Genomic DNA, 113,775 nt, shown 5'->3' on the forward strand with positions numbered 1-113,775 from the left:
CATGGATGGCGGCATATGAGCCCCCATGGATGGGTTCACGGCGGGTCCCGCGCACCCACCCACACCCTGCCCAGCCAGCCATCCCCGCAGCCCAAGGCTTCAAGGCTTTTCAGCCTTTCAAACCACCAACCCGCGACCGCCAAACACCGTCGCCGATGAACAGCAGCAGCCCGGTCCAGATCGCAGCGAAACCCACCGCCTTGGCCGTATCGAACGGCTCGCGGAAAAAGAACACGCCCAACAGCAGGCCGATACTCGGCGCGATGTACTGCAGGATCCCGACCAGTGACAGCGGAATCCGCTTTACCCCGTACGCAAACCCGATCAACGGCAACGCCGTCACCGCACCACCGAAGATCAACAGCGCATCGTTGCGCCAACCCCACCCACTGAAGAACGCCCCGCCGTGCCCGTTCTCGCTCCACAGCGCGAACCCGATCGCCGGCAGGAACAGATACAGACTCTCCACTCCGAGGCCGGCCACCGGGTCCACCGAGATCATCTTGCGCAGCAGGCCGTACAGACCGAACGAACAGGCCAGCCCCAGCGCGATCCAGGGCGGCGTTCCCGCATCGACAGTCAGCCATGCCACCCCGAGGGCCGCGCAGCCCACCGCGAGCCACTGCAGGCGGCGCAGGCGCTCTTTCAAGACCACCACGCCGAGCACCACGCTCACCAGGGGGTTGATGAAGTACCCCAGGCTGGTCTCGATCACGTGACCGGCATTGATCGCCCAGATATACAGGCCCCAGTTGAACGCGATCGCCACGCTGCTCAGTGCCAGGGTCGGCAGCGCGCGCGGCTGGGCGGCGATGGCCTTCCACCAGCCCATCCCGCTGCTCAGCAGCAGCCAGGCCACCACCAGCACCGTGCTCCAGATGATGCGGTGCGCGATGATCTGCTGCGACGGCACCGCCTTGAGCAGGTGCCAGTAGACCGGCACCAGGCCCCACAGGGTGAAGGTGAAGGCGGTGATCGCGAAGCCGCGGCGCTGCTCCTGCAGGCTGTGTTGCGCAGGCAGGCTCACTTCGCGCGCGTCCGGGCCAGGGTCAGCACCACCACGCCGGCCAGGATCACCGCCATTGCCAGCAGGTCACGCCCGCCGAAATGCTCGTTGCCGATGATCACGCCCAGGATCACCGCGATCACCGGATTGACGTAGGCATAGCTGGCCACCAGCGCCGGGCGCACGTTGTGCCGCAGCCACACGTACGCGGTAAAGGCGACGATCGAGCCGAACATGCACAGGTAGGCCACCGCCAGCAGCCCATTCATGCTGGGCCACGTGGTCGGGCGCTCGCCGCTGAGCAGGCCGAGCACGATCAGCATCGCGCCACCGCAGAGCATCTGCCCTGCGGCGGTCATGAACGGGCTGGGCAGGTCCAGGCCGCGTGCCCAGATCGAGCCGAAGGCCCAGCCGATCGGCGCGATCAGCAGCAGGATCAGGCCCTGCGGCGAGGCGGTCAGGCTGCTGCCGGCGTTGAGCCAGACCACGCCGAGGAAGCCGATCGCAATGCCCAGCCACTCGCCGCGGCTGGCGTTCTGCCCGCGCATCGCGCCGAACAGGGCCATCCACAGCGGCACCGAGGCCACGGCGGTCGCGGCCAGGCCCGAGGACACCGTGCGCTCGGCCAGCACCACCATGCCGTTGCCCAGCACCAGCATGGTCAGGCCCATGATCGCCAGGTTGCCCCACTGGCGTCTGGTCGGCGCGGGCGAGCCACGCCAGCGCAGCACGGCATACATCAGCGAGCCGGCGATGATGAACCGGCCGCCGGAGACCATCGTCAGCGGCAGCGCGCCGCCCTCCAAGGCCAGCCGGATCCCGAGATAGGTGGACCCCCAGACCACGTACACCAGCAGCAGCGCCAGGACGACCAGGCCGCTGCGGGGAGCGGCCGACGGGGATTCGGGTAGAACGGCCATGGGCCACCACGGTACGGGGGAACCCGGATTCTAGGCCGTTGCCGATGGCGCGGCACCCCTTGTGCTGGCACGCTGATTTCACCGGGCCGCCGCGTGATGCCTGACACGCACCCGTTTTTGACGTGCGGTAAGGTAACAAGAGCAATCAACGCTTCCCAGCCAGGACCCCTACCCTGCATGAGCACTTCCGTCCCCGCCACCGCGGCACACCCCGAACGGGCCGCCCTGCGGCGCTCCATCTCCAACACCCTCAAAGGCTCGGCCGGCAACCTGGTCGAGTGGTATGACGTCTACGTCTACTCGGTCTTCGCGGTGTACTTCGAATCCCAGTTCTTCTCGGCCGCCGACAAGAACTCCACGATGTATGTGTGGGCGATCTTCGCCGCCACCTTCCTGATGCGCCCGATCGGCGCGTGGTACTTCGGCCGCTTCGCCGACCGCTACGGCCGACGGCTGGCGCTGACGGTGTCGGTCACGGTGATGGCCGCCTGTTCGTTCCTGATCGCGATCACCCCGACCGCCTCGCAGATCGGCATCTGGGCGGCGGTGATCCTGCTGTTCGCGCGCCTCCTGCAGGGCTTCGCGACCGGGGGTGAGTACGGCACCAGTGCGACCTACATGTCCGAGGCCGCCATCCCCGGCCGGCGCGGCTTCCTGTCCTCGTTCCACTACGTCACCCTGGTCGGCGGCCACGTGCTGGCGCAGCTGACCCTGCTGGGCATGCTGACCTTCTGGGACAAGCCGGAGATTTCCGCATGGGGCTGGCGCGTGGCGTTCGGCATCGGCGGCATCGCGGCGATCGTGGTGTTCTGGCTGCGCCGGAGCATGGACGAATCGCTGCAGACCGATTCCATCGAAGCCGCACGCGATGGCCGCGCCAAGGCCTCCGGCTCGATGCGTGAGCTGTTCGTCAACCAGTGGCGTCCGCTGCTGCTGTGCTTCCTGATCACCGCTGGCGGCACCGTCGCGTTCTATACGTATTCGGTCAACGGGCCGAAGATGATCCAGAGCGCGTTCGCGGGCGATGACGTCATGACCGGCACGATGATCAACCTCGGCGTGCTGACCTTCCTGATGGTGCTGCAGCCGATCGGCGGCTGGCTGTCGGACATGGTCGGGCGCAAGAGCCTGCTGGTGTTCTTCGGCATCGGCGGCGTGCTGTACAGCTGGTACCTGATCACCGAACTGCCCAACCAGCACGATCCGTTCATGGCCTTCCTGGTGCTGGGCATCGGCTTCGTGATCCTGACCGGCTACACCTCGATCAACGCGGTCGTCAAAGCCGAGCTGTTCCCCACCCATGTGCGTGCACTGGGCGTGGGCTTCGGCTATGCGATGGCCAACTCGCTGTTCGGTGGCACCGCGCCGCTGCTGTATCAGGGCGCGCTGAAGACCGGCCAGGTCGGCATGTTCGCGGTGTACGTCACGGCGATCATCGCGGTATCGCTGGTGGTCTACATGTTCTTCCTGACCAACAAGGGCCCGAACTGGCTCGATGGCACGCGCAAGTAGGGGACGCGCCATCGCATACGCGCTGACGCCCCACGCTTTGCTGCGCAAACCGCGGGCCCCTTCTTACCAGCACCCAGACCCCCGCCGCTACGCGGCCGCCCCCTGACTCAGGGGGCTTTGGTTTTGCTGGCGGATGCGGCGATCCCGCAATCCACCCCTACATCAGCGGCGCGCGGACTCGGTCTTTTCACGCTCGGCGCGGAATTCGGAGCCTTCTTCCCACTGCGGCCAGCGACGGCTGTTGGCCAGTTCCGCGCCCAGGTCATAAACCAGCAGGGTGTCGGCGGCGTGGCCGCTCGGGTCCCAGCTTGGGGTCCAGGCATCGCAGGCCTGGTGGTAGCAGGCGGCGAAATACGCATCGCGCAGCTCGCGACCCTTTTCGACGCCACCTTCGCGCATGTCCAGCCCCGGGCCGATGGTGATCGCCGGCACGCCGAGGCGGGCGAAGGCGAAATGGTCGGCGCGGTAGAAGAAGCCGGCTTCCAGGTTCGGGTCCGGCGAGTAGGTCCGGCCCCGCGCCTTGGCCACGCGCTCCAGGTCCCCTTCCAGCGAGACCCGGCCCTTGCCCCACGACGCGATGTCGCGGGTCGGGCCATCCGGGCTGAACATCTCGATGTTCAACACCGCAGCGGTCTTGTCGAGCGGGGCGAGCGGGTGCGCGGCGTAATAGCTGGCGCCGAGCAGGCCCTTCTCTTCCGCGGTCAACGCGACGAAATACAGCGTGCGCTGCGGCTGCGGGCCGGCAGCGAAGACGCGGCCCAGCTCAAGCACGGTGGCCACGCCGGTGGCGTTGTCGATTGCGCCGCGACGGATGCGGTCGCCCTTGGCATCGGGCTGGCCGATACCGAACGCGTCCCAATGCGCGGAGAAGATCACCGCTTCATCGGCATGCGCGCCGCCCGGCAGCTTGGCCACCACGTTGCGGGTGATCACCTGTTCGCGCTTGAGCTTGAAGTCGACCGAGAGCTGCGCATCGCCCAGGGCTACCGGCTTGAAGGCCGGGGTCATGGCGCGGCGCTTTTCGGCCTCGAAATCCAGGCCCGCGTCGCGGAACAACTGCTCGGCCAGGCTGCGCTGCATCCAGCCGCGCACCGGTACGTGCTGGGCCAGGGCCTGCTCGCGGGTGCGTTCGATATCGAACAGCGGCGAGGTGCCCGAGCTCTTTACCGTGGCCCAGCCGTACGCGGCCGGCGCGGTCTCGTGCACGATCAGCACGCCCTGCGCACCGCGGCGTGCGGCCTCTTCGAATTTGTAGGTCCAGCGGCCGTAGTAGGTCACGGCCTTGCCATCGAACGCGCCCGGCTGGTCGGCCTCGAAATCGGCGTCATTGATCAGCACCACGGCGATCTTTCCGTGCAGGTCGACGTCCTTGTAATCGTTCCACTGGCGCTCGGGCGCATCGATGCCGTAGCCGACGAACACCAGCGGTGCGTTCTTGATCGCCACCGCATCCTGCGGTCGCAGGCTCTGCAGGGTCACGTCCTCGCCATTGGCCAGGGCGCGCTGCTTGCCCTTCTGGCGCAGCTGCGCGCGCACCGGGCCATCGACCTGCGCGCGCACCATCGGCACCGGCTGCACCCAGCCGCCGTCGACGCCACCGGGCTGCAGGCCGTACTTCTTGAATTCCTCGATCAGGTACTGGACCGTGCGCTCTTCACCGGGCGTGGCCGGGGCACGGCCTTCGAACTCGTCCGAGGCCAGGATGCGCACATGCCGCGACAGGGCCTGCGGATCGATGCCGCCACCGGGCAGATCATTGGCGGCGTGGGCCAGGCCGCCCACGAACAGGCAGGACGACAGCAGCAGCATGCGCATCGGATTCACGGCAGACACCAGGACGAAAACGGGACACCGGAGTGTAACGTGACACCCCCGTGACCGTGCACTAGCGGCGATCGCGATCCAGCCAGCAGGCCAGGCCCTGCGCGTTGAGCTCGATGTCCATCGCCAGCACACGGGTCACCGCTTCGTCATCCAGCGGGCAGCCGTGTGCCTGCGCGCGTTCCAGGTACAGCGCGGTCAGCGCCGCCACCAGGCAGCGATGCCGGTCCGGGCGACCATCGCATTGGCGACCGATCTCGACCATCGCATCGATCTGCTCGACGAGATCCGCCGCCAGTTTCCGCGGCGGTGCCACCGGCCCGTAGTGGGTCAGGTACATGGCCTGCGGATCGTAGGCCAGCATCTTCGCGATCGACTGCTTCAGCGGCTCGGGATCGAACTGGACAGGCGAAGAGGTCGGCACGATGAACGCGCCCTGCGCGCTGTCCAGCTCGCGATAGGACAGCCCGAAGGTGTCGCCGGTGAACCAGCTGCGGCTGCGTGCATCCCACACGCACAGGTGATGGCGCGCGTGTCCGGGGGTATCGATGCACAGCAGTGCGCGCCCGGCCAGATCCACGGTGTGGCCATCCTCGGCGATCACCACGCGCGCGGCGGGCACCGGCAGCACCGGGCCATAACTGCGTGCGATCTCGGCTTCGCCATAGACCTCGGTGGCCCCGGCCACCAGGCGGGTCGGATCGAGCATGTGCGGCGCGCCGCGCGGGTGCACGACCAGGGTGGCGTTGGGCAATTGCTGCATCAGCAGACCGGCGCCGCCGGCATGATCCAGGTGCACATGGGTCAGGATCAGCCAATCGACCTGCCCGGGCGTACAGCCTGCGCGCGTCAATGCGGCGAGCATCGCGGGCACGGCCAGGCCGGTGCCGCAATCGATGAAGGCCGCCCGGCCGTTCTCGACGATCAGGTAGGCCGCGTCGAAATCATCGCGCTGGAACGCGGTGTCGATCGTATGAATGCTGGGGTCGGAGTGCATCAACACATCCCTGGCACGAAACGCCCCCATCTTACGTCGATCAGTGCAGCGGCTTCGATGCGGCTTTGGTCGCAGTCGCACTCAGCAGTGGTCCACGCAGCAGCACGGCGGCCACCATCACTGCCAGGAACGCACCGTAGGCGTAGAGCACCGCCAGTACCTGCCGCCAGATTGGTCCGGCATCATTCTGGACCACGCCGATGTGGTGGCCCCACAGCATCGCCAGGATGCTCAGCACGAAGGCGAGGATCAGCGCGGCACCATCGAACAGGTGGCGCGCGGTGCCACGCGGCTGGCGCGGGAACAGCCAGTACAGCGTGCCCAGCAGCACGAACCAGGGCAGGAACAACAACAACGACAACCAGGCCATCGCAGTCTCCCGTGCAGGAACACGCCCCTGCGGCGTGCAGGGGCATCATGCCATAGCGGTGGCATCGACCCACGGTCGATGCCTGCGTGATGGGGCGTTCGCCTGGTTGCCGGCCAGCGGCCGGCACTACGTGATGCTGCGGTTACCTGGTTGCTGGCCAGCGGCCGGCATTACCCGCGCAGCGCCTGGAGTGCAGCCAGCACCACGTCGACCTCGGCCTCCAGCTTGAACAGCTCGCTCTGCAGCCCGTCGCCATGCTCGGTCTGCTTGAGCACGCCGATCAGCTGGCCGGCATCGCGCGGCGAATCGAAGCCTTCGCTCTGGATCAGCGGCGTGCCGTCACCGGCCTGCAGCTTGAAGTAGAAACGGCCGTCCTTCTCGCGGTATTGCTTGAACAGCGGCGGTGCGGCGCGTGCGGCCTCGCTTTCCTCGCTGGGCACGTCACCGGCGGTGGACAGATCGCGCAGGCCGACCGCATGGCGCAGCTCCTTGAGCAGCGGCACGGCGAACTGCTCGCGCAGTTGCTGGCCACGACGGCGCAGCAGCGCCTCGATCTTTTCCGGCTCGGCCATCAGCGCGTCATAGCGCTCGCGCAGCGGGGTGATCTCGCTGTCGATGCGCTCGAACAGCTGCTGCTTGGCATCGCCCCAGCTGATGCCGTCGGCGAACGCCTGCGCGAACGCAGCGGTCTGTTCCGGGGTGGCGAAGGCCTGGTACATCTGGAACAGCGCCGAGCCTTCGGTGCTCTTCGGCTCGCCGGGCGCGCGCGAATCGGTGAGGATCGCGAACACCACCTTCTTCAGCTCCGCGCGCGGGGCGAACAGCGGGATGGTGTTGTGATAGCTCTTGCTCATCTTGCGCCCATCCAGGCCCGCGAGCGTGGCGACCTGCTCATCGATCACCACCTCCGGCAGCGGGAAGAATTCCTGGCCGTAGACGTGGTTGAAACGCTGGGCGAAGTCGCGCGCCATCTCGATATGCTGGATCTGGTCGCGGCCGACCGGCACGCGGTTGGCCTTGAAGATCAGGATGTCGGCCGCCATCAGCACCGGGTACATGAACAAGCCCGCGCTGACGCCGGCGTCATCATCCAGCTGCTCCTCGCGGTTCTTGTCCACGGCCGCCTTGTAGGCATGCGCGCGGTTGAGGATGCCCTTGCTGGCGATCACGGTCAGGAACCACATCAGCTCGGTGGTTTCCGGGATGTCGCTCTGCCGGTAGAACCACACCTTGTCCGGATCCAGCCCGCACGCCAGCCAGCTTGCCGCGATCTCCAGCGTGGAACGCTGGGTGCGCTCCGGCTCCTGCGCCTTGATCAGGCTGTGCAGGTCGGCCAGGAAGAAGAAGCTCTCGATATCCGAGGCCTGGCTGGCGGTGATCGCCGGACGGATGGCGCCGACGTAGTTGCCCAGGTGGGGCGTGCCGGAGGGGGTGATGCCGGTAAGGACGCGGGTAGTCATGGGGGAATCAATGCGGACAGATGAACCGCCCCAGTTTACCTGCCCGCGCTCGACCCCGTTGGCCCGGCCCGTGCGTTTGATCCTGCACCTGCCCTGCGGAGCCCTGCCATGAAACGCCTGATCCTGCCCCTGCTTGCCGTGCTGGCCCTGTGCGGCTTCAAGCCGGCGCCCTCTCTGCGCTACGACACCGGGCCTGTGCACCTGACCGTGATCGACCGCGACAGCGGCCAGGCCCTCACTCAGTACCGCCAGGGCAGCCAGCGCTGGGTGGCGGGGCAGCAGGGCCATCGCTACAGCGTGCGGCTGCGCAACGGCAGCGCCGAGCGGGTGCTGGTGGTGCTCTCGGTCGACGGTCTGAATGCCATCAGCGGCGAGGTGGCTGCCCCCGGCCAGACCGGCTACGTGCTCAACCCATGGCAGACCACCGATATCCACGGCTGGCGCAAATCCTCCGACGAGGTCGCCCAGTTCGTGTTCACCGATCCGGACCGCAGCTATGCGGCCCGTACCGGGCGCCCGGACAACATCGGGGTGATCGGGGTGGCGGTGTTCCACGAAGCCGGGCGGGTGTCCTGGGAAGCGGCGCCCGCGGTGGCCGGCGCGGCCGATGCCAAGGCACGCCCGCAGGCGCGCGCATCGACGATGGAGAGCGCACGCGTGACCGGTTCCTCGGCCCCCGCCCCCCAACTGGGCACCGGCCATGGCCAGCGCGAGGCATCGCGCGTGCGCAACACCTCCTTCGAGCGCGCCACGGCGTATCCAGCGCAGCAGCTGCAGGTCCGCTACGACAGTGAGCGCAATCTGAGGGCACGCGGGATTCTTCCACGGCGGAGCACACCACCGCGCGACGAGCCGCAGGCCTTCCCCGGCCAGTACGTGCCGGACCCGCCGCCGTACCGCGATCGCTGATCCCGGACCAAGCGCATGAAAAAACGGGCCGCTCTCGCGGCCCGTTCCGGTTTCAACCCCCGACGGCTGCGCCGTCGCAACGGATCACCCCTCAGTGGTAATCCGGATAATCCTTGCGCATGGCCGCTTCGAAGTCGCGGACTTCGGTTTCAGCACGGTCGCGTGCCCAGCCATAGCGTTCCTGCAGGCGTCCTGCGAGGTACTCGGCATTGCCTTCGGCCACCTTGAAATCGTCGTCGGTCAGGTCGCCCCACTTGGCCTGCGCCTTGCCCTTGAGCTGCGTCCACTTGCCGGAAATGATGTCTTTGTTCATGGATTCGCTTCCTTGATTGCAACGGCCATCTCGCCGTGGGACCAGATTGCGCCAGGGCGCGTTGCCGCACGGTCAAGCGGCGATGAAACGCATGCTCACGAGCTTGAATGATTCACTACGGCATCCGTCCGCACTGTCATCCCGCGGACATGAAAAAGGCCGGGAATTCCCGGCCTTTTCCGTTGACTGCTGATCCGCGGATCAGTTGCCCTTGGCAGCGTCTTCGACCGATTCACCGGCCTTCTGCACGTCCTTGCCTGCACCAGCAACGGTGTTGCAGCCGGACAGCATGGCCACCGAGAACATCGACAACAGCATCAGTGCGATAACACGCTTCATGGGGTTCTCCTGGTTGTTCAAATTCAATACCGAAATCCGGTCCCGCCTGTCAGAAGAGCACGCCAGCGCAGCTCCCCTTCCTGACCTGCAGTGCCGTGGGTCGAAACACACAGCGCCGCGTGACGTGCAATCTGGCTGGAGCGGCGTGCAGCGGATGTGAATGCAGGAAAACGCTGTTCAGCCAGAAGTTCTCAATCGCGCATCAGCGTCGATTTGCCGAACAGGCTTTCGACCAGATCCACCGCCAGTTCGGCCGTGGCATTGCGGTTGTCCAGCAGCGGATTCAGCTCGACGATGTCCAGCGAGCCCATGCGCCCGGTGTCGGCGATCATCTCCATCACCAGCTGCGCCTCGCGGTAGTTGACCCCGCCCGGCACCGTGGTGCCCACGCCCGGCGCGATGCTGGGATCCAGGAAGTCCACGTCGAAGCTGACATGCAGATGGGTGTTGGCATCGATGCCGGCCAGTGCCGCTTCCATGGTGCGCTTCATGCCCGCTTCGTCGATGTAGCGCATGTCGTAGACATCGACCTGGTGCTGCTTGATCAGGCGCTTCTCTTCCTGGTCCACCGAGCGGATGCCGATCTGGTGCACCTGCTGCGGGCGGATCGCGGGGGCGTCGCCGCCGAGCCGGGTCAACGCATCCGGGCCGAGCCCGCACAGGCAGGCTACCGGCATGCCGTGCACATTGCCCGACGGGGTGACCTCGCTGGTGTTGAAATCCGAATGCGCGTCCAGCCAGAGCACGCGCAGGTCCTTGCCCTGCTCGCGGCACCAGCGCGCGACCGCGGTGATCGAGCCGATGCCCAGGCAGTGGTCGCCGCCGAGCATGATCGGCATCCGGCCGGCCTGCAGTTCGGTATAGGTGGCGTCCATCAGCGCGCGGTTCCAGGCGACCACCTCGTCGAGATGGCGATAGCCCTGCACCGGGGCCGTCCACGGATTGCGCGGACCGTCCAGGTTGCCGAGGTCGCGCACCTGCACGCCCCGCGCAATCAGTGCATCACCCAGGCCCGCGATGCGCAGGGCGTCCGGTCCCAGACCCGCGCCACGGTGGCCCGCCCCGATGTCGGTGGGCACGCCAATCAGGGAAACCGGGGAATACATCGCCATCGCTGTTGCCTCCATTGCAAAGAGGAACAGCATAGCCAGCGCGAGGTGATACGACTCGCGGCGCTGCAGCAGCCGTCATCGACCGTGCAGCAATGGTGCCGGCACCCGGATTCGAACTGGGGACCTACCGCTTACAAGGCGGTTGCTCTACCAACTGAGCTATGCCGGCATGGGCATCGCGGCGGGACGACCCGTCGCGGAGCCGGGATTCTAGCGCACGCGCGCGCATTCCAGCGAGCGCTGCTGGGCTGCGCCGCTGCGCTGGCGTGCCGCGGCGGCCTCTGTACCCGCTGCCAGGGTCGCATCCAGCCACCACTGCGCGCTGCCATCGCCCCCGCTGGCGACCATCTTCGCCTTGAAACCCGCCGCGCTCAGCGCCGCCAGGCGACGATCCGCGCCTTCCCGGTTGCGGTATTGGCCCAGCGCGATGGCATGGGTCTCCTCGCCCTGGGCAATGATGTAGTAATCGCTCACCCCGGCCGCAACGATGCGTTTGACCGTGGCCTGCGCCTCTTCCCGGCTGGCGGCGGGTGGCAGCAGCACCCGGTAACGGGTGGCGCCGGCATCGGCGACCTCGCGCAGCCGGGCCGTGCGCAGGGCACTCCCCGCGCGGGACTGCGCAGCCTGGGCCGTCGCGCGGTCGGCGAAGGGCCCCAGGCTGACGCATTGGGCGGGCGCGGCCGGCGGCGCGACCGGCGCCGGTGGGGCGACCGCCGGGGCGGCGGCGGGACCAGGCGCAACGGCGGGCGCGGTAGCTGCAGGCGCGGGCGCGGGCGTGGCAGCCACGGCGGTGGGCGGCACTTCGGGGGTCACCGGCGCCGCGGCCGGGGCCGACGCCGGCGTCACGTCCTGCAGCGCAGGCGCGTTGTTCGTCGGTGTCGCCGCAGCGGGGGGCGCCTGCGTGGGTGGCAGCACTTCCAGCTGCGCCACGCCGACCGGCGAGGCCGGGGGTTCGCTGACCGGTTCGCTGCGCAGCAGCCACCACAGCGCGACACCGAGGTTGAGGATGACCAAGACGACGATCAGGGCACGGGTGAGCATCGGCTGATCCTAGCCTGCCGACGGCGGTTGATGCACGGCCCAGCGGGCCAGCCCGTCGAGCACCAGCGAAGGCTGGAATTCGGCATCGCCGAGCAGCGGCAGCAGGGCGGGTGCACCGCCCCCGTGGACCAGCAGGTGCGGCAGCGTGCCGAGCCGTTCACCGCCCTGTACACGGCTGCGTTCGATCAGCGCCACCGCGGCACCATCGCAGCCGGACGCCAGCGCATCGGCGGTGTCATTGGCGAACTCGCTGTAGTCGCCGCCTGCCGCAGGCAACTGCACCGCACGCGCATGCAGCGCTTCGCGCATGGTGGTCGGTGAGGCCGAGATGCGGCCACCGTGGTGCTGGCCATCGGCATCGAGCAGATCGATCGTGAGCGCGGTGCCCACGCCGGCGATCAACACGGCCTGGCCCCGCGCCGCCACGGCCAGCAGCGCCAGATAGCGGTCCACGCCGAAGCGACCGGGATCGGCATAGGCGATCCGCACTCCGGCGTACTCTGCTTCGGTGCGCGCCACGCGCACATGGCGGAAGCGCGCCTGCAGCACATCCAGCATGGCGGCGGTCAGCGAGGGCGCTGCGACGCTGGCGACATACGCGGTGTCACCCGACGGCAGCGCATCCAGTGCCGCGACGGGCATCGCTTCGGCGCCATGCGGCCATGCCTGCACATCGCCCGCGCGCATGCCCTGCAGCGGCGCGAACTTGAAGCGCGAATTGCCCAGATCAAACAACCAGTCGCTCATTGCGCCCTCACGCTGACTTCGCCCGCATGGAAAACCCGTTCGTTGCCGTCGATGCGCACGCGCAGCGCGCCATCGTCGGCCAGACCCAGCGCCGTGCCGGCAAACAGCACGCCGCCCTCTTCCACCTGCACCTCGCGCCCGGCCAGGCTGTCCAACGCGGCATAGCGCGCGAGGAACGGCGCCAGGCCGTCCTGCTCGAACGCGTCCAATGCCGGCAGCAGGACCGCGAGGATGCGTGCGACCACGGCGTTGCGCGACGTCTGTGCGCCGGACAGCGTGTCCAGATCGGTCCAGGGCTGGGTGATCTCCGCGGCGAACGCGGCGGGCATGCGCACGTTGACCCCCAGGCCGATCACCGCACGCGCGGGCCCGGCGAACTCACCGCCGCCCTCGATCAACAGGCCGCCGAGTTTGTGTCCATCGACGACAAGGTCATTCGGCCACTTCAGCGCGACGTCGCGAAAACCCGCCTCGCGCAGCGCCTCGGCCACCGCGACCCCGGCGACCAGGCTCAGCCCGCCCAACCGCGACAGGCCACCGGCAAAGCCACGCAGCACGGAAAGATAGATATGCGCCGCCAGCGGCGAGGCCCAGGCCCGTCCGCGGCGCCCGCGGCCGCGGGTCTGGCGTTCCGCCAGCAGGACCATCGCCCCGCGCTCCGGCGCGCTGCAGCGCAGCAATTCACTGTTCGTTGACGCAACCGACCAGGCCACCTGCAGGGAGGAAAGCTGGCCCGAGGCCGGGGGCGGCAGCGCGGCCTGGATCGCGTTGCCATCCAGCAGGTCCAGCGGCTGCTGCAACTGGTAGCCGTCACCGGCGCGTCCGTCGATATCGACGCCCGCCGCCCTAAGTCCTTGAATCCGCTTCCAAATCGCGGCGCGGGTCTGGCCCAGTTCGCGCGCCAGCGCGTCGCCGGACAGGCGCCCGGCGCCCAGTTTGGCCAGCAGTTGGCGGTCGTCCACGGCAGCTTCCATCGGGTAAACGGGAAAAGTATGCGGGAAAGCCGCCGCCAGCGCCCGCCCGGGGCCTTCCAATCCCCCGGCGGAATCGGGCTAGAATCGGGAACTTCACCCGCCGCTGGATGTTGACGATGCGCCCGTTCGCCCATTGCCTGCTCCTCCTGATGGCCCCGCTGGCCGCGCATGCTTCCGATGCGCTCACCACGGCGGGTCGCGGCGCGTGTGTCTATTCGGCCAGTGAGAGCGAGCGCAGTGCGCCGGCATCGGCATCTGCATCCGCCGCACCCGCCACGGTCAAGCCCAGCGCCAGCAGCGGGACCAGCACCGGCGGCGGCGGCGATGAGGACGTGCTGCCGCGCCTGCGCGCGCCGAAGTGGCACAGCTTCCTGCCGGGTATGTTCCGCTGATCGAACGACTGTTGGGCTGGCTGCGCCGCACGCCACGCGAGATCGACCCCACCCTCTGGGACACCACCTGCCACCGCGCTGCCTGGCTGCGGCGGTTGGATGCTGCCCGCCGCGAACGCCTGCGCGCCCTCGCTGCCCGCTTCCTGCACGAGAAAACCATCAGCCCGGCCGCCGGACTGCAGCTGGACGAGGGCGATGGCGTGCTGCTGGCCGCGTTGTGCTGCCTGCCGCTGCTGGAGCTGGGTGAGGTCGGCCTGCGCGGCTGGTCGCAGCTGATCGTCTATCCCGACGCGTTCCGCGTGCACCGCAGCCAGGTGGATGCCGCCGGCGTGCTGCACGAATGGGACGATGCGCTGATCGGCGAATCCTGGGACAGCGGCCCGCTGATCCTGTCCTGGGCCGACATCCAGGCCGACATCGCCGATCCCGAGGCCGGGTTCTGCGTGGCGGTGCATGAAATGGCGCACAAGATCGATGCGCTGGACGGCGCGATCGACGGCACGCCGCCGTTGCCACGTGCGTGGCAGAAACAGTGGGCGGCGGATTTCCAGCAGGCCTATGACGCGTTCTGCGCTGCGGTGGACCAGGGTCGGGAAACGCAGATCGATCCGTATGCGTCCGAGGCGCCGGAGGAGTTCTTCGCGGTGGTCAGCGAGTACCACTTCTCCGCACCGGCGCTGCTGGCGCGCGAGATGCCGGCGGTGGCTGGGCATCTGCAACGGTTCTATGGTCCGTCGCCGCTGATGCGGTGAGGTGCGCCACGACCAACGGTCGTGGGCTACCTGTTCCGTGGGAATGCCGGGCGATACAGATCGATGATGCACGTTGGGTGGATACGGGCCATCGGTAGGTACCGACCGTTGGTCGGTACGGCCTTTACGGCCCCGGCGGCAGCTTCACTTCGAAGCGCGCACCACCCAGCTCCGGGGAACGCTTCACCTGCAGTTCGCCGCGGTAGTCCTTGATCAGATCCTGCACGATCGACAGACCGATGCCGTGGCCCTGCACGCGCTCGTCGCCACGCACGCCACGCTGCAGCACCTTGGCGATGTCCTCCGGTGCTATGCCCGGGCCATCGTCATCCACCGACAGCACCAGGCCGGCGCGACGCGCACCCGGTGCCGGCAACGGATGCGCGGTCAGCAGCACGCGGCGTTTGGCCCACTTGAACGCGTTCTCCAGCAGGTTGCCGAGCAGTTCCTGCAGATCGCCGGGCTCGCCATGGAAACGCGCGGCCGGATCGATGTCGAACTCGCACAGCACGCCCTTGGAGGCATAGACCTTCTCCAGGCCCCGCACGATCTCTTCGGCGTTGGACTCGATCGGCAGCGGGGCGGAGAACAGCTTGTGGCCGGACGACGCCGCGCGCGCCAGCTGGTAGGACACCAGGTTGTTCATGCGCCGCAGCTGCACGTCGAATTCTTCGCGCAGATCCTCATCGCGTGCGCCGCTGTCGAGCTGCGTGCGCAGCACCGCGAGCGGTGTTTTCAGGCTGTGCGCGAGATCGGCCAGGGTGTTGCGCTGGCGCTCGAGGTTCTCGCGCTCGCTCTCGATGAAGGCGTTGATGCTGTCGGTCAGCGGCTCAAGCTCGCGCGGATGGCGTTCGCTCATGCGCTCGGTTTCACCGCGCTGGACCTTGGTCAGTTCGTTGATCACGCGCCGCATCGGGCGCAGGCTCCACTGCAGAATGACCGTCTGCAGCAGCAGCAGGATCAGACCGATGCCGCCGAGGTAGAACCACACCCGCCCGCGGAACACGCGCAGCTGTGCGCCGAGCGCGCGCGAGTCTTCTAGCACGTAGATGGTGTACGGGAATTCGGTGGCTGGGTCGGCGTCGGCATCCCAGACCAGGCCCATGCCATAGCGGTAGGCCGAGCCCTCGCTGCCGTCGATCTGGATCATCGGCAACGGACCTTCGAAGACTTCCTGTCGCGGCGCCAGCATGCCGCCGCCTTCGGTCGGCAGCATCGGGCCTTCGGCGGACATGGAGTTGCCCTTGCCGTCGGGCATCACGACCTGCAGATAGAGGCCGCTGCCGGGGACGTCGAAGCGCGGATCCGGCGGCTGCTCGCGGATGTACAGCGAGCGGTCGCGGGTGAAATCGATGCCGGCCGCATACGCGGTGGCGTAGTTCTTGAGCCGCTCGCGCAGGTTGGCCTTCGCGGTATCGGCGAAGGCGGCATCCAGCGCGTAGCCGGCCAGGGCCAGGAAGGCCACCAGGCCCACCGAGGCGGCCAACAGCTGGCGCGCCTGCAGTGAGCGCGGCCGCCAGCGTTTAAAGAACCACAGACGGCCGGACATCATCTATCGCCAGCAGCTCAGCCTTCGTTGCGCGGAATGGCGAAGCGGTAACCGCGGCCACGCACGGTTTCGATCGGCTTGAGTTCGCCGTCGGCATCGAGCTTCTTGCGCAGGCGGCCGATGAAGACCTCCAGCACGTTCGAGTCGCGGTCGAAGTCCTGCTGATAGATGTGTTCGGTGAGGTCGGCCTTGGAGACCAGTTCACCGGCATGCATCATCAGGTACTCCAGCACCTTGTACTCGTAGCTGGTGAGGTCCACGTTGCTGCCGTTGACGCTGACCGTCTGCGCGGCAAGATCCAGCGCGACCGGGCCGCACTCCAGCGTGGGCTTGCTCCACCCGGCGGCACGGCGCAGCAGCGCATTGACGCGGGCCAGCAGCTCTTCGACATGGAACGGCTTGACGAGGTAATCGTCGGCGCCCTGCTTGAGGCCCTCGACCTTGTCCTGCCAGCTCGAACGCGCGGTCAGGATGAGCACCGGGAACTTCTTGCCCTCGTCACGCAGCGCCTTGATCAGTTCCATGCCCGACATCTTGGGCAGGCCCAGATCGATGATGCCGACGTCGAACGGTACTTCGCGGCCCATGTACAGACCTTCCTCACCGTCCTGCGCAGCATCGACGGCAAAGCCTTCGCGCTTGAGCCGGGCTGCCAGTGTTTCCCGCAGCGGGGCTTCGTCTTCGACCAGAAGGATACGCATGAACTCTCCCTAGTGTCCTGGGTATGGCCCCATGGGGCCAGTGGGTAATGCAGATGACTGCGGACAACTATCCCTGTTCAGGGGTTATCGCCGCGTAGTGATGACATATCCGAGCGCGGCGTGCGGGGCTGTGAACGCGATGTCGCGGGATCGTCCATATAGCGGACGCGGCCGCGGTCATCCATGTACTTGACCCGGTTGATGTCGCGCCCGTCGAAGGGCACGCGCTCGGCGCCGAGGATGTGTCCACCGGTAGTCCGCTGCACCCGACGGACCGCATCGGACAGCGAGCGCTCCTGCGGACCACCGCGTTCGGCCGTGCGCATCATCTCGGCACGGGCCGCTTCCGGCGGCATCTGCGCCCACGCACTGGCGGAGGCAGCTGCGCCCGTCGCCAGAAGGGCGAAGGCAGCGATGCGGCGGTGGCGGGTCACGGAGAACATCGGTCTGATCCTAGCGGAGCGCGGCTAAACGTTCAAAAGTTGTGAATCGGCAACCGCCAGCCTGGGCCGGCGCTTTACGAATCTTTAGCGAATTCTTGGTTTTAGCCAGTGAATCCGGTCTGAACTTTTCCGGTTGCCTCCCCGCTTTGTTCATCTAAGTGAACATTGGCGGCCAAAGCGAGGCCCTTGTCAAGCTGACAGGGTGATGCGGTTCACGCCGCGACGCGTTCGGCCTGGGCGCGGGTCACCGCCAGCGCCTGGTCGATCAGGCTCCAGTCGGCCCCGACGCGATGCGAGCCTTCGCTCAGAATCTGGCGGAAAGCGCGCCCACCGGGTTGGCCGTGGAACAGCCCCAGCAGGTGCCGGGTGATGTGCTTGAGCGCCAGCCCGCGGGCCAGCTGGGCCTCGATGTACGGCTGCATGGCGCGCAGCAGCGCCTCGCGCGACTGCAGCGCGGCACCGGTCTGGGCCGCCTCCAGCTGATGCAGCACGTAGGGGTCGTGGTAGGCCGCACGGCCCAGCATCACCCCGTCCAGCGCCGGCAGCTGGGCCTGCGCGGCCTCGACCGTGGCCAAGCCACCGTTGAGGACGATCTGCAGCTGCGGGCGGTCGGCCTTGAGGCGGTGCGCCCAGTCGTAACGCAGCGGCGGCACTTCGCGGTTTTCCTTCGGCGAGAGGCCCTTCAGCCACGCGTTGCGCGCATGCACCACGAACATCGCACTTCCCGCGTTGGTCGATTGATCGACGAAGTTGACGAAGGTTTCGTAGTCGTTGTCGTCATCCACGCCGAGTCGGCACTTCACCGTCACCGGGATGTCCACCGCTGCGACCATCGCGCCCACGCACTCGGCGACCAGGGCCGGCTCGCGCATCAGGCAGGCACCGAAGCGCCCGGCCTGGACCCGGTCGGAGGGGCAGCCGCAGTTGAGATTGACCTCGTCGTAGCCCCACTCCCGCGCGATGCGCGCGGCCTGGGCCAGCAGGGCTGGATCGCTGCCACCGAGCTGAAGCGCCAGGGGATGCTCGCTGCCGTCGAAGCCGAGCAGGCGCTCACGGTCGCCATGGATCACCGCGTTGGCGTGCACCATCTCGGTATACAGCCGTGCACCCGGCGCCAGCAGCCGGTGGAAGTACCGGCAATGGCGGTCCGTCCAGTCCATCATCGGAGCGACGGACAGACGCAGGGAGGCGGCGTAACGCGCGGTGGCGTCGGTGATGGGCTGGGTCATGGGGCGCGGGGCTATCTGGATTCACTGGCAATACCAGCGCAATCAATAGTTTACCCCCTTCCCATGAACGCTGTACGTGGGGCGCTGGGGGAATCGGTCAAGGGACCGAGCAACAGACGCCGCATCCACAGCACCGGTACGCACCACAGCACGAAAGTGAGTTCGCGCTGCCGTCCTTGCATTTGGCACTACAGCAATCGCTGCTGGAGGCGGACAGAGCACGAGCTGTCTTGCAGGTGGCCTGTGTAGCCACCACAGTCGCGTCGCTCTCAAGTACTGCGTGAGAAACCAGTTCAATCTCGACCGATGCCTTCGTCGAACCGCCTATCCTGACGCTGGGCGACCGCCCCTCGGAAGCGGCCCTGGCGATGGTGCGGGAATCAATGACCATCACGGAATCCAGGAGCATCTCTCCACCGCCGACACCGCCCCGCCAGAGAACCATCTGCAACCCCGTGGCATCGGCTGGGGCATCCGCTACGTGCTCGATGATGTCCAACGTCAACGTGTACACAACCTCTCCGGGAGATCCAATGGACACGTAGGCGGTACGCGTTGGAAGCAGTTGCACGTTTGGCGTCATTATCAGCTCGCCGTCCACCAACACTCTCAACGACAGGTCATGCAGATTGATCGACTCTGCTGCTATCCGCTGGGTCGCACCGCCTGCAAAGCTCCCGGCGGCAAGCAAAACGCCGGACAACAGCAACATGATTTTTCTCAACATTGTGTGCTTCGCCTTGACCCCTCGAAATGCCAAGCTACCAACAACCATTCCGTAAAAATCCAGCTGAAGTCACACTCCTTCGAACGCATTCGCAGCATCGCGATCAAGTCGATCCGCCCTATGCGAAAGTCATTTGTCCGCGCTATCGGATGTGTCGAAAATGCCGGGAAAACCTGTTGAACGCCGCGCGATCCCAATGAACCTATCCACCTACATGCGCATCTCCCGCCCGACGCGTCTCGCCTACCCACATGGCCAAAAGACGGCGGGCGATCATGTCATGTCGCCCCATGCAGGTTTCCAATGAGCATTGCACGATTCGACCCTACCACCGAACAAGGCGTGCTGCGCCTGTCGATCGCCGCCTCGCTGGCGATGGCCGCGGCCGCGGTGGCCTTCGGCCTGCTCGCCAACTCCTCGCTGATCATCTTCGACGGCATCTACGGGCTGATCGACGTGGTGATGACCTGGCTGTCACTGCTGGTGGTGCGCCTGATCAGCCTGTCGACCCACGTGGATACCCTGCAGTCGCGCTTGAACCAGCGCTTCACCATGGGCTTCTGGCACCTGGAGCCGATCGTGCTCGGGGTCAGCGGGACATTGATGATCGGGGCAGCCTTGTACGCCGCGGTCAATGCGGTGGACGCACTCATGTCCGGCGGGCGCGAGATCGCGCTGGGGCCGGCGATCCTGTTCGCGGTGATCTCGATCGTAGCCGAAACCGGGCTGGCACTGTTCGTACGCCGTGCGAACCGGTCGATCGGCTCGGACTTCATCGCGCTCGATGCGAAGAACTGGGTGGTCGCGGCGAGCATGTCGGCCGCCTACCTGGTCGCCTTCGTCGGCGGCTATGTGCTGCGCGGCACCGAATGGGCGTGGCTGGTCCCGTACATCGATCCGGCGATCCTGCTGGTGGTCTGCCTGTTCGTTGTGGTGGCGCCCCTGGGCACGGTGCGCCAGGCGCTGTCGGACATCCTGCTGATCACGCCGCTGGACCTGCAGGCACATGTCGACGCGGTGGCACGCGACATCGTGGCCAGGCACGGCTTCCTGGAGTACCGCAGTTACGTGGCCAAGGTCGGACGCGGTGAGCAGATCGAACTGTTCTTCGTGGCGCGCGCGGACGATCCGCCGCGGCCGCTGATCGAATGGGATCGCCTGCGCGATGAGATCGGCGAGGCGCTGGGCGAGGAGTCGCCGGACCGGTGGCTGACGATCATGTTCACGACGGATCGGGAGTGGGCGATCTGAGCGACGCCGACGTGCGTCGCACTATCGCCCGGGCGCCATACTGCCCTGCTTCCACTGCCGCGGCGACTGCCCGGTCTGCGCCTTGAACGCGCGCGACAATGCCGCTTCACTGCCGTAACCCACCTCGATGGCGATGCGCTTGAGCGGATGGCCGCGGCGCAGCGCCTGCTGCACCAGGCGGGTACGCCAGCCCTGCAGGTAGTGGCCGGGCGTGCTGCCGATGGTGTGGCGGAAAGTGTCGGCGAAGGCGCTGCGTGACATGCCGGCGCGCTGCGCGAGCGACTCCAGCGTCCACTCGTCGGCCGGCGCTTCGTGCATGGCGACCAGCGCGTGGCGCAGCCGCGGATGGGCCATGCCGGCGAGCAGGCCGACGCGGATCTGGCCACTCTCCATCAGCGCGCGCAGGATCTGGATCAGCACCACCTCGAACAGACGATCCAGCAGGGCCTGGCGGCCGCAGCGCTGCGCGAAGGCTTCTTCGAACAGCAGCGACAGCACCGGCTGGCCGCCATACAAGCCCTCCAGCGGCAGGCACACGATCGGCGGCAGTGCCGCGGCGACCGGGTTGTTGGCGCCCCCTTCGAACTGCAGGTGGGCGCAGGCGAAATCCGCCCCCCGCGTTGGATCGGTGACGAAGCGGTGCGCGAGCGGGCGCGGGTACAGCAGGACGCTGGGCGTGGTGATCTGCAGCGTGCTGCCGTCCGGGTGCTCGACACGCACATCGCCGTCGCGGATCAGATGCAGCTGGCCGCGCTCGCCGTCGGCCGGCAGATCGTTGATGCCGCATAGCGCGCCGGCGTGGAAGACCTCCGCCGAGACTGCGAAACGGTCCAGCAGGGATTGCAGTCGATCGACCATGGCGGACTCCAGATCAAATTTTCTGGACGAAATGTTGCCACACGTACGAGGTGGGCGCGCAAAGTACACCTGCCATCTGGCCCACCCCTTTCACTCCGCAGGAGAGTCCCATGTCCATTGCCAACGTTCTGTATACCGCCCAGGCCACTGCCAACGGCGGCCGCGACGGCCGCGCCGTCTCGTCCGACAACGTGCTGGACATCCAGCTCTCCACCCCGCGCGAGCTGGGCGGCGCCGGCGGCCCGGGCACCAACCCGGAGCAGCTGTTCGCGGCCGGCTACTCGGCCTGCTTCCTGGGCGCGCTGAAATACGTGGCCGGCCAGGCCAAGGTCGCCCTGCCGGCCGAAACGCAGATCACCGGCAAGGTCGGCATCGGCCAGATCCCGACCGGCTTCGGGATCGAAGTGGCGCTGGAGATCTCGGTCCCGGGCCTCCCGCGCGAGCAGGTCGAAGAACTGGTGCAGAAGGCCCACATCGTGTGCCCGTACTCGAACGCGACCCGCGGCAACATCGATGTGACGCTGACCGTGGTCTGATCCACCCGAGGCGCCTGCAATCCACGTACGGCCGGGCCTTGTCCCGGCCGTACGCGTGTGTGCGCGCCGTGATGCCGTGAGTCAGGATTGCTTCGTATACTGCCCGCCGGACAATGGAATGAAGGAATCAGGCATGCAGGCGAAGTTCAAACAGTCCCTTCTGGTCGGCATCACGCTGACCGCGCTGATCGCCAGCGGTGCGGCGATGGCGCGCTCGCCGGTCTCCACGGCGCAGCCCGGCAAGGGCATCAGTGCCTCCTTCACCACCTGCCAGCAGCGCGCCCAGGGCGCGATCGCACAGGCAGCGTGCATCTCGCAGGAAACCAAGCTGCAGGATCAGCGCCTGAACCGGGTCTACAAGGAACTTCAGGGCAAGCTCGACGCCGCCGGCAAGGCCAAGCTGGTCGGGGCGCAGCGTGCCTGGCTGGAGTCGCGCAAGCGCGACGGCGAGCTGGAGACCGTGATCTTCGACAGCACCCAGCCCGGCAACCTGCAGGGAAGCGAGATCGAGATGCGCCGCCTCGGCGCACGTGCGGACCAGTTGCAGGGCTACATCGACCTGCTCGACTGAGCCGCGCCACGCTGGAATGCTGACCCGGCCCCTGGCCGCCCCCCGATTGCACAGAAACAAGGAAGTAAGCCATGCCCGACAATATCGATACCCGTAACCTGGATGCCACCTCCGGCGCGGTCTACTTCGCGGTAGGCCGTGGCACCGAAGGCGGCCCGGCGTCGTACCATCTGTCCATCGCCGGCATCACCCGCGGTACCCGCGAGCCGGATTGGGGCGAGGTCAGCAGCGTCGCGCAGAACAGCGGCTACAGCCTGGGCGCGATCCAGGTCGATTTCGGCCAGCGCGGTACCTGGCCGGTCGGCGCGATCGGCGATCGTCCGCTGGCGGCGGGCGAAAAAACCTATGTGGATGCGGTGATCGACCAGGCCCAGGCCTACGCGAAGACGCACAATCTGCCGTTCACCAACGACCGCGCCGACCTGCGTGGCGACCTGCTCAGCCACGGCAATGGGCTCAGCGGCCGTTCTTCGATCCGCTTCATGGACGAACAGACCCGCGACAGCATCAACGCCTGGGCCGGTTCGGACGAAGGCAAGCAGTGGATCCACGCCAACATCGATTACCCGCAGGTGCGCAACGCCACCCAGACCGCGATGTCGATCCTGGACGCGCACGGCAGCCATATTCCCGATGAGCGCCGTTTCGAGGCGATCAGCCTGCTGGCCAAGACCGCCAACCAGATGCCCGGCCAGTTGTCCAAGCTGGAGAAGGTGCTGGAAAACGGTGGCGACTACGACGCCCTGCGCACCAAGGCCGGCGAGATCCGTGCCACGCACACCTACTACGATGGCCCCAAGGCCGCCGACATCGCCGCGCGCTACGAAGACGCCTACGCGAACAACAAGGACGCGATGGACCGTGCCCACGCCAAGGTCAGCAGCCGTGACTACGCGCCGGCCGGTGAGCGCAATGATGCGGACATCCGCGTCGCGCTCGACCAGATCCATCCGCCGCGCCAGCAGAGTGCCGCCTCGAGCGTGCTGAAGGAAGGCGCCAGCGGCAAGGAGGTCGGCAAGCTGGAGTCCAATCTGGCGGTGCTTGGCTACACCGCCGCCAACGGCCAGGCCCTGAACGCCGACAAGCGCTTCGACGGCGACACCCGCGCGGCGGTGGAAGCCTTCCAGCGCGCGCACGGGCTGGAGCCGGTGGACGGCAAGGCAGGCCCGGCCACGCTGGGCGCGATCGACCGTGAAGCACGCCAGCTGCAGACCGCACTGGCCGCGCAGGGACATACGGATGCCAACGGCCGCGCGCTGAGCGTGGACGGGCACCTGGGCGCCGGTACCCGTGCCGCGCTGGGTGCTTACCAGCAGGCGCACGGTCTGGACCCCAGCGGCATACTGGACGCGCAGACCCGTGAAGCGATGGCCGCACCGGCGCGCACCCAGGCACCGGCCGACATCGCGCCTGCGCCGGAACCGGCGCAGCGCGATGGCGCCGCGCTGCGGCCGCTGACCGATCCGGGCAACGCCCAGCACGTCCTGTATATGGAAACCCTGATGCGCGTGCATGAAGCCGAGGAGGCACGCGGCATCGGCCACGGCCCGCACAGCGAGCGACTGGCCGGCGCGCTGACGGTGGAAGCCGCACGCGCCGGCCTGCACACCATCGACCGCGTCGAGCTCAACCAGGACGGTTCGATGGCCCGTGCCGTGCAGGCCAATGCGCTGCGCGACGAGGCCGCGTTGAACCGCACCAGTGCGCCGGTGCAGACCGCCGACGCGATGGGCCAGTCGCTGGAAGAAAGCAGTGCGCGCGCGCAGCAGGCCGGCGACCAGCAGCGGGAGCAGCGGCTGATGGATCAGCAGACCCAGCAGCATGGCGCGCGCGCAATGTCGGCCTGAACCCGGCCGCCAGCGACCGGGCTTTACCGGTCGCTGGTGACCAACTGCACCACGCTGGAGAAATCCAGTTTGCCGCGGCCGGCCTGGTGATTCATCGAGTACAGGTTGCGGGCCAGCTCGCCCAGCGGGATCGAGGCGCCGACACTCATTGCCGCTTCCACCGCCAGGCCCATGTCCTTGAGCATCAGGTCGCTGCCGAAACCGCCGCTGTAGCCGCGCGACGCCGGGGCGTTTTCCAGCACGCCAGGCCACGGGTTGCACACTTCGGTGGCCCAGCTGCGGCCGGTGCTGACCGCCATCATCTGCGAAAGCACCTTCGGGTCCAGCCCGTGGGCGACGCCCAGCGCGATCGACTCACCGGTCACCGCCATGATCACGCCCAGCGCCATGTTGTTGCACAGCTTGGCGACCTGGCCGGCACCGCTGGCGCCGACATGGAAGATGTTCTTGCCCATCGCCTGCAGCAGCGGGCGGGCGCGTTCCAGCGCCTCGGCTTCACCACCGACGATGAAGGTCAGGGTGCCGGCCTGGGCACCGGCGGTACCGCCGGAGACCGGGGCATCCAGCATCTGCAGGCCACGTGCGGCGGCCGCTTCGGCGACCTTGCGGGCGGTGGCCGGGGCGATCGTGCTGCAGTCGATGACCAGCGCGCCGGCGGGGATATCCGCGAGCAGGCCGTCATCGCCGAGGTAGACGCCTTCGACATGGCGGCTGGCCGGCAGCATCGAGATGACGATCTCGGCGTCGGTCAGCGTATCCAGGGCCGAGGTGGCGGCAGTGGCGCCGGCATCGACGGCGGCCTGTACGGCGGCAGGCACAAGGTCGAACACGCGCACGGCGTGACCGGCCTTGGCCAGGTTGGCGGCCATCGGGCCACCCATGTTGCCCAACCCGATGAATGCAATACGGCTCATGCGTGGCTCCTTTCAGGGACGGTGGCACCGAGGTCGGCCAGCGGATGCGCGGCATCGGACCACGGCGAAACGAAGAAGGTGCGGGCCCACTCGGCCGTCGCGTCAGCCAGCGTGCGCGGCTGCCACTGCGGGTTGCGGTCCTTGTCGATCAGCAGCGCACGGATGCCTTCGGCGAAATCGCCATGGGCCGCCGCGTGCAGGGCTGCGATGTATTCGATACGGTAAACCTCGGCCAGCGGGGCGCCCTCGGCCAGGTGCTGCAGCTCGAACGCGAGCCGCGCCGAGCCCGGCGCTCCGGCGGCGAGCGTCGCTTTGGCGGTGCTCAGCCAGGCATCGTCCGTCTCCAGCGCAAGGATCGCATCGACGATCGCGCCGACGTCGTCGCCCGCGCACAGCGCATCGACCGTCGCGGCGTTGCGCAGCAGCGGGCCGGTGGCCGCATCGCTGGCATGCTGCTGCAGCAGCGCGGTCAGCTGTTCGTGATTGCGCTTGGCCTCGGTGCTCCAGTGCACGTCCGCCAGCGCGTTGAACACGGTCTCGCGCTGCGCCTCGGCGATGTGGATATCCGCCAGGCCGGCATAGATCGCATCGCCCGCGTTGAGCGGCGCGCCGGTCAACGCCAGGAACAGGCCGCAATGGCCGGGCACGCGCGGCAGCAGCCAGCTGCCACCGACATCCGGGAACAGGCCGACGGTGATTTCCGGGAACGCCAACTTGGAGCGCTCACTGACCACGCGGTGGCTGGCGCCGGACATCAGGCCGATGCCACCGCCCATGACGATGCCATGGCCCCAGCACAGGATCGGCTTGGGATAGGTGTGGATCGCGTAGTCGACGCGGTATTCGACGTCGAAGAATTCGGCCGCGTAGGCGTTGTCGCGGATATCGGTCTTCCCGCTGTCGCGGTACTCGACCATGCTGCGGTACAGGCTGTGCAGATCGCCGCCGGCGCAGAACGCCTTCTCGCCCGCGCCCTGCAGCACCACCAGCGCGATGCCGTCATCGCTGGCCCAGGCATCCAGCCGCTCGCGCAGCAGGTGCGCCATCGGCAGCGAGAAGCCGTTGAGGGTGCGCGCTGCGTTGAGCGTGGCGATACCGATGCGAGTGCCGTTGCCGGCCTGGCGCTCTTCGAACAGCACCGGCGCCGCGTCGTTGGCGACGACGGTACTCACGCGTTCTTCCACTGCGCGGCGCGCTTTTCCAGGAAGGCGTTCACGCCCTCGGCCTGGTCGGCGCTGTCGAACAGATCGACGAAGGCTTCGCGCTCGGCCACCAGTGCCGAGGCGTGGGTGCCGGTGCGGGTGGCCTGCACCAGGGTCTTGCAGGCGGCGATGCTGGTCGGGCTCTGCTTGCCGGCCTTGTGCGCCCACGCCAGGGCCAGGGCCTTGGCCTCGCCCTTTGCAACCTTCTCTTCCACCAGGCCGATACGCAGCGCGGTGTCCGCATCGATGCGTTCGCCGAGCAGGATCATGCGCTTGGCCCAGCCTTCACCGACCAGGCGCGGCAGGTTCTGGGTGCCACCGGCGCACGGCAGCAGGCCGACGGTGGCCTCCGGCAATGCCACCTGGGCGTGTTCTTCGATGATGCGCAGGTCGCAGGCCAGCGCGCATTCCAGGCCACCGCCCATCGCGTAGCCATTGATCGCCGCGATGGAGACACCGCGGAAACCAGACAGTGCCTCGAAGGCTTCGCCGAAGCGACGTGCAGCTTCGCGTGCGGCGGCCTTGTCGCCGGAAGCGAACTGCTTGAGATCGGCGCCGGCCGAGAAGAACTTTTCGCCGTCGCCGGTGATCACCAGCGCGTAGACATCGCGGTCTGCGTTGAGCGCGCCCACCAGGTCACGCAGCGCGGACAGGCTGTGCACGGTCCAGGTATGTGCCGGCGGGTTGTCGAGGGTGATGACCGCGACGTGGCCATCGGCCTCGACCTTCAGGCCGACATGATCATGCTCGCGCCAATCCATCATCGCAGTTCCTCTTCGGTGTTGAGCAGGTGGCGGGCCACGATCACACGCATGATCTCGTTGGTGCCCTCCAGGATCTGGTGCACGCGCGAATCGCGCAGCAGCCGTTCAATCGGGTATTCGCGGATGTAGCCGTAGCCGCCGTGGATCTGCAGTGCGTCGTTGCAGATGTTGAAGCCGGCATCGGTGGCGAAACGCTTGGCCATCGCGCACCACACATTGGCATCGCTGGCACCGGCATCGAGCTTGCGCGCAGCGGTATGCACCATCTGCCGGGCGGCGACCAGCTGGGTGACCATGTCGGCCAGCTTGAACTGCAGCGCCTGGAACTCCGACAGCGCCTTGCCGAACTGGCGGCGCTCGCCCATGTAGCGGCGGGCGGCATCCAGTGCGCCCTGGGCAGCGCCCAACGAGCAGGCGGCGATGTTGATGCGGCCGCCGTCCAGGCCCTTCATGGCCAGCTTGAAACCGCTGCCTTCCTCGCCGAGCAGATGGCTGACCGGCACGCGCACGTTCTCGAACGTGATGCCGCGGGTCGGCTGGCTGTTCCAGCCCATCTTCTCTTCCTTGCGGCCGTAGCTGATGCCCGGCAGATCGGCCGGCACCGCGATCGCACTGATGCCACCGGCCCCGGCGCCACCGGTACGGGCCATCACCACCAGCAGCTCGGTGGCACCGGCGCCGGAGATGAAGGCCTTGGAGCCGTTGAGCACGTAATGGTCGCCGTCGCGTACCGCGCTGGTCTTCAGCGAGGCCGCATCCGAGCCGGCACCCGGCTCGGTCAGGCAGTACGAGGCCAGCTTGGTGCCGGACGAGAGGTCTGCACCCCACTCCGCACGCAGGCTCTCCTGGCCCCACTTGGCCACCATCCACGACGCCATGTTGTGGATGCTGACATAGGCCGCCGTGGACGGATCCACATTGGCGAGCTCCTCGATGACGACGGCGGCGTCCAGACGGCTCAAGCCGCTGCCACCGACCTCGGGGTCCATGTACAAACCACAGAACCCGAGTTCCCCTGCCTTGGCGATCGCCTCGCGCGGAAAGATGCCCTCCGCATCCCATCGCGCGGCGTGCGGCGCCAGTTCGGCCTGGGCGAAGTCGCGCGCGGCCTCTCTATAGGCCTGCTGCGCTTCGTCGAGTTCCGTCGTCATCGAGTGGCTCATGGTCGAACTCCGTTGTTGCTTACTTCAGGCTGATGGTGGTGTTGACGCCATGACCCAGCGTCTCGTCATCGAACCAGCGCGAGGTGATCGTCTTGGTCTGGGTGTAGAACATCACCACCTGCTTGCCGTACGGGCCCAGGTCGCCGAGCTTGGAGGCGCGCGAGCCGGTGAACGAGAACAGCGGCACCGGCACCGGGATCGGCACGTTGATGCCGACCTGGCCGACGTCGATGTCTTCCTGGAACTTGCGGGCGGCCGCACCGGACTGGGTGAACAGCGCGGTGCCATTGCCGTTCGGGTTGGCGTTGATCAGTTCGATGGCGTCTTCCAGCGTCTCCGCTTCCAGGATCACCAGCACCGGCCCGAAGATTTCCTCGTCGTACACGCGCATGCCCGGCGTCACGCCGGCGAAGATGGTCGGACCGACGAAGTTGCCCTTCTCGAACCCATCCACCTGCGGGTTGCGGCCATCGAGCACCAGCTTGGCGCCCTGCTCCACGCCCGAGGCGATCAGGCCTTCGACACGCTCGCGCGCGGCGCAGGAGATCACCGGGCCGACATCGGTCCCGGCGACGCTGCCACCGCTGACCTTCAGCGTCTTGGCCTTGGCCACCAGGTCCGGCACCCATGCGCGCGCTTCGCCGACCAGCACCAGGGTGGAGGCGGCCATGCAGCGCTGGCCGGCCGCACCGAAGGCAGCACCGACCATCGCGTTGAGGCTCTGTTCCTTGTTCGCGTCCGGCAGCACCACGGCGTGGTTCTTGGCGCCCATCATGCACTGCACGCGCTTGCCGGCCAGCGAGGCGCGGTTGTACACATGCGTGCCGACGCGGGTGGATCCCACGAAGGACACCGCCTTGATATCCGGGTGATCGCAGATCGCGTTGACCACGTCTTCGCCACCGTGGACGACGTTCAACACGCCCTTGGGGATGCCGGCTTCCAGCGCCAGTTCGACCAGGCGCATGGTGACCATCGGGTCCTGCTCGGACGGCTTCAGGATGAAGGTGTTGCCGGTGGCGATGGCCATCGGGAACATCCACAGCGGAATCATCGCCGGGAAGTTGAACGGGGTGATGCCCGCGCACACGCCCAGCGGCTGCAGCAGGGTGTAGGTGTCCACGCCGTTGGCCACGTTGTTGGCCAGCTCACCGAGCTGCAGGTTGCCGATCGCAGCGGCGTGCTCGACCACTTCCAGGCCACGGAACACATCGCCTTCGGCATCCGGCACGGTCTTGCCCTGCTCGGCGCTGAGGATGTGGGCCAGCTCGCTCATGTTCTCGCGGATCAGCTGCTGGTACTTCAGGAAGATGCGCGCACGGGTGCCGATCGGGGTCTTGCGCCAGGTCTTGAACGCTTCCTTGGCCGAGGCGACGGCGGCGTCGACCTCGCTGGGGGTGGCGAACGGGACCTGGGCCAGTACGTCCTGGGTGGCCGGATTGACCACGTTCTGCCAATGCGAGCTGGCCGATTCGATGAACTGGCCATCGATCAACATGCGGATACGGGGCGCTGCAACAGTCATGGACAATCCCGACGGGTCGAAAGTTGTTGGCATTATTCACAGTGCCATCCTCGATTTCCGGGCTGTATGCGCTTAATCTGGCCAATGCCCGCTACGATTCTTGTGAATTCTGTGAATAGCCAGCCCGTCCAACGTCAGATAGGCCTGCGCCTGCTCAAGCTGCGCGAGCAGCGGGGCTACAGCCAGCTCGCGCTGGCCAAGGCTCTGGGGCTGTCGGCGAGCTACCTGAACCAGATCGAGCGCAACAAGCGGCCACTGACCCCGGCGGTACAGGGCAAGCTGCGCGAGGTGCTGGGTGATGTCAGCGACCTGTTCGAGGTCGATGACCCCGGTGCGCTGCAGGAATCGCTGGGCGAGACCCTGCGCGATCTGGGCCTGGCCGATGTCAGCAGCACCGAGCTACGTGCCATGGCCGGCAACCTGCCGCAGATCAGCCGCGCCCTGCTCGACCTGCACCGCCGCCACCTGATGCTGCGCGAGCATGCCGCCGCGCTGGAGTTCCAGCTGGGCGACGTGCATGCCGGGCAGGCGCTGCCCGCCGGCGACCAGGTGCGTGACTTCTTCAACCGCATGCACAACCACATCCCCGAGCTGGATGACCTGGCCGAGCAGTTGTTTGGCGAATGGGGGCTGGTGGCCGGGCATGTCGCGCCGCGCCTGCGCCAGCTGCTGGCCGACCGCCACGGCGTGCTGGTGGAGGTCGGACCGCTGCAGGCCGGACGCGAGAAGCGCGTCTACGACGGCGGCAGCCGCACCTTGTGGCTGCCCGACTACCTGGAGCCGGGCCAGCAGGCGTTCCAGATGGCGGCCGAGCTGGCCCTGCTCGGGTATGCGGCGCAGATCGATGCGGTGATCGCCCGCGCGGGGTTCGGCGAAGCCGAGCAGATCGCGCAGGCGCGGATCGGCATGTCCAACTATTTCGCCGGTGCGCTGGTGATGCCGTATGCACAGTTCCTGCGCGCCGCCGAGCACAGCGCGTACGACATCGATGCGCTGGCCCATCGTTTCGGCGTGGGCTTCGAGGCGGTCTGCCATCGCTTGAGCACACTGGCGCGACGCAGCGCGCCGGGGCTGCCGTTCTTCTTCATCCGCGTGGACCGCGCCGGCAATGTCTCCAAGCGGCATTCGGCGACCGACTTCCACTTCTCCCAGGTGGGCGGCTCCTGCCCGCTGTGGATCGTGTACGAGGCCTTCAACCAGCCAGGGCGGGTGCTGACCCAGACCGCACGCATGCCCGACGGGCGCCGCCATTTCTGGTTGGCGCGGCAGGTGAGCAGCGGCCCGATCGGGCATGGCCAGCCACGCAAGACCTTCGCGGTGGCACTGGGCTGTGATCTGCAGCATGCCGAGCGGCTGATCTACACGCGCGGGCTGGACATCCAGAGCCCGGGCAACTCGGTGTCGATCGGCCCGGGCTGCCGGGTGTGCCCGCGCGAGGACTGCATGCAGCGCGCATTCCCGCAGCTGCCGGGACGAGGCTGATACGGCCCGGTGGCGGTTGGATCGTGCCGGCCAACGGCCGGCACCGACCGGTTTGGAGGACACCGGTCTAGTAGATCGGCGTCACCTTCATCTGCGGCAGTGGTCGCGGTGCGCCATCCGTGAGGTCCGGCCCGAGGTCTTCCCAGGTCTGGCCCTGCTCGACCATGTGCCGCCACAGCTGCTGCGACTCGCGGCGTTTGTCTTCCGAGCTCAGGCGATAGGACGGCGGCACCGGCGTGCCGGTGGCCACGCTCTGATAGGCCGCCTCGTACGCCGCCACGCGCTGCGCCGGATCATCGGTGCGCGCCACATCCAGCGTGTAGCGCTGGTAGGCCGAGGCCAGATTGCGCCAGCGGATCCAGTAGTGGTTGGCAAAAGAGAAATCGCAGAAGCGTTCGCCGGCGATGCTGCCCTTGTCGGCGATGCGGCTGAGCACGGCCTGCGGCATGTCCAGGTTCATGCCGCCCTCGTCGCCCTCCAGCGCGACATGCACGATGCGGTCGCGGTAGCCCGGCGCGCGAGCCTGCAGCACATCGCGCCAGTTCTGCATGGTCGACACGATCGAGAACAGGAAGCCGGACATCTCCGCCGCCGCCAGCGGCTGCGCGATGGAATGGTAGGTGCGTTGCCAGCCATGGCGGTTCTCGGTCGGCAGGAACACCGCCTGCTCCGCACGCGCATGCGGGTCGCCATGAGCCAGCACGCTGACCGCCTCGGCGTGGCGCGGATACACCAGATTGATGCCGAACGTCGGCCAGCGCGGCAGCGCTGCGTCGAACAGGTGGATCGGGAAATTGCTGCTGATCCCACCATCGGAGAACCAGCAGACGCGGAAGGCCGCGATCACCGGGCCACAGCTCTGACCGCCACTGGTGAGCCCTTCCATGCTGTCGGCGACATTGGTGTTGTCGCGACGTGGCTCGGCGTCCGCGACCGGCTCGCAGCGACGCTCGCGGCGCGCCGGCTCGTGCAGCGGCACCGCGCTGATCAGCAGCGGGAAGCTCAGGCTCATGCGCGTGGCGACCAGCACCGGCAGTTCCTCGCCATCGACCAGGCGGTAGTAGTCGCGCCCATCGACGTGCTCCGGCGTGCCTGCACGCGCCACCAGCCAGTCGACCACGCTCGCCGGGAACAACTGCGCGAACTCCTCGCGCAGGAACCAGAAATGCGCGGCATTGAACGGCAGCGTGCGCGGCTCGCTGTGCGAGATGCAGGTGGTGATCATCTGCAGGGTGATCGCGTGCGCGCCGCCCGGCTCACCGGGATAGCGCGGCGCCGCGTGCAGATCGCCGAAGGTCAATGGCTGGCCGTCCGGCTTGCCGGCCAGTGCCTGCAGCCGTGCGTGCAGCCAATCGGTCAGGGCCGGTGCGGACGCATCGGGCTGGGTACTGCCATTGCACAGGCCGAGCAGGTTGCGCCGTGCCACCCGCGCGACGCGTAGCGCCGAGGCCAGCACGCCGGCACCATACGCGCACAGCAGCGAGGGCAGCAGCGTCGCCCAGATACCGTCGATGCCACCGGCCAGGTAGCCGATCCCGAGCAGCCCGGCCAGCGCCACCAGCAGCTCCACGGGTGCGATCGCGAACACTGCCGCGAGCAGGCAGGCGACCTTGCGCAGCAGGCCGGCCTTGCCGGTCAGCATCACCAGCAGGCGATACGCGGTACGCGCGCCGTACGCCGGCTGGAACAGGCTGTGGATGAAACCCTGTCGCGACAGCTGCGCCGAGACCTCGGCCAGCCCGGGAAAGCCTACCGTCGACGCGACCGGCTCATCGGCCTGGCGACGCCGATCGCCCAGTGCGGCGGCCGCCGCAACGGCGGCGGCAATGGCCCCGGCCGAGGTGCCGCCGATGCTCTTGAAACGGTACTCGCGGGCCAGCGACAGCACCGCATTGGGATACACGATGCCGCTGGTGATGCCGCCCTTCATGACCAGATCGCAGTACTTGTCCGCCACGTTGCCGTCCTCTGTCCGCCGGTGCGCGGCCGATCCGCGCACCCTCCCCGCCTGTTCCCGCAACGATGCAGGGACCGGGGAGCTCGATGGCGACAGTATCGCCCGCGCGCTTCTCAGGGCCTGAGAAGCGCCGCACGGAACGGCTTATTCGGCCTTGCCGGACTGCGGCACGCGCCGCACCTGGGACAGGTCGTAGCCGAGCGCGGCCACGCGGGTCATCGCCGCCTGGTAGTCCGCATCGGAGATGGTCGGCGTGCGCGCCATCAGCCACATGTAATCGCGTTTACTGCGCCCGACGATGGTCTGCCTGTAGTCGGGGTCGAGATCCACGATCACGTACTCGGCCTGGATCGGCCAGATGAACTGCATGCCCCAGATGGCGCCGCCGGTGCCCTCCTTGACCGTCCCGATCGGGTGCATGGTCTTGATCGGCGCCTGGAAGCTGCCCTTGCGGTAGCGGAAGGTGGTCTGGATGCGACCGTCCGGACGCAACGCATAGGACTCCACCGCATCGAACGCTTCACGCTCGGGGCGGCTGGGGATATGGGCGATCACGTACCAGTCGCCCATGAAGCGCGGCACGTCCACGTGGGCCACGGGCGGGATCGGACGGGTGTTGCCACTGCAGCCGCCGAGCATCATGCCGACGGCCAGCAAGGGGATGAGAGCGCGGATCGACATGACGGCTTCCTCCAGGAACGTGGGGTGATCACGGACGGTTGAACAGGTAATGGGCCACCTGCCACTGCTGGCTCTGCTGATAGCCGAACAGCTCCGCGCAGGCCATCCAGAACATCCGCCAGCGCTGGTGCCACAGCGCGGCCGAGGCATCGCCGTAGGTCTGGCGCAGCACAGTCATCACCGCCTCTTTCTCGCGGTCCTGGTTGGCCAGCCAATGGTTGGCGGTGCGCTCGTAGTGGGTGCCATCGAGCAGCCAGCGCTGCTGCAGCTGCAGGTGCTGCTGGAAGAACAGCAGGGTATCGGCGGCCGGCATCAGGCCACCGGTGAAGAAGTGGCGACCCATCCAGTTGTCATCGCCCTCGGTCTCGAACGGGTACATCAGCGTGCGGTGCACGAAGATGTGCACGAACAGCTTGCCCTCCGGGCGCAGCCAGCGGTGGATGCGCTGCAGCAGCTGCGGGTAATTGCGCATGTGCTCGAACATCTCGATCGACACGCAGCGATCGAAGGTTTCCGCATCCAGCATCAGATGGTTCACGTCACGGGTCAGCACCGTGACGTTGATCAGGCCACGCGCGCGGCACTGGCCCTGGATATACTCGCGCTGGCTGTTGGAATTGGATACCGCGGTGATCTGCGCGTTCGGGTAGCGCTCGGCCATCCACAGTGTCAGCGACCCCCAGCCGCAGCCCAGCTCCAGGATGTGCTGCCCATCGGCCAGCTGTGCGCGCTCGCCGTACAGCGCCAGCATCGCCTCTTCAGCCTCGTCCAGCGTTTCCCTGCCGGTGGCGTAGTAGCAGCTGCTGTACTTCAGGCGCTTGCCCAGGCAACGGTGGAAGAACTCGGCCGGCACCTCGTAGTGCTGGCGGTTGGCGGCATCCACGTGCAGCGCCACGGCGCTGCTGGCCAGCCCGGCGATGCGCGCGGCAAAGCGCTGCGACTGCACCTGCTGGCCGCCGGCGAGCTCTTCGCGCAGGCGCTGCTCGCACTGGCGGCGGATGCCCAGCCGCAGCAGGGCATCGGGCAGCAGCCCGCGTTCGGCCAGGCCGGTCAGGCCCGGTGCGTAGTCCGGCAGCGGAAGACGGTCACTGGCGACATTCATGGGGAAGATTCCTTGCGGGCAGACGACGAACGGGAGGGGAACCACGGAAACAGCATCGGCGTGGTGCGCTGGTACTCGCGGTAATCCTCGCCACGCGAACGCAGCGCCTGCGCCTCGGTGAAGGGAATCCCACTGACCCAGCGCAGGAACACGTACATCACCAGTGGCCCGGACCAGGCCAGCCACCACAGCGGCGAGTGCACGGCGAGCAGCACATAGGTGAACCAGTGCAGCCACTCGAAGAAATAGTTGGGGTGCCGCGAGTGGCGCCACAGCCCCTCACGGCAGGTCTTGCCCTTGTTGGCCGGATCGGCACGGAAGCGCGCCAGCTGACGGTCCGCCAGCGATTCGCCGCCCACGCTCAGCAGCCACATCGCGATGGCCGCGATCAGCCAGCCCCAACCCGCTGGTGCCGGATTCACCGACACCGCCACGAACGGCAGCGCGAACAGCACGATCAGCAGCGCCTGGAACTGGAAGAAGCCGAAGATCTTTCCCTGGTGGCCGTTCCAGTGCCTGCGCAGATGCTGGTAGCGGCCATCCTCGGGCTCGCTGCGCACGCGGTGCCACAGGTGCAGCGCCAGGCGCGAGCCCCACAGGCCGCCCAGCACCGCCAGCGCGATCCGCGGCATCGCTGCCCCATTCCCCAACAGTGCCAGCAGCAGGGCAGAGGCGCCGACGCCCTTGGCCCAGAGCACATCCACCACACCGATGTTCTGGTGCCGGCGCTGCCACCACCAGCCCCAGGTCATGATCACGGCGGCGTACAGCCACACCCACCACAGCATTTTCATCGTGTCTCTCCCGGAACGAGTGGGCGCATCGATGCGGCGTGGCGCTGCCAATGACGGGCGCACGCCGCAAGTACCGGCAGCGCGATCGCCCAGCCGATGCCAAGCAGCAGCACGCCGTGCCACTGCGGTGTAGCGAACACCACCGACGACCAGCCGCGCGCGGCGGACAGATACGCCAGCGGCGCCAGCAGCAGGCCGACCAGCGTGGCAATCACCAGATGACGCTGCAGCACCGCGAACGACACCGTGAGCGTCATCGCGAACGCGGCCCACAGTGCGAGGATCCAGACCGGGGCGACCCACGCGGGTTCATTGCCGGCCGCGTAAAGCACCCACCCGGAAGCGCCGGCCAACCCGTCAACGACCACGCCGCAGCCGATCGCCACCAGCATGAGCCTGAGTTCCACCGAGGGCTGCGCGGACAGCGCGAGCTGGCTGCCCACGTAGGCCGCCGCCGCCACCAGTGCGGGCCAGCGCAGCCCGTGGCCGGCGCCGATCACGGCGCACAGCCAGACCAGCTGGTTGCCGATCACGTTGGCCCAGAAACGGGGCACCTCAGCCCTCCCCGGCGATCAGCGCGGGCCGGTAGCCCGGACGCGCCATCAGCAGGTGCGAAACGCCGATGGAGCGCTCCAGGAAGCCACCTTCGCAGTACGCCAGATAGAACTCCCACAAGCGGATGAAGCGTGCATCGAAGCCCTGCGCGCGCACTGCGGGCAGCTGGGCCAGGAAACGCTGGCGCCACGCGCGGAGGGTGAGTGCGTAAGACGGGCCGAAATCATGCTGGCCGATAAGCTGCAGGTCGCTGCTGCGGGTCTTGGCGGCGACGATCGCGTTGATCGAGGGGATGAAGCTGCCGGGAAACACGAAGCGCTTGATGTAGTCCACGCTGCGCCGGGCCTGCTCGTAACGCTGGTCTTCGATGGTGATGGCCTGCAGCAGCGCGAGGCCATCGTCCTTGAGCAGTCGTGCAAGCGTGGCGAAGTAGGTGTCCAGGTACTGCGCGCCGATCGCCTCGATCATCTCGATGGAAACCAGTTTGTCGTACTGACCGTCCAGATCGCGGTAGTCCTTGAGCAGCAGGGTCACCTTGTCCTGCAGGCCGGCCGCCTCGACCCGCTGCTTTGCCAGCGTGTACTGCTCGACCGAGATGGTGGTGGTGGTGACGTGGCAGCCGATGTGGCGCGCCGCGTACAGCGCGAAGCCCCCCCAGCCGGTGCCGATCTCGACCACGCGATCGGCCGCGGTGAGCTGCAGCTGCTCGCAGATGCGCGCCAGCTTGCGCTCGGACGCCGCCTCCAGCGTGTCGTCCGGGCGGGCATACAGCGCCGAGGAGTACATCAGGTCCGGCGACAGGAACAGCGAGAAGAACGGATTGCCCAGGTCGTAGTGCGCGGCGATGTTGCGGCGGCTGCCTTCGCGCGTATTGCGGCGCAGCCGGTTCCAGCCTTTCAGCAGCCAGCCGCCGATGCGGGCCGGGCCGCGCTCCATGCCATCGAGCAGATCGCGGTTGCGTACCAGCAGCTGTACCAGCGCGACCAGGTCATCGCAGCGCCAGTCACCGCGGATGTAAGCCTCGCCCGCACCGACACTGCCCTGCGCCGCGACCGCGCGGTAGAAACCGGGGTCGTCCACCCAGACCGTCACCTGGGGCGTGGCGTCCGGATCGCCGATCACCACATCACCCACGGCGTCGCGCAGCCGCAGATGCCCGCCGCGCAGCGGCGCCAGCTGCGCCAACAGGCGTGCGCGCAGGAACCCTTCAAGGGTGGACGGTTGCGGCACGGCCACCGCACGGGTCATGTCGTTCATGGGGATTTTCCAGCAAGAGAAGGATGGTCGTGAACCGGGTTGCGCTTGAGCCACAGCCGCAGCGCCTGCCAGTGGATGGCAGCCACCACCTTGAGCGTCATCAGCGGGTAGCGCAGCAGCACGCCGGCCAGGCCACGCCCGGTGAGTGGGTGCCGCTGCATCACCAGATCGGCATCGAACTGGCACACGCCCTCGCGCCACACCTGCATGTGCACGTGCAGGTCATCGCCCGGCGCGGTGAAGCGCCAGCGGTACTCGCAGTCCATCTGCATGAAGGGCGACACGTGGAACTGCTTGTCGAAGGACCAGCACAGCGCGCGGCCCTGGGCATCGGCCTGCGCCACCGGCAGCACGTATGCGTGGCGCTCCTTCCACGGCGTGTTGGTGATCTCCGCGACGATGCTGTCCAGCGTGCTGCCATCGGCGGCATAGCAGTAGTAGAAGCTCACCGGGTTGAAGACATGGCCGGCATAACGCGGATGCGTCAGCAGCCGGAGCGGCCCGGCGGGCGCGCGGCCCAAGGCCTCGGTGATGCGTGCGCGGACGGCATCGGCCAGCGGCTGATCGGGCGCGCCGAGATAATCGCTGCGGCGGAACTCGACCACGTTGCGGCGGCCGACCGACCACAGCCAGCGCCGCTCGAACAGGCGCGGCAGTTCGTCCAGATCCAGCAGCAGCTGCGCGATCGGGTAGCGGAATGCATGCGCGCGCGGCGCGTGCCGCCGATGGCGCATCCAGCCACGGTAGATCGCACTGGCGCTCATGCCGGCAGCGCCTCGGCCAGCGGCCAGTACGACTCGGCATCCAGCGCCTGCAACGCATCGACCACGCGCCGCGCACTGCGGATGCCATCCTCGTGGAAGCCCCAGCCCCAGTACGCACCGGCGAACCAGGTCCGGCGGTGGCCCTGGATCTCCGTCCAGCGCTGCTGCGCCCGCACCATCGCGTGGTCGTGCACCGGATGGGCGTACTGCAGGCGACGCAGCACGGTGGACGGATCGATCGCAGCGCTGCGGTTGAGGGTGACCACCAACGGCGTCGGTGTGTCGATGCCCTGCAGCAGGTTCATGCAGTAGCTGACCGTGCACGGCGCCAGCGGATCGCGCGGTACGTGCGCGTTCCATGCGGCCCACGCCTTGCGGTCGCGCGGCAACAGGCTGGCATCGGTGTGCAGCACGACCTCGTTGGGCTGGTAGCGGATCGCGCCCAGCACCGCGCGTTCGGTGAGATCGGCATCGGACAGCAGGGCCAGTGCCTGGTCGCTGTGGCAGGCCAGCACCAGCTGGTCGAAGCCTTCCAGGCCGGCAGCGCTGTGCACGCGCACGCCATGCTCGTGGCGCTCCACGCCGAATACCGGGCACTCCAGGCGCTCACGCACCTGCCAGCGGCGGCGCAGCGCGTCGACATACCGCGCCGAGCCACCCTGCACCACGCGCCACGGCGCGCGCCCGGTCATCTGCAGCATCTGGTGATTGGCCATGAACTGCACGAGGTAGCGCGCCGGGAAGGCGGCCAGGCTGGCCGTCGGCGACGACCACAGCGCCGAGGCCATCGGCAGCAGGTGTTCGTCGATGAAGGTGCGGCCGTAACGGCCCTTGTCCAGGAACTCGCCCAGCGAGGGGCCTTCATCGTCGCGCTCGAGCAGCGCCGGCGCCTCGCGGTAGAAACGGCGCAGGTCGCGCAGCATGCCCCAGAACCGCGGCGACACCAGGTTGCGGCGCTGGCAGAACAGCGTGTCCAGCGAGGTGGCGTTGTACTCCAGCCCGCTGCGTTCGCTATGCACCGAGAAGCTCATCGTGGTCGGCTGCGAGGCCACGCCCAGTTCCTCGAACAGGCCGGTCAGCAACGGATAGTGCGCGGGGTTGAACACGATGAAGCCGGTATCCACCGCCTGCGTGCGGCCGTCGATCTCCACCTCATGCGTGTGGGTATGGCCACCGAGGTAGTCATTGGCCTCGAACAGCGTCACTTCGTGCCGCTGGCTCAACCACCACGCACTGGCGAGGCCGGCGATGCCCGATCCGATCACGGCGATACGCATGTCAGTGCTCCGCCTTGGCCAGCACCCAGGCCGGCACGGGTTTGAGGTCATGCACCAGTCCCAGCGCGGCCATCGCCCGCAGGCCATACCAGGTGACATCCACTTCCCACCAGTAGAAGCCCTGGCGCGCGGTCCCCGGGAAGAAGTGATGGTTGTTGTGCCAGCCTTCGCCAAACGTCAGCAGGGCGAGCCACAAGTTGTTGCGGCTGTCATCGCCGGTGTTGAAACGCTGGCGGCCGAAGCGGTGCGCCAGCGAATTGATCGTGACCGTGGCATGGAACAGCACGACGGTGGAGATGAAGAAGCCCCACACCAGCATCTGCCCGCCGGTGGTGCCCCACGACGGCGCGATGCGCTCCAGCAGGGCACCCAGGCCGAACAGCGCGGCGGCCAATGCGATCGGCACCAGCGTGTCGAAGCGGTCCAGCCAGCGTAGTTCCGGGTACTTGGCCAGGTCGGGGATGCGCGACCAGTCGGTACGGAAGCCCTCGACCGTGAGGAACCAGCCCATGTGGCTCCACCAGAAGCCATGCACCGAGGGCGAATGCGGATCGGCCGCCGTGTCGGTATGGCGATGATGGTTGCGGTGATGCGCGGCCCACCACAACGGGCCGCGCTGCACGCTGGAGGCACCGATCAGCGCGAAGATGAACTGCACGGCGCGCGACGTCTGGAACGTGCGGTGGGAGAAGTAGCGGTGGTAGAAGGCGGTGATCGCAAACATGCGCACCGCGTACAGCGCGACTGCCACGCCGACCGCCACCCAGGAGACACCCACCCAGATCACCGCCAGGCAGGCCAGGTGCATCGCGGCGAACGGGATCGCCCGCACCCAGTCCACGCGCTGTGGCTGGCCGGTCGCGGCCGCCGCATCGGTGCTGGTGTCGAACCAGCGCAGCAGCGTTGCCCAGCGGCGTCGCTGTGCGGTGCGTCCTGCGTCGGGGGTGGGGCTGACCGACATGACTCGCTTCTCCTGAGGCGTTATCAGGAGATACGGGAGCGGGCGCTGTTTGGATGCACGGATCCGGAAAAATAGTCCGGACCCATGCGGTTACAGGTTCGCGATGTCGCCCTTGGCGATGATCGGGCCGGTCGGAATGCCCTGCGGCGCGCCGGTGGAGGGCTCCAGCGTGATCGCCAGCACCGACCCGTTCACAAGTGCATCACGCAGGGTGTCGGGCACGGCCACGGTGTGGGCACGGTTGATCGAGACCAGGCCCAGCGAACGCGGGGCGCCACCGGCCGGGATCAGCCACAGCTCCGGCGCGCGACCGGCCGCGTCTGCCGGTGCCGGGACGGGCACCATCAGCACCTTGCCCTGGGTCTTGTCGACCGAGGCCAGCCATCCCGGCGTGCCATCGTCGTGCAGCAGCGGGGTGACCGGCTTGGTCGCCTGCTCCGGTTCGGCCGGGGCCGTCGGGGTGCTTGGTGTGACCGCCACCGGGGTGGACACCGGAGCGGCAGGCTCCAGATCGCGGCGGCTGAACACCGCCACCAGCGCCAATGCGGCGGCCAGCGCGGTCATGCCCTGCCAGAACCCGGTGCGCTGCCACAGCCGCGGCGAGGCCGTGGCTGCGGAAGGCCAGCCCAGCGAGGTCCGGATGCGCGGCCACAGGTGCGCGGGCACGGCTTCGGTGCCGAGCGACTCCAGCATCGGCGCGAGGCGGTTTTCCCACTGCGTCACCAGCCGGCCGAAACCGGGATCGCTGGCGATGCGGCGTTCAACCTCGGCGCGCCGGGCAGCGTCGAGCACCCCCAGCACGTACTCGCCGGCGAGGATGTCGGCGCTCGGCGGTTCGCCGTCGTCATGCAGATCGTGGAGGTCGCGGATGTTCATCGTTCCAGGCACACCCGCAGTTGGCCCAGGCCCCGGCGGATCCAGCTCTTCACCGAGCCCAGCGGCGAGCCGATGCGGCGCGCCAGTTCCTCATAGCTGGCGCCATCGAGGAAGGCCAGCCGGATCAGCGAGCGGCGGCGCGGCTCCAGCGTGTCCAGGCAGTCCTGCAGGCGCTCGTGATCGGATGCCTGTTCGGCCACCTGGGCCGGCTGCGGCGCGAAATCGGGCAGTTCCTCGGCCACCGACAGATCATCCAGCGCGCGCGGCGGCGCGGCGCGCAGGCGGTCGATCGAGCGGTTGCGGGCCATCATCGACAGCCAGGTCATGGCCGCGGCCTTGGCACGGTCGAACTGTGCCGCCTTGTGCCAGACCGTGGTGAAGACCTCCTGCAGCACTTCTTCGGCATCGCCGCGGTCGCGCAGCACCTGCAGGCAGATCGCGAACAGGCGGCCGGAGGCAAGCTGATAGACCGATTCGAACGCCTGGCGATCGCCTCCGGCGACCCGGACGAGCAACTCGTCCAGGCGGTGTGATGCGGCGGCGGCGGCGTCCAGCTCGGGCATTGCAGGCTCAATGTCGATAACGGGCGTATCGGCATCCTCCTTGCTCCCGGCGCTGTCTGCAAGGGGGCGCTCAGGCACCGCATGTCTTCACCAGCGGCTGCGTGCGGGCAGCGGTGAGCTCGGCGGCGGGCGTCGCAACGGGGGCGGCGGGAAACTCGACCCGCACCTCCGGGTACCTGCCCTTGTCATCGCGGACGTTGCCGGTGCCGGTGAACTGCAGCAGGCGCTGGTCCGCGGTGGCATAGATCAAGGTCACCGCGGGCACGGCGAAGCCGAACCAGGCATCGAGCTTCATCTGCAGCTGCTCGGCCGGCTGGCCCTGCCAGGTGACCGCGCCGGTACGCTGCAGCTTCAGCGGCACCAGGCGCTGGCGACTGGGCAGGAGGAACTGGAACGCCACGCTCTGTCCGGCCTGCAGCGCAGCCCAATGACGGCGCACCGCGGCATCGAAGCCGGCGTCGACCACCGCGCCCGAGGGGATCGCGATCGCCCGGCTGAAGGTGGGCGCCTGGGCGCTGGCGCGGACCGATACCTGGCGCGCATCGGAGGTACCACGCACCCCTTCCTGATACCCATCGCGGCCATCGTCGAGCGTGAAGTCCGGTGTCTGCGGGTTGCCCTGCGGCGTCATCCATTTGCGCGCGAACGGGCGGCCATCGCTGCAGCGGTACAGCACCAGACGCGACTGTGCCGTTGGCGGTCCCTGCAGCCAGTGCGTCTCGCGGTAGAGCAGGCGCCCATCGGCAGTGGCGTACGCGCGCCCTTCCTGGCGCTGCACGGTCTGGTCGGCGGCGCTCACGGGGACGGCGAAGGCCGACATCAGCAGGATCAGGCAGGGCATCGGCTGGCGCATGGGGGTCCAAACGGGCGGGCTTGCAGGGAGATACGCAGTTGGCTGCGGTTTGGATGCAGTGGGGTCAATCGCGCAGACGACTTGACCATCGCTCGCCTTCGGCCTACCTTGTGCTCGCCAAGGGTATCCATCGCTTCATGCAGATGAAGGGATGGATTTAAACGGGAATCCGGTGAAGGCGCCTCGTGCGCCCATTCCGGAGCTGCCCCGCAGCGGTGAATGGAAACGACTCCTGCCAACAGCACTGGGCCTTCGCGCCTGGGAAGCGGCAGGTACTAGGTGGGCGTCCGCGCCCGTGTCCATCAGCCCGAATACCGGCCCCGGCCGGAGGACACGACCGTCCTCCGATTCGACCTGGAACGTCCGCGGGGAGGTTGCCGGGGCCTGCCGCCATGCCGCCTGCATGGCGCTGCCCCCGTGCGTCCGCTTCACGGCATCCGGTTCGCCCGCGGGGGCGAAGGTCGCTGGCGGGGCGGAACGGGCTGCAAGGCCCCGGACGGCGCGCGGTTCCTTCGTTCCTCAATGCCCCTACGCAATGAGGACACGTTCCAATGACCACTGTTACCACCCTGGGTTTTCCGCGCATCGGCGCCAAGCGCGAACTCAAGCGCGCGCTCGAAGCCTTCTGGTCCGGCGAGAGCAGCGCCGCGTCGCTGCAGGACACCGCGGCCGAACTGCGTGAACGCCACTGGCAGCTGCAGCGCAAGGCCGGCGTGGATGTGCCGCCGAGCAACGATTTCAGCCTGTATGACCAGGTGCTCGATGCCGCCTTCCTGTTCGATGCGATCCCGGCCCGCTACCGCGCGCTCGCCGATGCCGAACCGCTGAGCGGCTACTTCGCGATGGCGCGGGGCCTGCAGCGCGATGGCATCGACCTGCATGCGCTGGAAATGACCAAGTGGTTCGACACCAACTACCACTACCTGGTGCCCGAACTGCACGCCGGCCAGACCTTCACGGTGCGCGGCGACAAGCCGCTGGCCGAGTACCGCCAGGCCAAGGCGCTGGGGATCGAGACCCGCCCGGTGCTGATCGGGCCGGTGACCTTCCTGCGGCTGTCCAAGACCACCGATGGCAGCAACGCGCTGGACCTGCTCGATGCGCTGCTGCCGGTGTACGTGCAGCTGCTGGGCGAGCTCAAGGCCGCCGGCGCTTCGTGGGTGCAGCTGGATGAGCCGCTGCTGGTGCAGGACCTGGACGAGGCCACGCACGCCGCGTTCGAGCACGCCTATGCGGTGCTGGCCCAGGCCGCCCGCCCGAAGGTACTGGTCGCTACCTACTTTGGTGCGCTGGAGGACAACCTCGATCTCGCCGCGTCGCTGCCGGTCGATGGCCTGCATGTGGATCTGGTCCGCGCGCCGGAACAGCTGGATGCGGTGATCAAGGCGCTGCCGGCCGGTCGCGTGCTGTCGGCCGGTCTGGTCAACGGCCGCAACATCTGGCGCACCCACCTGGACAACGCGCTGGTGCTGGCGCGCTACGCGCACGGTCATGTCGGCAGCGATGCGCTGTGGCTGGCGCCCTCGTGTTCGCTGCTGCACAGCCCGGTCGATCTGGACCACGAAAAGAAGCTCGATGACGAACTGCGCAGCTGGCTGGCGTTCTCCCGGCAGAAGCTCGGCGAGCTGCGCGTGCTGGCCGACGCGATCGATGCGCCGGCACGCGCCGAGGCGCCGTTGGCGCACTCGCGTGCGTGCATCGAATCCCGTCGCCGCTCGCCGCGCGTGCACAACCCGGCCGTCGCCGCGCGACTTTCCTCGCTGACCGCCGCCGATGCCCAGCGCCACAGCCGCTACCCGCAGCGTCACCTGGCCCAGGCCGCCGCACTCAAGCTGCCGCGCTTCCCGACCACCACGATCGGTTCGTTCCCGCAGACGCTGGAGGTGCGTGAGGCGCGCGCCCGCAACAAGTCCGGCAAGCTCTCCGATGCCGACTACGATGCCTTCCTGGCGACCCAGACCGAGCACTGCGTGCGCGTGCAGGAACAGATCGGGCTGGACGTGCTGGTGCACGGCGAGTTCGAGCGCAACGACATGGTCGAGTACTTCGGCGAGCAGCTGGATGGTTTCGCCTTCACCAGGAACGGCTGGGTGCAGAGCTACGGCTCGCGCTGCGTGAAACCGCCGGTCATCTTCGGCGATGTGACCCGCCCGCAGCCGATGACGGTGCGCTGGTCGCAGTACGCGCAGTCGCTCACCCAGCGGCCGATGAAGGGCATGCTGACCGGCCCGGTGACGGTGCTGCAGTGGTCGTTCGTGCGCGATGACCAGTCGCGCGCGGACACCTGCCGTCAGATCGCGCTGGCGCTGCGCGATGAAGTGACCGATCTGGAAGCGGCCGGCATCGGCGTGATCCAGATCGACGAGCCGGCGATCCGCGAAGGGCTGCCGCTGCGCCGCGCGCAGTGGCGCGACTACCTGGACTGGGCGGTCGAAGCCTTCCGGATCAGTGCCAGCGGCGTGCGCGATGCGACCCAGATCCACACCCACATGTGCTATTCCGAGTTCAACGACATCATCCACTCGGTGGCTGCGATGGACGCGGACGTGATCTCGATCGAGACCTCGCGCTCGCGCATGGAACTGCTCGATGCCTTCGTGCGCTTCCAGTACCCCAACGAGATCGGCCCGGGCGTGTACGACATCCACTCCCCGCGCGTGCCGGACAAGGCCGAGATGCTGGCACTGCTGCGCAAGGCCGCCGAGGTGCTGCGTCCCGAGCAGATCTGGGTCAACCCGGATTGCGGGCTGAAGACCCGTGGCTGGCCGGAAACCCGTGCCGCGCTGGAAGCACTGGTGGCCGCTGCGCGCGAGCTGCGCGAGGAAACCGCAGACGCCGACGCCGCCTGATCTGCCCTTTGTAGACTGCCCCAAGGACCCCATCGCCGCCGTTGCCGGCGGTGGGGTCGACGAGAAACCCATGAACACGCCCCAGCTGACACCGATCGACCGTCCCACCCTGTCCCTGCCCGATGGGCACACCAGGCTGCTGCTGCATTCGTGCTGTGCACCGTGCTCGGGCGAAGTGATGGAAGCGATCACCGCCTCCGGTATCGACTACACGATCTTCTTCTACAACCCCAACATCCACCCGGTGAAGGAATACGAACTGCGCAAGCAGGAGAACATCCGCTTCGCCGAGAAGCATGGCGTGCCATTCGTCGACGCCGACTACGACACCGACACGTGGTTCTCGCGTGCCCGCGGCATGGAAAACGAGCCCGAGCGCGGCATCCGCTGCACGATGTGTTTCGACATGCGCTTCGTGCGCACCGCGCTGTATGCGCACGAACATGGCTTCCAGGTGATCAGCAGCTCGCTGGGCATCTCGCGCTGGAAGGACATGACCCAGATCAACGATTGCGGCCACCGCGCCGCCGCGCACTACCCGGGCATCCAGTACTGGGATTACAACTGGCGCAAGGGCGGCGGCGCCGCGCGGATGGTGGAGATCAGCAAGCGCGAGCAGTTCTATCAGCAGGAATACTGCGGCTGCGTGTACTCGCTGCGCGACGCCAACCGCCACCGCCGCGAGACCGGACGCGAGCGGATCAAGCTGGGGGTGCTGTATTACGGCGATGGCACCTCCCGGCAGGGCGACGCCGACTGACCGTTGCGGGGGCGTCGGCTAGACTGGGCGCCCCCACCGTCGTGAAGTCGCCATGAGCCGTTACCCTGCCGATGTCGCCCTGGTCGTGATCGACCTGCAACCGGACTTCATGCCCGGTGGCGCGCTGGCCTGCGTGGACGGCGATGCGATCGTACCGGGCATCGCCGCGGTGCTCGCCGAGCGCCATTACCGCACCGTGGTGGCGACCCAGGACTGGCATCCGGCCGACCATGCCTCGTTCGCCAGCCAGCACCCGGGACACCTGCCGTTCGAGGCGATCCTGCTGCACGCGCAGCCGCAGACCCTGTGGCCGGACCACTGCGTGCAGGGCAGCCCGGGCGCTGCATTGCACCCGGGCGTGGACTGGAACGTAGCCGACCTGATCCTGCGCAAGGGCACCCGACGCGCGGTGGATTCGTACAGCGCCTTCCGTGAGAACCATGGCCCCGACGGCACCCGCCCGGCCACCGGACTGGCGGGCTGGCTGCATGAGCGCGGCATCCGCGAGGTGCATGTGTGCGGCCTGGCGCGCGATTACTGCGTGCTGTGGAGCGCCCAGGACGCGGTGAAGTCCGGGTTCCGGGTCAAATTCCGCTGGGACCTGACCCGGCCGGTCACCGAGGCCAATGACGGCATGGTGCGTGAGGCGTTGGCGAAGGCGAAGATCGCGGTTGTCTGACGGGCGAATTGGGCGCCGGCCAGAAAGCGTACCGACCAACGGTCGGTACCTACCGGTTCAAAGAACGATCGGCTGGTGCCTGCCGCGCTGGTAGTGCCGGCCGCTGGCCGGCTCCCGATACTATTTGGGGCGCGCGAGGAGCCGGCCAGCGGCCGGCACTACCGGAGCGTCGTACCCACCAGCGGTGGGTACCTACCGGATCAAAGCGCAGGCAGCATCAGGCAGCCGGCACCGCACCCCGTCAGCGGAACACGACCGTGCGATGCCCGTTGCGCAGGATCCGATGCTCCACATGCCGGCGTACCGCGCGGGCCAGCACCTGCGATTCGGTATCGCTGCCCAGCCGCACCAGGTCGCGCGGCGTCATCGCATGGTCCACGCGCGCCACGTCCTGCTCGATGATCGGGCCTTCGTCCAGATCCGGGGTCACGTAGTGCGCGGTCGCACCGATGATCTTGACCCCGCGCGCGTGCGCCTGGTGGTACGGCTGCGCGCCCTTGAAGCTGGGCAGGAAGCTGTGATGGATGTTGATCGCGCGCCCGGCCAGGGCCTCGCACAGGCGCGGCGACAGAATCTGCATGTAGCGCGCCAGCACCACCAGGTCGATCTGCTCGCGTTCGACCAGGTCGATGATCTGCTGCTCCTGCACGGCGCGGTTGTCGGCGTTGACCGGCAGGTGATGGAACGGCACGCCGTAGGAGCCGGCCAGGGCGGCGAAGTCCTCGTGATTGGAGGCCACCGCCGCGATATCCACCTGCAGCTGCCGGCTGTGCGCGCGGAACAGCAGGTCGTTGAGGCAATGCCCCTGCTTGCTCACCAGCACCAGTAGGCGCGCACGCCGGCGGGCGTCATGCAGCTGCCAGTCCATCCCGAACTCGGCGGCCAGCGTGGCCATGCGCGCTTCCACGTCACCCAGCGACTGCTCGGCGGCACGGTCGAAATGCACGCGCAGGAAGAACCGGCCGCTCTCGTCGTCGCCGAACTGCTGGGCATCGAGGATGTTGCAGCCCAGCTCGAACAGCAGGCCGGACACACGGTAGACGATCCCGGTACGGTCCGGGCATGACAGGGTGAGGATGGAATCGGGGCGCATCCGACCAGTGTAAGCGAGCACCGTCGGCCTGCGGACGATGCTCTCAGATGCAACCAAGGGCGCGGGGAGTCAGCGCTGCTCGGCATCCCACGCCGCACGGATGGCACCCAGCTCCGCGCCTTCACCCCGCCACCCGCTCACGGTGGCGATCACCGTGCCGTCGCGGACCAGATGGAACGCAGGCGTCTCATTCCGCTCAAAGCCCGCCCATGCCGGGTCGACCACCATCGGCCGCATCGGTAGTCCGGCATGCGCCGCGTTCCAGTCGATCAGCTCCTGCCCCGGCCACTGCTGCCCGATCGGCACCACCAGTTGCAGATGCGGTCGCAGCCATGCGTACTGCGCCTGGGTGGTGATCGCCTCCAGTGCGCGGCGGGAAAAGCCGCAGTATGGATGCACCATCGCGACCACCCGGAGCCCGTCTTCGGACAGTGCCACGCGCTCTGCCTCATCGAAGCTGATCAAGCCCAGCAGCGGCTTGCCTTGCGGGATGCTGCCGCGGATCGTGGGCAACGGCGCGCCGGCATCGGCCAGCGCCGCCCCCACGGTGTTGGCACGTTCAAACTGCTGAAGCGAGATCAATGTGCCCCGCAGCGCCCGGTGATGCGCCGCGCTGGCCTGGCCACGGGTGACCAGGGCATCGTGCAGGCACTGGAGGCGGTCCAGGGAGCTGGTATCCCTGGCATAGAACGCGATCAGCGCAGTGGCCTGGAACAGGTCCTCCAGACGCTTATCCGTCTGCGCCAGGCACTGCGAGCGCTCCATCCTGACCGGCGCAGCCTGTGCGTAAGCGCTGCGCATCGCCGCCAGTCGCTGCTGGACCGGAGCAATCGGCGCGGCACGATCCAGCTGCGTCAGCGAATCAAACAGGGGCAGCTCGACCGACATCGCGATCGGCATCGGGATACCCACAAACAGCACAAGGCTGATCACCGTCCGCCTTGCGCAGGCCGCCCACGCCCTGCCTCGAAGCATCACTGCCAGCATTACCGATGTGTCCCGTCCGTTACCGTGTCACCACGCAATCGTGAACGGTGATGCCGATGCCGTGACTCAGCTCACGGCATCGAATGCATCTATGGCGGCCCGGCGTGAGCGTCTGGCTCGGCTGGCAGCGTCGCCGCGCCGTCACCGCCCAACGACTACACCGCCGCCGGATCCACCTTCTCGACATCGATGCCATAGCGGTCGATCGCCACCTGCAGCTGGGCACGTTCGATCCGGCCCTCGTCGGCCAGCGACTTGAGTGCGGCGAGCACGATGAAGTGGCGGTCCACTTCAAAGAACGTGCGCAGTGACTCGCGCGTGTCCGAGCGGCCGAAGCCGTCGGTGCCCAACGCGGTAAAGCGGCGGTCATCGATGAAGGGGCGGATCTGGTCGCCGACGATCTTCATGTAGTCGGTGGCGACGATCACCGGGCCCGGGTGCGCGGCCAGGCACTGCTGCACATACGGCACCCGCGGTTCCTGCACCGGATGCAGCAGGTTCCAGCGCTCGGCCGCCAGGCCATCACGGCGCAGTTCGGTGAGGCTGGTGGCGCTCCACACGTCGCTGGCGATGCCGAAATCCTGCTGCAGCAGGCTGGCGGCGGCTTCCACTTCGCGCAGGATCGCGCCGCTGCCCATCAACTGCACGCGCAGCGCCGGATCACTGTCGGCGACAGCCGGGTGCAGCAGGTACAGACCCTTGAGGATGCCGGCTTCGCTGCCTTCCGGCAGTGCCGGGTGCGGATAGGCCTCGTTGAGCACGGTGATGTAGTAGTAGATGTCTTCCTGGTCCACGTACATCCGGCGCAGGCCGTCCTGGATGATCACCGCCAGTTCGAAGTTGTAGGTCGGGTCGTAGGACACACAGCTGGGGATCACCGAGGACAGCACGTGGCTGTGGCCGTCGTCGTGCTGCAGGCCCTCGCCCATCAGCGTGGTGCGCCCGGAGGTGGCGCCGAGCAGAAAGCCACGGGTGCGCGCATCCGCAGCGGCCCAGGCCAGGTCACCGACGCGCTGCAGGCCGAACATCGAATAGAAGATGTAGAACGGAATCGTGGCCAGGCCGTGGTTGCTGTAGGCGGTGCCGGCGGCGATCCACGAGCAGATCGCACCGGACTCGTTGATGCCTTCCTGCAGGATCTGGCCGTCCTTGGCTTCCTTGTAATAGCTCAGCTGGCCGGCATCCTGCGGCGTGTACAGTTGGCCGAGGTAGGAGTGGATGCCGATCTGGCGGAACAGGCCTTCCATGCCGAACGTGCGCGATTCATCGGGCACGATCGGAATGATCAGCTTGCCCAGCTCGGGGTCCTTGAGCAGCGTGGTGAGGATGCGCACGAAGCCCATCGTGGTGGACTGGCCACGCTCGCCACTGCCTTGCAGCTGGGTGGCAAACGCCGACAGCGCCGGCACCGGCAACGGATCGACATGGGTCACGCGCGCCGGCAGCTGGCCGCCCTGGGCCTGGCGACGCTGTGCGAAATAGCGCTCTTCAGCACTACCCGGCGCGGGACGCAGGTACGGCATGTCCTCCAGCTGGTCGTCGCTGACCGGCAGATCAAACCGATCGCGGAACGCGCGCACGGCGTCGGCGCTCATTTTCTTGAGCTGGTGGTTGATGTTCTGGCCTTCACCGGCCTCGCCCATGCCGAAGCCTTTCACCGTCTTGGCCAGGATCACGCTCGGCCGACCATTGCCGGCGACGGCCTGCGCGTAGGCGGCATACACCTTCTGCGGATCGTGGCCGCCGCGGGCGAGTGCCCAGATGTCGTCATCGCTCAGGTCCTCGACGAGCGCCAGCAGTTCGGGATACTTGCCGAAGAAATGCTCGCGCACGTAGGCACCGTTCTGCGACTTGAAGGTCTGGTAGTCGCCGTCCACGCATTCCATCATGCGTTGGCGCAGCAGGCCGGTGCTGTCCTTGGCGAGCAGCGCATCCCAGCCGCCACCCCAGATCACCTTGATGACGTTCCAGCCGGCGGCACGGAAGGTGCCTTCCAGTTCCTGGATCACCTTGGCGTTGCCGCGCACCGGGCCGTCGAGCCGCTGCAGATTGCAGTTCACCACGAACACCAGGTTGTCCAGGCGCTCGCGGCCGGCCACGGAAATGGCGGCCAGCGATTCGGGCTGGTCCATTTCACCATCGCCAAGGAAGGCCCAGACCTTGCGGCCCTGGTGCTCCTTCAGCCCGCGGTATTCCAGGTAGCGCATGTAACGCGCCTGGTAGGCGGCGGTGAGCGGGCCCAGCCCCATCGAAACCGTGGGGAACTGCCAGAAGTCCGGCATCAGGCGCGGGTGCGGGTACGAGGACAGTCCGTCGCGGTCGGATTCGCGGCGGAAGTTGTCCATGCGTTCGGGCGCGATGCGGCCTTCGACGAACGCGCGGCCGTAGATGCCGGGCGCCGAGTGGCCCTGGATGTAGATCATGTCGCCATCGAAGGTATCGGTGCGGCCACGGAAGAAGTGATCGAAGCCGACGTCGTACAGCACCGCCGCGGACTGGTAGGTGGCGATGTGGCCGCCCACGTTGGAGTGCTTGCCGGCGCGCAGCACCATGACCATCGCGTTCCAGCGGATCATCGCGTTGAGGCGGCGCTCGATGCCGAGGTCGCCCGGATACGCCGGCTGGCGTTCGACCGGAATGGTGTTGGTGTAGGCCGTCCACACGCGGCCATGCAGGTCGCCATGGCGGGCCGTGTCCAGCTCGCTCAGCTGGTCCATCAGGTAATGCGCGCGCGGGCGGCCGGCGGCGTGGATGACCGCCTCCAGCGACTCACGCCATTCCTGGGTTTCCTGCGGGTCGGTGTCGAGGGGGGCGAGCGCTGGGTTCATGTGCATCTCCGGGAAAGGCGGCCAGGCCGTGCGCAGGACGCGACGGCAGCGGGGGCGGCACAGCGCGGAAGCGGCGTCGCCCGGGCAACAGCGCCGGGCGAACGGGCAACCTGGCGGTTGCGGGACAGGCACGATAAGCAGCCGCCGCCGGGGCGGGTAGACCGGATGGGCTTGACGCTTTATAAAGAAATTCTTTCCAATGGAGCGCGAGAATGGCGGCCAGCATGAACATTCTCCAGTCAATCCGCAGCTTCATCCGGACCGCCGATGCCGGCAGCCTGGCCGCGGCCGCGCGCACGCTGGGGGTCAGCCCGGCAGCGGTCGGGCAGAACATCGCCCGCCTGGAGGCCCATCTGGGCGTGCGCCTGCTCAACCGCACCACGCGCACGCTGGCCCTGACCGAACGCGGCGCGCTGTACCTGGCCCAGGTGCGCCATATCGAGCGCGACCTGCAGCGCGCCCAGGCCGCGGTGACCGACCTCGATGCCACGCCCGAAGGCCGGCTGCGGATCGCCAGCAGTACCGCGTTCGGCCGGCACGCGCTGGCGCCGTTGCTGCCCGCGCTGCAGGCCCGGTTCCGGCGCTTGGCGATCGAACTGCTGCTCACCGACCGCAGCGTGGACCACGCGCACGAAGACGTGGACGTCAGCATCCGGATCGAGCCGCAGCTGGAGGAAGGCCTGGTGGCGCGGCCGATCGCGCAGGTGCCGTTCGTGTTCTGCGCGGCGCCGTCGTACCTGGCGCGGGCCGGCATTCCGCTCACACCGGAGGCGCTGCGCGAGCATCGTTGCCTGCTGTTGCGCTACCCGCTGGACGGGCGTTACCTGCCGTGGGGCTTCGTGCGCGATGGCATGCGATTCGATGCCGAGGTGAACCCGGCGCTGGTCAGCGACGACATCGATGCGCTGGCCGCGATGGCGGTGGCCGGCGGCGGCATCACCCGGCTGGCGGCGTTCGTGGCCGCGCCCTATCTCGCACGCGGCGAGCTGCAGGCGCTGTTCGAACCCGGCGATGCGGCGAGCACCCAGGCCTCACCGGAGCCGATGCGGTTGTTCCTGTGCGTCAGCGATCGCCGTGATCTGACGCCCAAGGTGCGGGCGCTGATGCAGCACATCATCGAGGGGCTGCCGACGGCGTGGCGGGTGGATGTCGGCTGAGTGCAGGGTCACCCGGAGGCCGGCCAGCGGCCGGCACTCCCGTCAGCGTGTCAGCGTTCCGGCGCGATGAACACACCACGGGCTTCCCGTGGTTCGCAGCGCAGGTACTGCGGGGCCGGGGCGACCGAATCGCCCAGTGCCGCGGCGGCATGCCACGGCCAGCGCGGGTCGTAGAGGATGCCGCGGGCCAGCGCGATCGCATCGGCATGGCCGTGACGCAGGATCGATTCGGCCTGCGATGGCTCGGTGATCAGGCCCACCGCGATGACCGGCATGCGCAGCTTGTGCGCCTTGATCGCCTGCGCGAACGGCACCTGGTAGCCCGGCGACAGCGGGATCTGCTGGCGCGGATCATTGCCGCCGCTGGACACGTGCAGGAACTGGCAGCCGCGCGCGTCCAGCACGTGCGCCAGGGTCGTGGTCTGATCGATATCCCAGCCGCCGGCCACCCAGTCGCTGGCGGAGATGCGCACACCGACCGCGATGCGATCGGAGACGGCCTCGCGCACGGCGTCGAACACGCGCACCAGCAGGCGCATGCGGTTTTCCAGCGAGCCACCGTACTCATCCTCGCGGCGGTTGCTCAGCGGCGACAGGAACTGGTGCAGCAGGTACCCGTGCGCGGCATGCAGTTCGATCAGGTCCATGCCGACGCGTTCGGCGCGACGGGCCGCAGCCGCGAAGGCTTCGACCACCGCATCGATACCGGCCAGATCCAGTTCGGTCGGCGTCGGATCGGTCTTGGCGAACGGCAGCGCAGACGGCGCGACCGTGGGCCAGGCGCGCGGATCGGACGGGTCCATCGCGCCGCCGCCTTCCCACGGCTTGTTGACCGAGGCCTTGCGGCCGGCGTGACCCAGCTGCACGCCCAGCGGCATCGGCGACCACTGCTTGACCGAGGCCACGACCGAGGCCAGCGCGGCTTCGGTGGCGTCATCCCACAGGCCCAGGTCGGCCCAGCTGATGCGGCCTTCCGGCAGCACGGCGGTGGCTTCCAGGATCAGCAGGCCGGCGCCGGACTGCGACAGCTGCCCGAGGTGGATGCGGTGCCAGTCATTGGCAAGGCCGTCGACGCAGGAGTACTGGCACATCGGCGCGATCACGATGCGGTTGGGCAGGGTCAGCGGGCCGAAGGGGATGGAGGAGAAGAGCTGGCTCAAGGGGGGAACTCGGGAAGAGGAAATGGAACCGGGCGCCATTGCACTCCTGTGCGGCGGCGGAGGCAACCGTGCCAATGGATCAGTGTTTCGTAGCGGCTCAGGCGGCGGCGGTTCCTGGCAGCAGGAAGGCCAGCGCGTCGGCGCAGGATTGATCGACCTTCAGGCTCAACAGCGCGTCCGCGCGGGTAAGGCCGCGGTTGAGCGCGGCGATCGGCAGCCCGGCCTGGGCCGCGGCCTGCACGAAGCGGAAGCCGGAATAGACCATCAGCGAGGAGCCGACCACCAGCACCGCATCGGCCTGCTGGAGATGCGCGTGGACGGTCGCGACCCGCTCGCGCGGCACGCTTTCGCCGAAGAACACCACATCCGGCTTCAGCACGCCGCCACACAGCGGGCACGCCGGCACCTGGAAGGCGGAGAAATCCATCTCCAGATCGGCATCGCCGTCAGGCGCCTGCCCGGCTTCAAGGTGCTCCCAGCCGGGGTTGAGCGCCAGCAGCCGGTGCTGGAACGCCTCGCGCGGGGTGCGAGCTTCGCAGCCCATGCAGCGCACCTGGTCCAGCCGCCCATGCAGGTCGATCACCGCCTCGCTGCCCGCCCGCTGATGCAGGCGGTCGACATTCTGGGTAAGCAGCAGCTCGACCTGGCCACGGGCTTCCAGCGCGGCGAGCGCGGCATGCGTGCCGTTCGGCTGGGCCCAGCCGAACCGGGGCCAGCCCAGCAGGCTGCGCGCCCAGTAGCGCTGGCGCGTGGCCAGCTCGCCCATGAAGGCCTGATAGGTGACCGGCGGGCTGCGCTTCCACTGCCCATCGGCATCGCGGTAATCCGGGATGCCCGAATCGGTGCTGCAGCCGGCGCCCGTCAGCACGAACAGGCGCTGGGCGCGGTCGATGAACTCGGCGAGGGGGGTGCTCATGATCAGCAGATGGGGGCGCAGGCGCGGAGAGGCAATCGCTGGCCGCTCACGGACCCGGGATGTCGCCCGGCAGCGGCGGAACGGTGGTCGGATGGCCGTCGGCATCCAGCGCGATCATCACGAAGTGCCCGCGCGTGCAGAGCTTGCGCTCGCCGTTGTGCAGGTCCTCGGCGATCAGTTCGACCTCGACCTTCATCGAGCTGCGCCCGACCTCCACGATGCGGCCGACGGTCTCGACCATCTGGCCGATGCGGATCGGCAGCTTGAAATCGACCTGGTCCGAGCGCGCGGTGACCACGGTGCGGCGCGAGTAGCGGGCTGCGGCGAGGAACGCCGCCTTGTCCATCCACGCCAGCGCCTGGCCACCGAACAGGGTGCCCATGTGGTTGGTGTGGTTGGGGAACACGATCTCGGCCATGCGGACTTCGATGGGCGGGATGGTCTCAGGGATGGGGGTCATGGCGGGGGCCGGGAGTGTTGTGGGGTGGCGCGGATGATACGACAGGGGGTGGGTTGGTCGCGTAGAGCGTTCTTGGCGCTTTTATCTCTATCGGTTCGAGGAGGTCGGGGGGAAGAGCAGCCGAGCATGGCTCGGCTCTACACGATGTGTGTGGATACCACGGGGTGCATTGATGGTTAGCGCACGTTGGTAGCAACCGCCTTTCCAACCGCAATGGGAGATCCGTGAGAAGTGACCCGGGCAGGCGAATGCGGGACCGTTGGGGCCGCATGGATGCGGCCCACGAGCCCACAAGGACGTGTTTACGGCGGGTCCAGCATTTGCCTGCCCGGGTCACTTCTACTCGCGGTATCAGGACGCCAACGCTCTTGCTTCAACGCTTCAACGCTTGAGCGAGTAAAGCGGGAAACGAAAAAGCCCCGGAACATGTCCGGGGCTTTTCGGAATCACGACGTAAGCGTCAGATCAGAACGACATGTCGAACGACACTTCGCCCTTCACGCCCACCTGGTAGGCCGAGGAACGACGCTCGAAGAAGTTGGTCAGCTCCTGCACGTCCTGCAGCTCCATGAAGCTCAGCGGATTGCGCACGTTGTACTTCTTTTCCATGCCGAGGCGATGGAAATGATTGTCCGCGCAATGCTGCAGATACTGGCGCATGTCGCGCGTCGAAATGCCCGCCACGCCGCCCGACAGCACGTCCTCGGCGAACTGCACTTCGCACTCGATCGCGTCGGCCAGCATGTCGTAGACCTCCTGCTTCATTGCATCGTCAAACAGGTCCGGCTCTTCCTCGCGGATCACGTCCACGCACTCGAACGCGAACTCCATGTGCGCGCTCTCGTCGCGGAACACCCAGTTGGTGCCCGAGGCCAGACCGTTGAGCAGGCCGCGCGAACGGAAGTAGTACACGTACGCGAAGGCCGCGAAGAAGAACAGGCCCTCGATGCACGCCGCGAAGCAGATCTGGTTGAGCAGGAACTGGCGACGCTCGTCACGGGTCTCGATGCGCTTCAGGTTCTGGATCGAATCGATCCACTTGAAGCAGAAGTCGGCCTTCTTCTTGATCGAATCGATGTTCTCCACCGCGTCGAACGCCTTGGCGCGCTCGTCAGGATCCGGCAGGTAGTTGTCGAGCAGGGTCAGGTAGAACTGCACGTGCAGCGCTTCTTCGTAGAGCTGGCGCGACAGGTACATGCGCGCTTCCGGCGCGTTCAGATGCTGATACAGGTTCAGCACCAGATTGTTGGACACGATCGAATCGCCGGTGGCGAAGAACGCGACCAGGCGGTGGATCAGGTGGCGCTCGCCCGGCGACATCTTGCCGTGCAGGTCGCTGATGTCGATCTGGAAATTGATTTCCTCGACCGTCCAGGTGTTCTTGATCGCGTTGCGATACATGTCATAGAACTGCGGATAGCGCATCGGGCGCAACGTCAGTTCGAAACCGGGATCGAGCAGCATTTGACTCGGCTTGTCGGCCATGGTGTTTCGTCCTTCTTGGCGACTACCGACCAACGGTCGGTAGCTACCGAATGTGTGATTTTCCGGCGGAACCGGTGTTCCCGGGTAGGCAACGACCGTCCGTCGGTGCACCCGGCGGTGCCGGCCCGGTGGGCCGGCACGCCTTGTTTACTGGCACGCCTCGCAGCTTTCCGGGTTTTCCAGCGAGCAGGCGACGGCTTCGACCGGGGTGTAGCTGCTGACGGTCGTCTTGGCGATCTTGGTCGCCGGACGCGAACGCAGGTAGTACGTGGTCTTGATGCCCTGCTTCCAGGCGTACATGTACATGGAGGACATCGCGCCGATGTTCGGGCTTTCCATGAACAGGTTGAGCGAGGCGGACTGGTCGATGAACGCGCCGCGGTCGGCGGCCATGTCGATCAGCGAACGCATCGGCAGTTCCCAGGCGGTGCGGTACACGTGGCGCAGCGTTTCCGGGATCTGGGTGATGCCCTGGATCGAGCCTTCGGCCAGCTTGATCGCGTCGCGCATTTCCGGGGTCCAGTGGCCGAGCTTCTTCAGCTCGTTCACCAGGTAACGGTTGACCTGCAGGAAGTCGCCGGACAGCGTTTCGCGCTTGAACAGGTTGGACACCTGCGGCTCGACGCACTCGTAGCAGCCGGCGATCGAGGCGATGGTCGCGGTCGGGGCGATCGCGATCAGCAGCGAATTGCGCAGGCCGTGTTCCTTGATGCGCTCACGCAGCGCATCCCAACGTGCGGTGTCTTCCGGCACCACGTTCCAGGCATCGAACTGCAGCTCGCCGCTGGCCGCACGGGTGTCGGCGAAGGACGGGTGCTTGCCGCGTTCCTGGGCCAGCTCGCACGAGGTTTCCAGCGCGTGGAAGTAGATCGATTCGGCGATCTTCTTCGACAGCGCGCGGGCTTCGGCACTGTCGAAGGCCAGGCGCTTGCGGAAGAACACGTCCTGCAGGCCCATGCAGCCCAGACCGACCGGACGCCAGCGCAGATTGCCGCGGCGGGCGGTTTCGATCGGGTAGAAGTTCAGGTCGATCACGCGGTCGAGCTGGCGCACGGCCAGGCGCACGGTGTCGGCCAGCTTGTCGAAATCGAACTCGCCGTGGGCGTCGAAATGGTTGCCCAGGTTGATCGAGCCCAGGTTGCACACCGCGGTCTCTTCGGCCGAGGTGATTTCCAGGATTTCGGTGCACAGGTTGGACAGGTGGATCACGTTGCCCGGACGCAGGGTCTGGTTGCTGGCGCGGTTGCACTTGTCCTTGAAGGTCATCCAGCCGTTGCCGGTCTCGGCCAGGGTACGCATCATCCGCGAGTACAGCTTGCGTGCGGAGATCGTGCGCTGGGCCTTGCCCTGGGCTTCGGCCTGCAGGTAGGCCTGCTCGAAGGCTTCACCGAACAGATCGGTGAACTCGGGCACCACGCTCGGATCGAACAGCGACCATTCCTGGTCGGCCTCGACGCGCTGCATGAACAGATCCGGCACCCAGTTGGCCAGGTTCAGGTTGTGCGCACGGCGCGATTCGTCACCGGTGTTATCACGCAGCTCGAGGAAGTCCTCGACGTCGGCGTGCCAGGTTTCCAGGTACACACAGGCCGCGCCCTTGCGCTTGCCGCCCTGGTTCACCGCCGCCACGGACGAATCCATGGTCTTCAGCCACGGCACGATGCCGTTGGAATGACCGTTGGTCGACTTGATCAGCGAACCACGCGAACGCACGCGGCTGTAGCTGACGCCGATGCCGCCGCTGAACTTGGAAAGCTGCGCGATGTCGCCGTACTTGGCGTAGATCGACTCCAGCGAATCCTGCGGCGAATCCAGCAGGAAGCACGAGGACAGCTGCTCATGCGTGGTGCCGGAGTTGAACAGCGTCGGGCTGGACGGCAGGTAATCCAGGTTGCCCATGCGCTTGTACAGCGCCAGGGTTTCCGGCACGTCTTCGCTCAGCGCGCTGGCGATGCGCAGGAAGAACTGCTGCGGGGTCTCGATCACCTTGCGGGTGTGCGGATGACGCAGCAGGTACCGGTCGTACAGGGTACGCAGACCGAAGTAATCGAAATGCAGGTCCAGCGACGGATCGATCGCGTCGTTGAGCTTGCGGGCGTTGATCTGCACGAAGTCGAGCAGGCGCGCGTTGATCAGGCCCACTTCGTGGCCGCGGCCGACCGACTGCGAGAACGCATGGATTTCCTGGCCGGACACTTCCTTGGCGATGAAGTTGGCCAGCAGGCGCGCGGCGAGGCGGCCGTATTCCGGTTCTTCACCGATCAGCAGCGCCGAGGTGCGGATCGACAGTTCGTCCAGCTCCTGGGTGGTCGCGCCGTTGTACAGGCCGGAGATGGTCCGGGTCGCAACGCGCATCGGATCCACCGCATGCAGACCTTCGCAGCAGCGCTGTACGGCGCGCACGATCTTGTTCAGGTCCACCAGTTCGGTCGTGCCGTTGCGCTTGGTCACGCTCATGGCGGTCGCGGTGGGCGGCGAGGTCAGCAGGAATTCGCTTTCCTTATCGATAGCTGCGCTGGTTTCGGTGCTCACGGCGTTTTCCTCTTGGCGTGATTTGGGGTGGTACAGCGGGGTCTGCCTGGCAGGCGCCGGAACCGATGCAGAGATGCTCAGGGTGGACTATCGGCGTCGCAGGAGCCGCGACCCGTGCAGGCAAGCCTGCGGGCGGTTCCCCTGCGTCACCGGTCCTCTCCCCCCGGAGAATCCTGCGACCGGCACCACACGCTGTACTTCGTGCGGTTGTCAGTAGGTCTTCAGGCCATCGGCGTGAAGGCAATACTCCCGTCGACTTGTGGTCGGCGGTACCGACGGCCACAAGATAGTGGGGGTACCAGGTGTCGTCAACGCCAAATGTAGTGAATTTCCCTAATCCCTTGCGGCGCAAGGACCGGGCCTGAAGGGCGTCCGACGAACGGTCTGGACCTGTCGAAACCGAGTGCGCAGTCAAGGCCGGATGACCGGATTGTCCTCCTCGAAAACAGAACAACGGACGCTCACATGGCCCTAACGAATCGGCGCCGGCCAGGGTGACTTCCGACCCGCGCCGGGGTCGCCCCGGGGTGCCACCCTGCGATGCGTCTCCTTTATATGAACGCGACCATGCGCCTGCCCCTGACCGGATGTCTGATGTTGGGCCTGACCCTGGCTGGCACCGCCGCTGCCGGCCAGAGCAAGGCGCCGGAGCTGTCCTCGCGCCAGTGCGGGGTGAGCACGCCCTACAACGTACTGGTGGACAGCGGCGGGATCTGGCTGCGCAACCGCGGACAGGTGCCGGCGGAGATCTTCTTCCACGATGGCGAGCTGAACATCGACTGCCAGCCGATCCCGGTCAGCGACGCCGACGCCCAGCGGCTGCGCCAACTCGAATGGGGCACCCGCCAGCTGGTGCCTGCCGTGGCCGGGGTGGCCGGGGAGGCCACGGATATCGCCTTCGATGCGCTGGGGGCCACGGTGGAGATCATGACCGGCAGCGGTGGCACCCAGCGACGGGTCGAGCGACTGCGTCGCGATGCCCACGACTATGTGGCCCGCACCCTGGGACGCGGCATCTGGGAGCAGGCGGTGTTCGAGGAGGGCTTCGACCGGCATGTGCAGGACGCGGCCGAGAGCGTGTCCGGCTCGCTCGCCCGCGGCGTGCTGTGGACGATGCTGACCGGCGGCTCGGATCGGATCGAGGCGCGCGCCGAGAAGATGGAGGCCGACCTGGAGCGTCGCATGGACGTCCGCGGGCAGGCGCTGGAGGCGCAGGCCCGGTCGCTGTGCACGCAGGTGCTGGCGCTGGATGCGATCCAGCAGTCGCTGGAGGTGCGCTACCAGGGCAAGCCGCTGGCGATGATGGTGATGGACCGCGAGGAGGATGCGGCCGCGCCGATCGCGCACGAACAGCCGCGCGGGGACGCGTTGGTGTTGCCGCCGTTGTAGAGAGCATCCACGCATGGCGTGGATTTACGTTGCACGGCCTATCCAGCCCGGCGTGGATTCACGCGCGGTGCGGGGTGCCCAGGTATTCGGCGCTCTGCATTTCGATCAGGCGCGAGGCGGTGCGCTCGAACGCGCCCTGCAGGCGGACGCCCGAATACAGCGCCACGGGGGAATCGGTGGCGGTGCAGACCAGGTTGACGTGGCGGTCGTACAGCTCGTCGATCAGGTTGACGAAGCGACGCGCGGCATCTTCGTTGAGCGTGTCGAAGTGCGGGATGTCGCCGAGCAGCACGGTGTTGAACTCGTGCGCGATCTCGATGTAATCCGAGGGGCCGCGCGGGCCTTCGCAGAGCGCCTTGAAATCGAACCAGACGATGCTCTTGCCGCGGCCGCGCACCGGAATCTTGCGCGCCTCGATCTCGATGTTGCCCGCCTTGGCCGGTTGCCCACCACTGAGCTCGGCCCAGCGGCCGGCCAGCCAGGCGTCGCTGCCGGCATCGATCGGGGACTGGTACACCGGCGAGCGGGTCAGCGCGCGCATGCGGTAGTCCTCGGTGCCTTCGGCGTAGAGCTCCACGCAGTAGGTCTGCAGCAGCCCGATCGCGGGCATGAAGCTGTCGCGCTGCAGGCCGTTGAGATAGAGGTTTTCGACGGCGGTGTTGGAGGTGGTCACCAGGGTCACGCCCTCGGCGAACATGCGCTCGAGCAGGCGCGCCAGCAGCATCGCATCGCCGATGTCGGTGACGAAGAACTCGTCCAGCACCAGCACGCGCAGCTTGCTGCGCCACTCCTGGGCGATCTTCGCGAGCGGATCGCTCTGCCCCTGGTGCTCGCGCAGGCGCTCGTGGATGCCGCGCATGAAGCGATGGAAATGGGTCCGGTACTTCTGCTCGATCGGCAGGCCGTCATAGAACAGATCGACCAGGAAGGTCTTGCCGCGCCCCACCCCGCCCCAGAAATACAGGCCCTTGACCGGCTCGGGCTTCTTCCAGAATGCGGAGAGTCGATCCAGCCAGCCGTCCTGCGCGCTGTCGACCAGCGCGAGATGGATGCGATCCAGCTCGGCCAGGGCGGCGTGCTGGGCCGGGTCGTTCTGCCATTCGCCCCGGGCCACGCCATCGGCGTAGCGCTGCGACGGGGTCATCACCGTGTCGCTCATGTCGCGTCGGGGGCCGCGTCGGGGGCGGGATTCGGCAGCCACTGCTTGACGCCATGGATGAGCGCGCCGCGCAGGTCGACGATCTTGCGGTGGAAGAAGTGGCTGGTGTCGGGCATGCGCACCAGTTCGTGCGGTGTATCCAGGCCGTCCAGCCAGTCATAGACCGCCTGCGGATCGACGATCTCGTCTTCCTCGCCCTGGATCACCAGCCACTGGGCCGGCGGCTGCATGCCGTCGAAGTCCCAGCGCCCGGCGGGCGGCGCGATCGAGATCAGCGTCGTCGGCTGCAGATCGCCGGCGGCGCGCAGGGACACGTAGGCGCCGAAGCTGAAACCCGCCAGCCACAGGGCCTGGCCCGGCCGCTGCGCATGCACCCAGGCGGCGACGGCCTTGAGGTCGTCCTGCTCGCCCACGCCATTGTCGAACGTACCGGCCGAGTCGCCGACGCTGCGGAAGTTGAAGCGCACGGTGGCGATGCCCAGGTCGCGCAGCGAGCGCGCCGCCATGGTCACCACCTTGTTGTGCATGCTGCCGCCCTCGGTGGACAGGGGGTGGCAGACGATCGCCACCACCGGCTGCACCGCGACATCGGCCTCGGGCAGATCAACCACGACATCCAGCGGACCGACCGGTCCGTCCAGCGTCAGCGCACCGCTTTCTTGGGGAAATGGGGGATTGTGCATGGCGTCATAATACCGTCCCTCCGCGTGCTTCACCGCCGCCCCCGCCGGATCCGTACATGCACTATCTGGTTTTCAGCGTTCTCTGCAGCGTGCTGGTCTCGGTGCTGCTGAAGCTGGCGCCGCGCCAGCGGCTGGACATGCCGCAGGTGGTGACCTGGAATTACCTGGTCGCCAGCGTGCTCAGCGCGGTGCTGCTGCAGCCCTCGCTGGCCTCGCTGCAGAGCGCGCATGCGCCGTGGGCTGCCCTGCTCTGCCTGGCCGTGGCACTGCCGGCGATCTTCCTGATGATGGCCCGCGCGGTGACCCGCGCCGGGATCGTGCGCAGCGACGTAGCCCAGCGCTTGTCGCTGCTGCTTTCGCTGCTGGCCGCGTTCCTGGTGTTCGGCGAGACCGCCAACGGCTGGAAGCTGGCCGGGCTGGGCCTGGGCCTGCTGGCGATCCTGGGCATCAGCGTGCGCCCGCGCGCCGGGGCGGCCGAACCCACCGGCGGGCGGGCCTGGCCGTGGCTGCTGGCAGTGTGGGTGGGCTATGCCCTGGTCGACATCCTGCTGAAGAAGGTGGCCTTGTCGGGCACGCCCTCGATGGCCGCGCTGCTGGTCAGCTTCAGCCTGGCCTTCGTGCTGATGCTGGCGTTGCAGCTATGGCGCCACCTGCGCGGCATCGCCCGCCTGCAGTGGCGCAACGGGGTCGGCGGCGCCCTGCTCGGCCTGCTCAACTTCGGCAACATCCTGTTCTACGTGCGCGCCCACCAGCACCTGCCGGACAGCCCGGCGGTGGTGTTCGCCGGCATGAACATCGGCGTGGTGGTGCTGGGTGCGCTGGTGGGCATCCTCGGCTTCGGCGAGCGCACCAGCGTGTGGAACCGGGTCGGGCTGGCGCTGGCCGTGGTGGCGATCGGGTTGATCGCGTGGGGCACCTGGTAAGCGATTGATGCGGTGCCGGCCAGCGGCCGGCACTACCCGGGCAACGCGACGGTGACCGGGCGTGCCGGCACACCCGTGCGGTATCAGCGATCAAACCCCAGCAGCAGCGGATCATGGTCCGAGCTGCGCCATGGGCCGGCTTCGTTGCGGTCGCGGTAGCCGACATCGTCGGCCTCATCGGCATTGATGTGCCACTCCGCTGCCGCGCGCAGGCGCTGCGCCATGCCCGGGCTCAACAGCGCGTGGTCCAACCGGCCGGCCATGCCGTTGTAGACATAGCTGTAAGGCCGTTCGACCTTCGCCACCGCGAACGCATCCCGCCAGCCGGCGGCGTGCAGGGTGCGGATCGGGTCTTCCATCGCGTACGCGTTGAAGTCGCCCAGCAGCACCGCATCACGGGTGCCGGCACCGGTCGGGTCGGTCGACAGCCACTGGTCCAGGAGCGTGGCCGAGGCAACGCGGGTGGCATTCCAGCAGGCCTGGCCGTCCTTCTGGTCGGCGTCCGCGCCGGTCGCTTCCGAGCACCCCTTGGACTTGAAGTGATTGGCCACGACCACGAACGGCGCGCCCTTGCCAGCGCGGAAGGCCTGCGCCAGCGGCACGCGGCTGCGTTCGCCGAAGGGCTCCTGCTCCAGCACGGCGGGGGCACCGACCGGGGTCACCCGCGAGGCGCGATAGATGATGCCGACCCGGATCGGGTTGTCACCCGGGCCCTGCTTCGCGTCGATGAAACGCCAGTCGGCACCCTTGCCCCGGTCCGCATTGAGCGCATCGACCAGCTGTGCGATCGCCGACTGCGGGCCGTAGCCATCGTTCTCCAGTTCCATCAGCGCGGCGACATCGGCACCGAGTGCGTTGATGGTCGCCACCAGTTTGGCCTTCTGCGCCTGGTGCTCGGCCAGGGTGCGGGCGCCGCGCAGGGTCGGGTAACCGCCGCCCTGGCCATCGCCATTGAAGAAGTTCTCGAGGTTGAACGCCGCCACGTGCAGGGCGCCCGCCACCACCGGCACCGCCGGGCGCTCCAGCGTGGGCAGGTTCAACGGACGGGTCACCTGCAGGCGGGTGTTGCCCTTGGGATCGATGCGGACGATGCCTTCGACATTGCGCAGGACCATGCCGGTGCGCAGGTTCGCGGCCATCGGCAGGTACGCCACCGGGCCGGGATCGCGGGCATCGCTGCCATCATCCAGCACCAGCCGGCGATGCAGGTTGTCGGCCACCACCTGCGCATGCCCCGCCGTGCCCGGTGCGGCCACTTCGCTCGGCTGCCAGAGGCGGCCGCCGAAGGCCACGGTCAGCTCACCGAACCGCGACAGCCCATCGGTGCCGGCCAGGGTCAGCGGCGCGGCGATGCGGACCTGCTGGCCGTCCAGCGTGCGCCAGTCGGTCGGCGGCGCGGTCAGGGTGACCGTGGCCGACGTGGTCGGCGCCGGACGCACCTGCGGCGAGGTGGCGGGCTGCGGCTGGGCGGCATGGACCGCGCCGGACAACGCCAGCGCAAGGGCGAACACGAGGGGGGTACGGCGCATCGGAAGCAGGACTCCAGGGAAGTGCGACAAGGCTAACCATATAAAGTGAAACGCCGCCCTTCGGCGGCGTCGGTGGCCTGATCCGGCAAAGCCGTCATTTCAGGTTGGCGAGCATCCAGTCGACCGTGGCATGGATCTGCTCCTCGGTCAGCGCCGGATTACCGCCCTTGGGCGGCATGATGCCACCGTCCGGGCCGGTGTAGCCCTCCACGGCATGCTTGTAAAGCGTGTCCTTGCCCTGGGCGATGCGCGCATCCCAATGCCCATGGTCCAGCGTCGGCGCCTTGCCGACGCCATTGGTATGGCAGGCGGTGCAGAGGTTGTCGTAGATCACCTTGCCGTCGGTGGTGCCGCCATAGGCCACCTGCGAGGCGGCTTTGACCAGCGCGGCAGCGTGAGCGGCGGCCTGCGCGGCGGCACCGGTGCTGCCCGCATAGACCGCCCCAGCCGGCGCGATCCGCTGTTCGGTGCGCTTGGCCGCCATCGGCGAGACTTCCGGGGGAATGCTGGTATGCAGGTAGGCCGCAAAGATGATGAGGCCGAGTGTGATGGCCATCAGCAGCGCGATGACCATGGAAAAGCGTTTCAGGAACTCGAGGTCGTAATTCCGCACTCTCTATACCCCTGGCTGGTAGTCGTTGGACCACGGCTTGTCGCCGGAGTATGACCAGCGTCGGCGGCGCTGCGCAAGCGACCTGCCGGTGTCGCAATGCAGCATCCGCGCGGCTCAGGCGCCGGCGGCGCGCAGGCAGAAAACACAGATCGACTCGACCAGCGCATCTTCGTCGCCATGCGCGTCGCGGCTCAGTGCGGTCGGGCCGACCAGCGCCTCGGTGAACGCGCCCACGATGCAGGCCGCGGCGACATGGGTGTCCTGTTGCGGGAAGGTGCCTGCCTCCACGCCATCGGCGACGATGCGCCGGAACACATCGCCGAACAGACGGCGGCAGCGGATACGCTCGGCTTCCACTTCGGGATCGACCGGTTCGGCAATGAAGGCGTAAGCCAGCCCGGGGCCGGCCAGCGCGCGCCGCACGAAGGCCGTGATCGCGCGGCGCAGGCGCTCCGGCGCGGGCAGCGGCTCGGCCGCGATCGCCTCGAAGATGCGCAGCTCATGCTCGACGGCGGCGGTCAGCACCTCGACGAACAGCTCGGCCTTGGACGGGAAGTGCCGGTAGATCAGGCCGGTGGAGACCCCGGCCTCGGCGGCCACGGCGGTCACCGGGGCATTGCGGTAGCCGCCGGCGGCCACCAGCGCACGGGTCGCCAGCAGGATGCGTTCGCGGGCGCCGGCAAGGCGTTCTTCCATCAGGGCGGAGCGTTTATAGGCCATTTGTTGATTCTATGTTCAATTTTTGAATTTGTGTTCACTTCTTTGTCGAACCCGGCTACGCTGGGGGTACATCGCCCGCGGGACGGCCCTGTCAGCCCGTCCATCCCTCCCGGCGCGTCCCATCCCTTGTTGTTGCGGAGTCGCCCATGCACGTCCCGACCATGAACTTCGATCTCGGCGAAGAGATCGACCTGCTGCGCCAGAGCGTGGCCCATTTTGCCTCCGCTGAAATCGCGCCGCTGGCCGCCCAGGCCGACGAAGAGAATCTGTTCCCCAATGCGCTGTGGCGCAAGCTCGGCGAACAGGGCCTGCTCGGCCTGACCGTGGAAGAGGAATACGGCGGCAGCGGCATGGGCTACCTCGCGCACGTGGTGGCGATGGAAGAGATTTCGCGGGCCTCCGGCGCTATCGCGCTGTCCTACGGCGCGCACTCGAACCTGTGCGTGAACCAGCTGCGCAAGAACGGCAACGAAGACCAGAAGCGGCGCTACCTGCCCGGCCTGTGCAGCGGCGAGCTGGTCGGCGCGCTGGCGATGAGCGAACCGGGCGCCGGCTCGGACGTGGTCTCGATGAAGCTGCGTGCGGACAAGCGCGGTGATCACTACGTGCTCAACGGCAACAAGATGTGGATCACCAACGGCCCGGATGCCGATGTGCTGGTGGTCTATGCCAAGACCGATCCGGATGGCGGCGCCAAGGGCATCACCGCGTTCCTGATCGAAAAGGGCATGAAGGGCTTCTCCACGGCGCAGAAGCTGGACAAGCTCGGCATGCGCGGCTCCAACACCTGCGAGCTGGTCTTCCAGGATTGCGAAGTGCCCGAAGCCAATGTGCTCGGCGTGGTCGGCGGTGGCGTCAAGGTGCTGATGTCCGGTCTGGACTATGAGCGCGTGGTGCTCTCCGGTGGCCCGCTCGGCCTGATGGCCGCGGCGATGGATGTGGTGATGCCGTACGTGCACGAGCGCAAGCAGTTCGGCGAGGCGATCGGCACCTTCCAGCTGATCCAGGCCAAACTGGCCGACATGTACGTCGGCCTCAACGCCTGCCGCGCCTATGTGTATGCGGTGGCACGCGCCTGCGACCAGGGCCGCACCACGCGCCAGGATGCAGCCGGCGCGATCCTGTACTCGGCCGAGAAGGCCACCTGGCTCACCGGCCAGGCGATCCAGATCCTCGGCGGCAACGGCTACATCAACGAGTACCCGACCGGTCGTTTGTGGCGCGATGCCAAGCTGTATGAAATCGGCGCCGGTACCTCGGAGATCCGCCGCATGCTGATCGGCCGCGAACTGTTCCAGCGCACCAAGTAAGGGCCCTGCCATGACCGTACTGAGCACCCAGCTGCAACCGGGCAGCGACACCTTCGAGGCCAACCGCGCCGCACTGCAGGCGGTGGTCGACGACCTGCGCGCCACCCTCGCGCAGACCGCGCTGGGCGGCAGCGAAGCGGCGCGCGCCAAGCACACCGCACGCGGCAAACTGCTGGTGCGCGACCGCATCGATGCTTTGCTTGATCCGGGCAGCGCGTTCCTGGAGATCGCCCCGCTGGCCGCGCACGGCATGTACGGCGATCCGATCCCCAGCGCCGGCGTGGTTGCCGGCATCGGCCGGGTCTCGGGCGTGGAGTGCGTGATCGTAGCCAACGATGCCACGGTCAAGGGTGGCACCTACTACCCGATGACGGTCAAGAAGCACCTGCGCGCGCAGGAAGTGGCCGAACAGAACCGCCTGCCCTGCATCTACCTGGTGGATTCCGGCGGTGCGTTCCTGCCGCTGCAGGACGAGGTGTTCCCGGACCGCGATCATTTCGGCCGCATCTTCTACAACCAGGCCAACCTGTCCGCGCAGGGCATCCCGCAGATCGCCTGCGTGATGGGCAGCTGTACCGCCGGTGGCGCCTACGTGCCCGCGATGAGCGATGAAACGGTGATCGTGCGCGAGCAGGGCACCATCTTCCTCGGCGGCCCGCCGCTGGTGAAAGCGGCCACCGGTGAAGTGGTCACCGCCGAAGAACTGGGCGGCGCCGACGTGCACACGCGCATCTCCGGCGTGGCCGACCACATGGCCGACAACGACCTGCAGGCGCTGGCCCGGGTCCGCGCGATCATCGCCCAGCTCAACTGGCGCAAGCCCGAGCCGGCGCTGGCAGTGCAGGCCCCGGTGGAACCGCGACATCCGGCCCACGAGCTGTACGGCGTGATCCCGGCCGACACGCGCAAGCCCTACGACGTGCGCGAAGTGATCCTGCGCCTGGTCGACGATTCACGCTTCGATGAGTTCAAGCCGCGCTACGGCAACACCCTGGTCACCGGCTTCGCGCATCTGCACGGCTACCCGGTGGGCATCATCGCCAACAACGGCATCCTGTTCTCCGAGTCCGCGCTGAAGGGCGCGCACTTCATCGAACTGTGCACGCAGCGCGGCATTCCCCTGGTGTTCCTGCAGAACATCACCGGCTTCATGGTCGGCCGCAAGTACGAGCACGGCGGCATCGCCAAGGACGGGGCCAAGCTGGTCATGGCCGTGGCCTGCGCCAAGGTGCCCAAGTTCACCGTGGTGATCGGCGGCTCGTTCGGCGCCGGCAACTACGGCATGTGCGGCCGCGCCTACTCGCCCAACTTCCTGTGGATGTGGCCGAACGCACGCATCGGCGTGATGGGCGGCGAGCAGGCCGCCAGCGTGCTGGCCACGGTCAAGCGCGATGGCATCGAAGCCAAGGGTGGGCAGTGGTCGGCCGAGGAGGAAGACGGCTTCAAGTCGCCGATCCGCGAGCAGTTCGAATCGCAGGGCCACCCGTACTACGCCAGCGCCCGCCTCTGGGATGACGGCGTGATCGATCCGGCCGACACCCGTCGTGTGCTGGGCCTGGCGCTGTCGGCCAGCCTCAACGCCCCGGCGAAGAAGACCGACTTCGGCGTGTTCCGCATGTAATGCACGGGCGGTGCCGCCTGGCACCGCCGCCCTTGGCCCGCGCAACGAGACCACCATGTTCACCAAGATCCTGATCGCCAACCGTGGCGAAATCGCCTGCCGCGTCATCGCTAGCTGCCAGCGCCTGGGCATCGCCACCGTGGCGGTGTACTCCGACGCCGACCGCAACGCGCGCCACGTGCGCCTGGCCGACGAGGCCATCGCGATCGGCCCGGCGCCGGCGCGTGAGAGCTACCTGCGCGGCGACGCCATCCTGGAGGCCGCCCGCCGCACCGGCGCGCAGGCGATCCATCCCGGCTACGGCTTCCTGTCGGAGAACGCCGGCTTCGCGCAGGCCTGCGCCGAGGCCGGCATCGTGTTCATCGGCCCCTCCGCTGCGGCGATCCGCGCGATGGGCGACAAGAGCGCGGCCAAGGCACTGATGCAGCAGGCCGGCGTGCCGCTGACCCCGGGCTACCACGGCGACGAGCAGATCCCCGAGTTCCTGCGCCAGCAGGCCGACAGCATCGGCTACCCGGTGCTGATCAAGGCCAGCGCCGGCGGCGGTGGCAAGGGCATGCGCCGCGTGGATGACAGCGCGACCTTCACCGAGGCGCTGGCCAGCTGCCAGCGCGAGGCGCAGTCGGCGTTCGGCAACGCCCACGTGCTGGTCGAAAAGTATGTCGAGCGCCCGCGCCACATCGAGATCCAGGTGTTCGGCGACAGCCACGGCAACGTGGTGTACCTGTTCGAGCGCGACTGCTCGGTGCAGCGCCGCCACCAGAAGGTGCTCGAAGAAGCGCCCGCCCCGGGCATGACGCCCGAGCGCCGCGCCGCGATGGGCAAGGCCGCCGTCGATGCCGCGCGCGCGGTCAACTACGTCGGCGCCGGCACGGTGGAGTTCATCGCCGGGCCTGATGGCGATTTCTACTTCATGGAAATGAACACCCGCCTGCAGGTCGAGCACCCGGTCACCGAGTGCATCACCGGCACCGACCTGGTCGAGTGGCAGCTGCGCGTGGCCAGCGGTGAGCCGCTGCCGCTGCAGCAGGATCAACTGCAGATCCGCGGCCATGCACTGGAAGCACGCCTGTACGCCGAAGACGCCGACCGCGGTTTCCTGCCGTCCACCGGCACCCTGCGCCACCTGCGCCTGCCGGCCAACACCGCACACGTGCGCGTGGACGCCGGTGTCGAGCAGGGCGATGCGATCACCCCGTTCTACGACCCGATGATCGCCAAGCTGATCGTCTGGGACGTCGACCGCGATGCCGCGCTGCGCCGCATGCAGCAGGCGCTGGCCGAGTGCGAAGTGGTCGGCGTGACCACCAATGCCGCCTTCCTGCGCCGGCTGGTGATGACCGATTCGTTTACCCAGGCCAAGCTGGACACCGCGCTGATCGAGCGCGAACAGGCCGCCCTGGCCCCCAACGACGGCGACAGCGATCCGGCGCTCTGGGCGCTGGCCGCGATGGCCGGCGTGGCCACCAGCGAGGCCGCCCGCCGTGACGCGCGTGACCCGCACTCGCCGTGGCAGGCCCAGGATGGCTGGCGCCTCGGCGCGGCCGCCGCACGCGCGCTGACACTGGAGCACCGGGGTGCGCAGCGCAGCGTGGCCGTACAGGGCGCGGGCGAACAGTGGACCGTCCACATGGACGGCAACGCACTGCAGGGCAGCGGCCGCCTGGCCGGTGATGCGCTGCGCGTGCAGATCGGCGAGCAGCTGCACCGTGCCACCGTCATCCGCGACGGAAATGAGCTCTACCTGTTCGGCAGCGAGGGCGTGCAGCGCTTCACCCTGCATGATCCCGTCAGCGAAGCGGACCAGTCCGTCGCCGATGCCGGCAGCCTGGTCGCGCCGATGCCGGGCCGTATCGTTGCCACGCTGGTGGCACCGGGCACGGCGGTCAAACGCGGCTCGCCGCTGCTGGTGCTGGAGGCGATGAAGATGGAGCACACGCTGCAGGCACCGGCCGATGGCACCGTGCAGGGTTACCGGGTCAAGGCCGGGGATCAGGTGGGTGATGGCGCGGTGCTGGTGGATTTCGAGGCGGGGTGAGGCCCGCCTCGTTGCCGCTCATCCCACCCGCTGCCAGACCTGCTCGAGCGGATCCAGTTCGGCGGTGTCCATGTGCTGTGCGCGCCACCCAAAGCCACAGACGGCCAACGCCCCTTGCTGGATCGGATCAAGACCGAATCCCCTCTCCAGGTGCTTCTCATTGATCGCACCGGTGATGAATGCGCCAAGGCCCAGATCCGTCGCAGACAGGTAGAGGGTCTGCGACAGGTGGCCGGCCTCGAGGGTTACCACGCGGTAGCCCTTGGCGTGCCGGCGATACTTCCAGAAGCTGCGGTCGAAGCGGGGAACCATCGTCACCAGACAATGGGCGTTGGCGAACCAATGCTGCTGGCCGACACTTTCCATGATGAAGTCACGCAGGGGCTGGTCCGGTGCGGTCAGCGGCAACAGACTGTGGGAATCGGCGAGGTACCGGTACAGACCCGGTGCGAGACCTTCAACCTGCTGCACGATCAGGTAGGCCTCCATTGGATGGAGGCCGCCGCCGGAAGGACTGTTCTTTTTGTGGAAGACGAGATCATCGCCTACCTTGATCTTCGCCTGGGCGGCGAATACGCGCCCCAGCATGCGGGTAAACAAGGCCATCGAAAGCGGCCGGCTGTCATCGAAATTGCGACAGGTTGCGCGCCGCTGCAGGAGGGCATCGAAGGCATCAGGTTCGGCCTGCGGCAACGCAACTGCCTCGCCCTGGCCTTCTGATCTCGTAGCGGCAGGCGGAGGCCCCAATACATCGCGCATCCCTGCTGCGGTTTCCGTTCCGGAATCCTGTGTGTTCTTCACCGCGTCCACCGAGTCCCAGCGGGTGAAGGCGTGCAGGATGGCGCCGAGCGGGTGCCAATGGGCAGCCCGCAGGCGATCGTCATCGCGACGCTGACGCTCAGCGACACTGCCGACCGCAGGCTCTTCCATCACCACCAGGCCATGGTCTATCAGCGCGTCCAGCTCCAGGCGGGTCGCAACGCCGAGTGTGGCAACATCTGTCCACAGACTCGGACTGAGCGTTCCCAGCGCCTCCCGCTGTGCAGAGGAAACCATGACGGAATCACCCAGATGCGGCGCCAGCGCCAGCCATTGAAGAGTGCGTACCATCCCGTTGCCCCCTTCCAGCAGACTCTCAAGCTTGAACGCCACCTGTTCTTGAGATTCGAACATCAGAATTTCACAACGACGAACACGCACCACGCTTCTCCCCGTTCACTGGACCTTGGCCAGCACTTTGATCCATATCGGCCAACAGGGCCCCGTCTTCATGATGTACCCGGCTCGAATCGACACTAAAGAGTGCGCCCGGCAGGTCGATGTTGGCCTGTGAACCTGTGAAAACGCTGCTGAATATCCGTCCCTACTCAAGGAACTCCGATGTCTTTGCCGTCCATTGAACCCACCATCGCCCTGGAACTCATCTCCCGACTGGGCAGTGATGATGCATTCCGTACGCTCTTCTCGACGGACCCCGCCGCTGCACTGATCGAAGTCGGGCTGTCCTTGGACGATGCCACCGCGCTGGAAGTCTGCTGCAAGGTCAACGAGCTGGCCTCCAAGGCCGACATTCTTCAGGCCAAGCAGGATCTCCAGATGATGCTGACGGCGAAAGTGAATCAGATCGTCCCGGCGCTGGATGCCAACCCGGACGGCGGCCACACCCTCAAGGGCCCCTGATGATCGCTGCGGTGGCGGCCTGTTTCGTGCGGCCGCCGCCCCGCAGTTCCTGCGCGAGTCTGGCAGCGTCATTGCTGTCCACGACGTTCATGGTCTGCATGCAGTACCCACAGTCCAGCTCGGCGTAGGCCATGCCACGTTGGTTGCGAAGGAAATCGGCTTGTTCCAGCGCCTCCTCCTCCCGACCCAATGCGATGTACGCCCTCATTGCCGCTACGCGCGTCTGGAAGCGGGCGCTGCCCTGAAGAAACGGCTGGAGTCCGCGCAGGGCCCCCGCAGCGTCCCCACCCAACCGGGTACGTTCGGCTTGGACGACCGCTTCCATTTCATCGAGCAGTCGACCGCTCGTGCTGCCTCTGCGGGTACGCACAGCGTGCAGCACGCGCTCGGCAGTCTTCGTGTCGTTCAGGCGCAGCGCCAGAATGGACGCCCCCAACGCCACCATGGCGTCATCACTGATGTCTGGGTTGCCCGGATCTGCAATTCTGTGCAGCGAACTATCCACTGCAAGCTGGACGCTCGTCCTGGTGGCCTGCTCGTCACCGCTCGCCCAGTGCGCGGTGGCCAGAGGCAACAGGTACAGCTGGCGTGCAAAGCCAGTGTCCCGCGCCATGGCGTTCAAACCTGTGCTCGCCGCCAGCACTGCGCGGGCCCACTGCCCCTGATCCGCTGCAATGGAAGTTCTCTCAATTCCGGCGTACTTATTGTCACGCGCCTTGGCGAGCTCGGCCTCGGCAGCGGCGTAGTTGCGTTGGCTGGCCGATACAGTCGCAAGGTAGCGATGGCTGGTCGTGCGACCGCCGGACACCGCCATCTCCAGGGCACGCCGGGCCGCCGGGAAGTCACCATTGGCCAGTGCGATCCGGCCCAGCTGGTCGTAGGCGACGTTGGACAACTCGAAGCGACCGTCCGCCGCGCGAACCGCAAACGGCAGCGCCTCCTTGAAGCGATTGTCGACAAACAACCACATCGCCGCGTTGTGTTGCGCCGGGAAGTAGTCCGGATAGAGCCCCGCCAAGCGCATCCAGCCCTGTGCGGCATTACCTTGGTCAGTGAGTGTCGTCGACCATGCCTGCACGTACAGCGCTTCGCGCGTAGGCAAGCGATCCGACAGTCCTTTTACCCGTTCAAGTGCGGCGAACGCGGCATCATTGTCTACGTTGGCAACACGTGCGCGCACCAACCCCATCCAGGCCAAGGCGAACGTGTCGTCGAGCGCCACCGCTTGCTCGTACATGGATAGTGCACCCACGTAATCACCGTCTGCGTACCGTCGCTGACCCAGCGCGTAGGCGCGAAGGGCATCCATGCTCGACGTGGTCACCAACGGCAGTGGCGCAGATGCTTCCTTGACGCTGCTCTCCTGCTCACCCAGCTGGTCGCGCAACTGTGTGGTGACGCTATCGATGGACGCCAGTAGCGACGCCATTCCCTTTCCTTCTGCAGCAACGACGGCGACTGTTCGCTGTGAGTTTGGCTCGAGGACCTGCACATTGATACGCGTGCGACCGCCTACTTCGGCAACCGAGGGAAGCAGCACCAGCCGTGCGCCAACCCGGATCGCAACTTCGGAGGCAAGCGGTGCATCCAGTGGAGAGGCCGCATCGCGGCGCATCATCTCGATGACACTGCGTGCCTTCATGTCACTGAGAACATTGACGTAGCGGGACTGCTCCAGGCTGATCCGGAAAGCCTGTTGCAGCGAATCGTCCAGAACGGTGTTGCCGGTCAGGTTACGCATGTCGCCGACGACGACCCAGTCGCGCTCGGCAAAGGCAATGGCTGGGTCCGGACGAATGAGTGTCCAGAGCACGATGCCGAGAATGCCGAAGAATGCCATCTCCGCGAAAAGCGCACCCGGGTGCAACCACAGCGGTCGATCCAGCCAGGCCTTCTTGGTACTTGAGGGTCGCCGCGTGGGTGACGTGTCATCAGCGGCGACCTGCCAGATCTGCTGGGGATCGGCCATGCCCTTGAAGCGCCAGCGACCGTGCGACGTCCATTTCAATGCGTTGGCGCGTTCACCAATATCCGAGCTGCTTCGCCGTGCAAGCGACTCGGCAAGTGCGGACAGCAGGATCTGTCCTGGCCTGGCAAGCTGCATCAACCGGGCGGCCATCGGCTTGGCCAGGCCTTCGACTTCGATCGGCTTCGCTCCGTGCGCGACGGCCTCGGCACTGTTGCTCCACAGAATGACTTCGCCGACATGCAGCCCCGCGCGCACGCGCAGTGGCACTCTCAGCGTTTGCCCCAGTGCATGCAGCTGCTGTTGGTAATCCAGGGCAAAACCCAACGCATCGATGGTGCGCTCGAACAACAGAAACAGCCCGTCCGAACGATCGATCTGGTGCCCGTTCCACTGCTGCTGCAACGCCAGCACCAGCCGGTCATGCTCCTGGAACAGCTCAGCCGCCGCCGCATCACCGATGCGCTCCACCAGGATCAGCGAGTCGCACAGATCGGTGAACAACAGCGCCCGCATCTGCGGGGCCTGGGTCGACGTTCCGTTGTCGCCGTTCATGCCGATCTCCCGATCAGGGTGTGGCGGTCGCTGATCGCGACCAGTGCAATCGGTTGCCGCCCAGCCGTTTGGCCTGGTACAGCGCATTGTCGGCCCGGGCGTACCACTCGCTCCAGTCGGTCCGCGGGTCGATCAGGCAGACGCCGATGCTGACCGGACACACATGCGGCACGCCGTGGGCACGGCCGATCAGGCCATGCACCGCGCTGAGGATGAACTCGGCGGCGTGCTGCAGGCTGTCCTGGTCGGCGCTGCGCAGCAACAGGCAGAATTCGTCGCCGCCCAGCCGGCAGGCCACGTCCGGCTCGGTGGCCACCGAGCGCAGGATGTTGGCCACGCTCTGCAGCACGCGGTCGCCGGCCTGGTGGCCGTGCACGTCGTTGACCTGCTTGAACTGGTCGCAGTCGATCAGCAGCAGCCCCTGCGGCGCGCTGTCTTCCTGGGCACGGCATTCCTGCAGGTACAGCGCCAGACCACGCCGGTTGTGCAGGCCGGTCAGTTCATCGGTGCGCACCAGCTCGCGGGTGTGGGTGAGCTGATGGGTGGTGACGTAGAGATTGTCCAGCGCGGTTTCGAGATCGTGGTTGCGGCGGCGCAGCTGGCGGATGAGCACCTGTTCGTTGCTGACCACGCGCATGATCGTGCGGCGCAGGAAGTAGGCCAGCAGACCAGGATCGCGGTCGACCAAGCGCTGGAAATCCTCGTGGTCCAGTTCCAGCACGATGCTGTCCTCGACCGCACGCGCGCCGGCCGTGCGCTGGTGATCGCCGATCAACAGGCCCAGCTCGCCGAAGAATTCATTGGGACCGAGCGACTTCACGACGAGGTCTTCGCCGAAGTCCAGTTCGATGCAGCCGCTGACGATCACGTACATCGTGTTGCCGGCGTGGCCGCGGTGGAACAGATGCGTGCCTGAGGGCAGCTTGCGTTGCCGGCCGAATTCGGAGAACAATGCGGACTCGCCATTGCTCAGGATGGCGTGCACGATCTCAGCCATCGCCTTTCGGTCGATGTCTGGTTCCTGTTCGCACATGATCGCCGCCGCACCCTTGCCGGTCATTTCCGAACACCCGCTTTCCAGCGCCCCCTGGTGAGCGATGGAGGATAGCACTCCTCAAAACTGTGCGCCCTATCCCATTTCCGACTTTCAGACCCCAACATCGTGAAACGGCGTGGGTTCTCCCGTGTCTGGCCATGTGAAGACGGGCCCGGACTACGGAACAGGGCGGCAGGTCCCCCGACCGGCCGCCCTGCAGGCCTTCCCTGGCCTCCCTTCCGGGCTATCAGGCCGCCCGTTCCGCGTTGAACTGCTCTTCCTCGGTGGAGCCGCTCAGGGCGGTGGTCGAGGACTGGCCCTGCTGGATCGCCTGGGTCACCGCGTCGAAGTAGCCGGTGCCGACCTCGCGCTGGTGCTTGACCGCCGTGAAGCCCCGGTCGGCGGCGGCGAACTCGGCCTCCTGCAGCTCCACGAAGGCGCTCATCTGGCGGCGGGCGTAACCGTGGGCCAGGTTGAACATCGAGTAGTTCAGGGCGTGGAAGCCGGCCAGGGTGATGAACTGGAACTTGTAGCCGTAGGTGGCGATCTCCTTCTGGAAGGTCGCGATCGTGGCGTCGTCCAGGTTCTTCTTCCAGTTGAAGCTGGGCGAGCAGTTGTAGGCCAGCAGCTTGCCCGGGAACTTGGCGTGGATGGCCTCGGCAAACTTGCGGGCGAACTCCAGGTCCGGCTTGCCGGTCTCGCACCAGATCAGGTCGGCATAGGGCGCATAGGCCAGGCCGCGGCTGATCGCCTGGTCCAGGCCGTTGCGGGTCTTGTAGAAGCCTTCCACGGTGCGCTCGCCGGTGGTGAACGGCTGGTCGTTGCCATCCACATCGCTGGTCAGCAGGTCGGCGGCCTCGGCATCGGTACGTGCCACCAGCAGGGTCGGCACGCCCATCACGTCGGCAGCCAGGCGGGCGGCGTTGAGCTTCTCGATCGCCTCGCGGGTCGGCACCAGCACCTTGCCGCCCATGTGCCCGCACTTCTTCACCGAGGCCAGCTGGTCCTCGAAGTGCACGCCGGCCGCACCGGCTTCGATCATCGCCTTCATCAGTTCGAAGGCGTTGAGCACGCCGCCGAAACCGGCTTCGGCATCGGCCACGATCGGCTGCAGGAAGTCGATGTCATCCTTGCCCTCGGCATGGTGCAGCTGGTCGGCGCGCAGCAGGGTGTTGTTGATGCGCTTGACCACCGCCGGCACCGAATCGGCCGGGTACAGCGACTGGTCCGGGTACATCTGGCCGGCCAGGTTGGCGTCGGCGGCGACCTGCCAGCCGGACAGGTAGATCGCGTTCAAGCCGGCCTTGACCTGCTGCATGGCCTGGTTGCCGGTCAGCGCACCCAGCGCGTTGACGAAGTCCTTCTCCTGCAGGTACGTCCACAGCTTCTCCGCGCCCAGCCGTGCCAGCGAGTGCTCCACGTGCACGGTGCCGCGCAGGCGCACCACGTCGGCGGCGGTGTAGTTGCGGGTGATCCCGGCCCAGCGCGGGTCGGTGTTCCAAGCGTGCTGGATCTGTTCGGCGGTCTGCAGGGTGCTCATGTCGAATCTCCAAAGGGAACGGATGCGGTAACAGCAGGTGGATGGCGGGGGGTCAGTCGAGACGGTCGTAGGCGGGCAGGGTCAGGAAGTCGGTGAGCGCTTCGCGGCGGCTGAGTTCGGCCAGCAGCGCGATGGACTCGGGGATGCGGGCGCTGCCCGGCAGCGCGGTGGTATCGCCCAGCCGCGCCGGCAGCTGGGCCAGGGTGGCGTCGAGCAGGGCCAGGTCGATGGCGGTGCCGTCGTCCAGGTGCTGGCCGGGGGTATGCAGCCACTGCCACAGCTGGCTGCGGCTGATCTCGGCGGTGGCCGCGTCTTCCATCAGGTGGTGGATCGGCACGCAGCCATTGCCGTCCAGCCAGGCGGCCAGGTAGCGCACGCAGACTTCGACGTTGCCCTCGAAACCGGCGCGGGTGATGGTGCCGGTGGGCGCGGCGATCAGGTCGTCGCGGCCGACCTGCACGTCGTTGCGCAGCACGCGGTGCTGGTTCGGCCCGGGCATGTGTTCGTCGAAGATCGCCTGCGCGACCGGGATCAGCGCGGGGTGGGCGACCCAGGTGCCGTCATGGCCGGCGGTGACTTCGCGCAGCTTGTCCGCCCGCACCCGCGCCATCGCCTGCTCGTTGGCGGCCGCGTCGTGGTTGATCGGAATCTGCGCGGCCATGCCGCCCATCGCATGCGCGCCGCGGCGATGGCAGGTGCGGATCAGCAGCTCCGAATAGGCCTTCAGGAACGGCTGGGTCATCGTCACCTGGCCGCGCTCGGGCAGCACCTTGTCGGCGTGCCGGCGGAAGGTCTTGATGTAGGAAAAAATGTAATCCCAGCGGCCACAGTTCAGGCCGACGATGCGGTCGCGCAGCGCATGCAGGATTTCGTCCATCTCGAACACCGCGGGCAGGGTCTCGATCAGCACGGTGACCTTGATCTGCCCATGCGGCAGGCCGAGCATGCCTTCGATGTGCGACAGCGCGGTCTCCCACAGCGCCGCCTCTTCCATGCTCTGCAGCTTGGGCAGGTAGAAGTACGGTCCACGCTGCCTGCACATCAGCGTGCGGGCGTTGTGGAAGGCGAACACCGCCGCATCGAACAGGCCACCGGCGATCGGCTGGCCATCGATGCGCACGTGCTTCTCATCCAGGTGCCAGCCACGCGGGCGGACAATCAGCACGGCCTGCTCGTTGAACGGCCGCAGCGTGTACTGCTTGCCCGGCTTCCCATCGACGGACGGGCCGGTGTGGGTCAGATCGCCACGCACCGCGCCGATCAGCGCCTGCTGGCCGGCCAGCAGATTGCGCCAGGCCGGGGCGGTGGAATCCTCGAAGTCGGCCATGAACACCTTGGCGCCGGAGTTCAGCGCGTTGATGACCATCTTCGGGTCGGTCGGGCCGGTGATCTCCACCCGGCGGTCCTGCAGCGCTTCCGGCAGCGGGGCGACGTGCCAGTCGCCGCTGCGGATCTCGGCGGTATCAGCACGGAAGTCGGGCAGGCCGCCGCCATCGAAGAAAGCCTGGCGGGCCACCCGTGCCTGCAGCCGGCGCTGACGCTCCGGCTCCACCGCCCGGTGCAGCGACACCAGCAGCGCCAGTACCCCCGCCGGCAGCAGCGCGGACTGGCCCGCCAGCTGGGTGGTGAGGGCGATGCCGGGGGTGGCCGGTGCATCGGCGGGGGTGGGCTGGGCGGTGGCGTAAGCGACGGCGGACATGGCGGGCTCCTGCGGTGCGGTTGAGCTCCACCGTGCGCCGCCGCGCCGATATTTGACAAAGCAGTTATTGCAATGGCTTACATAAGGCGGGCTTATACTCATGACGTCATGACCACGCCGCGCACGCCAAGTCCCCGGTTTTCCTACAAATCCGACCGGCTCAAGCCGCTGCGGGCGTTCTGCCAGACGGTCCGCCTCGGCTCAGTCTCACGGGCAGCTGAGGCCCTGTTCGTCAGCCAGCCCGCCATCAGCCAGCAGTTGCAGGCCCTGCAGCGCGAACTCGGGGTCAACCTGTTCGAACGCAGTGGGCGCCGTCTGGTGCCCAGCCGCGAAGGCCAGCTGCTGTATGAAATGGCGCTGCCGCTGGTGGAGAACCTGGACGGGCTGGAGGCCAGCTTTCGCGACAAGGTGAAGGGGCTGGATGCCGGCGAGCTCAACATCGCGGCCAACAGCTCGACCATCCTGTACCTGCTGCCGCGCATCGTGGAGCGCTTCCGCCAGCGCCACCCGGATGTCCGCCTGACCCTGCACAACGCGATCAGCGCCGACGGCACCGACCTGCTGCGCAGCGATGCGGCGGACCTGGCGGTGGGCTCGATGACCGATGTGCCGGCCGACCTCAGCTACGCCCCGGCCTATCGCTTCGAGCAGGTGCTGATCGCCCCGCCCGATCATCCGCTGGCGCACGGCGAACTGAGCCTGGAGGCGATCTCGCAGTACCCGCTGGTGCTGCCGCCCAAGCGCCAGATCACCTACCGGCTGGTGGACCAGGTGTTCCAGCGGCATCGGCTGCCCTACACCGTGGCGCTGGAGGTCGGTGGCTGGGAAGTGATCAAGCAGTACGTCGCGATGGGCATGGGCATCTCGATCGTGCCGGCGCTCTGCCTCCACGATGCCGACCGCGAGAAGCTGGTGACGCGCTCGATGAGTGCGTGGTTCCCGGAGCGGAGTTATGGCGTGATCGTGCGGCGCGGGCGTTTCCTGTCACCGCAGGCGCGGGCATTCATCGAGCTGATCCAGCCGGACCTGTTCAGTCCGCGCAGCTATGATGAAAGTGGTCATTCCGAGCGCTGACGCACGCCCCATGTCCATCGAACTCCGCCACCTGCGCTACTTCCTGGCCGTCGCCGAGACGCTGCACTTCGGCCGGGCGGCCGAGCGGCTGGGGATGTCGCAGCCACCGCTCAGCCAGCAGATCCGTCAGCTGGAAACGCTGCTCTGCGCGCGGTTGTTCCTGCGTGCGAACCGCCGCGTGGAACTCACCGATGCCGGGCGCGTGCTGCAGGAACAGGCGCGCGAGGTGCTGGTGCGGGTGGAGACCGCGATCGATCTGACCCAGCGCGCGCAGCGCGGGGAAACCGGTGAGCTGCGCATCGGGCTGACCCGGGCTACGCCCCTGTCCACGCAGATTCCGCGTGCGATCTTCGCCTACCGCCAGCAGTTCCCGCAGGTGCAGTTGAAGCTGCGCGAGATGAACACCCTGCAGCAGATCGATGCGCTGATGGCCGGCGAACTGGATGTCGGGTTGATCCGCAAACGTGCCCTGCCCGCGCCCCTGATGTCACGCAAACTGTTCAGTGATCCGCTGGCGCTGGTGGTGCACGACCAGCATCCGCTGGTGCGTGATCTGCCCACCGATGCGGCGGTGGCGCTGCGGCTGTTCGCGCATGAGCCGTTCGTCGGCTTCCTGCGCGAGGTCGGCGCGGGCATCCACGATCATTTCATCGCGTTGTGCCGCAGCGCCGGCTTCACGCCGCGCATCGTGCAGGAAGCCGGGGAAGCTTCGACGCTGATCAGCCTGGCGGCTTCAGGCCTGGGCGTGACGGTACTGCCCGCCTCGTGCAGCCATATCCAGGTGGACGGGGCGCGCTTCGTCGCGCTCAGTGATCGTGCCGCCAGTTCAGAAGTGCACGTCGCCTGTCGGCGGGGTGCGGCGTCGCCGTTGATCGGGCACTTCACCCGTCTGCTGCAGGGTGTCAGCGGCTGAGCGCGAGCGCGGCGGTGCCCGGTTGCACGCGTTGCCCCAAGCGCCAGGCGATCACGCCACCGGCCACGGTCAGTACGCCGACGAAGCCGCACACGCCCAGCCAATCCCAGTGCGTGTAGAACACGCCGCCGAGCACACCCGCCACGCTGGAACCCAGGTAGTAGGCGAACAGGTACAGGGCGGATGCTTCGGCCCGCATCGCACCGGCGCGGCTGCCGACCCAGCTGCTGGCCACCGAGTGACCGCCGAAGAAGCCGAACGTCACCAGCGCGATGCCGGCGGCCATGCAGCCCAGCCACGGCATCGCCAGCAGCACGATGCCCAGCGCGATCAGTCCATAGCAGATCGCCAGCACGCGGCTGCGGCCATGGCGGTTGGCCTGCTGCCCCATCCAGGCCGAGCTGAAGGTGCCGACCAGGTACACGCTGAAGATCAGGCCGACCACGGTCTGGCTGAGGCCGTAGGGCGGCGCCAGCAGGTGGAAACCGAGGTAGTTGTAGAGGGTGACGAACACGCCCATCAACACGAAGGCGGTGGCGAACAACCACGGCAGGCCGGGATCGCCGAACAGACTGCGCCAGCGCGCGGGCAGTTCGCGCAGGCCGCCACGGCGGCGCTGGAAGTGGCGCGACGGCGGCAGCTGGATCCACAGCAGCACGGTACTGAGCAGCGCGATCAGCGACACCACGCCGATGCCCCAGCGCCAGCCCCAGTGGTCGGCCACGATGCCCGCGATGAGGCGACCGCTCATGCCGCCGATCGCGTTGCCGCCGATGTACAGGCCCATCGCCAGGCCCAGCGCGCGGCTGTCCATTTCTTCGGCGAGGTAGGTCATGCCCACCGCCGGTACGCCACTGAGCGCGATGCCGAGCAGCGTGCGCAGCACCAGCAGCGTGGTCCAGTCATCCACCATCGCCGTGGCGACGGACAACACGCTGGACGCCAGCAGCGCCGCGACCATCACGCTGCGGCGCCCGATGCGGTCGGAGATCAATCCCGCGATCAGCATGGAGACCGCCAGCAGACCGGTGGTCAGCGACAGGGTCAGCGCACTGTTGGCCGCGGAGACACCGAAGTGGCGACTGAATTCGGGCAGCAGCGGCTGCACCGTGTAGAGCAGCCCGAAGGTGGAGAAGCCGGCCAGGAACAGCGCGGCCGCCGTGCGCCGGAAGGCCGGGGTGCCCTGATGGATCTGGTCGCCGGCCGGCGCTGCGGTGGTGGTCGGGGGGCTGCGGTCGGGGACCGCTGCGGTGTCGCCATTCATGCCGGTAAGGCCCGCGTGGACGGGCCGGAGCGAGGAGTCAGCGCTCAGGATAGGCAGCGCGGACAGGTCGATCCATAACCTGATAGGTCTGGATCGAGACGATCCAGATATCAATTCAGATCACGGCCGGGATTACAGCGCCTGCCAGGTCAGGCCTTCGCCGCGCCGGTAGTAGACGTGCGAGGCCTTGCCATACAGCGCGCTGGCCTGGACCAGACCGAAGAAGCGGCCGTCGGCGCTGTTGCCGCGGTGGTCGCCGAGCATCAGCACCTCGCCCGCCGGGACGGTCAGCCCGGTGATGTCGGGCCCGCCGCCCTGGCCCAGATCCAGCTGCGCCAGATGCGGGCCGAAGTCTTCGATTTCGCCGACGCCGGCCTGGGCCAGCGGATGGCCGTTGATGCTCAAGTGGCCGTCGTGCAGCTCGACCCGATCACCCCCGACAGCCGCGATACGCTTGATCAGGCGGGTGCCGTCCTGCGGCGAATCGAATACCGCCACGTCACCGCGCTGCGGCTGGCCGGTGTGCAGCAGCTCCACCGAGGTGAACGGCAGGCGCACGCCGTAGGCGCGCATGTCCACCACCACCCGGTCGCCGGGCATCAGCGTGTGCTGCATCGAGCCGCTGGGCACCTGGTAGTGGTTGGCCAAGGTGTCGCGCGCCGCGGCGAGCAGGCCGAGCATGACCAGCAGCGGCAGGGCTTCTTTCTTGAGCCAGCGCAGCAGGCGGTGGTCGGCGGGGGCAGAGGCGGCGGCGGGGGTGTCCATACGGGCGCTCCAGGGAGTGTGTGGCTGTGACCGGACGGGAGGCGGGCAAGTTCCCTGGCCGGGTCCGAAAAAGCTACGCACTGTTTACGCCGGGCCGGCCGGGTTGGCATCGCGGTTTTACGGGGCGCGGCCGCATCGTGGCGACACCGCGCCGAAGGGCGCTTCGAAGAGACGTTCCATGACCATCCTGCTGATCCGGCATACACCGTCGAACGCCGTGCCGGACGCGTCGCCGCTGCCTGCGCGGGTCGCCGGGCACCGCCTGGCCTGCCGCGACTGCGACTCCCTGCCGGCCCTGGTGCGCTGCCTGCAGCGTGCCCAGCGCAGCCGCCCGGCGCTGGTCCTGATCGCCACCGCGGCGGTCGATGCACCGCAATGGGCCCGTTATGGCCAAGCGCTGCGCACCGCGCTGGAGGACCTGCCGGCGCCGTACATCGAGATGGCCAGCAACGACGACGACGCGCTGGACGAGCACCTGCATCCGCAGCATGCTCCGGCCGCGCGGGTGGTGTGCAGCAGCGGCCGCCAGGATGCGTGTCGCCTGTCGTTGGCGATCGCCGCTCATCGCCTGCAGGCCGTGGAGGGCTGAACCATGTCGATCTTCATCATCCGTGGGCCGGAAGCGGCCGGGCAGCTGATCCGTACCGCGCAGCCGCTGCCGGCGCTGGTCCTGAAATCCCTGGTACATCGCGCGATCGATGCGGGCACCACGGTGGCGATCCGCGCCTGCGGCTCGGAGCAGGAGCTGCTGGATGCGCTGCGCGTGGCCGATCACAGCCGCGGCGAAGTCACCCTGCTCGATCCCGGTGCGTGTGTGGACAGCGCGCGGCTGCAGCGCCTGCTGCCGCATCTGCACAACGCTTACGTGGAAGTGCACGACGACGATGCGCGCGCCCCCGAGGCGTGCCTGCCGGCGGATGTGGGCCAGCGCATCGGCGTGGCGCGCGGGTACTGCGCGCAGAGTTACATGCACGCGCTGGAGATCGCGCTGGATCACCTGGGGTGCAGTGAGATCGCCGAAGGCGTGCACGTAGGGACGTGATGCGCGGGGTCGGTGGGGCGGCAACCCAAAAAAAACGGCAGGGTTTCCCCCTGCCGTTTTCGTTTCAGCATGTACCGGTGGCAGGCGTATCGGCCAGTCACCGGCGTACCGACCAACGGTCGGTACCTACCGGGATGCCGCGATTATTTCAGGCCACGATTGACCAGCAGCGGTTCCACCGACGGATCCTTGCCGCGGAACTCGCGGTACAGATCGGCCAGCTCCACGCTGTTGCCGCGGGAGAGGATCTTGTCGCGGAACACCTGGCCGTTCTCCGGGGTCAGGCCGCCATTTTCCTTGAACCACTCGAAGGCGTCATGGTCGAGCACTTCGGCCCAGAAGTAGGCGTAATAGCCGGACGAATACCCGCCACCCCAGATGTGATCGAAGTAGCTGGTGCGGTAGCGCGGCGGCACCTGCGGCAGGTCGACCTTGAACTTCTTCAGCGCAGCCGCTTCAAACGGCGCGACGTCCTGCAGCTTGGCGTCGGCCGGCTGGGTGTGCCAGGCCAGGTCGAGCAGTGCGGCCGAGAGGTACTCGGTGGTCGCATAGCCCTGGTTGAAGGTGCGTGCCTTGAGGATCTTGTCGACCAGCGCCTGCGGCATCGGCTCGCCGGTCTTGTAGTTCTTGGCGTAGTTGGCGAAGACCTTCGGGTCCAGCGCCCAGTGCTCGTTGAACTGCGAGGGGAACTCGACGAAGTCGCGCGAGGTGCTGGTACCGGCGATGGACGGGTACTTCACCTTCGAGAACATGCCGTGCAGCGCATGGCCGAACTCATGGAACATCGTGGTCACGTCATCGAAGCTCAGCAGCGCGGGCTGGCCGGCGGCGGGCTTGGTGAAGTTGCACACGTTGTAGACCACCGGCTTGGCACCGGTCAGGCCGTCCTGTTCGACGAACACGTCCATCCAGGCGCCACCGGACTTGCTGTCACGCTTGAAGTAGTCGGTGTAGAACAGGGCCAGCGAGGTGCCGTCCTTGTCGAACACTTCGTAGACCTTCATGTCCGGGTGGTAGGTCGGGATGTCGGTACGCGGCTTGAAGGTGATGCCGTACAGCTGCGTGGCGGCGTAGAAGACGCCGTTCTGCAGCACGTTGTCCATCTCGAAGTACGGCTTGATCTGCGATTCGTCCAGGTCGTACTGCGCCTTGCGCACCTGTTCGGCGTAGAAGTCCCAATCGGAGGCGGCCAGCTTGAAGCCGCCCTTCTGTGCGTCGATCACCTTCTGCATTTCGCTGATCTCGCCACGCGCCTTGGCAGTAGCGGCCGGCACGGTGTCGGTCAGCAGCTTGAGCGCGGCGGCCGGAGTCTTGGCCATCTGGTCGGCCAGGCTGTAGGCGGCGTAGTTCTCGAAGCCGAGCAGCTTGGCCTTCTGCGCGCGCAGCTGGGCCAGGCGCTGGATGGTCTCGCGGGTGTCGTTGGCGTCGCCCTTCTCGGCACGGGTCTCCGAGGCCTTGAGCACGGCAGCGCGCTGCTCGCGGTCGCTCAGCGAGCCGAGCACCGGCTGCTGGGTGGTGTTCTGCAGCGGCAGCAGGTACTTGCCGTCGAGGTTGCGGGCCTTGGCATCGGCGGCGGCGGTGTTGATCGCATCCTCGTCCAGGCCGGCCAGCTTGGCCTTGTCATCGACCACCACGGCACCGGCGGCGGTCGCGGCGACCAGGCGGGTGTGGAACTGCGTGGCCAGCGTGGTTTCTTCCACGTTGAGCTTGCGCAGCGAGGCCTTGTCGGCATCGTTCAACTGCGCGCCGGCGCGCACGAACTCCTGGTAGTCACGCTCGACCAGGCGCTTCTGCACCGGGTCCAGGCCCAGCGCATCGCGCTGGTCGTAGATGGTCTTGATGCGGGCGAACAGCTTCGGGTCGAGGTTGATCTCGTCCTGGTGCTCGGCCAGCTTCGGAGCGACTTCTTCCTGCACCTTCTGGCGTGCATCGTTGGTGTCGGCCTGGACCAGGCCGAAGAAGATGCGCGACACGCGGGTCAGGGTCTCGCCGCTGCGCTCCAGCGCTTCGATGGTGTTGTCGAAGGTGGCCGGCTCGGGGTTGTCGGCGATCTTGCGGACTTCGGCCAGGTGCTGCTTCATGCCTTCGTTGAAGGCCGGCAGGTAGTCACCGTCCTTGATCCTGTCGAACGGCGGCGCCTGGAACGGCAGCGTGCTGGCGCTCAACAGCGGGTTGGCGGAGGCATCGGCCGGCTGCTGGGTCGGCGCGGGCTGGGTATCGGTCACGGGGGTGGACTCCTTGCCGGAACAGGCCGCCAGCGCCAGGCTGATGGCAGCGGCCAAAACTACGGTACGCGACATGAAACGGGCTCCTTGGATGAGGGCGCGGGATGGAAAATCCCGCAGCCGATCACCCTACTCCCAAAGCCCGCAGGCGGCATGTGCCGGTCGTGGCGCGTGGCTGTGCGGGCCGTGGGGGCTACCCCGTCCGGCCCGCCCGGCGGCGCTCAGACGGTGCCGCGGGTCTTGCCCTGCCAGGGCCGGTAGTACTCGCGGATCGCGGCCATGTCGGCCACGTCGTTGCCGGTGGGATGAAACAGCGGGCCGATGCCGATGGTCTTTTCCGGGTAGTGGAAATAGGCGGCCAGCACCGGCACGTCGGCCATGCGCGCGATCTTGAGGAACCCGGCCTTCCAATGCTGCACGGCCTTGCGCGTTCCCTCCGGGGTGATCGCGTACCACAGGCGGTCCGAGCCGCGGATCAGGCTGACCGCCTGCTCCACGGTACCCTGCGGCGAACTGCGGTCCAGCGGGATGACGCCGAGCCTGCGCAGCAGCGGGCCCAGCGGCCACCAGAACAGCGAGGCCTTGCCCAGCACCTTGACCTGCATGCCCAGCGCGATCTTCGCCGCCATGCCCCAGAAGCCGTCCCAGTTGGACGAGTGCGGGGCGATGATGAACACCACTTTGGGCACATCGGGCAGGGTGCCGGTCACTTTCCAGCCGCCCAGGCGCAGCGTGCAGCGGGCCAGCCAGCGAAGGAAGCGGTTCGGTTTGACCTGCGGCATGTTCGGCGGAACCACCGGCAACAACGGACTTCGGTTGTTCAAGCAATCACTCCCAATTGCGTGTGGTGCGCCCGCGCTTGATCTGCGCGCGCCCCTTTTTGGCGTCCAGACGACGCAGTTTCGACCCGTAGGTCGGCTTGGTGGCCACGCGTGCCTTGGGCACGCTCAGCCCCGCCTGGATGAAGGCGGCCAGTCGATCGCGCGCGTCCTCGCGGTTACGGTCCTGGGTTCGGAAACGCTGTGCATCGATGACCAGCACGCCTTCGCCGGTCATGCGCCGGTCACGGCGGGCCAGCAGGCGCGCGCGCAACGGCTCGGGCAACGAAGGCGAGCCGGCCACGTCGAAGCGCAGTTCGACGGCGGTGGAGACCTTGTTGACGTTCTGGCCACCGGCGCCACTGGCGCGCACGAACCGCTCGACGAGTTCCGTGTCCGGAATCGTCAGGTGCGCGCTGATGGTGACTGGCCCGTTGCCCATGGGCGGCATTGTAAGGGGAGGACCCGCCGGCCGGGGGACTGCAACGTGCGTGGATATCGTCGATAACGTCCTCAATTACGGCCTGATGACGCCATCGCAGGTATTCTCCGCAGTCCACGCAACGCAGGATGCTCCGCCATGTCCCTGATCCGCCCGATGGCCCGCCGCGGCCTCAGCCGCCTCACTCTGGCCCTGGTCCTGGGCCTGGCCGCGATCGCGCCGGCCCTGGCCGCACCGCCGTCGGATGCCGACATCAACCGGCTGCTGGCCGCGTCGCGGGCGCAGAGCATGCTCGATACGATGCTGCCGCAGATCGAGGCGATGCAGCGCCAGCAGTTCCAGCAGGTGGCGCAGCAGCGTCAGCTGGACGCGACGCAGCAGGCGCAGCTGCAGCGGATCGAGCAGCGGACCAGCCAGACGGTGCGCCAGGCGCTGTCCTGGAAGGAGCTGCGGCCGATGTACGTGGATCTGTACAAGCAGACCTTCAGCAAGGAAGACGTACTGGCGATGGCCGAGTTCTACGAGAGCTCGGCCGGGCAGAGTCTGTTGGACAAGACGCCGGCGCTGATGCAGAACGTGATGGTGGCGATCCAGACCAAGATGCAGCCGCTGTTCGTGGATCTGCAGAAAGACCTGGAGGCGATCGTGAATGAGCCGGCGCCGGCGGCCGCGCCCGCCAGGAAGTAACCGGTAGGGCCGACCGTTGGTCGGCTATCGCGCGGCATCAGGCGTCAGGCGAGTTCCCAGCCAAACAGATCCATGGCCTTGCGGAACTCGCCGTCCACCGGCGCGCTGATGTCCATCGGCGTGCCATCCGGATGCGGGAAGCGCAGGCGCTCGGCGTGCAGGAGCATGCGGTGGATGCCCTGCATGCGGAAGCTGCGGTTGTGGCGGCCGTCGCCGTGGCTGGTGTCGCCGATCAGGTGATGCGAGAGGTGCTTGAGGTGGCGGCGGATCTGGCGGAAGCGGCCGGTCTGCGGCTGGCAGCGCAGCAGGGCGTAGCGTGAGGTCTCGAACTCGCCCATCGGTATCGCGATCTCGCCCACGGCCACGCGCTGGAAGTGGGTGATCGCCTGCTTCTTGACCGGTTTGCCGGGGCCGCCATCGAGGTCGTGGTCGACGGTGAAAGCGTCTTCGGCCGGCCAGCCGCGGCATATCGCGAGGTAATCCTTGGTGACGTCGCCGCCCATCAGCGATTTGCCGAGCACGCTGGCGCTGTCGCGATCAAAGGCGAGCAGCAGGCAGCCGCTGGTGGCGCGGTCCAAGCGGTGGACGAGGAAGATCGGCTTGCCGAGCTGTTCGCGCAGGCGGTCGGCGAGGAAGTCGTCTTCGCCCCGGGCGAGCTTGCTGTCGTGGACCATCAACCCGGCGGGCTTGTTGACCACGGCAAGCTGGGCGTCCAGATACAGCAGCTGCAGGGGGGGAAGGAGGGCGCTCATCGGCGCCACCAGGCACTGGCCAGCGAGAACACGCCCGCCGCGCCGGTCACCCAGCTCCACACCGGGGCATCGCCGAAGTACCAGCCCCCCGGCTGCAGGCCATACAGCACCGCGGCGACGATCATCAGGCCGACGCCGGCGATCGCGGCCACCGCGCGCTTCTGCAGTTTCTGCACGCTGACATTCAGCGCCGCCAGATCGCGCGAGCGCATCGACAGTTCGTGGTCGCCTTCCACCTGCTGGCGCAGCCAGGCGTGGACCAGGCGCGGCATGTCCGGCGTATGCGTCATGATCTCGGGCAGGCGCTTGCGCACTTCCTTGAGCACGCGGCGCGGGCTGTAGCGCTCGCGCAGGATGCGTTCCAGCACCGGCCGCGCGACCGCCCAGATGTCCAGCTCGGGATCGAGCTGACGGCCGACGCCTTCGATGTTGAGCAGGGTCTTCTGCAGCAGGATCAGCTGCGGCTGCAACGTGAGCTCGTAGCGCTGGGCCACGCGGAACAGCTTGATCAGCACCTCGGCCAGCGAGATCTGCGACAGCGGGCGGGTGAAATAGGGTTCGCACACCGAACGCGCGGCGGCTTCGAGTTCATCGATGCGCACGTTGCTGGGCATCCAGCCGGCTTCGACATGCAGCGCGGCCATGCGCCGGTAATCCTTGTTGAAGATGGCCATGAAGTTCTCGGCCAGGTAGTACTGATCTTCTTCGGAGAGCTGGCCCATGATGCCGAAGTCCAGCGCGATGAAGCGCGGGTTGTCGCGGCGCGCCGGATCGGTGTCGACCCAGATGTTGCCGGCATGCGCATCGGCGTGGAAGAAATTGTCGCGGAACACCTGGGTGTAGAACACCCGCACGCCCTTGGCGGCCAGCGCCTTGCGGTCGATGCCGGCCTTGTCCAGCGCGACGATGTCGTCGGAGGGAATGCCCCACACGCGCTCCAGGGTCAGCGCGCGCTCGGCGGTGTGACTCCAGACCACCTCGGGAACATACAGATCGTCCGAGTCCATCCAGAACCGGCGCAGCACACTGGCATTGGCGCCTTCGCGCTGCAGGTCCAGCTCGGCGGCCAGGGTGTTCTCGACCTCGGCGACCACTTCGCGCGGGCGGATCTTGTCGGCGCGCGGGTGGGCGCGCTCGATCAGCGCGGCGGCCGACTTCAGCAGCGCGATGTCCGCGTCGATCTGCTTTTCAATGTCGGGGCGCAGCACCTTGACCACCACCTGGCGGCCGTCGGCGAGCGTGGCCGCGTGCACCTGTGCGATCGAGGCCGAGGCCAGCGGCTGCAGGTCGAAGCTGGCGAACGCTTCGCTGACCGGGCGGCCGAGCGCGCGCTCGACGATGGCCTGCGCGGTGGCGCCGTCGAACGGCTTGACCCGGTCCTGCAGCAGGGTGAGTTCGTTGGCCACGTCGGCCGGGATGAGGTCACGGCGGGTCGAGAGGATCTGCCCGAACTTGACGAAGATCGGGCCGAGGTCCTGCAGCGCCAGGCGCAGGCGGGCCCCGCGCGACTGTGCGGCGATGTCGGCCGAGGCACGCGGCACGAACGGCTTGGCCAGGCGCAGCCAGCGCTCGGCCGGGGTGCCCTGGAGCAGATCGTCGAGGCGGTAGCGCAGGATGATGCGGCCGATGCGGCTGGCCCGGAAGATCGCCTTCATGCGCCCACCTGCCGCAGGCGCTGCACGCGCACGGCCAAGCGTTCGACGTCATCACGCATCACGTCCACATCGTCGTGGAAGGCATCCAGTTCTGCTCGCGGTACCACGTCGCGCGACTCCTCGGTGACAAATTCAGCGGCGCTGTGCGCCAGGTCGGACGCGCCGCGGCGGGCGTGCTGCAGGGCCGAGCGCAGGGCGTTGGCGATCTGCACGCCCATCACCTCGCCGAACACGCGCACGAACGGCTGCTGCCAGTCCGGATCGAAACGGGTCGCCAGCTGCTGCAGGCGGCGGGCCAGCTCGGCATCGCCGGAGACCTTGACCCGCCCGGCCGGCGCGTCGCCGCCGCGGCGTGCGTTGGCCAGGAACGGCAACTGGGCCAGCACCCCGCCCAGCGTGCTGCGCACGGCCAGGTCCGGCTCCTGCTGCGGATCGACCGGACCGACCGTGAGGCGTTCACCGTCCACCCCGATCCGCATCGCCAGCGCGGGCGATTCCAGGGTCAGGGCGATGTGGCGGCCATCCAGCGCGGCCAGCGCGCTGCGGGTGTCCGGGTCCAGCGCCAGCGCACGGTTGAGCGTGAGCTGCAGCGCATTGCCGGCCAGCGGCTTGAGGGAAGAGAGCAGGGAACGGGCCATCAGCGCATTCTACCGCGCCCCCTTGAACGACGGGCGGCGAGCGCGACGACACGGCAGAGGGTGTTTGCCGGGCACCGACTCGGTTCATGCTATGGCTCCCAACACAGCGGCAGGAGCGGCAACAGGCATGGGCAAGACCCGGGTAGGCATCATCTTCGGCGGCCGGTCGGCCGAGCACGAGGTTTCGCTGCAGTCGGCGAATAACATTCTCGATGCCTTGGACAAGGAGCGTTTCGAAGTCAGCCTGATCGGCATCGACAAGCAGGGCCAGTGGCACGTCAGCGACCCGCATGACTTCCTGCTCAACGCGGGCGATCCGGCACGGATCGCATTGCACCGCTCGGGCAATGCGGTGGCGGTGCGGCCGGGCCTGGAGCGCCAGCAGCTGGTCCCGACCGACCCGGCCACCGCGCTGGAGCAGATCGACGTGGTGTTCCCGATCGTGCACGGCACGCTGGGCGAGGATGGCTCGCTGCAGGGCCTGCTGCGCATGGCCAACCTGCCCTTCGTCGGCTCCGGCGTGCTGGGCTCGGCGGTGGCGATGGACAAGGACGTGGCCAAGCGCCTGCTGCGCGATGCCGGGCTGGCGGTAGCGCCGTTCGCCTGCTTCAACCGGGTCACTGCGGCCCGGGCCGATTACACCGCGCTGGTTGCCGAGCTGGGCACGCCGCTGTTCGTGAAGCCGGCCAACCAGGGCTCCTCGGTGGGCGTGAGCAAGGTGCGTACCGAAGCCGAATTCCATGCCGCGCTCGCGCTGGCACTCTCGTTCGATCACAAGGCGCTGGTGGAATCGGCGATCGACGGCCGCGAGATCGAATGCGCGGTGCTGGGCAACGAGCACCCCGAAGCCAGCGTCTGTGGCGAGGTGGTCGTGCACGATGATTTCTATTCCTACGACACCAAGTACATCAGCGAAAACGGTGCGGACATCGTGGTGCCGGCGGCGATCACGGCGGCGCAGCAGGCCCGCATCCGGGACATCGCGGTGCAGGCCTACCAGGCGCTGGACTGTGCCGGCCTGGCCCGGGTGGATGTGTTCCTGACGCCGGCCGGTGAGGTGGTGATCAATGAGATCAACACGCTGCCCGGCTTCACCCGCATCAGCATGTACCCGAAGCTGTGGGCGGCCAGCGGCCTGGATTACACCGCGCTGATCACGCGGCTGCTGGAGCTGGCGATGGCCCGGCATGCGCATGAGCGCGATCTGCAGAGCTCCATCGCAACGACGGCCTGAGCATCGTTGCCGATGTCAGGCCGTCATGGTTTCCGCTGCGCGTCCCACGCCGGAGAGAGGTGGCGTGGGACGCGCGGGACACTAGGTCCGCTTGCGGAACATCGACACCACCGCCAGGATCAGGAACACGACGAACAGGATCCAGGCGACGTTGCTGGCGGCGCCGGCAATGCCCGAGAAACCAAGTACCGCCGCGATGATGGCGATGACAAAAAAGATGACGGCGTAATGCAGCATGTCGACCCTCGCGTTGATGCGTGCCGGAGTTGGCGTGGGGCCATGTTCACCAACCTGCGGTGTTCAGGGAGTGATGGATTCCTGTGCGTTCGATGAAGATCCCAGCCGGGCCAGCCCTTCTTCGATGCTGACCCGGGGCACATAGCCGAAGTCGCGGCGCGCCGGCTCCATGCTGTACCAGTGCGGGGTGCACAGCTGCTCGGCCAGGAAGCGGGTCATCGGCGGCTCGCCACGCAGGCGCAACAGCGGCCACAACCGCTCGCAGACCGCGCCGATCCGGTAGGCCGCCTTGAAGCTGATCGACTTCGTCACCGGCGGGGCATCCACCGCGGCCAGCAGCTTGTTGAGCAGCGCGCGCATCGGCAGCGGCTCGCCGTTGGAAATGAAATAGGCCTTGCCGGCGCAGGCCGCCCCCGGCGCGAGGTGCTCCAGGGCCAGGAAATGGGCGAGCGCGGCGTTGTCGATGTAGGTGGTGTCGACCTTGTTCTGGCCGTCACCGACGAAGCGCAGGCGGCCGGCGCGGGCACGCTCGGCCAGGCGTGGCACCAGCTGCTGGTCGCCCGGGCCCCAGATCAGCCGGGGGCGCAGCGCGATGGTGGCCAGGCGTGCATCGTTGGCCACCAGCACGCGCTGTTCGGCGATGGCCTTGGTGGCCGCGTACGGTGCCTGGAAGTTCTCGCCGTAAGGCACCTCGTCCGCGCCCAGCCCTTCGACCGGGTGGGTGGCGCGGTGGGTCACGCTGGGCGTGGAGGTGTAGACCAGCCTGCCGACGCCGTGCGCACGGCAGGCCGCGATGACGTTGTCGGTACCGACCACGTTGGCCTGGTGGTAGCTGTCATAGCTGCCCCAGGCACCGGCCTTGGCCCCGTTATGGAAGACCGCATCGACCCCGGCCACCGCGTGCATCACCGCCTGCGCATCGGCCAGGTCACCGCGGATCTGGCCCACCCCCATCGCCTGCAACGCGGGATAGTGGCCCCGGTTGAACGCCAGCACCTGGTGGCCGCGCTCGATCAGCCCCTTGCACAGGGCCTGGCCGAGGAATCCACCGCCGCCGGTCACGAGGATCTTCATGCGTGCTGCTCCAGTTGCGTGGTGGCCCAGACCGCGAGCTTCTCGCGGCCGATCTTGGCGTTGTGGCGGATGTCGACCGGGAAGCCCGGGTGGGGCAGGAAGCGCTCGATGCGCGCGGTATGCGCGTGCGCGGCGGCCTCACGGCGCAACCGCTCGACCAGCGCGGGGGAATCGACGGTACCGGGCAGCAGTTCGTAGCACAGCACCGGCACCTGCCGGCCCGGCGCACCCACACCGACCAGCGCGGTGCGCGCGATGCCATCGAGCGCGTTGAACACCGGCTCGACCTGCTCGGTGTAGAGCGGGCCCTGCGCGGTTTCCACGCGCTGGGTCTTGCGGCCACAGAACCACAGCCGGCCCTGCGCATCGAAGTAGCCGACATCGCCCATCCGGTGCACGACCCGCGTGCTGCCCTCGGCCAGGGTCTCGGTGATCTTCGCCGCGGCGGTGGCCTGCGGGCGGTTGAAGTAGCTGTCGGTGGCGGTCGGGCCGGCCACGGTGATTTCGCCGACCTCGCCGGTAGCCAGCACGCGGGCCTGCGACCAGGCCGGCAGCGGTGCGTCGTCGATGGCGATGATGCGCACTTCGTTGGGTGCGACCACGCGGCCGACGCAGGTACCGGCGCCGGCCTCGGTGGCCTGGCGGGTGTTCTCCAGCTCACGGCCTTCGATCACGGCGACGGGCAGGCACTCGGTGGCGCCATAGGGCGTCCAGAACTGGGCGTCGTCGGGCAGCAGGCGGCGGATCCGCGCGACCACGTCGGGCGGCACCGGCGCGCCGGCCGAGGTGACCCGGCGCACGCCGGGCAGCGGCTGGCCATGGTCGGCCAGCACCCGCATCAGCGCCGGCGAACCGAACAGCTGGGTGACGCCGAAACGGTTGATCGCGTCATGCAGCTTGCGCGGATCGGCCTGGGCCGGACGGGTCGGGTCCATGTCCGGGATCACCGAGGTCAGCCCCAGCGCCGGATCGAACAGCGCGAACGGCGGGAAGGTCGGCAGGTCCACCCCACCCGGCTCCATCCCGAAGGCGGCGCGCAGCAGCTCGACCTGGCCGACGAAATGACGGTGCCGGTAGACCACGCCCTTGGGCACGCCGGTGGAGCCGCTGGTGAACAGGATCGCGGCGACATCCTCGCCATCGGTCGGGGCCAGTGCGGGGGCCGCCGTGGCGCCCTGGGCTTCCAGCCGGGCCAGGGTGGTACCACCCCAGCCCCAGCGGCGGCCGACGGTCACCAGCAGGCGCGCGGAGCGACACCAACGCAGGGCCAGGCGCGCCACGTGGGCCAGGCCGATACCGATGAAGGCTTCCGGCTGGGCCTCGTCCAGGCACTGTTTCAGCGCGCGCTTGTCGATGCCGGGGTCTACCAGCACCGGCACCGCGCCGTTCTTGAACAGCGCGAACATCAGCAGGAAGAACTCCGGCGAGGGCCGCACCATCACCACCGCGCGCACGCCGCGGCCGATGCCGTGGGCCGCCAGGCCGGCCGCCATCGCGTCGCTGCGGGCATTGAGGGTGCGGTAATCCAGGGTGACGTCATAACGCGCCATGCCGCCGGGCCCGGGCTTGCCGGGGCAGCGGATGGCGATCTGGTCGGGGCGTTCACGGGCCAGCTCGGGCAGGCGCGCGGCGATATTGATGGCGCTGTTCATCCGTTCATTGTCGCCGCTGCAGAAAATTCTTGCGCGCCGGCCGTGGGCGTGGAAAATTCGCGGCCTTCCCACCCATCCACGCATGGCGTGGATCTACGCGTCTCCAGCCGGTGCCCCATGCCCCATCCCTGCCTCACCTGCGGCGCCTGCTGCACCCAATACCGTGTGGCCTTCCATTGGATGGAATCCGACGAGGTCACCCCCGGTGGCGTCCCGCACGAACTCACCCAGGTGCTGGACCCGCACCGGCTGTGCATGCGCGGCACCCTGTCCAAGCCGGTGTACTGCGTGGCGCTGGATGCGGAGATCGGGGTGTATTCGCGCTGCAGCATCCATCCCAACCGCCCCAGCGTCTGCCGTGAGGTCGATGCCTCGTGGGAGTACGGCAAGGCCAGCCCGCAGTGCGACAAGGCGCGCGTGGCGCACGGCATGCCGGCGCTGACCCTGGCCGACTGGCGCTGGCGGGACGAGGCGGGCAATGACGATGATCATCCCGATGACAACGGGAATTCCCCGGCGCCGCCGCAGGCACCGATCGCGGCGTGACGCGTGTGCCGACCAACGGTCGGTACCTACCGGATCGGCGATGGGTAGGTGACGACCGTTGGTCGTCACGCCGGTCAGATCGGGTTGCGATCCAGGAACGCGCGGATCTTCGGCACCAGCACCTCGTGCTTGTCTTCCAGCACGTAATGCCCGGCATCCTCGAAGGCGTGCACTTCGGCCTGCGGCAACGCGGCCTGGAAGCCCTTCAGGAAGTGGTGGTCGAACACGAAATCGCGCAGGCCCCAGCCGATGAAGACAGGTCGGTCGGCGTACGACGGCAGCGTCTGGCCGGACCGCTCCAGCAGCGACCAGGCCTTGTCGGCCGGCGACAGCGGGATGTCCTGCATGAAGCGGATGGTGCTGATGCGGTTGGCGTAGCTGTTGTACGGCGACACGTACGCGCGGCGCACGTCCGCCGGCATCTTCCGTTCCACGCCCAGCCACGAGGCACCGGACGAGAAGGCGTTGAACGTGCGGATGATCCACTCGCCCACCTTCCAGTGGCGGCCCAGCGCAATCTGCCACGGCATCGCCTTCGCGGCCGGCATCGGGAAGGCGGCGGTGTTGAGCACCACCAGGCGCTTGACCTGGGCATGGTGCGAGAGCGCCCAGCCGAAGCCGATCATGCCGCCCCAGTCGTGCACGGCCAGGGTCACCGGGCCGGTGATGCCCAGGTGCGCGAGCAGCGCATCCAGGTCGTCCACGCGCGACTGCAGGGTGTAGTCGTAGTGCGCGTCATCGGGCTTGTCCGACAGGCCCATGCCGATATGGTCCGGCACGATGCAGCGGTAGCTGTCCGACAACCCGGCCACCAGGGTGCGCCAGTAATAGCTCCACGACGGGTTGCCGTGGACCATCACCACCACCTCGCCATCGCGCGGGCCTTCGTCGAGATAGTTCATCGACAGACCGGGACGCACCTCGAAGCGGTGCGGATGGGCGGGGTAACCGGGCAGCTGGGGCATGCAAACGCACCTGTGAAAAGGGCCGGCAGAACCGGCCCTTGATGTTCAATTCCAACGCCGCGGCAGGCTGCGGCGCGTGGTTTACCAGACCACTTCGGCCATCGAGCAGTTCAGGCCCGAGCCGATGCCGAGCAGCGCGATGCGATCGCCCTTCTTCAGCTTGCCCAGCTGCTTGAGCTTGCTCAGCACGATCGGCACCGAGGCCGGGCCGATGTTGCCGTGCTCGCCGAAGATCGTCATCACCTTCTTCGGGTCGATGCCGAAGTTCTTGATGAAGGCGGCGGTGTGCGGCTGGCTGACCTGGTGGATCACGAACTGGTCCAGTTCCTCCACGGCCCAGCCCAGCGCTTCGCGGGCGGCGACGAAGGTCTTCTGTGCCAGCTTGATGCCTTCGATCAGCAGCATGCGGGTGTCGGTGACCATGCGGTCCAGGTTGCCGCGGCACAGCTGGTTCCACTCGGTGGCCGAGCGGGTCACGCCACCGCGGTAACGCGGGGCATCGGGCACCAGCTCGGTGCGCGCCATGACCATCGCCGCGGCACCGCAGCCCAGGGTAAGGGCGGCCATCTCGTTGCGGAAGTCATCGGCGGTCACGCCCGGCAGGGCCATGCGCTCGAGGGTCTTCTCGTACACCAGGTTGGCGGTTTCACCGTCGACGATCAGCGCGTAGTCGATCTCGCCGCGTTCCAGCATGCGGGCGGCGATGTCCATGCCGTTGATGAAGGCCAGGCAAGCATTGGCGACGTCGAAGGTCATGCATTCGTCGCCGACCCCCAGGTTGCCCGAGACGATGCTGGCCGTGGACGGCTCCAGGTAATCGCGGCTGACCGAGGTGTTGACCAGCAGGCCGATCTTGTCGGCGCCGATTCCGGCGTCTTCCAGGGCTTTGCGGGCGGCCAGCGTGGCGGCGTCGGAGGCCAGCATGTCGGCATCCCACAGGCGACGGGCATGGATGCCCGCGATGTCGCCGAGCACGTCGGTGCGGATGCCAAGGCGATCCAGCGTCGGCTTCAGCCGTTCGTTGATTTCCTTGGACGTCAGCGTGTGCGGCGCGTCGATGTGCGCCAAGCCGGCGATCGAGACATTCTTGAAGAGCATCAGTTAGCGCCAAGGCTCAGGCAAAGGGGGCGTTATTGTAAGCCGGCACGGCTTTCACCGCACCTTTACGAATTCACGCCCGGGCGTATGGTCCGGGCGCGGTGTGAAGGGTTCAGCGTGGCGGGCACTGGAAGGCCAGGAAGCGCTGGCTGCCATCGGCAGGCAGGCCCGAGGCCTGCACGGCGTTGGCACCGGCACTGGGTGCCTCGTTGCGGGCCAGGGTTTCCAGCTCTTCCTGCACGCGCAGCGGGTTGCGGTTGTAGAAGGCGACCTTGCTCTTCACGGTCACCACCACCTCGCCCTTGCTCTGGCAGCCGCTGGGCGCAGGGCCGGCCGGCAGCACGCGGACCGTCTTCCCGGACGACTCGATCGGCACCCAGGTGCAGGCGGAAACGCTGAGGATCAGGGCGGACAGAAGCAGAATGCGCATGGACAAGGCCTGGCTGGAATACATGAGGGAGTGTGCGGGAAACATCTGAATCGGGGGTGATCAGGTGCCGGGACAGCTCCCGACACCCGATGTGCTGGCCGGCGCGGTGGCCGGCCAGCGGTCGGCATTACCGGGCCTTGGGCTTCGCGGCCGCCGGAGCGACCGGCGCGGCCGGGGCCTGGACGGCGTTCCCTTCCGCATCGATCACCTGCACCTGGCCGAGGTTGAGCGCACGCACCGGCGCCTCGGTCTGCTTGAGGTCACCGACCACCACCCAGGTCAGTGCGTTCGGGTCCAGCGTGGCCGCGGCCTGCTGCACCTGGGCCGGGGTCATCGCTTCGACCTCGGCCTTGCGCCGGACCACATAGTCGTCCGGACGCTGGTAACGCACGATCCCGCTGATGGTGCCCATCACGGCACTGGCGGTCTCATAGGCACCCGGCAGGCTCAGGTTCTGGATGTTGCGGATGCGCGCCACTTCGGCCGGCGTGGCCGGCTTGGCCCCGCTGGCGAACTCGGCGATCTCCTTCTGCATCTCCTGCATGGACTCAGCGGTCTTGTCGATCTGCACGGGTGCGCGGGCGCCCCACGGGCGCTGGCCCAGGGTGTTGCTGGCGCTGCTGCCGGCACCGTAGGACCAGTGCTTCTGCTCACGCAGGTTCATGTTCAGGCGTGAGGTGAAGTCGCCGCCGAGCACGCCGTTGGCGATATCGAAGCGGGTCGAGCCGGGGTCCTTGGACGAGGGGACCACCTGGCTGGCGAACAGGTTGGCCTGCACCGCGCCCGGCTGATCGATCAGGTACACACGGGCATGCGCCGGACGTGCGACGTCCACCGGCGCCTTGACCTGTGGCGCGGGGCCTTCAGCCTTCCAGTTGCCAAGCTGGCGTTCCAGCAACGGTACGATTTCCTTCAGCGTGGTGTCGCCGACCACGATCAGCGTGCCCTGCTCCGGGCGCAGCCAATCACGGTGGAAGTCCACCAGGTCTTCGCGGGTCATGGACTGGATGTCCACCTCATTGCCGCTGCCGGTGAACGGGATCGCGTATGGATGGCCCGCGCCGTACAGCAGCGTCGGCATCACGCGCATCGCAACCGCGCTGGGGTTGACCTTCTCCTGCTGGATGCCGGCGATCCAGGTCGCCTTGACCCGATCGATCTCGCCTTGATCGAAGCGCGGCTGGCGCAGCATGTCGGCATACAGCGCCAGCGATGGCGCCAGGTTCTCCTTCAGCGCCGACAGGTACACGCTGGTGCTGTCGAGCGAGGCGGAGGCATCAAGCTTGGCGCCCAGTGCGTCGGCCGCGTCGGCGAACGGCAGCGCGCCGAGCTTGCCGGCACCTTCGGTGAGCAGGCCCATGGTGAAGTTGGCCGTGCCGGACTTGCGGCCCTGGTCGGCAGTGAAGCCCCCCGGGAATTCATAGCTGAATTGCACGACCGGGATGTCATGGCGCTCGGCCAGGATCACCTGGGTGCCGTTCTTCAGCGTAGCGCGGTGCAGTTCCGGGAATTTCAGATCCGGGAAGGTCTTGGTCTGCGGCACGCCGGTGCTGCGGTCGACCTGCTTGGGCAGGGTGGTGAACGTCGGATCGACGGCCGGCACGGTGAACGGCTTGGGCGTTTCCGACGGCAGTTCGGCCAAGGCAACGCGCGCACCCGGCTCGACCACGATGGTGTGGTCGCCGATGCCCAGCCACTTGGCACCGACATCACGCACCTGCGCGGCAGTGGCCGCATCGATGGTCGCCAGCGATTTGCGGAAGCAGCCCGGGTCACCTTCGTACACGGTGCACTCGGCCAGCGCATCGGCCTTGCCGCCGAAACCACCGATGCGCTCGATGCCGCGGATGAAGCCGGCGCGGAATGCGGTCTTGCCACGGCTGAGCTCATCGGCGGTCGGACCGTCCTTGGCCAGGCGCTTCACTTCCTCATCGATGATCGCCTCGACCTTGGCCGGGTCCACGCCCTGCTTGACGCTGGCCATGATCACGAAGTTGGAGCCCAGCTGCGAGCTGTAGGCACCGGCGCTGATGTTGTCGACCAGCTTGTCCTGGTGCAGCAGGCGCTGATCGAGGCGCGAGGACTTGGCACCGCCGAGGACCTGCGCGAACAGCTGCAGCTGGTCGATGTCGGTGGTGCCGACCTGCGCCACGTTCCAGGCGCGGTAGATGCGCGCCTGCGGCACCTTGTCGGTCATCACTTCGCGCGAGCTCTTCTCGCGCTTGGCCACGTCCACCTTGGGCTGGGCCATGCTCGGGCCGGCCGGGATGTCGCCGAAGTACTTGGCGACCTTTTCCTTCGCGGTGGCCACGTCGATGTCGCCGGCCAGCACCAGCACCGCATTGTTCGGGCCGTACCAGGTGCGGAACCAGCTCTTCACGTCATCCAGCGAGGCGGCGTTGAGATCGTTCATCGAGCCGATCACGCTGTGGTGGTACGGGTGGCCGGCCGGATACATCGCGCGCGTCAGCTTTTCCCAGACCTGGCCATACGGCTGGTTCTCGCCCTGGCGCTTTTCGTTCTGCACCACGCCGCGTTGTTCGTCGAGCGCGGCCTGGTCGATCGCGCCGAGCAGATGGCCCATGCGGTCGGACTCCATCCACAACGCCATGTCCAGCGCGGTGGTGGGCACATTCTCGAAGTAATTGGTGCGGTCGGTATTGGTGGTGCCGTTCTGGCCGGTCACGCCGACCTGCTTGAAGGGCTCGAAATACTCGCCGTCGTGGTTCTCGCTGCCCTGGAACATCAGGTGTTCGAACAGGTGGGCGAAGCCGGTGCGGCCGGCGGGCTCGTCCTTGCTGCCGACGTGGTACCAGATGTTGACGGCCACGATCGGCGCCTTGCGGTCGGTGTGCACCACCACGCGCAGGCCATTGGGCAGGGTGAACTGCTCGAACGGAATGTCGACCTTGGCCACCGTGGCCGGCTTTGCCAGGACCGGCGCAGGGGCGAGCGAGCCCAGGGCGGCGGAGAGCGCGACAGCCAGCAGCGCAGCACGCGGTCGAAGTTGGACGGTCATTCCGGTTCCTTGGTCATGAAAGTGAAGCCGGATGCTAGCGCGCCGCCCAGGCAAAAGGCATCGGCCAACAGTCATTGGGGTCAAAACGGACAGCCTGCAGGCCCTGCGGCGGACAACTGTCCGGACAGCGGACACCGCGACATCGACAAAAACCCTTTGAAATCAACGGTGAAAAGTTGGCACGCGACCTGCTCGGTACTGGCAAGGGAAGCAAGGATCAAACCGAAACTGACTGGATGCTGAACAAAAACAAGAAAGTTGAAATTGTTCTTGCAAGCCCCGAATCGGTGTACTACCTTACTACCACACCACTGCTCACCAACACTAAACAGGACCTCGCCATGAACACCAAGACTCTCGCCATCGCCATCGCCATCGCCGCCGGTTCCGCGTTTGCTTCGTCGGTGCAGGCCTCCCCCGCCATCGTCACCCTGGAGACCGTGCAGGTCCGCCCGTCGGCCGACCAGATCGCCCAGGCCGACGTCGAGCGCACCAGCAGCATCCCGACCCTGGCCGTCGTTGAAGTCCGCCCGACCGCCGGCCTGATCGCCGATTACCGCGCCGAACTGGCTGCCACCCGCCGCGTCACCACGCTGGCTGCCGTCGAAGTGCGCCCGACCGCCGAACAGCGCCAGGCCCTGGCCGGCGAACAGCGCAACGATCGCGGCTATGTCGCCACCTTCACCGCGGCCGCCACCGCCGTCGCCAACGAAGTGATCATCAACCTGCCGACCCTGCAGGTGCGTCCGTCGGCCGCCGATCTGCAGGCCCTGGCGCTGGAAACCGCTGCTGTCGCCGCCTCGACCCTGATCCGCCAGTAAGCCGTAGCTGCGGTCCCCCGCAGCCTCGGCGTACACTTCGCCGATGACTGCCACGCCCACGTTCCATGTCGTCCTGTTCCAACCCGAAATTCCGCCGAACACCGGCAATGTGATCCGCCTCTGCGCCAATACCGGCGCGCGGCTGCACCTGATCGAGCCGCTCGGTTTCGACCTGAGCGACAAGCAGCTCAAGCGCGCCGGCCTGGACTATCACGAATACGCCCGACTGCAGGTCCATCCAGACCTTGAGACCGCCCTGCAGATGATTGCGCCCAAGCGCCTGTTCGCGCTGAGTACCCGCGGCAGCGTGCGTTACGACACCCCGCAATTCGACGATGGCGATGCCTTCCTGTTCGGCCCGGAAACCCGCGGCCTGCCCCAGGACCTGCTCGACAGCCTGCCCCACGGCCGACGCCTGCGCCTGCCGATGCAACCGGACAACCGCAGCCTCAACCTCTCCAATACCGTGGCCGTGGTGATGTATGAGGCCTGGCGCCAGCACGGGTTTGCCGGCGGGGTGTGACATTGCGTCACCGCGTGCCGACCAACGGTCGGCACCTACCGGCTCAAAACGCGTTGATCCCGGTCAGCTCGCGCCCGATCACCAACTGGTGCACGGTCTCGGTGCCCTCGTAGGTGATCACCGATTCCAGATTGAGCGCGTGCCGGATCGCGACGTGCTCGGTAGTGATGCCGGCGCCGCCGAGCAGGTCGCGGCACTCGCGCGCGATGTCGATGGCCATGCGGCAGTTGTTCCACTTGGCCAGGCTGACCTGCTGCGGCTGCAGCTGCCCGGCGTCCTTCAGGCGCCCCAGCTGCAATGCCAGCAACTGCGCGGTGGTGATCCGCCGCGCCATGTCGGCCAGCTTGATCTGCGCGCTCTGCGTGGCGGCCACCGGCCGGCCGAACAGCACGCGCTGCTTGGTGTAGGCCAGTGCTTCATCCAGGCAGGCCACCGCGGCGCCGATCGGGCCCCAGCTGATCCCGTAGCGTGCCTGGTTCAAGCAGCCCAGCGGACCCTTCAGGCCCTGCACGTTCGGCAACCGGTTACGGTCGGGCACGCGCACGTTGTCGAAGAACAGCGCACCGGTGAGCGAGGCGCGCAGGCTCATCTTGTGCTTGATCTCCTGCGTGCTGAACCCGGCCATGCCCTTTTCCAGCACGAAGCCCTGGATGCCATCCTCGGTATGCGCCCAGATGATCGCGATATCCGCCACCGGCCCGCTGGTGATCCACATCTTGCTGCCGTTGATCACCCAGTCACTGCCGTCGCGCACCGCGCGGGTCTTCATCGCCGCCGGATCGGAGCCGCCGTGCGCCTCGGTCAGGCCGAAGCAGCCGATCACCGTGCCGGTGGCCATGTCCGGCAACCAGCGCACGCGCTGTTCTTCGCTACCGTAGGCGTAGATCGGGTACATGCACAGCGAACTCTGCACCGAGACGAAACTGCGCAGGCCCGAATCGCCGCGCTCCAGTTCCTGGCAGATCAAGCCATAGCTCACCGCGTTCAGTCCGCCGCCGCCGTACTGCTCGGGCAGGCTGGAGCCGAGCAGGCCGAGCGAGGCGATTTCCGGGATCAACTCATCCGGGAAACGTCCGTCGTCGAAGGCATCGCCGATGATCGGCAGCACCCGCGTATCGGTGAAGCGCGCCACCGTTGCCTGCACCGCGCGCTCCTCCTCGCTGAGCAGCGAACGGATATCGAACAGATCGAACGGATTCAGTGACATGGCATCCCGGCAGGTGGCGGTGGAACAGGCCCCCATTGTGGTCGTTGTCGTGGAATGGGCCAAGGGACGCGGCGACTACCGGCACGCACGCGGCGTGCTGCGCCGCACCATCAGCGTGCCGGACACGCGGCGACACCGCTGTCATCGTCGGCGATCTAGGCTTAAATGCGCCGGGCCGGTACTCTGGCGCACTGATCCAACCGTTTCGCCGTGGTGTGACACGCGCGATTCCCAGGCAACCGCCGCCCGTTCAACCGCGGCACTACCCAAGAGTTACGCAGCCCCATGAGCGAAGAAATCAACGTCCTGCCCCCGCGTGAAGTGATGGAATTCGATGTGGTGATCGTGGGTGGTGGCCCTGCCGGCCTGGCCACCGCGATCCGGCTGCGCCAGCGCGCCATCGAGGCCGGCCGCGAGCTGTCGGTGTGCATCCTGGAAAAGGGCTCCGAACCCGGCGCGCACATCCTGTCCGGTGCGGTGATGGACCCGCGCGCGCTGACCGAACTGTTCCCGGACTGGGCCGAGCGCGGCGCGCCGCTGAAGCAGAAGGTCACCCGCGACGAATTCCTGTTCCTCAATGAGACGGGCGCGCGCAGCACGCCCAACGCGCTGCTGCCGGAGTGCTTCCACAACGAGGGCAACTACATCGTCAGCCTCGGCGAAGTGACCCGCTGGCTGGCGCAGCAGGCCGAGGCGCTGGAAGTGGCGATCTTCCCCGGCTTCCCGGCGGCGGAAGTGCTGTACAGCGACGACGGCGCGGTGATCGGCGTGGCGACCGGCGACATGGGCATCGAGAAGAACGGCCAGCCCGGCCCCGCGTTCGAGCGCGGCATGGCGCTGCACGCCAAGTACACGATCTTTGCCGAAGGCTCGCGCGGCCATCTCGGCCGCCAGCTGATCGCGCGCTTCCAGCTCGATGCCGGCAAGGATCCGCAGGCCTACGGCATCGGCATCAAGGAACTGTGGCAGATCGATCCGGCCAAGCACGAACCGGGCCTGGTGGTGCATGCCGCCGGCTGGCCGCTGGACAACGACACCTATGGTGGCGCGTTCCTGTACCACGCCGAAGGCGGCAAGGTCTCGATCGGCTATGTGGTCGGCCTGGACTACAAGAACCCGTGGCTGAGCCCGTTCGAAGAGTTCCAGCGCTTCAAGACCCACCCGGATATCCGCAAGCATCTGGAAGGTGGCAAGCGCATCGGCTATGGCGCCCGCGCGATCACCGCCGGTGGCCTGATGTCGCTGCCCAAGACGGTGTTCCCGGGGGGCGCGCTGGTCGGCTGCGAGGCCGGCTACCTCAACGTCAGCCGGATCAAGGGCAGCCATGCCGCGCTCAAGACCGGCATGCTCGCCGCCGATGCCGCCTTCGATGCGCTGGTCGCCGATCGCCAGCACGATGAGCTGAGCGCGTACCCGCAGGCGTTCGAGGCCAGCTGGCTGCATGCCGAGCTGCTGCAGGCCAAGAACTTCAAGCAATGGTTCAAGAAGGGCCAGACCGTGGCCGCGCTGATGACCGGTGTCGAACAGTGGCTGCTGCCCAAGCTCGGCATCCGCAACCCGCCGTGGACGCTGCGCCACAGCACGCCGGACCACGCGTGCCTCGAACCGGCGTCCAAGCACGCCAAGATCACCTATCCCAAGCCGGATGGCGTGCTCACCTTCGACCGGCTCAGTTCGGTGTTCCTGAGCAGCACCAACCACGCCGAAGACCAGCCCGGCCACCTCACGCTCAAGGACCCCAGCGTGCCGGTGCGCATCAACCTGGCCGAGTATGCCGGGCCGGAAGCACGCTACTGCCCGGCCGGCGTGTATGAGTTCGTCGGCAGCGACGGGCATGAGCAGCTGCAGATCAATGCGCAGAACTGCGTGCACTGCAAGACCTGCGACATCAAGGACCCGACCCAGAACATCGTGTGGGTCGCGCCGCAGGGCGGCGGCGGACCGAACTACTCGGGCATGTGACCGGCATGGCCTGCGACCACCGGTCGCAGGCCGTCGGGCGCGGCAGGCACCGCCGCACTGGCTATCCTGATCGTCCTGCCGGACATCTCCGCTGCGCCATGCCCCCTGCGTTCCGATCCCCCCTGCCGTTGCTGGTCTGCCTCGTGCTGACCGCGTGCGCGCGCACCCCGCAGACGCCGGAACAGGCCCATCAGCAGGCTCTGCAGCGCGCGTTCGCGATCTGCGCCGGCTGCCACACGGTCAGCGCCGGTGGCGTGCACCGCTTCGGTCCGAACCTGCATGGCGTGATCGGCCGCCGTGCCGGCAGCGTCGCGGGCTACCCCTACTCCAACGCGATGCGGGAGGCCGGGCTGACCTGGAACGAACAGACTCTGGATGCCTTCCTGCGCTCGCCTGCGCAGGTGGTGCCGGGTACCCGCATGGTCAACGCCACCGTCGACCCGGAGCGTCGGCGCCAGGTGATCGAATACCTGCAGCAGCAGCGCTGATCGTCCTGGTGGCGCTCAGGACGCCTGCAGCTGCACAAGGTAATCGCGCAGCGCGGTATCGAACGCGCTGACCGCCACGGCGTGCACCGCCACGCCGTCTTCGTCCACGCGGTCCATCAGGCCTCGCGCCTGGACCGCCAGCGCGTCCGCACCCAGCGTTGCCAGGCCGCCCACCATCCGGTGCAGCACCTCCACCAGCGCGGGCCCTGCCCGCTCATGCAGCGCCGCCTGCAGCTGCACCAGATCGTCGGCAGACGTCGTGCACAGGCCCTCGATCAACACGTCCGCCACATGCGCTGATCCAAACCGCCGCACAAGGGCGGCGCGGTCGGGCGGCGCGTCGGTGACGCCCGATGCATCCGGTGCGGCTGACGGGGTCGGCGGTACCTCGGGCAACCACTGCAGCAGTGCCTCACGCAACGTGGCCAACGCCACCGGCTTGATGAGCAGGTCATCGATGCCGGCCTCGCGGCAGCGTTGCAGATCGTTCCCCATCGTGCTGGCGGTCAGCGCGATCACCGGCATCCGGGCGCTGCCGCGGTCACGCTCCTGGTCGCGGATCCGCCGGGTCATGGCGTAGCCGTCCATGACCGGCATCCGGCAATCGGTGAGGACCAGATCGAAGCGGGTGCGCGCGAGCAGCGCCAGCGCCTGTTCGCCGTTCTCGGCCAGGACGTGCGGCAGGCCGAGCTGCTGCATGCGCCAGCCCATCACCGCCTGGTTGGTGGGATGGTCCTCGACGATCAGTATCCGCCGCTGCAGCAGCGCGGCGGGCAACGGCAGCACCTGCGCCTGTTCTTCGGCGGCGCCAGGCTGCTCGTCGATCGGCACGGTGGGCAGGGTCAGGTGCACCTCCACGCAGGTGCCTTCACCCGGTGCGCTGTGCAGCATCAGGGTGCCGTGCATCAGTGCCACCAGCCGCTGGCAGATGCTCAGGCCCAGACCGGTGCCGCCGTACTGGCGGCTGGTCGCCGCGTCGGCCTGTGCGAACGGTGCGAACAGGCGCTCGCGCTGCGCGGGCGAAATGCCGATGCCGGTGTCGCGCACGGTCAGGCGCAGCCGCTGTGCGCCCTCGGCATCGGTATCGAGCACCCCCAGCGCGATGCCGACCTCTCCTGCGTGGGTGAACTTGATGGCGTTGCTGAGCAGGTTGAAGGCGATCTGGCGCAGACGCAGGCCGTCGACCAGATGCATGGGCGCCACGTCATCGTCGATCTGGATCTGCAGGTCCAGTCCCTTGGCCACCGCCTGCGGAGCGAGCAGCTGCTGCACATTGCCGAGCAACGCACGCAGCGCGACCGGATGCGGCTGCAGCGACAGCGCACCGGCCTCGATCCTGGAGTAGTCCAGCAGGTCGTCGAGAATCTGCCGCAGCATCTGCGCCGAGTCTTCGATAACGCCGATGATGCGGCGCTGCTCCCCGTCCAGCGAGGTATGCGAGAGCACCTCCATCATGCCCAGCACGCCCGACATCGGCGTGCGGATCTCATGGCTCATCGTGGCCAGGAACTCGGATTTCGCGGCCGTGGCGCGCTCGGCGACGGCCTTGGCCAACGCCAGCGCATCGGCCTGCGCGCGCGCCTCGGTGACATCCACCCAATAGCCGCTCCACAGCAGTGCACCATCCTCGGCGTCGTAGGGCAGCGCGCGCGAGCGCACCCAGCGCAACGTGCCCCGCGGGGAGGTGCGGAATTCCATGTCCAACGGGGTGAGGTCGCGTGCGGCGCGCTCCATGGCCTGGCGGACACCGGCGCGGTCGCGCTCGTCGATGCGGTCCATCAGCGCGCTTTCATCGGCCATGGCTTCGGCGGCGGTGACCCCGAACAGCGCTTCGGTGTCACCGGCGATGTACGGCAGGGACAACCTGCCGTCGCGCTCGCGACGTCCCTGGTAGACGATCGCCGGCAGGTTGTCGGTGACCTCCGCCAGCCGCTGCTCGACCCGCCTGCGCATCGCCACTTCCCCACGCAGGCGCCAGTGGCCCCAGCCATGCACCAGCAGCGCGGTCAGCAGCACCAGCGCCAGCGGCACCGCCCAGCCCGCGATCGCGCGCCAGTCCAGATCGCTGCGGTACTCGGCCGTGAGCCAATCGCTGCGGATCGCCTCGTGCTCGCGGGCGCTCATGTTGACCAGCATCCGGTCGAAGGTCGTGGCCAGCGGTGCGTACTGGCGCTTGACCGCCAGCGACAGCCGGTCGCTGAAGCCGGCCGGCGCGGCCACGTGCAGCTGTGCGGGATAATGCTCGCGCACGATCCGGTCGACGATCGCCAGGTTGCCGATGTACGCATCGGCGTCGCCATGGGCCAACCGTGCCAGCGCCAGTTCGGCACTGCGCGCGGGCACGATGCGGGCGTTCGGCGCCTGTTGCAGGACGTAGCCGCGCAGGCGGTCCGGATCGGTCAGCAGGATGCTGCGCCCATCCAGGTCGCGCACGCCCAGTACCGAGGGACTGCCCGCGGCGGTGACCACCACGTTGGGGACGGTGATGAAGGGCTGGCTGAACACCCAGTCGTCGCCCAGGTAGCTGGAATCGTTGGGGATGCCCATGATCGCGTCGACGTCGCCGCGCCGCAGTTGTTCGCGCACATCGAACCAGTCGTGGGCAGGAACCCGGGTCAGCTGCGCACCGACATTGCGCAGCAGGCGCAGGTACTCGGCCGAGACACCGCTGGGTTGGTCGGCGCTGTCGATGAAGGCCAGCGGCGCCGCATTCGGAGCGAAGGCGAGCCGCAGCGGCGTCGCCAGCACGCGCTTCTCGGCATTGCCCAGGATCAACTGCGACTGCAGCGACCACGCCGGTGTCTGCAGCCAGCGCCGCCGCAGCCGTTCCCGCTCGGGCTCTGCCAGCGCGGCCAGCCCCATGTCCAGCGCCTCCGCCAACGGTTGCTTGGCATTGGGCACACCGAAGTGCAGGCGTTCCGGTGCGAGGTCACTGGGGCGCAGCAGCGCCACGTCGGTCAGCCGCCGCTCGGCGATCAGCGCAGTGGCGACGTAGGCGTTGCCGATGTACACGTCGGCCTCGCCTTTTCCCACCATGGTGAGCGCGGCGGTGGTGTCGTCGGCCACCACGCGGCGGGCGGCGGGAAAGCGCGCGCGTACGTCTTCGCTGGTGACGAACTCGCGCTCAGTGACCACGCGCAGGCCGCGCAGATCAGGATCGGCCGACGCCCGCGTATCGCCGGGGCGACCGACCAGCGCCAAAGGGGCATCGGCGTAGGGACGCGTGTAGACCATGCAGCGGGTGCGGTCGGCGGTGAGGGTGATGTTCATCACCACGTCGACTTCGCCGCGGCACGCCGCATCCAGCACGTCGGTCCAGTCGCGGTACATCCGCACCTTCACCTGCACGCCCAGCTGCTGCGCGAGCAGGCTCAGGTAGTCGTAGCCCAGACCGGCAGGCTTGCCATCGCGCAGGGATTCAAACGGCGGCCAGCCGCTGTCGTACATGCCAAGGATGATGGTAGGGTGCCTGCCAAGCCACTCGCTCTGCCGGGGCGACAAGGCGGGAGGGTTGGCGGCGGAAGCCGACACAACCCAGGCCATTGCCAGCATGACCAGCACCAGCCAGCGAACGACGTGGGTACGCATGCTGCCTGATCTCCGTAGAATGATATCCCCATCCCGGCACGGCCCGACGGCTGCCTTACAGGCAATACTAGTCCATGACCCTGCGCATTATCATTGCCGATGACCATCCGGTCGTAAGGATCGGCACGAAGGCCGTGATCGAGTCCAGTGGCGTTGGCCAGGTGGTGGCCGAAGCCAGTACCGTGGCCGAGCTGATGACCGCGCTGTCCGAACATCCGTGCGATGTCCTGGTGACCGATTACTCCATGCCCGGCGGCCAGCAGGCGGATGGATTCGCGATGATCGAGATGATCCGCCGCCGCTTTCCCACGTTGCCGGTGCTGATGCTCAGCGTGTCCAACAATCTGGCGATCCTGCGCATGGTGGTCGCCACCGGTGTGCTGGGCCTGGTCGACAAGACCTCCTCGATGGACGAACTGCCCACCGCGATCCAGACCGTGCAGCGTGGCATGCCCTACGTCAGCCAGACGCTGAAAGAGCGCATTGACGCGATCGGCACGAACAGCGTGGAAGAAGGCGAGGCCAAACCGCTGTCACCGCGCGAGGTGGAAGTGCTGCGCCTGCTCGGCAGCGGCATGACGGTCAAGGAGATCGCCATTCATCTACACAAGAGCGTGAGCACCATCAGCCGCCAGAAAGGCGATGCGATGTTGAAGCTCGGCCTGAAGGGCGATGCCGAGCTGTTCGATTACCTGCGCGACGGCGAACGCTGATCGCCGCCGTCCGCTGACGGCGTGGCGACTATCAACCCGCCATCCCTCGTGAAACCATGGCTACAATCGCTGTGCGGAAAACAGGACCATCATCGGACGCTCCCCCTCTTCTGCAAGCGCTGGGTTAGCGTCAATCTGCTCCGCAGTCGGCCCCCACTCATTGACGTGGCGGATGGCAAAGCCGGCGGCAATCAACGCGTTCAATGTCGTGCTCAATGTCCGGTGATACTTCACCACCCCGTCAGCCAGCCAGTTGCTGACGCGCTGGCCTTCGTTCTGGTAATTATTGACCGCCCAAGAACGCTGACCTTCTTCATCGGTGAGCCAACCCTGACGTGGTGAGCACGTATAGATCGGGTGCTCCACCGTGAAGACAAACCAACCGCCAGGCGGCAGAGCCTGATGGATGGAAGCAAACAGCGGGCCGATGTCCGGAAGGTAGTGCAGCGTCAGTTGGCTGTAGACCACGTCGAACGCCTGGCTCGGCAGTACGAGCTCCTCCAGATCGCCACGCTGGTAGCTGATGTCGATGTCGTCGGTGAGCTCTCGGGCTCGTGCGAGCATTTTTTCGGACAAGTCGATACCGAGCACCTTGGCGGCTCCTGCGGCTCGTGCCCTGCGGCAGAACCAACCGTATCCACAGCCAAGGTCCAGGACCCGTTTTCCCGTCAGCACAGGAAGCATAGCTTGGATGGCCGGCCACTCGGGAGCGGCCTCCAGACCGAACTGCGAGCGCGGCAGTCGGGCATAGCCATCAAAAAAGGCCTGATTGTCGTAGATGTTCTGGGACACGCTGGACTCCGAATCGAATTCAATTCTAAAACCGGTCAACGCCACAGGAAACACCCTTATTGGCCGTTCAGCCCCGTCTGGCCGGAGCTGAACGGACATGCCGACCTCCGCGTGAGGAGACGGCCTTTAAGGATTGGCTGATGGAGTGGCTTGATGCGTCTCCATAGCATGCTTTCATGCATCGCCTCCTTCCACAGCACCCCGCGATTGACGCTCCTGCCGTCGCAGCCACCGTGCTGCTGCGGTGGCTGTCGGCGTGCATCCTGGTGTGCCTGGTCGGTACCGGGATCTTCTACGTTCTCGTTCAGCTGGGGGATGACGTCTCCGTACATAGGCGCGGGATGAACGCTGCTGCGTATCGAGCGCAGCTTTATGTGGACCAGCGCGAAGCCCTCCTGAACTATCTGGTCGACTCGGTCGTCAACGTCCACACGTCCAGCCAGAAGGCGCACGCCTCGAGGCATGACGATGACCGGAACGTTCGTCGACTCCAATTGGGTACGGCGGGCGACGGACAGGAATTGACTCTGCTCCTGTCGGCACGGGCTGAACAGACCTTGGCTGATTTTGGCGTGCGCTTGGTGCACGTTGACGGCACCTCAGTGGCCGTTCGCTCGGCTGCTCACGAGGAGCCGAGCGCCAGTTTCATCTCTCGACAACACACCGTGGGAAGCCCGCTGGCGCCGGAAGGTGAAAGTCCTGGCGATAGCCGGGTGC

Annotated in this window: 103 protein-coding genes, 1 tRNA gene and 1 riboswitch (1 of these 105 only partly in view); of the genes, 32 read left to right on the top strand and 72 right to left on the bottom strand. The window is 67.5% G+C overall.

Translation table 11 applies throughout. The features are described from left to right. Window positions 1-109: 109 nt before the first annotated feature. Both rarD and yedA read right to left on the bottom strand, forming a co-directional pair. Window positions 110-1,027: an EamA family transporter RarD gene (rarD, locus tag HH110_RS13500; RefSeq protein WP_176990146.1), complete on the bottom strand. Its 918-nt coding sequence runs from the start codon at window positions 1,025-1,027 to the stop codon at window positions 110-112. Further along, window positions 1,024-1,926, bottom strand: coding sequence for a drug/metabolite exporter YedA (yedA, locus tag HH110_RS13505; RefSeq protein ID WP_176990147.1), 903 nt, complete (start codon window positions 1,924-1,926; stop codon window positions 1,024-1,026). Before yedA ends, rarD begins: the two co-directional genes overlap by 4 nt. 177 nt (window positions 1,927-2,103) lie before the next feature. On the opposite strand from yedA, the gene HH110_RS13510 reads away from it, so the two are divergent. Next, window positions 2,104-3,438, top strand: coding sequence for an MFS transporter (locus tag HH110_RS13510; RefSeq protein WP_176990148.1), 1,335 nt, complete (start codon window positions 2,104-2,106; stop codon window positions 3,436-3,438). Between the two features lie 162 nt (window positions 3,439-3,600). Here HH110_RS13510 and HH110_RS13515 read toward each other — a convergent pair whose 3' ends face one another. The 4 genes from HH110_RS13515 to HH110_RS13530 form a co-directional block, all read right to left on the bottom strand. Next, complete coding sequence (locus HH110_RS13515; protein WP_176990306.1) at window positions 3,601-5,253, bottom strand: M28 family metallopeptidase; 1,653 nt, start codon at window positions 5,251-5,253, stop codon at window positions 3,601-3,603. A gap of 70 nt (window positions 5,254-5,323) precedes the next feature. Further along, the gene (locus HH110_RS13520) at window positions 5,324-6,256 is read right to left on the bottom strand and encodes an MBL fold metallo-hydrolase (protein ID WP_176990149.1); all 933 of its coding nucleotides are present in this window, start codon (window positions 6,254-6,256) and stop codon (window positions 5,324-5,326) included. Window positions 6,257-6,296: 40 nt separating this feature from the next. Continuing rightward, window positions 6,297-6,626 (bottom strand): hypothetical protein, encoded by a 330-nt coding sequence (locus HH110_RS13525; protein ID WP_176990150.1) that lies wholly within the window; start codon window positions 6,624-6,626, stop codon window positions 6,297-6,299. 170 nt (window positions 6,627-6,796) lie between these two features. After that, window positions 6,797-8,086 (bottom strand): tryptophan--tRNA ligase, encoded by a 1,290-nt coding sequence (locus tag HH110_RS13530; protein ID WP_176990151.1) that lies wholly within the window; start codon window positions 8,084-8,086, stop codon window positions 6,797-6,799. 108 nt (window positions 8,087-8,194) lie between these two features. On the opposite strand from HH110_RS13530, the gene HH110_RS13535 reads away from it, so the two are divergent. Further along, window positions 8,195-8,995 (top strand): hypothetical protein, encoded by an 801-nt coding sequence (locus HH110_RS13535; protein ID WP_176990152.1) that lies wholly within the window; start codon window positions 8,195-8,197, stop codon window positions 8,993-8,995. Window positions 8,996-9,086: 91 nt separating this feature from the next. Here the strand turns inward: HH110_RS13535 and HH110_RS13540 are convergent, their stop codons facing one another. The 7 genes from HH110_RS13540 to birA all read right to left on the bottom strand — a co-directional run bounded on the left by HH110_RS13540 (window position 9,087) and on the right by birA (window position 13,509). Continuing rightward, a complete protein-coding gene (locus HH110_RS13540; RefSeq protein WP_019185523.1) occupies window positions 9,087-9,308 on the bottom strand; it encodes a CsbD family protein in 222 nt (73 codons plus the stop codon). A gap of 201 nt (window positions 9,309-9,509) precedes the next feature. Further along, window positions 9,510-9,647, bottom strand: a complete 138-nt coding sequence (locus tag HH110_RS13545) for an entericidin A/B family lipoprotein (protein ID WP_123731139.1) — start codon at window positions 9,645-9,647, stop codon at window positions 9,510-9,512. A gap of 191 nt (window positions 9,648-9,838) precedes the next feature. Further along, complete coding sequence (gene rocF / locus HH110_RS13550) at window positions 9,839-10,759, bottom strand: arginase (RefSeq protein WP_176990153.1); 921 nt, start codon at window positions 10,757-10,759, stop codon at window positions 9,839-9,841. 93 nt (window positions 10,760-10,852) lie between these two features. Continuing rightward, window positions 10,853-10,928: transfer RNA gene (locus tag HH110_RS13555), tRNA-Thr, on the bottom strand. Between the two features lie 41 nt (window positions 10,929-10,969). Next, on the bottom strand, window positions 10,970-11,800 hold the full coding sequence (locus tag HH110_RS13560) for an SPOR domain-containing protein (protein WP_176990154.1): 831 nt from the start codon (window positions 11,798-11,800) through the stop codon (window positions 10,970-10,972). Window positions 11,801-11,809: 9 nt separating this feature from the next. Continuing rightward, the gene (locus HH110_RS13565) at window positions 11,810-12,547 is read right to left on the bottom strand and encodes a type III pantothenate kinase (protein WP_176990155.1); all 738 of its coding nucleotides are present in this window, start codon (window positions 12,545-12,547) and stop codon (window positions 11,810-11,812) included. Further along, complete coding sequence (gene birA, locus HH110_RS13570) at window positions 12,544-13,509, bottom strand: bifunctional biotin--[acetyl-CoA-carboxylase] ligase/biotin operon repressor BirA (RefSeq protein WP_176990156.1); 966 nt, start codon at window positions 13,507-13,509, stop codon at window positions 12,544-12,546. Before birA ends, HH110_RS13565 begins: the two co-directional genes overlap by 4 nt. 128 nt (window positions 13,510-13,637) lie before the next feature. Between birA and HH110_RS13575 the strand changes: the two genes are divergently transcribed. Both HH110_RS13575 and HH110_RS13580 read left to right on the top strand, forming a co-directional pair. Continuing rightward, window positions 13,638-13,913, top strand: coding sequence for a hypothetical protein (locus tag HH110_RS13575; RefSeq protein ID WP_176990157.1), 276 nt, complete (start codon window positions 13,638-13,640; stop codon window positions 13,911-13,913). Continuing rightward, window positions 13,880-14,665, top strand: a complete 786-nt coding sequence (locus HH110_RS13580) for a zinc-dependent peptidase (protein WP_176990158.1) — start codon at window positions 13,880-13,882, stop codon at window positions 14,663-14,665. The genes HH110_RS13575 and HH110_RS13580 overlap by 34 nt, the downstream gene beginning before the upstream one ends. A 124-nt stretch (window positions 14,666-14,789) precedes the next feature. Here the strand turns inward: HH110_RS13580 and HH110_RS13585 are convergent, their stop codons facing one another. The 5 genes from HH110_RS13585 to HH110_RS13605 all read right to left on the bottom strand — a co-directional run bounded on the left by HH110_RS13585 (window position 14,790) and on the right by HH110_RS13605 (window position 19,299). Further along, window positions 14,790-16,214 (bottom strand): sensor histidine kinase, encoded by a 1,425-nt coding sequence (locus tag HH110_RS13585; protein ID WP_176990159.1) that lies wholly within the window; start codon window positions 16,212-16,214, stop codon window positions 14,790-14,792. A gap of 17 nt (window positions 16,215-16,231) precedes the next feature. Continuing rightward, window positions 16,232-16,915, bottom strand: a complete 684-nt coding sequence (locus HH110_RS13590) for a response regulator transcription factor (RefSeq protein WP_019185514.1) — start codon at window positions 16,913-16,915, stop codon at window positions 16,232-16,234. Window positions 16,916-16,992: 77 nt separating this feature from the next. Next, window positions 16,993-17,358: a hypothetical protein gene (locus HH110_RS13595; RefSeq protein WP_176990160.1), complete on the bottom strand. Its 366-nt coding sequence runs from the start codon at window positions 17,356-17,358 to the stop codon at window positions 16,993-16,995. 212 nt (window positions 17,359-17,570) lie between these two features. Continuing rightward, entirely contained in the window at window positions 17,571-18,587 is a 1,017-nt protein-coding gene (gene dusA / locus HH110_RS13600; protein ID WP_176990161.1) for a tRNA dihydrouridine(20/20a) synthase DusA, read from the bottom strand. Between the two features lie 97 nt (window positions 18,588-18,684). After that, window positions 18,685-19,299, bottom strand: coding sequence for a hypothetical protein (locus tag HH110_RS13605; protein ID WP_176990162.1), 615 nt, complete (start codon window positions 19,297-19,299; stop codon window positions 18,685-18,687). A 318-nt stretch (window positions 19,300-19,617) separates the two neighbouring features. Here HH110_RS13605 and HH110_RS13610 point away from each other — a divergent pair, with 318 nt between their 5' ends. Then, window positions 19,618-20,565 carry a cation diffusion facilitator family transporter gene (locus HH110_RS13610; RefSeq protein ID WP_176990163.1) on the top strand — a complete coding sequence of 316 codons (948 nt, stop codon included), beginning with the start codon at window positions 19,618-19,620 and terminating at the stop codon, window positions 20,563-20,565. A gap of 21 nt (window positions 20,566-20,586) precedes the next feature. Here the strand turns inward: HH110_RS13610 and HH110_RS13615 are convergent, their stop codons facing one another. Continuing rightward, a complete protein-coding gene (locus HH110_RS13615; RefSeq protein ID WP_176990164.1) occupies window positions 20,587-21,423 on the bottom strand; it encodes an AraC family transcriptional regulator in 837 nt (278 codons plus the stop codon). A 110-nt stretch (window positions 21,424-21,533) separates the two neighbouring features. Between HH110_RS13615 and HH110_RS13620 the strand changes: the two genes are divergently transcribed. From HH110_RS13620 to HH110_RS13630, 3 genes are all read left to right on the top strand, one after another. Beyond that, the gene (locus HH110_RS13620) at window positions 21,534-21,959 is read left to right on the top strand and encodes an organic hydroperoxide resistance protein (RefSeq protein WP_019185509.1); all 426 of its coding nucleotides are present in this window, start codon (window positions 21,534-21,536) and stop codon (window positions 21,957-21,959) included. Window positions 21,960-22,092: 133 nt separating this feature from the next. Beyond that, complete coding sequence (locus tag HH110_RS13625) at window positions 22,093-22,530, top strand: lysozyme inhibitor LprI family protein (RefSeq protein WP_176990165.1); 438 nt, start codon at window positions 22,093-22,095, stop codon at window positions 22,528-22,530. Between the two features lie 71 nt (window positions 22,531-22,601). Then, window positions 22,602-24,377 (top strand): peptidoglycan-binding protein, encoded by a 1,776-nt coding sequence (locus HH110_RS13630; RefSeq protein WP_176990166.1) that lies wholly within the window; start codon window positions 22,602-22,604, stop codon window positions 24,375-24,377. A 23-nt stretch (window positions 24,378-24,400) separates the two neighbouring features. Here HH110_RS13630 and mmsB read toward each other — a convergent pair whose 3' ends face one another. Genes mmsB through HH110_RS13655 form a run of 5 tightly spaced genes read right to left on the bottom strand, consistent with a single transcriptional unit; the run spans window position 24,401 to window position 29,945 of the window. Continuing rightward, window positions 24,401-25,291, bottom strand: a complete 891-nt coding sequence (mmsB, locus tag HH110_RS13635) for a 3-hydroxyisobutyrate dehydrogenase (RefSeq protein ID WP_176990167.1) — start codon at window positions 25,289-25,291, stop codon at window positions 24,401-24,403. After that, the gene (locus tag HH110_RS13640; protein ID WP_176990168.1) at window positions 25,288-26,463 is read right to left on the bottom strand and encodes a 3-hydroxyisobutyryl-CoA hydrolase; all 1,176 of its coding nucleotides are present in this window, start codon (window positions 26,461-26,463) and stop codon (window positions 25,288-25,290) included. Before HH110_RS13640 ends, mmsB begins: the two co-directional genes overlap by 4 nt. Then, entirely contained in the window at window positions 26,460-27,257 is a 798-nt protein-coding gene (locus HH110_RS13645) for an enoyl-CoA hydratase (RefSeq protein ID WP_176990169.1), read from the bottom strand. Before HH110_RS13645 ends, HH110_RS13640 begins: the two co-directional genes overlap by 4 nt. Next, window positions 27,254-28,420 carry an acyl-CoA dehydrogenase family protein gene (locus HH110_RS13650; protein WP_176990170.1) on the bottom strand — a complete coding sequence of 389 codons (1,167 nt, stop codon included), beginning with the start codon at window positions 28,418-28,420 and terminating at the stop codon, window positions 27,254-27,256. The genes HH110_RS13645 and HH110_RS13650 overlap by 4 nt, the downstream gene beginning before the upstream one ends. Window positions 28,421-28,439: 19 nt before the next feature. Continuing rightward, window positions 28,440-29,945 carry a CoA-acylating methylmalonate-semialdehyde dehydrogenase gene (locus HH110_RS13655; protein WP_176990171.1) on the bottom strand — a complete coding sequence of 502 codons (1,506 nt, stop codon included), beginning with the start codon at window positions 29,943-29,945 and terminating at the stop codon, window positions 28,440-28,442. 84 nt (window positions 29,946-30,029) lie between these two features. On the opposite strand from HH110_RS13655, the gene HH110_RS13660 reads away from it, so the two are divergent. After that, entirely contained in the window at window positions 30,030-31,427 is a 1,398-nt protein-coding gene (locus HH110_RS13660) for a short-chain fatty acyl-CoA regulator family protein (protein ID WP_176990172.1), read from the top strand. A gap of 67 nt (window positions 31,428-31,494) precedes the next feature. Here HH110_RS13660 and HH110_RS13665 read toward each other — a convergent pair whose 3' ends face one another. From HH110_RS13665 to HH110_RS13720, 12 genes are all read right to left on the bottom strand, one after another. Beyond that, window positions 31,495-33,384: a patatin-like phospholipase family protein gene (locus tag HH110_RS13665; RefSeq protein ID WP_342589245.1), complete on the bottom strand. Its 1,890-nt coding sequence runs from the start codon at window positions 33,382-33,384 to the stop codon at window positions 31,495-31,497. A gap of 144 nt (window positions 33,385-33,528) precedes the next feature. Then, complete coding sequence (locus tag HH110_RS13670) at window positions 33,529-34,065, bottom strand: lipocalin family protein (protein WP_176990173.1); 537 nt, start codon at window positions 34,063-34,065, stop codon at window positions 33,529-33,531. 28 nt (window positions 34,066-34,093) lie between these two features. Beyond that, window positions 34,094-35,167 (bottom strand): class I SAM-dependent methyltransferase, encoded by a 1,074-nt coding sequence (locus tag HH110_RS13675; RefSeq protein ID WP_176990174.1) that lies wholly within the window; start codon window positions 35,165-35,167, stop codon window positions 34,094-34,096. After that, entirely contained in the window at window positions 35,164-35,961 is a 798-nt protein-coding gene (locus HH110_RS13680; protein WP_176990175.1) for a DUF1295 domain-containing protein, read from the bottom strand. The genes HH110_RS13675 and HH110_RS13680 overlap by 4 nt, the downstream gene beginning before the upstream one ends. Further along, window positions 35,958-36,515: a DUF2878 family protein gene (locus HH110_RS13685; RefSeq protein WP_176990176.1), complete on the bottom strand. Its 558-nt coding sequence runs from the start codon at window positions 36,513-36,515 to the stop codon at window positions 35,958-35,960. Before HH110_RS13685 ends, HH110_RS13680 begins: the two co-directional genes overlap by 4 nt. A gap of 1 nt (window position 36,516) precedes the next feature. Continuing rightward, entirely contained in the window at window positions 36,517-37,773 is a 1,257-nt protein-coding gene (locus HH110_RS13690; protein WP_176990177.1) for a cyclopropane-fatty-acyl-phospholipid synthase family protein, read from the bottom strand. Next, window positions 37,770-38,537, bottom strand: a complete 768-nt coding sequence (locus HH110_RS13695; RefSeq protein ID WP_176990178.1) for a DUF1365 domain-containing protein — start codon at window positions 38,535-38,537, stop codon at window positions 37,770-37,772. The genes HH110_RS13690 and HH110_RS13695 overlap by 4 nt, the downstream gene beginning before the upstream one ends. Then, window positions 38,534-39,814, bottom strand: coding sequence for an NAD(P)/FAD-dependent oxidoreductase (locus HH110_RS13700; RefSeq protein WP_176990179.1), 1,281 nt, complete (start codon window positions 39,812-39,814; stop codon window positions 38,534-38,536). The genes HH110_RS13695 and HH110_RS13700 overlap by 4 nt, the downstream gene beginning before the upstream one ends. Before the next feature lies 1 nt (window position 39,815). After that, entirely contained in the window at window positions 39,816-40,775 is a 960-nt protein-coding gene (locus HH110_RS13705; RefSeq protein ID WP_176990180.1) for an acyl-CoA desaturase, read from the bottom strand. A 90-nt stretch (window positions 40,776-40,865) separates the two neighbouring features. Next, window positions 40,866-41,651, bottom strand: a complete 786-nt coding sequence (locus tag HH110_RS13710) for an anti-sigma factor (protein ID WP_176990181.1) — start codon at window positions 41,649-41,651, stop codon at window positions 40,866-40,868. Next, a complete protein-coding gene (locus HH110_RS13715; protein ID WP_241696580.1) occupies window positions 41,648-42,214 on the bottom strand; it encodes a sigma-70 family RNA polymerase sigma factor in 567 nt (188 codons plus the stop codon). The genes HH110_RS13710 and HH110_RS13715 overlap by 4 nt, the downstream gene beginning before the upstream one ends. 70 nt (window positions 42,215-42,284) lie before the next feature. Further along, on the bottom strand, window positions 42,285-43,067 hold the full coding sequence (locus tag HH110_RS13720) for a hypothetical protein (RefSeq protein WP_176990182.1): 783 nt from the start codon (window positions 43,065-43,067) through the stop codon (window positions 42,285-42,287). A 104-nt stretch (window positions 43,068-43,171) separates the two neighbouring features. After that, a riboswitch (cobalamin riboswitch) is annotated at window positions 43,172-43,405 on the top strand. A gap of 213 nt (window positions 43,406-43,618) precedes the next feature. On the opposite strand from HH110_RS13720, the gene metE reads away from it, so the two are divergent. From metE to pncA, 3 genes are all read left to right on the top strand, one after another. Further along, window positions 43,619-45,916 carry a 5-methyltetrahydropteroyltriglutamate--homocysteine S-methyltransferase gene (gene metE, locus HH110_RS13725; RefSeq protein ID WP_176990183.1) on the top strand — a complete coding sequence of 766 codons (2,298 nt, stop codon included), beginning with the start codon at window positions 43,619-43,621 and terminating at the stop codon, window positions 45,914-45,916. Window positions 45,917-45,986: 70 nt separating this feature from the next. After that, entirely contained in the window at window positions 45,987-46,676 is a 690-nt protein-coding gene (locus HH110_RS13730; protein ID WP_176990184.1) for an epoxyqueuosine reductase QueH, read from the top strand. A gap of 52 nt (window positions 46,677-46,728) precedes the next feature. Continuing rightward, entirely contained in the window at window positions 46,729-47,355 is a 627-nt protein-coding gene (pncA, locus tag HH110_RS13735) for a bifunctional nicotinamidase/pyrazinamidase (RefSeq protein WP_176990185.1), read from the top strand. A gap of 241 nt (window positions 47,356-47,596) precedes the next feature. Here the strand turns inward: pncA and purU are convergent, their stop codons facing one another. The 3 genes from purU to aceE all read right to left on the bottom strand — a co-directional run bounded on the left by purU (window position 47,597) and on the right by aceE (window position 52,263). Next, window positions 47,597-48,448 (bottom strand): formyltetrahydrofolate deformylase, encoded by an 852-nt coding sequence (purU, locus tag HH110_RS13740; protein ID WP_121044317.1) that lies wholly within the window; start codon window positions 48,446-48,448, stop codon window positions 47,597-47,599. Window positions 48,449-48,517: 69 nt separating this feature from the next. Continuing rightward, complete coding sequence (locus HH110_RS13745) at window positions 48,518-49,381, bottom strand: hypothetical protein (RefSeq protein ID WP_176990186.1); 864 nt, start codon at window positions 49,379-49,381, stop codon at window positions 48,518-48,520. 209 nt (window positions 49,382-49,590) lie between these two features. Then, window positions 49,591-52,263: a pyruvate dehydrogenase (acetyl-transferring), homodimeric type gene (gene aceE / locus HH110_RS13750; protein ID WP_176990187.1), complete on the bottom strand. Its 2,673-nt coding sequence runs from the start codon at window positions 52,261-52,263 to the stop codon at window positions 49,591-49,593. Window positions 52,264-52,487: 224 nt separating this feature from the next. Between aceE and HH110_RS13755 the strand changes: the two genes are divergently transcribed. Beyond that, window positions 52,488-53,420, top strand: coding sequence for a LysR substrate-binding domain-containing protein (locus HH110_RS13755; RefSeq protein WP_176990188.1), 933 nt, complete (start codon window positions 52,488-52,490; stop codon window positions 53,418-53,420). 50 nt (window positions 53,421-53,470) lie between these two features. Here the strand turns inward: HH110_RS13755 and HH110_RS13760 are convergent, their stop codons facing one another. From HH110_RS13760 to HH110_RS13780, 5 genes are all read right to left on the bottom strand, one after another. Further along, window positions 53,471-54,619 carry an NADH:flavin oxidoreductase/NADH oxidase gene (locus tag HH110_RS13760; protein ID WP_176990189.1) on the bottom strand — a complete coding sequence of 383 codons (1,149 nt, stop codon included), beginning with the start codon at window positions 54,617-54,619 and terminating at the stop codon, window positions 53,471-53,473. 58 nt (window positions 54,620-54,677) lie between these two features. Further along, on the bottom strand, window positions 54,678-55,496 hold the full coding sequence (locus HH110_RS13765) for an NAD-dependent protein deacetylase (RefSeq protein WP_176990190.1): 819 nt from the start codon (window positions 55,494-55,496) through the stop codon (window positions 54,678-54,680). 46 nt (window positions 55,497-55,542) lie between these two features. Beyond that, the gene (locus HH110_RS13770; protein ID WP_123731098.1) at window positions 55,543-55,956 is read right to left on the bottom strand and encodes an acyl-CoA thioesterase; all 414 of its coding nucleotides are present in this window, start codon (window positions 55,954-55,956) and stop codon (window positions 55,543-55,545) included. Between the two features lie 465 nt (window positions 55,957-56,421). Then, on the bottom strand, window positions 56,422-57,441 hold the full coding sequence (locus tag HH110_RS13775; protein WP_176990191.1) for a ribonucleotide-diphosphate reductase subunit beta: 1,020 nt from the start codon (window positions 57,439-57,441) through the stop codon (window positions 56,422-56,424). A gap of 147 nt (window positions 57,442-57,588) precedes the next feature. Continuing rightward, a complete protein-coding gene (locus tag HH110_RS13780) occupies window positions 57,589-59,973 on the bottom strand; it encodes a ribonucleoside-diphosphate reductase subunit alpha (protein ID WP_176990192.1) in 2,385 nt (794 codons plus the stop codon). Window positions 59,974-60,567: 594 nt separating this feature from the next. Here HH110_RS13780 and HH110_RS13785 point away from each other — a divergent pair. Beyond that, entirely contained in the window at window positions 60,568-61,362 is a 795-nt protein-coding gene (locus HH110_RS13785) for a DUF2884 family protein (RefSeq protein WP_176990193.1), read from the top strand. Window positions 61,363-61,420: 58 nt separating this feature from the next. Here HH110_RS13785 and zapE read toward each other — a convergent pair whose 3' ends face one another. Both zapE and HH110_RS13795 read right to left on the bottom strand, forming a co-directional pair. Continuing rightward, window positions 61,421-62,521: a cell division protein ZapE gene (gene zapE, locus HH110_RS13790; protein ID WP_176990194.1), complete on the bottom strand. Its 1,101-nt coding sequence runs from the start codon at window positions 62,519-62,521 to the stop codon at window positions 61,421-61,423. After that, window positions 62,518-63,204, bottom strand: coding sequence for an alpha/beta hydrolase (locus HH110_RS13795; RefSeq protein WP_176990195.1), 687 nt, complete (start codon window positions 63,202-63,204; stop codon window positions 62,518-62,520). Before HH110_RS13795 ends, zapE begins: the two co-directional genes overlap by 4 nt. A gap of 56 nt (window positions 63,205-63,260) precedes the next feature. Between HH110_RS13795 and HH110_RS13800 the strand changes: the two genes are divergently transcribed. Then, the gene (locus tag HH110_RS13800; RefSeq protein ID WP_176990196.1) at window positions 63,261-64,127 is read left to right on the top strand and encodes an EamA family transporter; all 867 of its coding nucleotides are present in this window, start codon (window positions 63,261-63,263) and stop codon (window positions 64,125-64,127) included. An 83-nt stretch (window positions 64,128-64,210) separates the two neighbouring features. Here HH110_RS13800 and HH110_RS13805 read toward each other — a convergent pair whose 3' ends face one another. The 3 genes from HH110_RS13805 to HH110_RS13815 all read right to left on the bottom strand — a co-directional run bounded on the left by HH110_RS13805 (window position 64,211) and on the right by HH110_RS13815 (window position 66,989). Beyond that, entirely contained in the window at window positions 64,211-65,656 is a 1,446-nt protein-coding gene (locus HH110_RS13805) for an ExeM/NucH family extracellular endonuclease (protein WP_176990197.1), read from the bottom strand. A 94-nt stretch (window positions 65,657-65,750) separates the two neighbouring features. Further along, window positions 65,751-66,269 (bottom strand): cytochrome c5 family protein, encoded by a 519-nt coding sequence (locus tag HH110_RS13810; protein ID WP_070474313.1) that lies wholly within the window; start codon window positions 66,267-66,269, stop codon window positions 65,751-65,753. Between the two features lie 114 nt (window positions 66,270-66,383). Further along, window positions 66,384-66,989 (bottom strand): TetR/AcrR family transcriptional regulator, encoded by a 606-nt coding sequence (locus tag HH110_RS13815; protein WP_176990198.1) that lies wholly within the window; start codon window positions 66,987-66,989, stop codon window positions 66,384-66,386. A gap of 146 nt (window positions 66,990-67,135) precedes the next feature. On the opposite strand from HH110_RS13815, the gene HH110_RS13820 reads away from it, so the two are divergent. From HH110_RS13820 to HH110_RS13830, 3 genes are read left to right on the top strand one after another with little or no spacing between them, the layout of a single operon-like run. Next, window positions 67,136-68,299, top strand: coding sequence for an isovaleryl-CoA dehydrogenase (locus HH110_RS13820; protein WP_176990199.1), 1,164 nt, complete (start codon window positions 67,136-67,138; stop codon window positions 68,297-68,299). A gap of 10 nt (window positions 68,300-68,309) precedes the next feature. Then, complete coding sequence (locus HH110_RS13825; protein ID WP_070474306.1) at window positions 68,310-69,920, top strand: carboxyl transferase domain-containing protein; 1,611 nt, start codon at window positions 68,310-68,312, stop codon at window positions 69,918-69,920. Window positions 69,921-69,975: 55 nt separating this feature from the next. Then, window positions 69,976-71,958: an acetyl/propionyl/methylcrotonyl-CoA carboxylase subunit alpha gene (locus HH110_RS13830; RefSeq protein WP_176990200.1), complete on the top strand. Its 1,983-nt coding sequence runs from the start codon at window positions 69,976-69,978 to the stop codon at window positions 71,956-71,958. Between the two features lie 18 nt (window positions 71,959-71,976). Here HH110_RS13830 and HH110_RS13835 read toward each other — a convergent pair whose 3' ends face one another. Continuing rightward, window positions 71,977-73,158, bottom strand: coding sequence for a putative peptide maturation dehydrogenase (locus HH110_RS13835; protein WP_176990201.1), 1,182 nt, complete (start codon window positions 73,156-73,158; stop codon window positions 71,977-71,979). A gap of 180 nt (window positions 73,159-73,338) precedes the next feature. Between HH110_RS13835 and HH110_RS13840 the strand changes: the two genes are divergently transcribed. Further along, a complete protein-coding gene (locus HH110_RS13840; RefSeq protein ID WP_088434790.1) occupies window positions 73,339-73,638 on the top strand; it encodes an NHLP-related RiPP peptide in 300 nt (99 codons plus the stop codon). On the opposite strand, the gene HH110_RS13845 is transcribed toward HH110_RS13840, so the two are convergent. The 4 genes from HH110_RS13845 to aceB all read right to left on the bottom strand — a co-directional run bounded on the left by HH110_RS13845 (window position 73,625) and on the right by aceB (window position 80,434). Next, window positions 73,625-76,159 carry a putative peptide modification system cyclase gene (locus HH110_RS13845; protein WP_176990202.1) on the bottom strand — a complete coding sequence of 845 codons (2,535 nt, stop codon included), beginning with the start codon at window positions 76,157-76,159 and terminating at the stop codon, window positions 73,625-73,627. The two genes, HH110_RS13840 and HH110_RS13845, sit on opposite strands and share 14 nt — an antisense overlap. A gap of 13 nt (window positions 76,160-76,172) precedes the next feature. Next, window positions 76,173-77,219, bottom strand: coding sequence for a GGDEF domain-containing protein (locus tag HH110_RS13850; RefSeq protein ID WP_176990203.1), 1,047 nt, complete (start codon window positions 77,217-77,219; stop codon window positions 76,173-76,175). Between the two features lie 223 nt (window positions 77,220-77,442). Further along, window positions 77,443-78,735: an isocitrate lyase gene (gene aceA, locus HH110_RS13855; RefSeq protein WP_159498903.1), complete on the bottom strand. Its 1,293-nt coding sequence runs from the start codon at window positions 78,733-78,735 to the stop codon at window positions 77,443-77,445. Between the two features lie 52 nt (window positions 78,736-78,787). Further along, the gene (gene aceB / locus HH110_RS13860) at window positions 78,788-80,434 is read right to left on the bottom strand and encodes a malate synthase A (protein WP_176990204.1); all 1,647 of its coding nucleotides are present in this window, start codon (window positions 80,432-80,434) and stop codon (window positions 78,788-78,790) included. 108 nt (window positions 80,435-80,542) lie between these two features. Between aceB and HH110_RS13865 the strand changes: the two genes are divergently transcribed. Continuing rightward, the gene (locus tag HH110_RS13865; RefSeq protein ID WP_176990205.1) at window positions 80,543-81,508 is read left to right on the top strand and encodes a LysR family transcriptional regulator; all 966 of its coding nucleotides are present in this window, start codon (window positions 80,543-80,545) and stop codon (window positions 81,506-81,508) included. A gap of 10 nt (window positions 81,509-81,518) precedes the next feature. Further along, a complete protein-coding gene (locus tag HH110_RS13870) occupies window positions 81,519-82,421 on the top strand; it encodes a LysR substrate-binding domain-containing protein (RefSeq protein ID WP_176990206.1) in 903 nt (300 codons plus the stop codon). Here HH110_RS13870 and HH110_RS13875 read toward each other — a convergent pair. Together HH110_RS13875 and lepB are read right to left on the bottom strand one after the other, a co-directional pair. Then, window positions 82,411-83,685, bottom strand: a complete 1,275-nt coding sequence (locus HH110_RS13875) for an MFS transporter (protein ID WP_176990207.1) — start codon at window positions 83,683-83,685, stop codon at window positions 82,411-82,413. The genes HH110_RS13870 and HH110_RS13875 overlap by 11 nt on opposite strands. Before the next feature lie 132 nt (window positions 83,686-83,817). After that, a complete protein-coding gene (gene lepB / locus HH110_RS13880; protein ID WP_176990208.1) occupies window positions 83,818-84,450 on the bottom strand; it encodes a signal peptidase I in 633 nt (210 codons plus the stop codon). Between the two features lie 178 nt (window positions 84,451-84,628). Between lepB and HH110_RS13885 the strand changes: the two genes are divergently transcribed. Together HH110_RS13885 and HH110_RS13890 are read left to right on the top strand one after the other, a co-directional pair. Then, a complete protein-coding gene (locus HH110_RS13885) occupies window positions 84,629-85,039 on the top strand; it encodes a hypothetical protein (protein WP_046272279.1) in 411 nt (136 codons plus the stop codon). Between the two features lie 3 nt (window positions 85,040-85,042). Further along, window positions 85,043-85,492, top strand: coding sequence for a 3-dehydroquinate dehydratase (locus HH110_RS13890; RefSeq protein WP_046272278.1), 450 nt, complete (start codon window positions 85,043-85,045; stop codon window positions 85,490-85,492). A 143-nt stretch (window positions 85,493-85,635) separates the two neighbouring features. Here HH110_RS13890 and dcp read toward each other — a convergent pair whose 3' ends face one another. The 3 genes from dcp to arfB form a co-directional block, all read right to left on the bottom strand. Beyond that, complete coding sequence (dcp, locus tag HH110_RS13895) at window positions 85,636-87,792, bottom strand: peptidyl-dipeptidase Dcp (protein WP_176990209.1); 2,157 nt, start codon at window positions 87,790-87,792, stop codon at window positions 85,636-85,638. A gap of 146 nt (window positions 87,793-87,938) precedes the next feature. After that, entirely contained in the window at window positions 87,939-88,499 is a 561-nt protein-coding gene (locus HH110_RS13900) for a lysophospholipid acyltransferase family protein (protein ID WP_241696584.1), read from the bottom strand. Between the two features lie 46 nt (window positions 88,500-88,545). Next, window positions 88,546-88,977 (bottom strand): alternative ribosome rescue aminoacyl-tRNA hydrolase ArfB, encoded by a 432-nt coding sequence (gene arfB / locus HH110_RS13905; protein WP_121044396.1) that lies wholly within the window; start codon window positions 88,975-88,977, stop codon window positions 88,546-88,548. 156 nt (window positions 88,978-89,133) lie between these two features. On the opposite strand from arfB, the gene HH110_RS13910 reads away from it, so the two are divergent. Continuing rightward, window positions 89,134-89,664 carry a DUF2059 domain-containing protein gene (locus HH110_RS13910; protein ID WP_241696585.1) on the top strand — a complete coding sequence of 177 codons (531 nt, stop codon included), beginning with the start codon at window positions 89,134-89,136 and terminating at the stop codon, window positions 89,662-89,664. Window positions 89,665-89,708: 44 nt separating this feature from the next. On the opposite strand, the gene HH110_RS13915 is transcribed toward HH110_RS13910, so the two are convergent. From HH110_RS13915 to HH110_RS13925, 3 genes are read right to left on the bottom strand one after another with little or no spacing between them, the layout of a single operon-like run. After that, the gene (locus HH110_RS13915) at window positions 89,709-90,416 is read right to left on the bottom strand and encodes a pseudouridine synthase (RefSeq protein ID WP_176990212.1); all 708 of its coding nucleotides are present in this window, start codon (window positions 90,414-90,416) and stop codon (window positions 89,709-89,711) included. Next, on the bottom strand, window positions 90,413-92,071 hold the full coding sequence (gene ubiB / locus HH110_RS13920; RefSeq protein ID WP_176990213.1) for a ubiquinone biosynthesis regulatory protein kinase UbiB: 1,659 nt from the start codon (window positions 92,069-92,071) through the stop codon (window positions 90,413-90,415). Before ubiB ends, HH110_RS13915 begins: the two co-directional genes overlap by 4 nt. Then, complete coding sequence (locus tag HH110_RS13925) at window positions 92,068-92,709, bottom strand: SCP2 domain-containing protein (protein WP_176990214.1); 642 nt, start codon at window positions 92,707-92,709, stop codon at window positions 92,068-92,070. The genes ubiB and HH110_RS13925 overlap by 4 nt, the downstream gene beginning before the upstream one ends. 127 nt (window positions 92,710-92,836) lie before the next feature. On the opposite strand from HH110_RS13925, the gene ddlA reads away from it, so the two are divergent. Next, window positions 92,837-93,943, top strand: coding sequence for a D-alanine--D-alanine ligase (ddlA, locus tag HH110_RS13930; protein WP_176990215.1), 1,107 nt, complete (start codon window positions 92,837-92,839; stop codon window positions 93,941-93,943). Window positions 93,944-94,024: 81 nt separating this feature from the next. On the opposite strand, the gene HH110_RS13935 is transcribed toward ddlA, so the two are convergent. From HH110_RS13935 to oleC, 3 genes are all read right to left on the bottom strand, one after another. Then, window positions 94,025-94,180, bottom strand: coding sequence for a DUF1328 domain-containing protein (locus HH110_RS13935; protein ID WP_019184873.1), 156 nt, complete (start codon window positions 94,178-94,180; stop codon window positions 94,025-94,027). Between the two features lie 63 nt (window positions 94,181-94,243). After that, the gene (gene oleD, locus HH110_RS13940; RefSeq protein WP_176990216.1) at window positions 94,244-95,254 is read right to left on the bottom strand and encodes a 2-alkyl-3-oxoalkanoate reductase; all 1,011 of its coding nucleotides are present in this window, start codon (window positions 95,252-95,254) and stop codon (window positions 94,244-94,246) included. Then, on the bottom strand, window positions 95,251-96,906 hold the full coding sequence (gene oleC / locus HH110_RS13945) for an olefin beta-lactone synthetase (protein ID WP_176990217.1): 1,656 nt from the start codon (window positions 96,904-96,906) through the stop codon (window positions 95,251-95,253). Before oleC ends, oleD begins: the two co-directional genes overlap by 4 nt. A 117-nt stretch (window positions 96,907-97,023) precedes the next feature. On the opposite strand from oleC, the gene HH110_RS13950 reads away from it, so the two are divergent. After that, a complete protein-coding gene (locus HH110_RS13950) occupies window positions 97,024-97,452 on the top strand; it encodes a YkgJ family cysteine cluster protein (protein WP_121044414.1) in 429 nt (142 codons plus the stop codon). A 74-nt stretch (window positions 97,453-97,526) separates the two neighbouring features. Here HH110_RS13950 and HH110_RS13955 read toward each other — a convergent pair whose 3' ends face one another. The 4 genes from HH110_RS13955 to HH110_RS13970 form a co-directional block, all read right to left on the bottom strand. After that, window positions 97,527-98,417, bottom strand: a complete 891-nt coding sequence (locus HH110_RS13955; RefSeq protein WP_176990218.1) for an alpha/beta fold hydrolase — start codon at window positions 98,415-98,417, stop codon at window positions 97,527-97,529. Between the two features lie 81 nt (window positions 98,418-98,498). Next, entirely contained in the window at window positions 98,499-99,515 is a 1,017-nt protein-coding gene (locus HH110_RS13960; protein WP_019184878.1) for a 3-oxoacyl-ACP synthase III, read from the bottom strand. A 112-nt stretch (window positions 99,516-99,627) separates the two neighbouring features. Then, a complete protein-coding gene (locus HH110_RS13965; protein ID WP_176990219.1) occupies window positions 99,628-99,945 on the bottom strand; it encodes a DUF4156 domain-containing protein in 318 nt (105 codons plus the stop codon). A 127-nt stretch (window positions 99,946-100,072) separates the two neighbouring features. Continuing rightward, window positions 100,073-102,964, bottom strand: a complete 2,892-nt coding sequence (locus HH110_RS13970; protein ID WP_176990220.1) for a pitrilysin family protein — start codon at window positions 102,962-102,964, stop codon at window positions 100,073-100,075. 341 nt (window positions 102,965-103,305) lie between these two features. Between HH110_RS13970 and HH110_RS13975 the strand changes: the two genes are divergently transcribed. Together HH110_RS13975 and trmL are read left to right on the top strand one after the other, a co-directional pair. After that, on the top strand, window positions 103,306-103,785 hold the full coding sequence (locus HH110_RS13975) for a hypothetical protein (RefSeq protein WP_176990221.1): 480 nt from the start codon (window positions 103,306-103,308) through the stop codon (window positions 103,783-103,785). A 43-nt stretch (window positions 103,786-103,828) separates the two neighbouring features. Beyond that, the gene (gene trmL / locus HH110_RS13980) at window positions 103,829-104,308 is read left to right on the top strand and encodes a tRNA (uridine(34)/cytosine(34)/5-carboxymethylaminomethyluridine(34)-2'-O)-methyltransferase TrmL (protein WP_176990222.1); all 480 of its coding nucleotides are present in this window, start codon (window positions 103,829-103,831) and stop codon (window positions 104,306-104,308) included. A 43-nt stretch (window positions 104,309-104,351) separates the two neighbouring features. Here the strand turns inward: trmL and HH110_RS13985 are convergent, their stop codons facing one another. Further along, window positions 104,352-105,515 carry an acyl-CoA dehydrogenase family protein gene (locus HH110_RS13985; protein ID WP_176990223.1) on the bottom strand — a complete coding sequence of 388 codons (1,164 nt, stop codon included), beginning with the start codon at window positions 105,513-105,515 and terminating at the stop codon, window positions 104,352-104,354. A gap of 285 nt (window positions 105,516-105,800) precedes the next feature. On the opposite strand from HH110_RS13985, the gene HH110_RS13990 reads away from it, so the two are divergent. After that, window positions 105,801-107,477 carry an electron transfer flavoprotein-ubiquinone oxidoreductase gene (locus tag HH110_RS13990; RefSeq protein ID WP_176990224.1) on the top strand — a complete coding sequence of 559 codons (1,677 nt, stop codon included), beginning with the start codon at window positions 105,801-105,803 and terminating at the stop codon, window positions 107,475-107,477. Window positions 107,478-107,575: 98 nt separating this feature from the next. After that, window positions 107,576-107,965: a cytochrome c family protein gene (locus HH110_RS13995; protein ID WP_176990225.1), complete on the top strand. Its 390-nt coding sequence runs from the start codon at window positions 107,576-107,578 to the stop codon at window positions 107,963-107,965. A 15-nt stretch (window positions 107,966-107,980) separates the two neighbouring features. On the opposite strand, the gene HH110_RS14000 is transcribed toward HH110_RS13995, so the two are convergent. Beyond that, on the bottom strand, window positions 107,981-111,553 hold the full coding sequence (locus HH110_RS14000; RefSeq protein WP_176990226.1) for a transporter substrate-binding domain-containing protein: 3,573 nt from the start codon (window positions 111,551-111,553) through the stop codon (window positions 107,981-107,983). Between the two features lie 74 nt (window positions 111,554-111,627). Between HH110_RS14000 and HH110_RS14005 the strand changes: the two genes are divergently transcribed. Beyond that, on the top strand, window positions 111,628-112,266 hold the full coding sequence (locus HH110_RS14005) for a response regulator transcription factor (RefSeq protein ID WP_176990227.1): 639 nt from the start codon (window positions 111,628-111,630) through the stop codon (window positions 112,264-112,266). A gap of 60 nt (window positions 112,267-112,326) precedes the next feature. On the opposite strand, the gene HH110_RS14010 is transcribed toward HH110_RS14005, so the two are convergent. Further along, window positions 112,327-113,157 (bottom strand): bifunctional 2-polyprenyl-6-hydroxyphenol methylase/3-demethylubiquinol 3-O-methyltransferase UbiG, encoded by an 831-nt coding sequence (locus HH110_RS14010; protein WP_194243767.1) that lies wholly within the window; start codon window positions 113,155-113,157, stop codon window positions 112,327-112,329. Between the two features lie 77 nt (window positions 113,158-113,234). Between HH110_RS14010 and HH110_RS14015 the strand changes: the two genes are divergently transcribed. Beyond that, window positions 113,235-113,775, top strand: the beginning of a protein-coding gene (locus HH110_RS14015) for a response regulator (RefSeq protein WP_176990228.1). Its footprint extends 2,285 nt past the window's final position; the window shows 541 of its 2,826 coding nt (coding positions 1-541); the start codon lies at window positions 113,235-113,237; its stop codon lies off the right edge, out of view.

The organism is Stenotrophomonas sp. SAM-B (assembly GCF_013387485.1).
Taxonomy (GTDB): domain Bacteria; phylum Pseudomonadota; class Gammaproteobacteria; order Xanthomonadales; family Xanthomonadaceae; genus Stenotrophomonas; species Stenotrophomonas maltophilia_AA.

Coding starts and splice junctions, on each gene's coding strand:
- yedA (WP_176990147.1), bottom strand. CDS start 1,926: ATGGCCGTTCTACCCGAATCCCCGTCGGCCGCTCCCCGCAGCGGCCTG.
- HH110_RS13510 (WP_176990148.1), top strand. CDS start 2,104: ATGAGCACTTCCGTCCCCGCCACCGCGGCACACCCCGAACGGGCCGCC.
- HH110_RS13515 (WP_176990306.1), bottom strand. CDS start 5,253: ATGCGCATGCTGCTGCTGTCGTCCTGCCTGTTCGTGGGCGGCCTGGCC.
- HH110_RS13520 (WP_176990149.1), bottom strand. CDS start 6,256: ATGCACTCCGACCCCAGCATTCATACGATCGACACCGCGTTCCAGCGC.
- HH110_RS13525 (WP_176990150.1), bottom strand. CDS start 6,626: ATGGCCTGGTTGTCGTTGTTGTTGTTCCTGCCCTGGTTCGTGCTGCTG.
- HH110_RS13530 (WP_176990151.1), bottom strand. CDS start 8,086: ATGACTACCCGCGTCCTTACCGGCATCACCCCCTCCGGCACGCCCCAC.
- HH110_RS13535 (WP_176990152.1), top strand. CDS start 8,195: ATGAAACGCCTGATCCTGCCCCTGCTTGCCGTGCTGGCCCTGTGCGGC.
- HH110_RS13540 (WP_019185523.1), bottom strand. CDS start 9,308: ATGAACAAAGACATCATTTCCGGCAAGTGGACGCAGCTCAAGGGCAAG.
- HH110_RS13545 (WP_123731139.1), bottom strand. CDS start 9,647: ATGAAGCGTGTTATCGCACTGATGCTGTTGTCGATGTTCTCGGTGGCC.
- rocF (WP_176990153.1), bottom strand. CDS start 10,759: ATGGCGATGTATTCCCCGGTTTCCCTGATTGGCGTGCCCACCGACATC.
- HH110_RS13560 (WP_176990154.1), bottom strand. CDS start 11,800: ATGCTCACCCGTGCCCTGATCGTCGTCTTGGTCATCCTCAACCTCGGT.
- HH110_RS13565 (WP_176990155.1), bottom strand. CDS start 12,547: ATGAGCGACTGGTTGTTTGATCTGGGCAATTCGCGCTTCAAGTTCGCG.
- HH110_RS13575 (WP_176990157.1), top strand. CDS start 13,638: ATGCGCCCGTTCGCCCATTGCCTGCTCCTCCTGATGGCCCCGCTGGCC.
- HH110_RS13585 (WP_176990159.1), bottom strand. CDS start 16,214: ATGTCCGGCCGTCTGTGGTTCTTTAAACGCTGGCGGCCGCGCTCACTG.
- HH110_RS13590 (WP_019185514.1), bottom strand. CDS start 16,915: ATGCGTATCCTTCTGGTCGAAGACGAAGCCCCGCTGCGGGAAACACTG.
- HH110_RS13595 (WP_176990160.1), bottom strand. CDS start 17,358: ATGTTCTCCGTGACCCGCCACCGCCGCATCGCTGCCTTCGCCCTTCTG.
- dusA (WP_176990161.1), bottom strand. CDS start 18,587: ATGACCCAGCCCATCACCGACGCCACCGCGCGTTACGCCGCCTCCCTG.
- HH110_RS13605 (WP_176990162.1), bottom strand. CDS start 19,299: ATGTTGCTGTTGTCCGGCGTTTTGCTTGCCGCCGGGAGCTTTGCAGGC.
- HH110_RS13610 (WP_176990163.1), top strand. CDS start 19,618: ATGAGCATTGCACGATTCGACCCTACCACCGAACAAGGCGTGCTGCGC.
- HH110_RS13615 (WP_176990164.1), bottom strand. CDS start 21,423: ATGGTCGATCGACTGCAATCCCTGCTGGACCGTTTCGCAGTCTCGGCG.
- HH110_RS13620 (WP_019185509.1), top strand. CDS start 21,534: ATGTCCATTGCCAACGTTCTGTATACCGCCCAGGCCACTGCCAACGGC.
- HH110_RS13625 (WP_176990165.1), top strand. CDS start 22,093: ATGCAGGCGAAGTTCAAACAGTCCCTTCTGGTCGGCATCACGCTGACC.
- HH110_RS13630 (WP_176990166.1), top strand. CDS start 22,602: ATGCCCGACAATATCGATACCCGTAACCTGGATGCCACCTCCGGCGCG.
- mmsB (WP_176990167.1), bottom strand. CDS start 25,291: ATGAGCCGTATTGCATTCATCGGGTTGGGCAACATGGGTGGCCCGATG.
- HH110_RS13645 (WP_176990169.1), bottom strand. CDS start 27,257: ATGATGGATTGGCGCGAGCATGATCATGTCGGCCTGAAGGTCGAGGCC.
- HH110_RS13650 (WP_176990170.1), bottom strand. CDS start 28,420: ATGAGCCACTCGATGACGACGGAACTCGACGAAGCGCAGCAGGCCTAT.
- HH110_RS13655 (WP_176990171.1), bottom strand. CDS start 29,945: ATGACTGTTGCAGCGCCCCGTATCCGCATGTTGATCGATGGCCAGTTC.
- HH110_RS13660 (WP_176990172.1), top strand. CDS start 30,030: ATGCCCGCTACGATTCTTGTGAATTCTGTGAATAGCCAGCCCGTCCAA.
- HH110_RS13670 (WP_176990173.1), bottom strand. CDS start 34,065: ATGTCGATCCGCGCTCTCATCCCCTTGCTGGCCGTCGGCATGATGCTC.
- HH110_RS13675 (WP_176990174.1), bottom strand. CDS start 35,167: ATGAATGTCGCCAGTGACCGTCTTCCGCTGCCGGACTACGCACCGGGC.
- HH110_RS13680 (WP_176990175.1), bottom strand. CDS start 35,961: ATGAAAATGCTGTGGTGGGTGTGGCTGTACGCCGCCGTGATCATGACC.
- HH110_RS13690 (WP_176990177.1), bottom strand. CDS start 37,773: ATGAACGACATGACCCGTGCGGTGGCCGTGCCGCAACCGTCCACCCTT.
- HH110_RS13695 (WP_176990178.1), bottom strand. CDS start 38,537: ATGAGCGCCAGTGCGATCTACCGTGGCTGGATGCGCCATCGGCGGCAC.
- HH110_RS13700 (WP_176990179.1), bottom strand. CDS start 39,814: ATGCGTATCGCCGTGATCGGATCGGGCATCGCCGGCCTCGCCAGTGCG.
- HH110_RS13705 (WP_176990180.1), bottom strand. CDS start 40,775: ATGTCGGTCAGCCCCACCCCCGACGCAGGACGCACCGCACAGCGACGC.
- HH110_RS13710 (WP_176990181.1), bottom strand. CDS start 41,651: ATGAACATCCGCGACCTCCACGATCTGCATGACGACGGCGAACCGCCG.
- HH110_RS13715 (WP_241696580.1), bottom strand. CDS start 42,214: ATGCCCGAGCTGGACGCCGCCGCCGCCGCATCACACCGCCTGGACGAG.
- HH110_RS13720 (WP_176990182.1), bottom strand. CDS start 43,067: ATGCGCCAGCCGATGCCCTGCCTGATCCTGCTGATGTCGGCCTTCGCC.
- metE (WP_176990183.1), top strand. CDS start 43,619: ATGACCACTGTTACCACCCTGGGTTTTCCGCGCATCGGCGCCAAGCGC.
- HH110_RS13730 (WP_176990184.1), top strand. CDS start 45,987: ATGAACACGCCCCAGCTGACACCGATCGACCGTCCCACCCTGTCCCTG.
- pncA (WP_176990185.1), top strand. CDS start 46,729: ATGAGCCGTTACCCTGCCGATGTCGCCCTGGTCGTGATCGACCTGCAA.
- purU (WP_121044317.1), bottom strand. CDS start 48,448: ATGCGCCCCGATTCCATCCTCACCCTGTCATGCCCGGACCGTACCGGG.
- aceE (WP_176990187.1), bottom strand. CDS start 52,263: ATGAACCCAGCGCTCGCCCCCCTCGACACCGACCCGCAGGAAACCCAG.
- HH110_RS13755 (WP_176990188.1), top strand. CDS start 52,488: ATGAACATTCTCCAGTCAATCCGCAGCTTCATCCGGACCGCCGATGCC.
- HH110_RS13760 (WP_176990189.1), bottom strand. CDS start 54,619: ATGGCGCCCGGTTCCATTTCCTCTTCCCGAGTTCCCCCCTTGAGCCAG.
- HH110_RS13765 (WP_176990190.1), bottom strand. CDS start 55,496: ATGAGCACCCCCCTCGCCGAGTTCATCGACCGCGCCCAGCGCCTGTTC.
- HH110_RS13770 (WP_123731098.1), bottom strand. CDS start 55,956: ATGACCCCCATCCCTGAGACCATCCCGCCCATCGAAGTCCGCATGGCC.
- HH110_RS13775 (WP_176990191.1), bottom strand. CDS start 57,441: ATGGCCGACAAGCCGAGTCAAATGCTGCTCGATCCCGGTTTCGAACTG.
- HH110_RS13785 (WP_176990193.1), top strand. CDS start 60,568: ATGTTGGGCCTGACCCTGGCTGGCACCGCCGCTGCCGGCCAGAGCAAG.
- zapE (WP_176990194.1), bottom strand. CDS start 62,521: ATGAGCGACACGGTGATGACCCCGTCGCAGCGCTACGCCGATGGCGTG.
- HH110_RS13795 (WP_176990195.1), bottom strand. CDS start 63,204: ATGCACAATCCCCCATTTCCCCAAGAAAGCGGTGCGCTGACGCTGGAC.
- HH110_RS13800 (WP_176990196.1), top strand. CDS start 63,261: ATGCACTATCTGGTTTTCAGCGTTCTCTGCAGCGTGCTGGTCTCGGTG.
- HH110_RS13805 (WP_176990197.1), bottom strand. CDS start 65,656: ATGCGCCGTACCCCCCTCGTGTTCGCCCTTGCGCTGGCGTTGTCCGGC.
- HH110_RS13815 (WP_176990198.1), bottom strand. CDS start 66,989: ATGGCCTATAAACGCTCCGCCCTGATGGAAGAACGCCTTGCCGGCGCC.
- HH110_RS13820 (WP_176990199.1), top strand. CDS start 67,136: ATGCACGTCCCGACCATGAACTTCGATCTCGGCGAAGAGATCGACCTG.
- HH110_RS13825 (WP_070474306.1), top strand. CDS start 68,310: ATGACCGTACTGAGCACCCAGCTGCAACCGGGCAGCGACACCTTCGAG.
- HH110_RS13830 (WP_176990200.1), top strand. CDS start 69,976: ATGTTCACCAAGATCCTGATCGCCAACCGTGGCGAAATCGCCTGCCGC.
- HH110_RS13840 (WP_088434790.1), top strand. CDS start 73,339: ATGTCTTTGCCGTCCATTGAACCCACCATCGCCCTGGAACTCATCTCC.
- HH110_RS13845 (WP_176990202.1), bottom strand. CDS start 76,159: ATGAACGGCGACAACGGAACGTCGACCCAGGCCCCGCAGATGCGGGCG.
- HH110_RS13850 (WP_176990203.1), bottom strand. CDS start 77,219: ATGACCGGCAAGGGTGCGGCGGCGATCATGTGCGAACAGGAACCAGAC.
- aceA (WP_159498903.1), bottom strand. CDS start 78,735: ATGAGCACCCTGCAGACCGCCGAACAGATCCAGCACGCTTGGAACACC.
- aceB (WP_176990204.1), bottom strand. CDS start 80,434: ATGTCCGCCGTCGCTTACGCCACCGCCCAGCCCACCCCCGCCGATGCA.
- HH110_RS13865 (WP_176990205.1), top strand. CDS start 80,543: ATGACCACGCCGCGCACGCCAAGTCCCCGGTTTTCCTACAAATCCGAC.
- HH110_RS13870 (WP_176990206.1), top strand. CDS start 81,519: ATGTCCATCGAACTCCGCCACCTGCGCTACTTCCTGGCCGTCGCCGAG.
- HH110_RS13875 (WP_176990207.1), bottom strand. CDS start 83,685: ATGAATGGCGACACCGCAGCGGTCCCCGACCGCAGCCCCCCGACCACC.
- lepB (WP_176990208.1), bottom strand. CDS start 84,450: ATGGACACCCCCGCCGCCGCCTCTGCCCCCGCCGACCACCGCCTGCTG.
- HH110_RS13885 (WP_046272279.1), top strand. CDS start 84,629: ATGACCATCCTGCTGATCCGGCATACACCGTCGAACGCCGTGCCGGAC.
- HH110_RS13890 (WP_046272278.1), top strand. CDS start 85,043: ATGTCGATCTTCATCATCCGTGGGCCGGAAGCGGCCGGGCAGCTGATC.
- dcp (WP_176990209.1), bottom strand. CDS start 87,792: ATGTCGCGTACCGTAGTTTTGGCCGCTGCCATCAGCCTGGCGCTGGCG.
- HH110_RS13900 (WP_241696584.1), bottom strand. CDS start 88,499: ATGCCGCAGGTCAAACCGAACCGCTTCCTTCGCTGGCTGGCCCGCTGC.
- arfB (WP_121044396.1), bottom strand. CDS start 88,977: ATGGGCAACGGGCCAGTCACCATCAGCGCGCACCTGACGATTCCGGAC.
- HH110_RS13910 (WP_241696585.1), top strand. CDS start 89,134: ATGGCCCGCCGCGGCCTCAGCCGCCTCACTCTGGCCCTGGTCCTGGGC.
- HH110_RS13915 (WP_176990212.1), bottom strand. CDS start 90,416: ATGAGCGCCCTCCTTCCCCCCCTGCAGCTGCTGTATCTGGACGCCCAG.
- ubiB (WP_176990213.1), bottom strand. CDS start 92,071: ATGAAGGCGATCTTCCGGGCCAGCCGCATCGGCCGCATCATCCTGCGC.
- HH110_RS13925 (WP_176990214.1), bottom strand. CDS start 92,709: ATGGCCCGTTCCCTGCTCTCTTCCCTCAAGCCGCTGGCCGGCAATGCG.
- ddlA (WP_176990215.1), top strand. CDS start 92,837: ATGGGCAAGACCCGGGTAGGCATCATCTTCGGCGGCCGGTCGGCCGAG.
- HH110_RS13935 (WP_019184873.1), bottom strand. CDS start 94,180: ATGCTGCATTACGCCGTCATCTTTTTTGTCATCGCCATCATCGCGGCG.
- oleD (WP_176990216.1), bottom strand. CDS start 95,254: ATGAAGATCCTCGTGACCGGCGGCGGTGGATTCCTCGGCCAGGCCCTG.
- oleC (WP_176990217.1), bottom strand. CDS start 96,906: ATGAACAGCGCCATCAATATCGCCGCGCGCCTGCCCGAGCTGGCCCGT.
- HH110_RS13950 (WP_121044414.1), top strand. CDS start 97,024: ATGCCCCATCCCTGCCTCACCTGCGGCGCCTGCTGCACCCAATACCGT.
- HH110_RS13955 (WP_176990218.1), bottom strand. CDS start 98,417: ATGCCCCAGCTGCCCGGTTACCCCGCCCATCCGCACCGCTTCGAGGTG.
- HH110_RS13960 (WP_019184878.1), bottom strand. CDS start 99,515: ATGCTCTTCAAGAATGTCTCGATCGCCGGCTTGGCGCACATCGACGCG.
- HH110_RS13965 (WP_176990219.1), bottom strand. CDS start 99,945: ATGCGCATTCTGCTTCTGTCCGCCCTGATCCTCAGCGTTTCCGCCTGC.
- HH110_RS13970 (WP_176990220.1), bottom strand. CDS start 102,964: ATGACCGTCCAACTTCGACCGCGTGCTGCGCTGCTGGCTGTCGCGCTC.
- HH110_RS13975 (WP_176990221.1), top strand. CDS start 103,306: ATGAACACCAAGACTCTCGCCATCGCCATCGCCATCGCCGCCGGTTCC.
- trmL (WP_176990222.1), top strand. CDS start 103,829: ATGACTGCCACGCCCACGTTCCATGTCGTCCTGTTCCAACCCGAAATT.
- HH110_RS13985 (WP_176990223.1), bottom strand. CDS start 105,515: ATGTCACTGAATCCGTTCGATCTGTTCGATATCCGTTCGCTGCTCAGC.
- HH110_RS13990 (WP_176990224.1), top strand. CDS start 105,801: ATGAGCGAAGAAATCAACGTCCTGCCCCCGCGTGAAGTGATGGAATTC.
- HH110_RS13995 (WP_176990225.1), top strand. CDS start 107,576: ATGCCCCCTGCGTTCCGATCCCCCCTGCCGTTGCTGGTCTGCCTCGTG.
- HH110_RS14000 (WP_176990226.1), bottom strand. CDS start 111,553: ATGCGTACCCACGTCGTTCGCTGGCTGGTGCTGGTCATGCTGGCAATG.
- HH110_RS14005 (WP_176990227.1), top strand. CDS start 111,628: ATGACCCTGCGCATTATCATTGCCGATGACCATCCGGTCGTAAGGATC.
- HH110_RS14010 (WP_194243767.1), bottom strand. CDS start 113,157: ATGTCCGTTCAGCTCCGGCCAGACGGGGCTGAACGGCCAATAAGGGTG.